Annotated in this window: 104 protein-coding genes (2 of these 104 running past the window's edge); 62 read left to right on the top strand and 42 right to left on the bottom strand. The window is 58.7% G+C overall.

From position 1 onward, the window contains the following. Both ACJSDX_RS04575 and ACJSDX_RS04570 read left to right on the top strand, forming a co-directional pair. A protein-coding gene (locus ACJSDX_RS04575) for a hybrid sensor histidine kinase/response regulator (protein ID WP_407994004.1) crosses the window boundary here: on the top strand, positions 1–2,775 show its 3' portion. The gene continues 669 nt to the left of window position 1, outside the view; 2,775 of the gene's 3,444 nt are visible here — the last part of the coding sequence; the start codon falls outside the window, past its left edge; the stop codon is at positions 2,773–2,775. After that, entirely contained in the window at positions 2,762–3,697 is a 936-nt protein-coding gene (locus tag ACJSDX_RS04570; protein ID WP_407993698.1) for a response regulator, read from the top strand. Before ACJSDX_RS04575 ends, ACJSDX_RS04570 begins: the two co-directional genes overlap by 14 nt. A 125-nt stretch (positions 3,698–3,822) precedes the next feature. Here the strand turns inward: ACJSDX_RS04570 and ACJSDX_RS04565 are convergent, their stop codons facing one another. Next, a complete protein-coding gene (locus ACJSDX_RS04565; RefSeq protein WP_407993697.1) occupies positions 3,823–6,456 on the bottom strand; it encodes a chemotaxis protein CheW in 2,634 nt (877 codons plus the stop codon). Between the two features lie 150 nt (positions 6,457–6,606). Here ACJSDX_RS04565 and ACJSDX_RS04560 point away from each other — a divergent pair, with 150 nt between their 5' ends. The 4 genes from ACJSDX_RS04560 (at position 6,607) to ACJSDX_RS04545 (ending at position 10,867) form a co-directional block, all read left to right on the top strand. Next, complete coding sequence (locus ACJSDX_RS04560; protein ID WP_407993696.1) at positions 6,607–7,842, top strand: putative DNA modification/repair radical SAM protein; 1,236 nt, start codon at positions 6,607–6,609, stop codon at positions 7,840–7,842. Positions 7,843–7,850: 8 nt separating this feature from the next. Continuing rightward, positions 7,851–8,792 carry a TIGR03915 family putative DNA repair protein gene (locus ACJSDX_RS04555; protein WP_407993695.1) on the top strand — a complete coding sequence of 314 codons (942 nt, stop codon included), beginning with the start codon at positions 7,851–7,853 and terminating at the stop codon, positions 8,790–8,792. A 210-nt stretch (positions 8,793–9,002) separates the two neighbouring features. Then, entirely contained in the window at positions 9,003–10,220 is a 1,218-nt protein-coding gene (locus ACJSDX_RS04550; RefSeq protein WP_407993694.1) for an ammonium transporter, read from the top strand. Between the two features lie 8 nt (positions 10,221–10,228). Further along, complete coding sequence (locus ACJSDX_RS04545; RefSeq protein ID WP_407993693.1) at positions 10,229–10,867, top strand: hypothetical protein; 639 nt, start codon at positions 10,229–10,231, stop codon at positions 10,865–10,867. Between the two features lie 322 nt (positions 10,868–11,189). Here the strand turns inward: ACJSDX_RS04545 and efp are convergent, their stop codons facing one another. Genes efp through greB form a run of 3 tightly spaced genes read right to left on the bottom strand, consistent with a single transcriptional unit; the run spans position 11,190 to position 13,412 of the window. Continuing rightward, positions 11,190–11,747, bottom strand: coding sequence for an elongation factor P (gene efp, locus ACJSDX_RS04540; protein WP_089374702.1), 558 nt, complete (start codon positions 11,745–11,747; stop codon positions 11,190–11,192). Positions 11,748–11,806: 59 nt separating this feature from the next. Beyond that, entirely contained in the window at positions 11,807–12,934 is a 1,128-nt protein-coding gene (gene earP / locus ACJSDX_RS04535; RefSeq protein WP_407993692.1) for an elongation factor P maturation arginine rhamnosyltransferase EarP, read from the bottom strand. After that, the gene (greB, locus tag ACJSDX_RS04530) at positions 12,912–13,412 is read right to left on the bottom strand and encodes a transcription elongation factor GreB (RefSeq protein WP_309565585.1); all 501 of its coding nucleotides are present in this window, start codon (positions 13,410–13,412) and stop codon (positions 12,912–12,914) included. Before greB ends, earP begins: the two co-directional genes overlap by 23 nt. Before the next feature lie 165 nt (positions 13,413–13,577). Here greB and ACJSDX_RS04525 point away from each other — a divergent pair, with 165 nt between their 5' ends. The 5 genes from ACJSDX_RS04525 (at position 13,578) to ACJSDX_RS04505 (ending at position 23,154) form a co-directional block, all read left to right on the top strand. Continuing rightward, positions 13,578–14,615 (top strand): YjgN family protein, encoded by a 1,038-nt coding sequence (locus ACJSDX_RS04525; protein ID WP_407993691.1) that lies wholly within the window; start codon positions 13,578–13,580, stop codon positions 14,613–14,615. 25 nt (positions 14,616–14,640) lie between these two features. Next, entirely contained in the window at positions 14,641–15,666 is a 1,026-nt protein-coding gene (locus ACJSDX_RS04520) for a M48 family metallopeptidase (RefSeq protein WP_407993690.1), read from the top strand. A gap of 142 nt (positions 15,667–15,808) precedes the next feature. Continuing rightward, positions 15,809–18,589, top strand: a complete 2,781-nt coding sequence (locus ACJSDX_RS04515) for a PD-(D/E)XK nuclease family protein (protein ID WP_407993689.1) — start codon at positions 15,809–15,811, stop codon at positions 18,587–18,589. After that, positions 18,586–21,981, top strand: coding sequence for a UvrD-helicase domain-containing protein (locus ACJSDX_RS04510; protein ID WP_407993688.1), 3,396 nt, complete (start codon positions 18,586–18,588; stop codon positions 21,979–21,981). Before ACJSDX_RS04515 ends, ACJSDX_RS04510 begins: the two co-directional genes overlap by 4 nt. A gap of 264 nt (positions 21,982–22,245) precedes the next feature. Further along, positions 22,246–23,154: a choice-of-anchor A family protein gene (locus ACJSDX_RS04505; protein ID WP_407993687.1), complete on the top strand. Its 909-nt coding sequence runs from the start codon at positions 22,246–22,248 to the stop codon at positions 23,152–23,154. 116 nt (positions 23,155–23,270) lie between these two features. On the opposite strand, the gene ACJSDX_RS04500 is transcribed toward ACJSDX_RS04505, so the two are convergent. From ACJSDX_RS04500 to ACJSDX_RS04475, 6 genes are all read right to left on the bottom strand, one after another. Continuing rightward, on the bottom strand, positions 23,271–23,909 hold the full coding sequence (locus tag ACJSDX_RS04500) for a DedA family protein (RefSeq protein WP_309565579.1): 639 nt from the start codon (positions 23,907–23,909) through the stop codon (positions 23,271–23,273). A 1-nt stretch (position 23,910) separates the two neighbouring features. Then, on the bottom strand, positions 23,911–27,315 hold the full coding sequence (mfd, locus tag ACJSDX_RS04495) for a transcription-repair coupling factor (protein WP_407993686.1): 3,405 nt from the start codon (positions 27,313–27,315) through the stop codon (positions 23,911–23,913). 158 nt (positions 27,316–27,473) lie between these two features. After that, positions 27,474–27,749 carry a DUF2934 domain-containing protein gene (locus tag ACJSDX_RS04490; protein ID WP_309565577.1) on the bottom strand — a complete coding sequence of 92 codons (276 nt, stop codon included), beginning with the start codon at positions 27,747–27,749 and terminating at the stop codon, positions 27,474–27,476. A gap of 80 nt (positions 27,750–27,829) precedes the next feature. Next, positions 27,830–29,305, bottom strand: a complete 1,476-nt coding sequence (gene tldD, locus ACJSDX_RS04485) for a metalloprotease TldD (RefSeq protein WP_407993685.1) — start codon at positions 29,303–29,305, stop codon at positions 27,830–27,832. A gap of 243 nt (positions 29,306–29,548) precedes the next feature. Continuing rightward, entirely contained in the window at positions 29,549–30,406 is an 858-nt protein-coding gene (locus ACJSDX_RS04480; protein WP_407993684.1) for a carbon-nitrogen hydrolase family protein, read from the bottom strand. Between the two features lie 64 nt (positions 30,407–30,470). After that, on the bottom strand, positions 30,471–34,325 hold the full coding sequence (locus tag ACJSDX_RS04475) for a YhdP family protein (protein ID WP_407993683.1): 3,855 nt from the start codon (positions 34,323–34,325) through the stop codon (positions 30,471–30,473). Positions 34,326–34,533: 208 nt separating this feature from the next. Between ACJSDX_RS04475 and ACJSDX_RS04470 the strand changes: the two genes are divergently transcribed. The 3 genes from ACJSDX_RS04470 to ACJSDX_RS04460 all read left to right on the top strand — a co-directional run bounded on the left by ACJSDX_RS04470 (position 34,534) and on the right by ACJSDX_RS04460 (position 37,873). Next, the gene (locus ACJSDX_RS04470) at positions 34,534–36,435 is read left to right on the top strand and encodes an ATP-binding cassette domain-containing protein (RefSeq protein ID WP_407993682.1); all 1,902 of its coding nucleotides are present in this window, start codon (positions 34,534–34,536) and stop codon (positions 36,433–36,435) included. Positions 36,436–36,486: 51 nt separating this feature from the next. After that, positions 36,487–37,053: a hypothetical protein gene (locus tag ACJSDX_RS04465; RefSeq protein WP_407993681.1), complete on the top strand. Its 567-nt coding sequence runs from the start codon at positions 36,487–36,489 to the stop codon at positions 37,051–37,053. A gap of 358 nt (positions 37,054–37,411) precedes the next feature. After that, on the top strand, positions 37,412–37,873 hold the full coding sequence (locus ACJSDX_RS04460; RefSeq protein ID WP_407993680.1) for a hypothetical protein: 462 nt from the start codon (positions 37,412–37,414) through the stop codon (positions 37,871–37,873). Positions 37,874–37,926: 53 nt separating this feature from the next. On the opposite strand, the gene ACJSDX_RS04455 is transcribed toward ACJSDX_RS04460, so the two are convergent. Beyond that, positions 37,927–38,526 (bottom strand): EF-hand domain-containing protein, encoded by a 600-nt coding sequence (locus ACJSDX_RS04455; protein ID WP_407993679.1) that lies wholly within the window; start codon positions 38,524–38,526, stop codon positions 37,927–37,929. 223 nt (positions 38,527–38,749) lie between these two features. After that, a complete protein-coding gene (locus ACJSDX_RS04450) occupies positions 38,750–39,280 on the bottom strand; it encodes a Spy/CpxP family protein refolding chaperone (protein WP_407993678.1) in 531 nt (176 codons plus the stop codon). 186 nt (positions 39,281–39,466) lie between these two features. On the opposite strand from ACJSDX_RS04450, the gene ACJSDX_RS04445 reads away from it, so the two are divergent. Next, complete coding sequence (locus ACJSDX_RS04445) at positions 39,467–40,153, top strand: response regulator transcription factor (RefSeq protein ID WP_407993677.1); 687 nt, start codon at positions 39,467–39,469, stop codon at positions 40,151–40,153. 2 nt (positions 40,154–40,155) lie between these two features. After that, positions 40,156–41,553 carry a sensor histidine kinase gene (locus ACJSDX_RS04440; RefSeq protein WP_407993676.1) on the top strand — a complete coding sequence of 466 codons (1,398 nt, stop codon included), beginning with the start codon at positions 40,156–40,158 and terminating at the stop codon, positions 41,551–41,553. A 122-nt stretch (positions 41,554–41,675) separates the two neighbouring features. Here ACJSDX_RS04440 and ACJSDX_RS04435 read toward each other — a convergent pair whose 3' ends face one another. The 4 genes from ACJSDX_RS04435 to ACJSDX_RS04420 all read right to left on the bottom strand — a co-directional run bounded on the left by ACJSDX_RS04435 (position 41,676) and on the right by ACJSDX_RS04420 (position 45,403). Beyond that, the gene (locus ACJSDX_RS04435; RefSeq protein ID WP_407993675.1) at positions 41,676–42,884 is read right to left on the bottom strand and encodes a glycosyltransferase family 4 protein; all 1,209 of its coding nucleotides are present in this window, start codon (positions 42,882–42,884) and stop codon (positions 41,676–41,678) included. Between the two features lie 3 nt (positions 42,885–42,887). Beyond that, positions 42,888–43,280: a YchJ family protein gene (locus tag ACJSDX_RS04430; protein WP_407993674.1), complete on the bottom strand. Its 393-nt coding sequence runs from the start codon at positions 43,278–43,280 to the stop codon at positions 42,888–42,890. Between the two features lie 5 nt (positions 43,281–43,285). Further along, positions 43,286–44,860 carry a peptide chain release factor 3 gene (locus ACJSDX_RS04425; protein ID WP_407993673.1) on the bottom strand — a complete coding sequence of 525 codons (1,575 nt, stop codon included), beginning with the start codon at positions 44,858–44,860 and terminating at the stop codon, positions 43,286–43,288. A 396-nt stretch (positions 44,861–45,256) separates the two neighbouring features. Beyond that, positions 45,257–45,403 carry a hypothetical protein gene (locus ACJSDX_RS04420; RefSeq protein WP_407993672.1) on the bottom strand — a complete coding sequence of 49 codons (147 nt, stop codon included), beginning with the start codon at positions 45,401–45,403 and terminating at the stop codon, positions 45,257–45,259. A 3-nt stretch (positions 45,404–45,406) separates the two neighbouring features. On the opposite strand from ACJSDX_RS04420, the gene ACJSDX_RS04415 reads away from it, so the two are divergent. The 4 genes from ACJSDX_RS04415 to ACJSDX_RS04400 are packed head-to-tail and all read left to right on the top strand — an operon-like array spanning position 45,407 to position 47,072. Continuing rightward, complete coding sequence (locus tag ACJSDX_RS04415) at positions 45,407–45,817, top strand: histidine kinase dimerization/phospho-acceptor domain-containing protein (protein ID WP_407993671.1); 411 nt, start codon at positions 45,407–45,409, stop codon at positions 45,815–45,817. Between the two features lie 24 nt (positions 45,818–45,841). Continuing rightward, positions 45,842–46,024, top strand: coding sequence for an ATP-binding protein (locus tag ACJSDX_RS04410; protein WP_407993670.1), 183 nt, complete (start codon positions 45,842–45,844; stop codon positions 46,022–46,024). Between the two features lie 15 nt (positions 46,025–46,039). Then, a complete protein-coding gene (locus ACJSDX_RS04405) occupies positions 46,040–46,405 on the top strand; it encodes a response regulator (RefSeq protein ID WP_407993669.1) in 366 nt (121 codons plus the stop codon). A gap of 19 nt (positions 46,406–46,424) precedes the next feature. Beyond that, complete coding sequence (locus tag ACJSDX_RS04400; protein ID WP_407993668.1) at positions 46,425–47,072, top strand: hypothetical protein; 648 nt, start codon at positions 46,425–46,427, stop codon at positions 47,070–47,072. A 4-nt stretch (positions 47,073–47,076) separates the two neighbouring features. Here the strand turns inward: ACJSDX_RS04400 and ACJSDX_RS04395 are convergent, their stop codons facing one another. Both ACJSDX_RS04395 and ACJSDX_RS04390 read right to left on the bottom strand, forming a co-directional pair. Beyond that, positions 47,077–47,802 carry a Crp/Fnr family transcriptional regulator gene (locus ACJSDX_RS04395; RefSeq protein WP_309565558.1) on the bottom strand — a complete coding sequence of 242 codons (726 nt, stop codon included), beginning with the start codon at positions 47,800–47,802 and terminating at the stop codon, positions 47,077–47,079. 67 nt (positions 47,803–47,869) lie between these two features. After that, a complete protein-coding gene (locus tag ACJSDX_RS04390; RefSeq protein ID WP_510355931.1) occupies positions 47,870–48,565 on the bottom strand; it encodes an MBL fold metallo-hydrolase in 696 nt (231 codons plus the stop codon). Between the two features lie 396 nt (positions 48,566–48,961). Here ACJSDX_RS04390 and mtlD point away from each other — a divergent pair, with 396 nt between their 5' ends. Further along, on the top strand, positions 48,962–51,148 hold the full coding sequence (mtlD, locus tag ACJSDX_RS04385; RefSeq protein WP_407993666.1) for a bifunctional mannitol-1-phosphate dehydrogenase/phosphatase: 2,187 nt from the start codon (positions 48,962–48,964) through the stop codon (positions 51,146–51,148). A 75-nt stretch (positions 51,149–51,223) separates the two neighbouring features. Next, on the top strand, positions 51,224–51,580 hold the full coding sequence (locus ACJSDX_RS04380) for a protein tyrosine phosphatase family protein (RefSeq protein WP_407993665.1): 357 nt from the start codon (positions 51,224–51,226) through the stop codon (positions 51,578–51,580). Between the two features lie 73 nt (positions 51,581–51,653). On the opposite strand, the gene acs is transcribed toward ACJSDX_RS04380, so the two are convergent. Further along, the gene (gene acs, locus ACJSDX_RS04375; protein ID WP_407993664.1) at positions 51,654–53,618 is read right to left on the bottom strand and encodes an acetate--CoA ligase; all 1,965 of its coding nucleotides are present in this window, start codon (positions 53,616–53,618) and stop codon (positions 51,654–51,656) included. Between the two features lie 99 nt (positions 53,619–53,717). Here acs and glnE point away from each other — a divergent pair, with 99 nt between their 5' ends. Beyond that, complete coding sequence (gene glnE / locus ACJSDX_RS04370; RefSeq protein ID WP_407993663.1) at positions 53,718–56,462, top strand: bifunctional [glutamate--ammonia ligase]-adenylyl-L-tyrosine phosphorylase/[glutamate--ammonia-ligase] adenylyltransferase; 2,745 nt, start codon at positions 53,718–53,720, stop codon at positions 56,460–56,462. A 111-nt stretch (positions 56,463–56,573) separates the two neighbouring features. Here the strand turns inward: glnE and ACJSDX_RS04365 are convergent, their stop codons facing one another. The 3 genes from ACJSDX_RS04365 to ACJSDX_RS04355 form a co-directional block, all read right to left on the bottom strand. After that, positions 56,574–57,197 (bottom strand): HD-GYP domain-containing protein, encoded by a 624-nt coding sequence (locus ACJSDX_RS04365; RefSeq protein ID WP_407993662.1) that lies wholly within the window; start codon positions 57,195–57,197, stop codon positions 56,574–56,576. A 131-nt stretch (positions 57,198–57,328) separates the two neighbouring features. Then, positions 57,329–57,874 carry a DUF3828 domain-containing protein gene (locus ACJSDX_RS04360; protein ID WP_407993661.1) on the bottom strand — a complete coding sequence of 182 codons (546 nt, stop codon included), beginning with the start codon at positions 57,872–57,874 and terminating at the stop codon, positions 57,329–57,331. 127 nt (positions 57,875–58,001) lie between these two features. Beyond that, positions 58,002–59,318: a PQQ-dependent sugar dehydrogenase gene (locus tag ACJSDX_RS04355; protein WP_407993660.1), complete on the bottom strand. Its 1,317-nt coding sequence runs from the start codon at positions 59,316–59,318 to the stop codon at positions 58,002–58,004. A gap of 113 nt (positions 59,319–59,431) precedes the next feature. On the opposite strand from ACJSDX_RS04355, the gene ACJSDX_RS04350 reads away from it, so the two are divergent. After that, positions 59,432–60,565 (top strand): methyltransferase, encoded by a 1,134-nt coding sequence (locus ACJSDX_RS04350; RefSeq protein ID WP_407993659.1) that lies wholly within the window; start codon positions 59,432–59,434, stop codon positions 60,563–60,565. On the opposite strand, the gene ACJSDX_RS04345 is transcribed toward ACJSDX_RS04350, so the two are convergent. From ACJSDX_RS04345 to ACJSDX_RS04330, 4 genes are all read right to left on the bottom strand, one after another. Continuing rightward, positions 60,562–62,181, bottom strand: coding sequence for a Na/Pi cotransporter family protein (locus tag ACJSDX_RS04345; protein WP_407993658.1), 1,620 nt, complete (start codon positions 62,179–62,181; stop codon positions 60,562–60,564). The two genes, ACJSDX_RS04350 and ACJSDX_RS04345, sit on opposite strands and share 4 nt — an antisense overlap. Before the next feature lie 166 nt (positions 62,182–62,347). After that, a complete protein-coding gene (locus tag ACJSDX_RS04340; RefSeq protein ID WP_407993657.1) occupies positions 62,348–63,184 on the bottom strand; it encodes a hypothetical protein in 837 nt (278 codons plus the stop codon). A 44-nt stretch (positions 63,185–63,228) separates the two neighbouring features. Beyond that, entirely contained in the window at positions 63,229–63,813 is a 585-nt protein-coding gene (locus tag ACJSDX_RS04335; protein WP_407993656.1) for a tetratricopeptide repeat protein, read from the bottom strand. 212 nt (positions 63,814–64,025) lie between these two features. After that, a complete protein-coding gene (locus ACJSDX_RS04330; RefSeq protein ID WP_407993655.1) occupies positions 64,026–64,709 on the bottom strand; it encodes a PEP-CTERM sorting domain-containing protein in 684 nt (227 codons plus the stop codon). A gap of 248 nt (positions 64,710–64,957) precedes the next feature. Between ACJSDX_RS04330 and ACJSDX_RS04325 the strand changes: the two genes are divergently transcribed. Continuing rightward, positions 64,958–66,823, top strand: coding sequence for a PQQ-dependent dehydrogenase, methanol/ethanol family (locus tag ACJSDX_RS04325; protein ID WP_407994003.1), 1,866 nt, complete (start codon positions 64,958–64,960; stop codon positions 66,821–66,823). A gap of 19 nt (positions 66,824–66,842) precedes the next feature. Here ACJSDX_RS04325 and ACJSDX_RS04320 read toward each other — a convergent pair whose 3' ends face one another. From ACJSDX_RS04320 to ACJSDX_RS04270, 11 genes are all read right to left on the bottom strand, one after another. Continuing rightward, on the bottom strand, positions 66,843–67,451 hold the full coding sequence (locus ACJSDX_RS04320) for a hypothetical protein (RefSeq protein WP_407993654.1): 609 nt from the start codon (positions 67,449–67,451) through the stop codon (positions 66,843–66,845). Between the two features lie 10 nt (positions 67,452–67,461). Next, complete coding sequence (locus ACJSDX_RS04315; RefSeq protein ID WP_407993653.1) at positions 67,462–68,064, bottom strand: M15 family metallopeptidase; 603 nt, start codon at positions 68,062–68,064, stop codon at positions 67,462–67,464. Positions 68,065–68,173: 109 nt separating this feature from the next. Beyond that, on the bottom strand, positions 68,174–68,857 hold the full coding sequence (locus ACJSDX_RS04310) for a hypothetical protein (protein ID WP_407993652.1): 684 nt from the start codon (positions 68,855–68,857) through the stop codon (positions 68,174–68,176). Positions 68,858–68,910: 53 nt separating this feature from the next. Further along, positions 68,911–69,411, bottom strand: a complete 501-nt coding sequence (locus ACJSDX_RS04305) for a hypothetical protein (RefSeq protein WP_407993651.1) — start codon at positions 69,409–69,411, stop codon at positions 68,911–68,913. A gap of 9 nt (positions 69,412–69,420) precedes the next feature. Further along, complete coding sequence (locus ACJSDX_RS04300; protein ID WP_407993650.1) at positions 69,421–70,038, bottom strand: DUF2238 domain-containing protein; 618 nt, start codon at positions 70,036–70,038, stop codon at positions 69,421–69,423. Next, entirely contained in the window at positions 70,035–70,223 is a 189-nt protein-coding gene (locus ACJSDX_RS04295) for a hypothetical protein (protein ID WP_407993649.1), read from the bottom strand. Before ACJSDX_RS04295 ends, ACJSDX_RS04300 begins: the two co-directional genes overlap by 4 nt. A 46-nt stretch (positions 70,224–70,269) precedes the next feature. Continuing rightward, positions 70,270–70,452 carry a hypothetical protein gene (locus ACJSDX_RS04290; RefSeq protein WP_407993648.1) on the bottom strand — a complete coding sequence of 61 codons (183 nt, stop codon included), beginning with the start codon at positions 70,450–70,452 and terminating at the stop codon, positions 70,270–70,272. 65 nt (positions 70,453–70,517) lie between these two features. After that, positions 70,518–70,733: a DUF4287 domain-containing protein gene (locus ACJSDX_RS04285; RefSeq protein WP_309565539.1), complete on the bottom strand. Its 216-nt coding sequence runs from the start codon at positions 70,731–70,733 to the stop codon at positions 70,518–70,520. Between the two features lie 98 nt (positions 70,734–70,831). Beyond that, positions 70,832–71,491, bottom strand: coding sequence for a hypothetical protein (locus ACJSDX_RS04280; protein ID WP_407993647.1), 660 nt, complete (start codon positions 71,489–71,491; stop codon positions 70,832–70,834). A gap of 738 nt (positions 71,492–72,229) precedes the next feature. Then, complete coding sequence (locus ACJSDX_RS04275) at positions 72,230–72,481, bottom strand: hypothetical protein (protein ID WP_407993646.1); 252 nt, start codon at positions 72,479–72,481, stop codon at positions 72,230–72,232. Between the two features lie 81 nt (positions 72,482–72,562). Further along, positions 72,563–72,841 carry a hypothetical protein gene (locus ACJSDX_RS04270; RefSeq protein WP_407993645.1) on the bottom strand — a complete coding sequence of 93 codons (279 nt, stop codon included), beginning with the start codon at positions 72,839–72,841 and terminating at the stop codon, positions 72,563–72,565. Positions 72,842–72,988: 147 nt separating this feature from the next. Here ACJSDX_RS04270 and ACJSDX_RS04265 point away from each other — a divergent pair, with 147 nt between their 5' ends. From ACJSDX_RS04265 to ACJSDX_RS04255, 3 genes are read left to right on the top strand one after another with little or no spacing between them, the layout of a single operon-like run. Continuing rightward, positions 72,989–73,978 (top strand): integron integrase, encoded by a 990-nt coding sequence (locus ACJSDX_RS04265; RefSeq protein WP_407993644.1) that lies wholly within the window; start codon positions 72,989–72,991, stop codon positions 73,976–73,978. Further along, on the top strand, positions 73,975–75,693 hold the full coding sequence (locus ACJSDX_RS04260) for a PAS domain S-box protein (protein WP_407993643.1): 1,719 nt from the start codon (positions 73,975–73,977) through the stop codon (positions 75,691–75,693). Before ACJSDX_RS04265 ends, ACJSDX_RS04260 begins: the two co-directional genes overlap by 4 nt. Further along, complete coding sequence (locus tag ACJSDX_RS04255; protein ID WP_407993642.1) at positions 75,690–76,331, top strand: response regulator; 642 nt, start codon at positions 75,690–75,692, stop codon at positions 76,329–76,331. The genes ACJSDX_RS04260 and ACJSDX_RS04255 overlap by 4 nt, the downstream gene beginning before the upstream one ends. Before the next feature lie 4 nt (positions 76,332–76,335). Here ACJSDX_RS04255 and ACJSDX_RS04250 read toward each other — a convergent pair whose 3' ends face one another. From ACJSDX_RS04250 to ACJSDX_RS04240, 3 genes are all read right to left on the bottom strand, one after another. Further along, positions 76,336–77,046 (bottom strand): hypothetical protein, encoded by a 711-nt coding sequence (locus tag ACJSDX_RS04250; RefSeq protein ID WP_407993641.1) that lies wholly within the window; start codon positions 77,044–77,046, stop codon positions 76,336–76,338. Positions 77,047–77,084: 38 nt separating this feature from the next. Further along, positions 77,085–77,960: a DMT family transporter gene (locus tag ACJSDX_RS04245; protein ID WP_407993640.1), complete on the bottom strand. Its 876-nt coding sequence runs from the start codon at positions 77,958–77,960 to the stop codon at positions 77,085–77,087. Between the two features lie 67 nt (positions 77,961–78,027). After that, a complete protein-coding gene (locus tag ACJSDX_RS04240; protein WP_407993639.1) occupies positions 78,028–79,125 on the bottom strand; it encodes an aromatic ring-hydroxylating oxygenase subunit alpha in 1,098 nt (365 codons plus the stop codon). Between the two features lie 469 nt (positions 79,126–79,594). Between ACJSDX_RS04240 and ACJSDX_RS04235 the strand changes: the two genes are divergently transcribed. The 23 genes from ACJSDX_RS04235 to ACJSDX_RS04125 all read left to right on the top strand — a co-directional run bounded on the left by ACJSDX_RS04235 (position 79,595) and on the right by ACJSDX_RS04125 (position 102,500). Further along, the gene (locus tag ACJSDX_RS04235) at positions 79,595–80,773 is read left to right on the top strand and encodes an acetylornithine transaminase (RefSeq protein ID WP_407993638.1); all 1,179 of its coding nucleotides are present in this window, start codon (positions 79,595–79,597) and stop codon (positions 80,771–80,773) included. A 19-nt stretch (positions 80,774–80,792) separates the two neighbouring features. Continuing rightward, the gene (gene argF, locus ACJSDX_RS04230; protein WP_407993637.1) at positions 80,793–81,713 is read left to right on the top strand and encodes an ornithine carbamoyltransferase; all 921 of its coding nucleotides are present in this window, start codon (positions 80,793–80,795) and stop codon (positions 81,711–81,713) included. A 41-nt stretch (positions 81,714–81,754) separates the two neighbouring features. Next, a complete protein-coding gene (locus ACJSDX_RS04225) occupies positions 81,755–82,978 on the top strand; it encodes an argininosuccinate synthase (RefSeq protein ID WP_407993636.1) in 1,224 nt (407 codons plus the stop codon). A 24-nt stretch (positions 82,979–83,002) separates the two neighbouring features. Beyond that, positions 83,003–83,314, top strand: coding sequence for a pyrimidine/purine nucleoside phosphorylase (ppnP, locus tag ACJSDX_RS04220; RefSeq protein WP_407993635.1), 312 nt, complete (start codon positions 83,003–83,005; stop codon positions 83,312–83,314). 95 nt (positions 83,315–83,409) lie between these two features. Beyond that, positions 83,410–83,904 carry a YajQ family cyclic di-GMP-binding protein gene (locus ACJSDX_RS04215; protein WP_407993634.1) on the top strand — a complete coding sequence of 165 codons (495 nt, stop codon included), beginning with the start codon at positions 83,410–83,412 and terminating at the stop codon, positions 83,902–83,904. A 70-nt stretch (positions 83,905–83,974) separates the two neighbouring features. After that, positions 83,975–85,381 carry a 3-isopropylmalate dehydratase large subunit gene (leuC, locus tag ACJSDX_RS04210; RefSeq protein WP_407993633.1) on the top strand — a complete coding sequence of 469 codons (1,407 nt, stop codon included), beginning with the start codon at positions 83,975–83,977 and terminating at the stop codon, positions 85,379–85,381. Between the two features lie 8 nt (positions 85,382–85,389). Then, on the top strand, positions 85,390–85,518 hold the full coding sequence (locus tag ACJSDX_RS04205; protein ID WP_407993632.1) for an entericidin A/B family lipoprotein: 129 nt from the start codon (positions 85,390–85,392) through the stop codon (positions 85,516–85,518). Positions 85,519–85,539: 21 nt separating this feature from the next. Next, on the top strand, positions 85,540–86,178 hold the full coding sequence (gene leuD, locus ACJSDX_RS04200; protein ID WP_407993631.1) for a 3-isopropylmalate dehydratase small subunit: 639 nt from the start codon (positions 85,540–85,542) through the stop codon (positions 86,176–86,178). Positions 86,179–86,257: 79 nt separating this feature from the next. Continuing rightward, a complete protein-coding gene (gene leuB, locus ACJSDX_RS04195; protein WP_407993630.1) occupies positions 86,258–87,313 on the top strand; it encodes a 3-isopropylmalate dehydrogenase in 1,056 nt (351 codons plus the stop codon). Positions 87,314–87,369: 56 nt separating this feature from the next. Further along, on the top strand, positions 87,370–88,482 hold the full coding sequence (gene asd / locus ACJSDX_RS04190) for an aspartate-semialdehyde dehydrogenase (RefSeq protein WP_407994002.1): 1,113 nt from the start codon (positions 87,370–87,372) through the stop codon (positions 88,480–88,482). Between the two features lie 159 nt (positions 88,483–88,641). Further along, positions 88,642–91,773, top strand: a complete 3,132-nt coding sequence (locus tag ACJSDX_RS04185) for a FimV/HubP family polar landmark protein (RefSeq protein WP_407993629.1) — start codon at positions 88,642–88,644, stop codon at positions 91,771–91,773. A 129-nt stretch (positions 91,774–91,902) separates the two neighbouring features. After that, positions 91,903–92,688, top strand: coding sequence for a tRNA pseudouridine(38-40) synthase TruA (gene truA / locus ACJSDX_RS04180; RefSeq protein WP_407993628.1), 786 nt, complete (start codon positions 91,903–91,905; stop codon positions 92,686–92,688). A gap of 78 nt (positions 92,689–92,766) precedes the next feature. Further along, complete coding sequence (locus ACJSDX_RS04175) at positions 92,767–93,390, top strand: phosphoribosylanthranilate isomerase (protein ID WP_407994001.1); 624 nt, start codon at positions 92,767–92,769, stop codon at positions 93,388–93,390. Further along, positions 93,377–94,579: a tryptophan synthase subunit beta gene (gene trpB / locus ACJSDX_RS04170; RefSeq protein ID WP_407993627.1), complete on the top strand. Its 1,203-nt coding sequence runs from the start codon at positions 93,377–93,379 to the stop codon at positions 94,577–94,579. The genes ACJSDX_RS04175 and trpB overlap by 14 nt, the downstream gene beginning before the upstream one ends. A 13-nt stretch (positions 94,580–94,592) precedes the next feature. After that, on the top strand, positions 94,593–95,399 hold the full coding sequence (gene trpA / locus ACJSDX_RS04165) for a tryptophan synthase subunit alpha (protein WP_407993626.1): 807 nt from the start codon (positions 94,593–94,595) through the stop codon (positions 95,397–95,399). A gap of 105 nt (positions 95,400–95,504) precedes the next feature. Next, complete coding sequence (gene accD / locus ACJSDX_RS04160) at positions 95,505–96,374, top strand: acetyl-CoA carboxylase, carboxyltransferase subunit beta (protein WP_407993625.1); 870 nt, start codon at positions 95,505–95,507, stop codon at positions 96,372–96,374. 15 nt (positions 96,375–96,389) lie between these two features. After that, complete coding sequence (folC, locus tag ACJSDX_RS04155; protein ID WP_407993624.1) at positions 96,390–97,691, top strand: bifunctional tetrahydrofolate synthase/dihydrofolate synthase; 1,302 nt, start codon at positions 96,390–96,392, stop codon at positions 97,689–97,691. A gap of 25 nt (positions 97,692–97,716) precedes the next feature. Next, a complete protein-coding gene (locus ACJSDX_RS04150; protein WP_407993623.1) occupies positions 97,717–98,397 on the top strand; it encodes an SPOR domain-containing protein in 681 nt (226 codons plus the stop codon). 2 nt (positions 98,398–98,399) lie between these two features. Next, the gene (locus ACJSDX_RS04145) at positions 98,400–98,891 is read left to right on the top strand and encodes a CvpA family protein (RefSeq protein ID WP_407993622.1); all 492 of its coding nucleotides are present in this window, start codon (positions 98,400–98,402) and stop codon (positions 98,889–98,891) included. Positions 98,892–98,954: 63 nt separating this feature from the next. Next, positions 98,955–100,490: an amidophosphoribosyltransferase gene (gene purF / locus ACJSDX_RS04140; RefSeq protein ID WP_407993621.1), complete on the top strand. Its 1,536-nt coding sequence runs from the start codon at positions 98,955–98,957 to the stop codon at positions 100,488–100,490. A gap of 201 nt (positions 100,491–100,691) precedes the next feature. Then, a complete protein-coding gene (locus ACJSDX_RS04135; protein WP_407993620.1) occupies positions 100,692–101,870 on the top strand; it encodes an O-succinylhomoserine sulfhydrylase in 1,179 nt (392 codons plus the stop codon). Positions 101,871–101,947: 77 nt separating this feature from the next. Next, on the top strand, positions 101,948–102,238 hold the full coding sequence (locus ACJSDX_RS04130) for a sll1863 family stress response protein (protein ID WP_309565511.1): 291 nt from the start codon (positions 101,948–101,950) through the stop codon (positions 102,236–102,238). A gap of 40 nt (positions 102,239–102,278) precedes the next feature. After that, complete coding sequence (locus ACJSDX_RS04125) at positions 102,279–102,500, top strand: hypothetical protein (protein WP_309565510.1); 222 nt, start codon at positions 102,279–102,281, stop codon at positions 102,498–102,500. Positions 102,501–102,588: 88 nt separating this feature from the next. Here ACJSDX_RS04125 and ACJSDX_RS04120 read toward each other — a convergent pair whose 3' ends face one another. Next, entirely contained in the window at positions 102,589–103,191 is a 603-nt protein-coding gene (locus ACJSDX_RS04120; RefSeq protein WP_407993619.1) for a peroxiredoxin, read from the bottom strand. A gap of 237 nt (positions 103,192–103,428) precedes the next feature. Here ACJSDX_RS04120 and gyrA point away from each other — a divergent pair, with 237 nt between their 5' ends. The 10 genes from gyrA (at position 103,429) to pqqE (ending at position 114,192) form a co-directional block, all read left to right on the top strand. After that, positions 103,429–105,987: a DNA gyrase subunit A gene (gene gyrA / locus ACJSDX_RS04115; protein WP_407993618.1), complete on the top strand. Its 2,559-nt coding sequence runs from the start codon at positions 103,429–103,431 to the stop codon at positions 105,985–105,987. A gap of 17 nt (positions 105,988–106,004) precedes the next feature. Further along, positions 106,005–107,087, top strand: coding sequence for a 3-phosphoserine/phosphohydroxythreonine transaminase (gene serC, locus ACJSDX_RS04110; protein ID WP_407993617.1), 1,083 nt, complete (start codon positions 106,005–106,007; stop codon positions 107,085–107,087). A gap of 11 nt (positions 107,088–107,098) precedes the next feature. Then, the gene (gene pheA, locus ACJSDX_RS04105; protein ID WP_407993616.1) at positions 107,099–108,166 is read left to right on the top strand and encodes a prephenate dehydratase; all 1,068 of its coding nucleotides are present in this window, start codon (positions 107,099–107,101) and stop codon (positions 108,164–108,166) included. Between the two features lie 142 nt (positions 108,167–108,308). Continuing rightward, entirely contained in the window at positions 108,309–109,466 is a 1,158-nt protein-coding gene (locus ACJSDX_RS04100) for a diguanylate cyclase domain-containing protein (RefSeq protein WP_407993615.1), read from the top strand. A gap of 44 nt (positions 109,467–109,510) precedes the next feature. Further along, positions 109,511–110,620, top strand: a complete 1,110-nt coding sequence (gene hisC, locus ACJSDX_RS04095) for a histidinol-phosphate transaminase (protein ID WP_407993614.1) — start codon at positions 109,511–109,513, stop codon at positions 110,618–110,620. A gap of 209 nt (positions 110,621–110,829) precedes the next feature. Continuing rightward, positions 110,830–110,901 carry a pyrroloquinoline quinone precursor peptide PqqA gene (gene pqqA / locus ACJSDX_RS04090; RefSeq protein WP_081774944.1) on the top strand — a complete coding sequence of 24 codons (72 nt, stop codon included), beginning with the start codon at positions 110,830–110,832 and terminating at the stop codon, positions 110,899–110,901. A gap of 87 nt (positions 110,902–110,988) precedes the next feature. Continuing rightward, positions 110,989–111,906, top strand: a complete 918-nt coding sequence (pqqB, locus tag ACJSDX_RS04085; protein WP_407993613.1) for a pyrroloquinoline quinone biosynthesis protein PqqB — start codon at positions 110,989–110,991, stop codon at positions 111,904–111,906. Between the two features lie 9 nt (positions 111,907–111,915). Further along, entirely contained in the window at positions 111,916–112,668 is a 753-nt protein-coding gene (gene pqqC, locus ACJSDX_RS04080; protein ID WP_309565502.1) for a pyrroloquinoline-quinone synthase PqqC, read from the top strand. After that, positions 112,640–112,960 carry a pyrroloquinoline quinone biosynthesis peptide chaperone PqqD gene (gene pqqD / locus ACJSDX_RS04075; RefSeq protein ID WP_407993612.1) on the top strand — a complete coding sequence of 107 codons (321 nt, stop codon included), beginning with the start codon at positions 112,640–112,642 and terminating at the stop codon, positions 112,958–112,960. Before pqqC ends, pqqD begins: the two co-directional genes overlap by 29 nt. 38 nt (positions 112,961–112,998) lie before the next feature. Beyond that, a complete protein-coding gene (gene pqqE / locus ACJSDX_RS04070) occupies positions 112,999–114,192 on the top strand; it encodes a pyrroloquinoline quinone biosynthesis protein PqqE (protein WP_407993611.1) in 1,194 nt (397 codons plus the stop codon). A 51-nt stretch (positions 114,193–114,243) separates the two neighbouring features. Here the strand turns inward: pqqE and ACJSDX_RS04065 are convergent, their stop codons facing one another. After that, positions 114,244–114,864, bottom strand: coding sequence for a phosphoadenosine phosphosulfate reductase domain-containing protein (locus ACJSDX_RS04065; protein ID WP_407993610.1), 621 nt, complete (start codon positions 114,862–114,864; stop codon positions 114,244–114,246). 179 nt (positions 114,865–115,043) lie between these two features. Here ACJSDX_RS04065 and ACJSDX_RS04060 point away from each other — a divergent pair, with 179 nt between their 5' ends. Continuing rightward, positions 115,044–115,343, top strand: the beginning of a protein-coding gene (locus ACJSDX_RS04060; protein WP_407993609.1) for a class I SAM-dependent methyltransferase. The gene runs 897 nt beyond the window's last position; 300 of the gene's 1,197 nt are visible here — the first part of the coding sequence; its start codon is at positions 115,044–115,046; its stop codon lies off the right edge, out of view.

Raw genomic sequence — 115,343 nt, 5'->3', positions numbered from 1 at the left:
TTCGCGGGCAAGTCTGGCTACGACAGCGACTTCAACCTGTTGATGTTCGGCACGGCGATGGCGGTCGGTATGGCCTTGATCCCGCAGATCGGCGAGCAGGTGGATTTCTTGCGCTTCATGCCGGAAAAGACGCGCAAGAACCGCTTCCGCTGGCACCTGGGCGTGTTGGTGGCGGGGCCGGGCTGGATATCGCTCGGCATGCTCAAGATGCTGGGCGGCGCCTTGCTGGCCTACCTGGCGGTGGAAGGCGCCAGGTCTTTCGAGCAGGCGGTCAACCCCAACCAGATGTACATGGCAGGCTTCAGCCAGGTGTTCTCGAACCCCGAAGTCGTGCTGGCGGTGACGGTGTTCTTCGTGGTGATCTCGCAGATCAAGGTCAACATGACCAATGCCTATGCCGGTTCTCTCGCGTGGTCGAATTTCTTCGCTCGCCTCACGCACAGCCACCCGGGCCGCGTGGTGTGGGTGGTGTTCAACGCCATGATCGCGATCATCCTCATGGAAATGGACGTGTTCCAGGCGCTGGAGCAGGTGCTGGGCCTGTATTCCAATATCGCCATTTCCTGGATCACGGCGGTGGTGGCCGACCTCGTCATCAACAAGCCGCTGGGCCTGAGCCCCAAGGGCATCGAGTTCCGCCGCGCCTATCTTTACGACATCAACCCGGTCGGCGTCGGGGCGATGGTGATCGCCTCGCTGCTGTCGGTGGCCGCGTTCTTCGGCGTATTCGGCGTCGAGGCGGAAGCGTTCTCGGCCTTGATAGCGCTCGGCACCGCGCTGGTGGTTTCCCCGCTGATCGCCTGGCTGACCAGGGGCAGGTACTACATCGCGCGCCGTCCGGTCAGCTACCAGCCGGTGAGCGGCGTGCAGCGCTGCAGCATCTGCGAGAAGCAGTACGAGGTCGACGACATGGCGCATTGCCCGGCCTACCAGGGCGCGATCTGCTCGCTATGCTGCTCGCTGGACGCGCGCTGCAACGATATCTGCAAGCCGCACGGCCGCATCGAGTACCAATGGCAGCGCGTCATGCGGCGGGTACTGCCGGAACGGTGGGTCGAGGTGATGCAGAGCGGCCTGGGGCATTACCTGCTGCTGATGGCGGTGACGCTGGCGTTCCTGAGCGCCTTGTTCGGGCTGATCTATTTCCATGAGTCGCTCACCTTCACGGGCGAGAAGGAAGTCCTGCTGCCCGAGCTCAGGCTGGGCTACCTCAAGGTCTTCGCCGCGCTCGCGTTCGCGAGCGGCATCATTGCCTGGTGGATAGTGCTGACCTCGGAGAGCCGGCGCGTGGCGCAGGAGGAGTCCAACCGCCAGACCAATTTGCTGCAGCGCGAGATTACCCTGCATCGGCAGACCGACGCCGAACTGCAGCGCGCGCGCCAGGTCGCGGAACAGGCCAACCAGGCCAAGAGCCGCTACATCACGGGCATCAGCCATGAGTTGCGCACGCCGCTCAACAGCATCCTCGGCTATGCCCAGCTGCTGGACAACGACCCCAGCATCCCGGAGAGCCGCCACCAGTCGATCCGCGTGATCCGCCGCAGCGGCGAGCATTTGCTGTCCCTGATCGAGGGCACGCTAGACATCGCGCGCATCGAGAGCGGCAAGCTCACGTTCGACCTGCGCCTGGTGCGTTTCCCCGAATTCATCCAGCAGCTCGTGAGCATGTTCGAGCTACAGGCGCACAACAAGGGCATCGGCTTCCATTACGAACTGCATGGCGATTTGCCCAAGGTGGTGCGCATCGACCAGAAGCGCCTGAGCCAGATCCTCATCAACATCCTCGGCAATGCCGTGAAGTTCACGCGCCAGGGCGGCGTTTCGTTCAAGCTGCGCTACGCGCGCGAGATGCTCAATATCAGCATCGAGGATACCGGCCCGGGCATTGCGCCCGAGGAAATCGAGAAAGTGTTCGAGCCGTTTGCGCGCGGTTCGGCTGCCGCCAACAGCAATATCGGCGGCACCGGCCTCGGCCTCACCATCAGCAAGATGCTGACCGAGCTCATGGGCGGCCAGCTCACGGTGCGCAGCACGCCGGGGCAGGGCAGCCAGTTCAATATCCGCCTGTTCCTGTCCCAGGTGCGAGTGGCTGAAGAGATCGAGAACGCCTCCATGCCCATGCCGCTGGCCTACAAAGGCCCGCGTCGGCGCATATTGGTGGTGGACAACGAGCAGGTGGACAGGGAGCTGCTCAAGAATATCCTGCAGCCCCTGGGCTTCGAGGTGGCGGAGGCGGCGAGCGGGCGGGAGTGCCTGCAGGTCTACACCGAGTTCAAGCCCAACGTGATCCTCATGGACCTTGCCATGCCGGACATGGACGGCTGGGAGGCGAGCTACATGATACGCAAGGTGCACCAGTCCGACGTGCCGATCGCGATCGTCTCGGCCAATGCGTTCGACAAGGGGCTGGAAAACACCGCAGGCATCCCGGCCTCGGATTTCATCGTCAAGCCGGTGAACGTGATGGAACTGTTGCGCTGGATCGGCGAGCAGCTCAAGCTGGAATGGGTGACCGAGATGGGCGACGCGGTTGCCGATGCAGGCATTGCCGTCGCTTCCGGACCTAATGCCGTGGAGGCGCCGTCCAAGGAGCAGCGGGACGAATTGATGGCCTTGATCAAGGTGGGCTACGTGCGCGGCATCACCCGCAAGCTCGACGAGATCGGGCAGGACGACCGATATGGGACTTTTGTTGCGGCCATGCGCCAGCTGTCGCAGCAGTTCGAACTTGAAGCAATGCAGAAAATGTTGGAAGAAGTGAATGATGGAGGCTAGAAAAGACACCGCGGTCGTGCTGATCGTGGACGACGTGCCGGATAACCTGGCCGTGCTGCACGATGCGCTGGACGAATCCGGCTACATGGTGCTGGTGGCCAACAACGGCGAGACCGCGCTCAGGCGCGCGGAAGAGGCGCGCCCCGACATCATCTTGCTGGATGCGATTATGCCGGGGCTGGATGGTTTCGAGGTCTGCGCCAGACTCAAGGCCAACCTCAACACCCGCCATATTCCGGTGATCTTCATGACTGGGCTCACCGAGTCCGAGCACGTGGTGGCAGGCTTTGCCGCCGGCGGCACCGATTACGTCACCAAGCCCATCCGCACTGCCGAAGTCCTGGCGCGCATCAGCACCCACTTGCAGGCGTCGCGCCAGATGCATCAGGCGCGCGGCGCCCTCGATGCCTTCGGACAGGCGGCCATCGCCGTATTGCCCGCGAGCGGCCGCATCGTCTGGCAGACACCCCTGGCGCGGGACTGGATGCAACGGTATTTCAGCACCAGCGAGGCCGATGCCGAAACGCACACGCCGCAGCCCTTGCTCAAATGGCTAGTCAGCCTGAAAGCCAGCGGCGCCGAAGCCAACCCGCTGACCGTGGTGCAAGGCAGCGGCCGCCTGATCTTCTCCCCGGCCGACCTCAATACCGAGGAGCAATGGGTCATCATCCTCAGGGAAGAGTCCGACGCCGCCCAGATCGAAGCCCTGATGCAAACATTCGGCCTGACCCAGCGCGAATCCGAGGTGCTCTACTGGGCGATCAAGGGCAAGACCAACCGCGACATCGGCGACATCCTCGGCACCAGCCCTCGCACCGTCAACAAGCACATGGAGCACGTCTTCGCCAAGCTGGGCGTTGAAACCCGCACCGCAGCCGCAGCGCTCGCCACCAGCAAGATGCGCAACCTCAAGGCGGGCTGACGGCCAGACTTGGAGAGCGGCTAACAAAATTCAGCGAAGCGATGCTGGCTAGGCGCCCTGCCGCAGGCAGTACAAGCAGTACGGCCAGGCAGGGCAACAACGCCAGCAGGATTTTGTGGCAGAGCTTAGGCCGCCTGTTCCAGCATATCCCCTGCCTCCGCAATGGATGCGGTGGCATGCGAATTCACCTGCTGCGCCGCTTCGCTGATGCGCGTGATCAGGTTGACGGCCGATAGCAGGATCAGTAGGTTCTCGCCTTTTTCCGTCATGACCTTGGCAATGCCTTCGGCCGGGATGTTGATGGTCGCGAAGAAGGCCGAGAGCGGCTCGATCGCGTGGGGGGCGATGGCGGGGATTTCTCCGAGTGCGCTCACCAGCAGGCCGAACTTGGGCAGCTTGGGGCCGGCCTGGACAATGACGATCTGCTTGTCCTGCTCGGGCGGCTGGAAGTCTATGCCGGTCAGCCGGGCGAGGTTGAGCACCGGCACGACATTGTCCTCATGCTTGAGCATGCCTTCCAGCACCGACGAGGTGTCGGGCAACGGCTTGATGTTATTGGCTTGTACCGCTTCGACAATGTGCGAGGCGGGCAGGCCGAGCCAGTGCTTGCCGATGTAGAAGGTGGCGTATTCCTCGGCATCCGCGGCGGCGGCCTGGTTGCTTGCGGGTTTGAACTGGTTCTGTTGCAGCAGGTTTTCCGAGTCTATCATGGCGTTGATGTCTGTAGCCTTGCCCAGGGGGATGAAGATCAGCGCGGTCACGTGGTTCTTGTAGCTGTCGCCGTCGCCTTTGTATTCGCGGTACCCGGCCGATGCGCGCGCGCCCACGGCGTAGTAGTTGCCGTTGTAGAGCGCGATGTCGAAGCCGGTGCTTCCCGGCGTCAGCTTGCACAGCTCCGGATGCACGGCGAAGTGGCTGCCGACGGCGAAATCGCGCGAGGTGGATGAGATCACGCGCAATTTCTCATCCACGTAGAGCGTGAAGCTGCCTTTGACGACATCGTTGTCCGCGCCGCGAGGCAGGGCGTCCGCGAGCATGGCGGAAAACTGCGGCGTGCTGTCGAACACGATGCCGATGCCGCCCACGGTCTGCTCCTGGTGGCGGATGGCGGCGGCATAGATGTAGGTGGGCTGGTTGCCGTAGAGCGGGCTGGGCTCGAAATCCGACACGACGTAGTCTTGCGAATGGCGCAATTGCAATGCCGCCTTGACCCAGTCGGCGGTGATTGTTTCGCCGACCAGCCGCTGATAGGCCGGGTTGGAGGCCGCCACGATACAGCCGTGGCGGTCGAAGACGACCAGGTTGGAGTACACCGTGTAGGCCTTGTTGATGTAGACCAGCACCTTGGTGATCGCATTTTTCTCCTGCATGCTGAGTTCCGGCTGGGACAGCAGGCGCTGGAACGTCGCGGTCAATGCCCACCAGCGGCAGTCGTTGGCGCGCTCGTACAGGTTGCGGTCCATGATGTCCACCGCCAGCGAGGCGAAAAAGCGCGAGTTTTCCAGCATCACGGCCACCACGGTCTGGTAGAGGTCGGCCACCGTCTTTTCCACCACGTTCTGCGTCTTAAAGCCGGTATTGCTGATTTCCCACAACAGCATCTTGGAGAAATTGTTCTGCTGCGCGTTGTGGCTGGCGTCGCGCTTTTGCCAGATATTGCCGTTCCATACCGATTGGTTGAGCTTGCTCTGGATGGTGGCGGCCTGTTTGGGAATGCCCAGCAATGTCGCTGAGAACAACAGCGGGCTGCGCATGACTTTCTTCAGCAGCTTGCCGTCGATGCCGGCAATGATGTTGGCGACATTGTCTTCGAAGGCGTGCTCGAGCGGGATCATCACATGGCCGCGCCAGCCCGGGCCCATGTAGCCTTGGTAGCCCTTGGTTTCACGCGTGACGGCAAGATAGAGCCTGCCGGCGAAGCGCGTGAGTATCCAGTCCTGGCCTTGGGCATGCTCCAACGGGGCGCCCAGCGGGATCTGGTAGTGGTCGCTGCTGGCGACGACCCGGTCTTGTTCGTCCAGCAGCAAGCCCACGCACCATTCGTTCTTGCGGATCAGATCTTTGAAGATGCCATCCATTTCATTTTCAAACTTGAAGCAGAGGCAGAGCACGCCCAGCGCGTCGTCGCTGTCGTCGTGGCATACCCTGCGGGCATAGATCAGGCTGGCATCCTGCCCGGGTGATAAGTCGCTGTGACGGAATACCTCGATATAGGGTTCGTCGGAATGCAGGGCTTCCTTGATCAAGGGGTCGTGCGATTGCCTGGCCGGGTTGTCCTCATCCAGTTGCACCAAAATGTTGCCTCCTGCATCAAGCAGGATCACGTTGAAGTACACCGAGTACTTCTGGACGTACTCGCTGAAGCGTTCGCGCAGCAGCATGTAGTCATCCTCGTCGGCGCTGCCCGCAAGGTGCTTGTCGAGGAAGTTGCTGAGATTGTCGTCGGTGGAAAGAAAGCCGATATCCGCCGTGCGCTCGAACAGGTTGCGCACCACGATATCCACCGCCACCTGGGCCTTCGCCGTGATCGCTGTGATGGTCTTGTTCAGGGTTTCCCTGGCCAGGCTGTCCAGCACGTCGGTCGTGACCTTACCGAAGGCCTGGCGCGTCTCGCTCATGTCGGTGCCTGTGCCGGAAAGCTGGCTGAGCAGGGAGAGATTGTCCCATGTGCTCTGCAACTGCTGCAACGATTCGCGATAGCGGTTGAGGCTGCTCATGCTCTGCGTCATGGCAGGGATATTGTGGTTTGCGGTGGTCATGCTTTGCTTTCTTGTAGTGATGCCTGTCTCCAGATCAGCAATTATCATGCCCGCTGTTACGGCCCGGATTGGCCCTTGATTTCTCCCGAAGCTGAAAGTGCGCTTAGCCAGGGAGTAGGCAAATGTATTGTACGAACGTACAATATGCCGATGCAGGTGAAACAGAAACTAGAAATCCTGGCCGATGCCGCCAAATACGACGCCTCGTGCGCCTCCAGCGGCACCGAGCGGCGCGACTCGCGGGACGGCAAGGGCATAGGCTCGACCACGGGCACGGGGATTTGCCATAGCTACGCGCCAGACGGCCGCTGTATTTCCCTGTTGAAGATATTGCTCACCAATTTTTGCCTGTACGACTGCGTTTACTGCGTCAACCGTGTCAGCAGCAATGTGCCGCGGGCGCGCTTCAGCATAGACGAAGTGGTGCAGCTGACGCTGGCGTTTTACCGCCGCAACTACATCGAGGGATTGTTCCTGAGTTCGGGCATTATCCAGAACCCGGACTACACCATGGAGCAGGTGGTCGAGGTGGCGCGCATCCTGCGCGAGGAGCATGGCTTCCGCGGATACATCCACCTGAAAACCATCCCGGATGCCGCCCCGGAATTGCTGGCGCGCGCAGGGCGCTATGCGGACCGGCTGAGCATCAATATCGAGCTGCCGACGGCGGCAAGCCTGTCCGCGCTGGCGCCGGAAAAGGACGGTGCGGCCATCCGCATGTCGATGGCGCGGCTGCGCGAACGCATTGACGCCGGGAAGGACAAGACCGCCAGCGGCAAGCGCCCGCCGAAATTTTCCCCAGGCGGACAAAGCACGCAAATGATCGTCGGGGCGGACGCTACGGACGACAGGACGATACTCAGCGCCAGCGCCGAGCTGTATGGGCGCTACCGCTTGCGGCGCGTCTACTATTCCGCGTTCAGCCCCATCCCCGATGCGAGCCCGGCATTGCCGTTGCAGTCGCCGCCGCTGGCGCGGGAGCACAGGCTGTACCAGGCGGACTGGCTGATGCGCTTCTACGGGTTCGAGCCGCATGAAATCATCACCGGCGAACAAGGCATGCTGGCGCTGGACATGGACCCCAAGACGGCATGGGCGCTGCGGAACCGCGCCATGTTTCCCGTCGACCTCAACCGTGCGCCCAAGTCCACGTTGCTGCGCGTGCCAGGCCTGGGGGTGCGCAATGTGCAGCGCATCCTGGCAGCTCGCCGCGTGCGTGCAGTGCGGCTGGACGACCTGGTGCGCATGCATGCCCCGATCAACCGCATGCTGCCGTTTATCCAGTTGCCGGACCATCATCCCGGCACGACGCTGGATGCAGCGGGTTTACCTGCGTGGCTCAAGAATATTCATGCAGCCCCGCAACAACTTGGATTGTTTATGTAGGGTGATGCATGCATAACGTTTATCTCAAGGATGAAACCGACATCGAGGGCTGGCGCGCCGCGGCGCGGCGGCTGATTGCCCAAGGCGTTGCCCCACAGGAAGTTGACTGGTACGTGAGGCCGGCTGCTCATGATGTGTTTCAGGAAGATTTTCTGGCGATGGCGGATGATGCAGCGAACCCGGATAGCAATCAGTCTTGCGTTACTGTCCAGGGAAAAGCCGATATTGTGCCGCCAGCCATGTCAGACGGGCAGCCCGCCAACAGCGTGCGCCTGATGGTGCCGCGCCAATTCGTCGAACTGGTGCGCCCGGTAATCCTGCACCGGGTGCCGGAGCGCTTTGGCTTGCTCTACCGGGTGTTATGGCGCTTGCAGCGGGAGCGTGGCCTGATGAGGCTGGCAGGGGATGCCGATATTGCCCGCCTGAATTCCATGGTCAAGGCAGTGCGGCGCGATATGCACAAAATGACGGCATTCGTCCGTTTCCGGGAAGTCATGGTGGAGGGGAGGCCGCGCTATCTGGCCTGGTTCGAGCCGGAGCACCACATCATGGCGGCAATCGCGCCTTTCTTCATCGGGCGTTTTGCCGCGATGGACTGGACCATCATGAGCCCGCGCATGGGCATGCGCTGGGACGGCAACAGGCTGCATTTCCTGCCAGGGGGCAAGCCAGAGGCGCTGCCCGCAGAGGATGCCGGCGAAGCGTTGTGGCTGAGCTACTACCGGCATATCTTCAATCCGGCGCGCCTCAAGCTCAAGGCCATGCAGAAGGAAATGCCGAAAAAATATTGGCATAACCTGCCTGAGGCAGGGCTGATTACCGCGTTGGTCGCAGGCGCTGGAACGCGCACGCAGGCGATGCTGGAAAGGGTGCCCGAGCCGCCCAGGCGCAAGATTATCGGCTATCAGCGAAAGTCGCGGTGTCTGGATATCGCTAGCGGAAACGAATAACGGCATTCAGCATGCGATAGAGAGCCGATAAAGCAGCAAATGTCGTGGCTGGCATTTTTCGTGCTTTTGCTCGGGTAACCCGCAAACCGCGAACAACCATAAGAAGCCGCCATGCAAATATTCCTGTTCCCACTATCCGCTTTTTTCTGCCTTTACTTTCTTGGTCTCCCAGCAGTATCCGCAGGCGATGGCTCATCCCAGGCGCAGGCCATGGATAGCGTGTGGGTGGCGATTTCCGGCGCGCTGGTATTCATGATGCAGGCGGGGTTCGCCATGCTGGAGAGCGGCATGGCGCGCGCCAAGAACGCCGTGAATGTGATGATGAAGAACTATATGGATCTGGCGGTCGGGGCGTTGTTGTTCTGGCTGGTGGGATACGGCCTGATGTTCGGCGGCAACCCCAGCGGCTGGATCGGCACGGACCATTTTGCCTTGGCCTACGGCGACGACTGGAGCGCCAGCATGCTGTTTTTCCAGTTGATGTTCGCGGCGACGGCAGCGACCATCGTGAGCGGCGCCATGGCCGAGCGCACGAGTTTCGTCGCCTACCTGCTGGGGGCTTGCGGCATCATGGCCTTGATCTACCCGGTATTCGGCAGCTGGGCCTGGAATGAGCATGGCTGGCTCAGGCAGATGGGCTTCATCGATTTTGCCGGCTCCACAGTGGTGCATTCGGTCGGGGCATGGTGCGCGTTGGCGGGCATCATGGTGCTTGGCCCCAGGCTGGGGCGTTTCGGCAGCAAGGGCGAGGTGCACATGATCCCGGGGCATAACCTCAGCCTGGTGGCGATGGGCGGCTTCCTGCTCTGGTTCGGCTGGTTCGGCTTCAACGGCGGCAGCACGCTGGCGGCAGGCGCCGAGATCGGCCCGATTCTCTTGAATACGCATATGGCCGGCGCCGCAGGCGCGGTGGGCGCATTGCTGACTGCGCTGGCCATGCGCCAGCCGGTGCTGATGGCCTTCGTGGTCAACGGCAGCCTGGGCGGTCTGGTGGCGATTACGGCAGGTTGCGCCAGTATGGATGTGCCATATGCGGTACTGACCGGTTTCATGGGCGGGATCGTCACGATGTTCGGGGTATGGGCGCTGGAAAAATTAAGGCTGGATGACGTGGTGGGCGCGGTGGCCGTGCATGGCTTCAGCGGCGTATGGGGCACGATTGCGGCCGGCTTGTTCCTCAAGGGCAATATGTTCGACCTCAACCAGGTCATCGTGCAGCTGATCGGGGTGGCCGTGGCTTTTGTCTGGGTCTTCCTCAGCGCGTTGCTGATGTACGGGTTGCTGGCGCGCACGATCGGCTTACGCGTCAGCACCATGCACGAACAGCGCGGGCTGGACATCACGGAGCATGGCGAGGTGGGCTATCCCGAGTTCAACCGCGATGCCGCCTACCAGCGCGAACATGTTCAGCAACTCAACCGGCTCTGAGTCGATCTATGGATATCGTGTTACGCCGCCGCGCAATCCTTACCGGGCTCAGGCCATTCCTCAGCGATGAGGAGTTGCTGCCTGCGGTGGCGTTATGGGAGCGAGAGTATGCCGGGCAGCCAGTATTTGCCCTGAGCGGGTTCATCGCGAAATGCTGCACACGGCCGGCGCTCAAGGCGCAACGCGGCCAGATGCTGCGTGCCGTGATCGGCGCCATGGAGTTGCCGGAGAGACAATTGCTGTCGGACCCGGGCGCCCGGGAGGGCGATGCGGAAACGGCGCAACGCACGACAAGCTTGAGCGCAGATGATAAAACCAGTATGTTCGCCGTCCTGCTCCAAGCCATGCTATTGCTTATTGAGCCTGCATTGCAGGGTGCGGTTCGCAACCGCCTGTTGCAACAGCTCGACAAGCAAAAGTTTGAAGGCGTGCGCCAACAGGTATTGCAGGAGTGGCTGGCAGGCCATAATGCCACGCTGACCCACAGCTACAGCCTCGACCTGCTGCGGTCGTTCATCAACCAAGCTTATGTCGCGATGTGCGAAGCCCTGGGGCCGGTCAAGGCTGACCAGCTATTGGCGCAGGCGATCCGCCAGGCCGAGATACAAGGGTATCACCTGAGTTTTCGGGTGCATGATTTGTTGTAAGAGCCTGTTCACGATCTTTTCATAGGGTACGTTGCCCCGGCAGGGTAGGCGATGCAAGGCGCAAACCGCAGACGTGCTGATTGCCCGGCGAGGATTTGCAACGCAGCAGCGGCTGCGCTGCCGGGGCAATCCGAAGGGCATGGCCCCAACACGTGCCCGCTCTGCGTTGCAGTCCTTGGCAAGGCAATGAGCATTACCTGCGGACTGTGCCTTGATCGGACGTGCTTTGATGCCATGCGTGCCCTATGAAAAGATCGTGAACAGGCTCTAGAGCTAATAAAAAAGGGAGCAATTGCTCCCTGTTCAATGCAATCAATCGCTCTTACTTCACGCGGTTCTTGTATTCCAATGTGCGGGTATCGATTTCGATCTTGTCGCCGATGTCACAGAACAACGGCACTGGCAATTCGAAGCCGGTGTTGATCTTGGCCGGCTTCATCACCTTGCCGGAGGTGTCGCCCTTGACGGCCGGCTCGGTGTAGGTGATTTCGCGTACGACGGAGTTCGGCAGCTCGACGGAGATGGGCTTGCCGTTGTAGAACACCACTTCGCACTCCATGCCGTCTTCCAGGAACTTGAGCGCGTCTTCCATGGTTTCAGCTTCAACTTCGTACTGGTTGTATTCCGCGTCCATGAACACGTACATGGGGTCGGCGAAATAGGAGTAGGTCACTTCCTTCTTTTCCAGCACCACCACGTCGAACTTGTCATCGGCCTTGTATACCGCTTCGCTCGGGGACTCGGTGAGCAGATTCTTGAATTTCATCTTGACCACGGAGGAGTTGCGGCCCGATTTGCTGTATTCGGCCTTCAGCACGACCATGGGATCGTTGCCTACCATAAATACGTTGCCTACGCGAAGTTCCTGAGCTGTTTTCATGTGATGTCCTGGGACTTAAAAAGGGTAAAGTGTAAAAAGTCGCGCATTATACCCGAAAATCAAAAAAATTTCTTACAGTAAATCACCAGCTTAGCGGCCAAGCCGGTTTCTTTTGCACATGCCTGGGCATAGTTCTGCGCCTGCCGCTGCCAGCCAGGCAGGGCGGTGAGCAGCGCTTGCCAGGCTGAGGAAGTGAAGCCATACCGATTCCAAGCGCGATGGGCCGCCATGATGTGTACAGTCAAGTCTGACGGACTATCTTGACAATAGCGTTGCAGGAAGGCCTCCAGCTTGGCGAGGTGGGCATCCTCCGCTTGCAGATAGGGCTGCCAGATCATGGGCTTGCCTGCCCATAGTGCCCTGACCCAGCTGTCCTCGCCGCGCACGAAGTTGAGGTCGCAAGCCCAGAGCAATTGGTCATAGCGGTCCTGCGGGAGAAATGGGATGGTGGCGATCCTGAGCCCGCCTTGATTTTCCCGTTTTTCCAGCCAACGCATGGCATGGTCGGCGACAGGGCCGTGGGGAATAATGCAGAGGACCGGTTTATCCGCTTCCTTCATGGCATCCAGCAACGAGTCCACCGGCGCATGCGGGTAGCAGAACAGGCTGACGGTATAGGCATGCTGCGGCATGATGCCCAGGCTCTGCCAGAAGGCTGCCTGCAAGGCCGGGCTCTGCTGGAAGCGCGTGCGTTCTGCCAGCAGGCGGCCTTCGCGCAGCAATCCGCCGGAGGCCGGGCTGAACCCGGGAAAGAAGAAGTGCTTGGTCAAGCCAAGCTGCGGGTGCGGGGAAGGCCGGGCGTGAAAGTCGTCCACCCATTGTTCCGCGCTCAAGTATTCCAGATTGACCCACACCGGCCGGGCATCCTGCATGGCGTGCAGGTAGGGTTCCGGCAACGCGCAGCCGAATGCCTCGATCACGACATCGGCAACATCCACTTGCGGGAATGGCGCAGTCCAGTGGCGGATTTCCACCCCAGAGGTTTCCTGCGACGCCAGTGCCGGGTCCAATCCCTGGACCAGCTTGGCGGCGGTTTGGGGCCGGTCTATCCACAGCCTGACTTTTATCCCATGCTCGTGCGCCAATTGCCTGGCCAGACGCCAGCAGACGCCGATGTCGCCGTAGTTGTCGACGATGCTGCAAAAGATGTCCCAGCGCATGGCTTCAGTCAGCCTTGTCTGGCGCATGGTAGCTCACGTCGACGACCTCGAAGCTTTCTTCCCCGGCCGGCGTCTCCACGCGGATCACGTCTCCGGGCTGCTTGCCGAGCAACGCGCGGGCGAGCGGCGATATCCAGCTGATATAGCCCTTGCCCGGCTCGAGTTCGTCCTGGCCGACGATACGGTAATGATGCTCGCTGTCCTTGTCGATGGAGTAGAGCTCGACCCAGGCGCCGAAATAGATTTTCTCCAGGTCCTGCTGCTGCGCCGGGTCCACGACCACGGCAATGTCCATGCGCTTCATGAGGAAGCGCAGGCGGGAGTCGATCTGGCGCAGGCGCTTCTTGCCGTAGATGTAATCGCCGTTCTCGCTGCGGTCGCCGTTGCCCGCCGCCCAGGCGACATCGCTGACGACCTTGGGGCGCTCGATTTTGTAGAGTTGCTCGAACTCGTCCTTGAGCCGCGCGTAGCCTTCCGGCGTGATGTAGTTTTTCTTGTCTGCCATAGGCTCGCAAATTAGGCGGCAAGGCGCCGTCTGTCAAGCGAGCAGGCGTGAAAAGCCGTAGCCCATTGCATGAGCATGAGCTTTGGGGGTAAGCTCGACCCTGCCTTGCATGCAAGGCGGGCATCATCAATTTATATAACAGCAACAATAAATTAAGGGAGTTTCATGATGAGTGGGGAGCAAAAAACGCCTGTCGTGTTCACAGGCAGGACGGGCGAGTATTTCGGCATCTGGATCGTCAACCTGCTGTTGAGCATCCTGACATTGGGTATTTATTCCGCCTGGGCCAAGGTGAGGCGCAAGAAATACTTCTACCAGCATACCTTCATCGACGGCGTCGCCTTCGACTATCACGCTTCGCCGGTCGCCATCCTCAAAGGGCGCTTTCTCGCTTTCGGCTTGTTCGTCCTGTATTCGATCAGCGCCGAGATTTCTCCCGTATTGTCCGGCGTGTTCATCATCGCCTTTATTATCTTCCTGCCCTGGATCATTGTGCGCTCGTTGACCTTCAATGCGCGCAATTCCAGCTATCGCGGCTTGCGCTTCGATTTCAAGGGTAGGCTATGGGACGCAGTGCTGTATTACATCCTGCTGCCGATCCTGATGGTGCTGACGCTGGGCCTGCTGTACCCCTTCATTTCCCAGCGGCGCAACCGCTTCCTGGCCGAAGGGCACCGCTTCGGCAGGAGCCCCTTCACTGCCGGATTCAAAGTGAAGGACTTTTACTTCGCATACCTGAAAGCCTTATTGCTGCTGGTGGGGCTTTTATTGGCGGCAGGGCTTTCCATCGGTTTGCTGAACGTCAACAACACCGACGCCTGGGCTCGGGAGAGCATGCAGCAAGCCATCGTGCCCTTGATATTCATCTACCTGCTGATCCTGACCGTTTGCGGGGTCTTCCTGCGCGCGCGTTTGCTCAACCTGGTCTGGAACGGCACGCGCGTCGAGCATGTCGGGTTCAGCGCCAACCTGCGCTCGCGCGACCTGGTCTGGCTCTATGCGACCAACCTGCTGCTGATCGTGCTTTCGCTCGGCTTGCTGACGCCATGGGCGCAAATCCGCACCATGCGCTACCATGCCGAGCGCCTGAGCTTGGTGGGCGAGACCGATTTTGCGCATTTCGTCGGCGAGAAAAAGGCGGAAGTCAAGGCCGCGGGCGAGGAAATCGGCGAAATGTTCGATGTCGAGCTTGCCCTGGGATAATTCCAGGAACACACATTGGCCTGTCATGCGCGTTTTTGAAGCGGATTATTTCGACGGCATCACTGCCGATGCCAAGCCGGTGCTGGTGACGCTTGAAGCGCAGCACCTGAGCTTTGGCATCGGCGGCGAACCCGAGCGTTTCTTGCTCGCGGCAATCCGGCCGCAGGCACCGGTGGGCAGCGCCAGGCGCGTCATCGAGCTGCCGGACGGCGGCCGCCTGGAAACGCGGGACTATGCCGCTTTCGACAGCTTGCGCCTGCCTGCGGGCAACCGTTTCTGGCGCCTGCTGCATTTCATTGAAAACCACCTGGCATGGGTGCTGCTCGCATTGTTGCTGGCCGTGCTTGCCGGCTGGGGAATGATACGCTACGGCGTGCCGCTGGCCGCGGAGCAGGTGGCGCGCATGGTGCCTGCGGGCACGGAATCCGGCCTGGGGGAACAGGTACTCAAGGCCATGGACCACAAGTACGGCTATTTCAAGCCGACCAGGCTGAAGCCCGAACGCCGGAAGGCCTTGGAACAGGCCTTGGCTGCATTCTGCGCCCGCCAGGAGAGTTGCCCGCCCCATCGGCTGGAATTCCGACGCGGCGGCGACATCGGCGCCAATGCCATGGCGCTGCCGGGCGGCATCATCGTGGTCACCGACGAGCTGGTGGCGTTGAGCCGCAGCGACGACCAGGTGCTGGCCGTGCTCGCGCACGAACTGGGGCATGTGCAGCGGCGCCACTCCCTGCGCCACGCCTTGCAGGCCACATTGTCGGGATTGGTGCTGGTGGCGCTGACCGGCGATTTCGACACGCTGGCCTCCGGCCTGCCGGCCGTGCTGTTGCAGCTCAATTACTCCCGCAGCATGGAAACCGAGGCCGATGCCTACGCCCTGGCAGCATTGCGTCAGGCCTGTATTCCTCCCAGTGCGTTTGCGGAAATCCTGACTGCGCTGCAACGCCAGGCCAAGGGTGGGAGGGTGCCGGAGATGCTTTCCTCGCATCCCGGTACGGTAGCGCGCATTGCGCCTTTCAAGGACGGTCTGCCTGCAGGTTGCGGAATTTAAGCAAGAGCGGCTAGCTAACATCCTGACAGAGCTGTTCTGCTTGCCGTACTACTATAGAGCGCCTGGCCAGGATCGCTTCGCTGGGCCTTGTTGGCCGCGCTAAGTCCTGAATGCCGATGCATAATCAAGTAAAATCCCGCTGATGAGTACCGACCACTTAATTCTTTGCGCCACGGCGCGGCTGGCGCGCGCATTGCAGTTCGACCATGCCAGGGCGCAGTCGGCCCGTGGCATGAAGCAATGGGCGCTGCTGAACACCATGACGGTCAGTCAGTGGCTGGACGCCTTGTTCGAGGAAGCCATGCTGACGGGCGGGCTGGACGTGCAGCAGGCGCCGCAAGGTGTGCTGAGCAATGTGCAGGAGCGCATGCTGTGGGAGGCGGTCATCAAGGAGATGTTGTCAGCCGAGGTGGCTGGCGAACTGTTCGACGTCAAGGGGCTGGCATGCATGGCGCAGGAGGCAAACCAGTTATTGCTGGAGTGGCGCCTGCCCTTGCCCGATGCCGGGTATAGCGAGGAAACGCGCCAGTTCCTCGCCTGGCGGCGCGAGTTCGTATCACGTTGCAGGCAGGGCGGCTGGATGGAGGCTGCGCGTTATCTCGACTGGCAGATCGACATGTTGGCGAACGGAGCGGGGCGCCTGCTGGACAGGATTGCGTTCGCGGGCTTTGACCGCATCACGCCACAAATGGCGCGATTGCAGGAAATATTGCGGCAGCGCGGTGTCGATGTGCAGCGGCACCACACCGGGCTGGCTGAGCCAGGCCATGTCCGACGCGTGCTGCTGGCTGACCAGGAGGCGGAATGCCGCGCCGCCGTTGCCTGGGCGAAGCGGCAACTGGCCGAAAACCCCGGTGCCCGCATCGGCATCGCAGTGCCTGAGCTGGCCAAGCTGCGAGGCACGCTGGCACGCTTGCTGGACGATGCGCTGCACCCCTCATGGGTGCGGCCTGCCATGGTGGAGGCGCCGCGGCAATATGATTTTTCCCTGGGGCAGCCCTTGCACCGGGAGCAGGTGGTGCAGACTGCGCTTGAGCTGCTGCGGTTCTTCAGCCAGTGCCGGCACCGGGACAAGGTAGAACAGCAGGATTTCTCGCAATTGCTGCAGCGGCCTTATTGGTCGCATGCCGTGACCGAGGCGGATGCCCGCGCCCAGCTGGATGCGCGCATGCGGGAATGGCTGCCGTTGTCCATGAGCATGCCGCGCCTGATCCGGTTCATCCGGCGCGAAGCGAGCAGCGAGAAAGCGCCGTTATCGTTGGCCGGCCTACAGGCGCACATCAATGCAGCATTGGACATTCTGCAAGCCCAGTCCGGCCAGCAGCTGCCTTCGGCCTGGGTCGATGTCATGCAGCGCACCTTGGAAGCGCTGGACTGGCCGGGCAGGCAGCGCAGCCTGTCCAGTTTCGAATTCCAGGCCATTCAGGCCTTCGACAAGGTCTTGCAGGCGATGGCGGCGCTGGATGTGCTGCAGCAGCCCATATCTTTTCAGCAGGCATTGGCAAGGCTGCGCGAGCTGGTGCAGGAGCAGATCTACCAACCGGAAGCGGAAGGCGAAGTCAGGTTGCAAGTCATGGGCATGCTGGAAAGCGTCAGCGAGCCGCTGGACGGCTTGTGGGTGATGGGCATGAACGACCATAGCTGGCCGCCGCCGCCGCGGCCCAACCCCTTGCTGCCGGCCGCGATGCAACGCCAGCATGGCGTGCCGAACGCCGATAGCGCGGTGCAGGCCGCATTTGCCCAGGTGATCCATCAGCGCCTGCTGCATAGTGCGCATCGTGTCGTGTTCTCAAGCGCAGCGAAGGAGGGCGAGCGCGAGTTGCGCCTGAGCCCGTTGGTGCAGGCGATTCCCTTGCGTGAAGATATGCCGGAAGCCAGCCAGAGCCTGGCGCAGATGCTGGCAGAGCACGATAACAAGCCGCTTCAGCGGCTGGATGACCACCAAGCGCCGCCGGTTGCGGAAGGGGAGCATCTCTCGGGCGGCACAGGCCTGCTCAAGGCGCAGGCGGTTTGCCCGGCCTGGGCCTATTTCCAGTACCGCTTGCATGCGCGGGCGCTGAAGACCCCTGTCAACGGCCTGGACGCGGCGGAACGCGGCACGCTGGTGCACCTGGTGCTGGAGCATTTCTGGCGCGGAAGAGGCCTGCACGACCTGCAGGCGATGGACGAGCTGCAACTGGAACAGGCGCTTGCCGAAGCGGTGCGGTCCGCCTTGGCTACTTATATGGAAACTTGCGGCGAAGTATTGAGCGACGCGTTCGCCGGGCTGGAAACCATGCGCCTGACCCGCTTGCTGAAAGGCTGGCTGGCCTTGGAGAAAATGCGCGAACAGCCGTTTACCGTGCTGGCAAGCGAACAGCAACAGAAGGTGGTCATCGAGGGGGTGGAAATCAGCCTTGTCATTGACCGTATCGACCAGCTGGAAAACGGCAGCCGTATCGTCATCGACTACAAGACCGGCCGCAAGCCCGATACCCGCAACTGGGCGCAAAACCGCATCACCGAACCGCAATTGCCGGTCTATGCCGCCTTCGTGCTGTCGTCGCCTGACCCGGCAGATGCGGGAGCAGGCAGCACGGGCGGCGACAGCGCCGAAATCTCCGCTATCGCCTTCGCCATGGTCAAGCTAGGGGAGCACGGGTTTGCCGGGCTTTCCAGCGAAAGCGTGCTGCCGTCGATGCCGGTGCTGGACGACAAGAAGACGCGGGAAATCTTTCCCGAGGCGGATTTCCCTGATTGGCACAGCGTGCTCGCGCACTGGCGCGGCAGCATCACCGCGGTGGTCGATGAGTTGAAGCGCGGCGAGGCGGCGGTGCTGGTGCAGGACGAAAAGGAACTGGCCTATTGCGAAGTGCTGCCCTTGCTGCGCCTGCCGGAAAGGCGGCTGCAGTTCGAGTACATGCAGCAGGGAGAAGGGAAATGACTCAAACGACAGGTCAAGCCTTGGATTTGCTCGAGCTGGACCGCGTCAGCCGCGAACGCGCCCTCGAGCTTGCCTCCTTCATCGTGGAGGCGCCTGCAGGCGCCGGCAAGACCGAGCTGCTGACCCAACGCTTCCTGCGCCTGCTCACCACCGTATCTGCGCCCGAGCAGATCATTGCGATCACCTTCACCAACAAGGCGGCCGCTGAGATGCGCTCGCGCATCCTCGACAGCCTGCTCATGGCGGCGAGCGGCAACATGCCGCTGGCGGCGCACAAGCAGCAGACCTTCAGGCTGGGCGTGGCGGCATTGCAGCATGCGGCCAGCCAGGACTGGCAACTGCTGGACAATCCCTCGCGGCTGAGGATATTCACGATCGACTCCTTATCCGGCCACCTGGCGCGGCAGATGCCGTTGTTGAGCCGCTTCGGCAGCCAGCCTGCCATCACCGAGGATGCCACTGCGCATTACCGGCTTGCCGCCGAGCGCACGCTTGCCTTGGTGGATGAAGACGGCTTGGGCGAGGCGGTACGGCTGGCGCTGAGCTATGTCGACAACGACGTGCAGAAACTCACGGGCCTGTTGGTCGATATGCTGGGCAAGCGCGACCAGTGGCTGGATTACGCCAACCACGGCGACCTGCAGCAGGCTGCCGAGCGGGCGCTGGAGCACTTGATCGCCCAGGACCTGCAAGCTGCTGCCAACCTATTGCCGGGTCGCTTGCAAAGCGCCTTGATGCCGGTGGCGCGGTATGCCGCCGGCAACCTGGCCTGCGACGTGCCCCAGGCCCTGTTGCTGGATTGGGAAACGCCATTGCCAGCCGCGCCTCAGGCATTGCCTGCATGGCTGGCGCTGTGCGACCTGGTGCTGACCGGCACCGGCACATTGCGCAAGACGGTCAATGTCAAGAACGGCTTCCCGGCAACGCCGGAATCCAAGCCGTTCAAGGAACGGTTTGCCGAGATCATTGCCACCTTGCAGCAGACCGCTGGCGCGGAAGCGGCCTTGCAGCGCCTGCGCAGCCTGCCGTTGCGGCAGGACGGGCAAAGCTGGCAGATGGTGGCGGCGCTGGCGCAGTTGTTGAACATCGCCGTGGCGCAATTATGGCTGGTGTTCCAGCAGGCGGGAGAAGTCGATTTCGTCGAGGTGTCGCAGCGCGCGTTGCGGGCATTGGGCAATGAGGACGATGCGCCCAGCGAGCTGGCCTTGAAGCTGGATTATGAGATCAGCCATTTGCTGGTGGACGAGTTCCAGGACACCAGCCCGGGCCAGGTCAAGCTGTTGCAGCGGCTGACGCAAGGGTGGACGCCCGGCGATGGGCGGACCTTGTTTGCCGTAGGTGACCCGATGCAGTCGATTTACCGCTTCCGCAAGGCCAACGTCGGCCTGTTCCTCGAAGTGGCCGAGGAGGGCATAGGCGAACTGCCGCTGGAGCGTCTGCAGCTTTGCCGCAACAACCGTTCTTCGCCGCCCGTGGTGGACTGGATCAATGCCACGTTCCGGCATGTGTTCCCTGCCGATGACAGCGTCGTGCAGGGCGCAATCCGCTACCGCGAGTTCGTGGCGACCCGCGGGCATGAGGCCGGTGCCGGCGTGACGGTGCATCCGTTGATCTGCGGAACTGAAGAGGACGCCGAAGCCCTGCGCATCCGCGAGGCGGCTACGGTGATCGAGATCATACGTAATACCTGGGCAAGCAAGCCTGATGCGAACATTGCGGTATTGGTGCGCGCACGCGCGCATCTTGAAACGCTGGTGGCGGAAATCCGCCGCCGCCATCCCGACCTGCGTTTCCAGGCGGTGGAAATCGAGCAGCTTACGGGACGCCAGAGCGTGCAGGACCTGCTGGCCCTTACCCATGCCCTGTTGCAGCGCGCCGACCGCGTCAACTGGCTGGCGATATTGCGCGCGCCCTGGTGCGGTCTGCAGCTTGCCGACCTGCATATATTGGCCGGGCGCGAGCGCTATCGCACGGTCTGGTCGTTGTTGCATGATGGCGGTTTGCTGGCCGCCATGAGCGAGGATGGCCGCTGGCGCAGCCAGCATGTGGTGCATGTGTTGTCGGAAGTCCTGGGGCAGCAGGGGCGCATGCCCTTGAGCCGGTGGCTGGAGAGCGCCTGGCTGATGCTGGGCGGCGCGCAATGCCTGTGGCAGCCAGGCGATATTGCCGACGTGGAAGCTTTTTTCGCGCTGGTTGACCAGCTTGACCAACAAGGCCGCTTCAGCCTTGAGCGCCTGGTGCAGGAGGTGGAAAAGCTCTATGCCGCACCGGATGTTGCAGCCGATGGCCAATTGCAGTTCATGACCATCCACAAGTCCAAGGGCCTGGAATTCGATACGGTCATCCTACCGGGGTTGGAGCGCCGCCCCCGCAACGGCGAAATGCCATTGTTGCTATGGGAAGAGGTGGCGGTGGAGAGCGAGGCGGGCGTCAGCACCGAGCTGGTCACGGCCCCTTTCATTCCCAAAGGCGCAGCGGGGCGGGACGAACCCAGTCCGTACAGCTACCTCAGGATGCTGGAAAAGGAACGCGCGGATAATGAAAGCGCGCGGGTGCTCTATGTCGCGGCGACCCGCACGGAGCGGTGCCTGCACCTGCTTGGCAGCGTCGCCCCGAATGCCAAGGGCGAGCTCAAGCCTGCCGGAGGCGCCTTCCTCGATTTGCTATGGCCGCATCTGGCGGGCGAGTTCCTGCAAATGGCTGCGCAAGATGTTCAGCCTGCGAATAATGCAAGCCAAGGCCCGCTGTTGGCCGACTTCATTCCCAAGCTGGTCAGGGTTGTAGAAGCAGGGATGCCCGCCATATATGCCGACAACAGGCACGAAGCCATTTCTTCCGGCCAGCCACATGGCGAGGCGCCGATGTTGGGCAGGCAAGCAGGGCTGGAAGCCCATATCGGCACACTTGCGCATAAATATGTAGAAATGATCGCTGCCGATCCTGATCTAGATGACTGGCTTGCGCGCCTGCCGAGCCTGAAGCCTGCGATGGCCCGCTGGCTGGTCCGGCAAGGGCATCAGCACCATGCCGCTCAGGCGGCGGCAGACCAGGTGCTGCAGTTGTTGGAGCTTACCCTGCAAAGCCAGGATGGCCGTTGGGTATTGTCGGCCCGTCCGCAGGCGGCAGCCGAGCTCGCTATCGGGCATATCGGCGATACAGGCTTCAAGCAGCAAATCGTCGACCGGTGCTTTATCGAGAATGGCGAGCGCTGGATTATCGACTATAAATCAACACGTTTGCCCGCCGACGCGGATACTGAAATGATACTGAACGCCGCTTCGGCATATGAAGCGCAATTGGCCGGTTATGCTGCGTTGTTTGCGGATGAGGGAATCACGGTTCGCAAGGCGATTTACTTCATGGCGCTAGGCAAACTCTGCGAGTTGCCTTGAAATGAAGTGTCAGGATTGACGAAATCATGACGCATAATTGTCAGAATTTTGATGGATGTGTGGAAATTTTGTCATATTGGCTGGCATGGTCTTTAACCACAATCAGGCGTTTTTAATTGAAAATATATAGCCGTTAATTTTTAAATTGTTGAATTTTAAATATATTTATCAATTAATCCTTAATTTGGCATACTGTCGATCCAGATTGGTACAGGGGTTGCTTATAGTAAAGCGAACGTAACCCCACTATAGGAAAACTGAAAGATGAAAACGAAGTTAGGTATGTTGGCAGTATTGGCAGCAATCTCTGCTCCGGCCGCTGCGGATACGATTGATCTCGGGGTTGCTTCCAACTACAACGTGTTTATATTTGATGGATATCAGAGTAGTAATGGCTGGAACGATATTGGTGGAGCATTGGCTGTTGGAGGGAATGCTAACCTAACTCATTCGAAAGTATTAAGTTCGAACGTCGATGGTTATGCCGTGGTAGTTGGCGGTAATCTGACAAAAGAATGGGGAGCCATTAACGGCGTTACTTGGGTAGGTGGCACTGTGAATGCTCCGCAATGGGATAGTTACAACAATTACAGCAGTGGCGCCGCACCGATAGACTTTGCCGCAGCCAAGTCCAGCTTGAGCGCCCTCTCCAGCAGCCTGTACGGCACGACAGCGACTGGCAGCGTCGAATACAAATATGGTACTGGCGGTTATCTGACCGGCACCAACTCGGCAATCGAGTATTTCACGCTTAGCAGCAGCGATCTGGGGTCTATCAACAATTGGAACTTCAGCAGCATTGCTTCCGGCGCGACGCTGATCCTGAATATATCCGGCGATTATGCTGCATTGACCGGCGGTTGGAACACGTTCGGCGACTATAACGTCCTGCTCAACTTCTACGATGCCACTACAGTTAACCTGGGCGGTATCAATTTGAGCGCAAGCATCCTGGCGACCAATGCCACGATTACTGGTGGCAGCGGTATAGTCAATGGTACCGTGGTAGCCAATAACTGGAACAATGCCCTGACTTTGGGAGCTAATAATGGGTTCGTGGCAATCACTACTGCAGTGCCAGAACCACATCACTACGCCCTGCTGTTGGCAGGCCTGACTGTTATCCTCGTGACAGCCAAGCGTCGTAGAAAGATGTTGACCGCTAAGGTCTGACCGTCTGAATCCCGGGGGGGATAGAGGAGGAGAAAGGCGTGGGGTAGCATTACCCACGCTTTTTTCCTTTCTGGCGTTTGCGTTTCTCTATCCGTTTTGACGGGATGCAGTCCGGATTAACGGTGGTCGTGGTGGTGTACGCGGCGGATGGCCTTGAAGTGGCGCCTGACGTACCACACGGCAAAGATCACGCCAACGACGACCAACACGATATGGAACTGGTGGAAGTAAACCTCTAAGGATTCCCAGTGCTGGCCGAATTTCATGCCGGCATATGCCAGCAGGAAGCACCAGATCAGGGACCCGACGAAGGTATAGGCGACGAACTTTCCTAGATGCATGCGTGCCACGCCGGCCGGGAAGGCGATGAAGGTGCGCACCGCAGGCAGCAGGCGGCCGATGAAGATGATGATGTCGCCGTATTTCTCGAACCAGCGGTCCGCCAGATGCAGGTCGTGATGCGAGATCAGCACCCACTTGCCGTATTTTTCCACCAGTGGGCGGCCGCCGAACATGCCCAGATAATAGGCGGGGATGGAGCCGACCACGCAGCCCACAGCCCCAGCCAGCGCCACGCCCCATAAAGTCAGCTCTCCCGTGAACACCAGGTAGCCGGCAAACGGCATGATGATTTCAGAAGGCAGGGGAATGCAGGCGGACTCGATCGCCATCAGCAACACGATGCCGCCGTAGCCCATGGTCGAGATGATGCCGATGATCCAGGCTGCAACTGCGGCAATGATTTTTTCCAGCATGTCAGGCGAGTTCCTTTAACAAGTTCTTGATGAAGTCGGCGCGTGGCGCAATGCCGGGGTATTGTACCGTAACCCTGAGCTTGTCCGGCCCGTTCATGCGGCAGCGGCGGTCGCGTTGCAACAGCGCGATGAGCTTGGTCGGGTCGAGGTCGGTGCTCGGCGCGAAATGCAGCTGGATCGCGGAGTCGCTGGCGTCGATCTTGTTGATGCCCAGCGGCTTGGCGGCAATGCGCAAGCGGTGGCAGGCCATCAATGCCTCGCCTTGTTCCGGCAGCAATCCGAAACGGTCGATCAGCTCTTCCTGCATAGTGTCCAGCTCATCGTCGTTGTTGCAGTTGGCCAGGCGCTTGTAGAGCACCAGGCGTTCATGCACGTCCGGGCAATAGTCGTTCGGTAATAATGCAGGCGTATGAAGGTTGATTTCGGTGGTGACGCCGAGCGGGGCCGAGAGGTCCGGCTCCTTGCCTGCCTTGAGCTGTTTCACGGCATGGTTGAGCATGTCGGAATAGAGGGTGAAGCCGATTTCCTGCATTTCCCCGCTTTGGCTGTCGCCCAATAGTTCGCCCGCACCGCGGATTTCCAGGTCGTGCATGGCCAAGTGGAAGCCTGCGCCCAGGTCTTCGAGCAGCTGGATCGCGTCCAGGCGCTTTTGTGCCTGTGGCGTGATATTGCGGTCGGGGTCGGTCAGCAGGTAGGCGTAAGCCTGGTGGTGCGAGCGGCCCACGCGTCCGCGCAACTGGTGCAGTTGCGCGAGGCCGAACATGTCGGCGCGGTTCATGATGATGGTGTTGGCCGTCGGCACGTCGATGCCGGTTTCGATGATGGTGGTGCACAGCAGCAGGTTGAAGCGCTGCTGGTAGAAGTCACGCATGACATGTTCCAGCTCACGTTCACGTAATTGGCCGTGGGCGATGCCGATGCGGGCCTCGGGCAGGATTTTCTCCAGCTTTTCCTTCATGACGAAGATGGTATCCACCTCGTTGTGCAGGAAATACACCTGGCCGCCGCGCTTGAATTCGCGCATGGCAGCTTCGCGGATGATGCCCTCGGAATAATGGGTGGCGAAAGTCTTGATCGCCAGGCGCTTCTGCGGCGGCGTGGCGATGACCGAGAATTCGCGCAGGCCTTCCATCGCCATCGACAATGTGCGCGGGATCGGCGTCGCGGTCAGCGTCAGCACGTCCACTTCGGCACGCATGGCCTTGAGCTGTTCCTTCTGCCGCACGCCGAAACGGTGCTCCTCGTCGAGGATGACCAGACCGAGGTTCTTAAACTTGACGTCCTTCTGGATCAGGCGGTGGGTGCCGATGACGATGTCGATACTGCCGTCTTCCAGGCCCTTGAGCGCCTGCGCTTGTTCCTTCGCGGTACGGAAGCGGGAGATTTCGGTGATCTTGACCGGCCAGTCGGCGAAGCGGTCGCCGAAGTTGTTGAAGTGCTGTTCGGCCAATAGCGTCGTCGGCACCAGCACGGCCACCTGCCTGCCGCCCATGACGGCGACGAAGGCGGCGCGCAAGGCTACTTCGGTCTTGCCGAAACCGACATCGCCGCATACCAGCCTGTCCATGGGGCGCCCGGACTGCATGTCGCCGATGACGGCCTCGATCGCGGCAAGCTGGTCGGCGGTTTCCTCGAACGGGAAGCCTTCGGCAAAGGCCTCGTAATCATGCAGGCCGAGCTTGAAGGCATGGCCTTTGCGCGCCGCGCGCTGGGCGTAGAGGTTGAGCAGTTCCGCGGCAGTATCGCGCACCTGCTTCAAGGCTTTTTTCTTGGCCTTTTCCCAATGGCCGCTGCCCAGGCGGTGCAACGGTGCGGATTCCGGCGGCCCGCCGGAATAACGCGAGATCAGGAACAGTTGCGACACCGGTACGTAGAGCTTGTCGTCGCCGGCGTATTCGAGCAGCAGGAACTCGGTCTCGCCTTCGCCGAAGTCGATATTGACCAGGCCGCGGTAGCGGCCTACGCCATGCTGTTCGTGCACCACCGGGTCGTGCTCGCGCAGCTCGGAGAGGTCCTTGAGCATGCTCTCGGTATTGCGCTGCTTTTCCTTGTCGCGGCGGCGCTGCTGGCGCACGGTGTTGGCGTAGAGCTCGGCTTCGGTGATGACGGTCACGTCCACCAGCCTGAAGCCGCCATGCAGGGGGCCGATGCCCAGCATGACGTGGGCGGCGCCAGCCTGGAAGCCTTGCCAGTCCTCGCAGGTCTCGAATTGGATACTATGGTCGTTGAAAAGCTGCGCCATGGTTTCGCGGCGGCCCAGGCTTTCAGCTGCAATCAGGATGCGGCCCTTGAAGCGGCGGATATAGTCCTCCAGCTTATGCAGCGGTTGTTCGGAACGGCGTTCCACTTCGAGCGCGGGCAGTTTCTTTTCCGCATCGAGGTTCAGTTGCAGCCTGGCCCAGGCGTGGCTCTGGCCGAAGAAATCCTCCGCCTTGATCAGCAGTGCATCCGGTTTGAGGATGGGGCGCTCGGGGTCGTGCGCCAGCTGGCGGTAGCGCGATTGCGCGTCGTGCCAGAAGGCTTGCGACGCCTGGTCGAGATTGCCATGCAGGCATAGCAGGGCGTCTGGCGGGACATAATCCAGCAGCGTCGCGGTCTGTTCGAAAAACAATGGCAGGTACCACTCGATGCCGCCGCTGGCGATGCCCTTGGAAACATCCTTGTAGATGCGGCTGCGCGAGGGGTCGCCCTCGAACACTTCGCGAAAGTTCTGGCGGAAGCGGGCGATGCCGGTTTCATCCAGCGGAAATTCCTTGGCCGGCAGCAGGCGGATATCGGCCACCGGGTAGAGGCTGCGCTGGGTATCGACATCGAAGGTGCGGATGGTCTCGATTTCGTCATCGAACAGGTCCAGGCGGTAAGGCAGGGCGCTTCCCATGGGAAACAGGTCGATGAGGCCGCCACGCACACTGAACTCTCCCGGGCTCATGACCTGGCTGACATGGTGGTAGCCTGCATCGGCACATTGGTTGCGCAAGGCCTCGATATCGAGTGTTTGTCCCTTTTTCAACAAGAAAGTATGGGCTGACAGGTAGGCATGGGGCGGCAGGCGCAGCAGCGCAGTCGATATCGGCACGAGTACGATATCGCAACTGTTCTGGCTGATCTGGTACAGCGTCGCCAGCCGCTCCGAGATCAGGTCCGGGTGCGGCGAGAAATGGTCGTACGGCAAGGTTTCCCAATCGGGCAGCAGGTGCACGCGCAACTGCGGCGCATACCAGGGAATTTCTTCCAGCAGGCGCTGTGCATCGAAGGCGTTCGAAGTGATGACGACGATAGGTGTCTTGGCTGATGCCTGTATGCGCTGGATGGCGAGTTGTGCGAGCGCCAGGCTGTCGGTGCCGGGCGTGAGTGGATCGATCCGGGATGTTTGGCCGGGTGCCGGGATGGGCAGGGAAAACTGCATTGCTTTGCCGTGACGTATTGGATAAACGGCTTATTATAGCCTTTTCACCTACCGGACAGGGCTAATACCGGCATCAGGCGGAATTCTGGGATGGGGTGTCCCAAATGGCATTCCAGGCTGTCCGCTTGCGGACATGCCAGGAGCCGGGCTTGAGAGAGTTACTTGCTGAGCAGCTTGCTGATTTGCGCTTCGGCAGCCGTCCAGTATTCCACCGGGCTGCCAGCAAAACCATTGCGTTCGGCAAGAAAATAGGCGGCTACTTCCACCATGCGATAGCGTTCTTCCGGGCTGATCTGAGTCACGGTATCGGTAATCTTGGCCTTGCTAGTGCTAGCCTTCCTGGTGGCGGTGGTTTTTTTGGGAGATGCTGGTTTTGCCGTTACGGCCTTGGGCGTTGCGGTTTTTTTTGCAGTAGTGCTCTTGGATGTAGCCATTTCGGTTCCTTTCTTGTAGTCGGGACTTCCATGCTGCTTGGAATGGGAGGCGAAGGCGGTAACCTTCGCTTCCCATCATATTAAACCGTTCCGCCTACCGTCAAGCCGTCTATGCGCAGGGTGGGCTGGCCGACGCCGACCGGGACGCTCTGGCCTTCCTTGCCGCAGGTGCCGACGCCGCTATCGAGCGCCATGTCGTTGCCGATCATGGACACGCGTGTGAGCACGTCAGGGCCGTTGCCGATCAAGGTGGCGCCCTTGACCGGGTAGGCGAGCTTGCCGTCCTCGATCATCCATGCCTCGGCAGCGGAAAACACGAACTTGCCGCTGGTAATGTCCACCTGGCCGCCGCCGAAGTTGGCGGCATACAGTCCCCTCTTCACCGACTTGATGATTTCCTCGGGCGCCATGTCGCCGTTGAGCATGTAGGTATTGGTCATGCGCGGCATGGGGATATGGGCGTAGGATTCGCGGCGGGCGTTGCCTGTCAGCGCCATGTTCATGAGTCGGGCATTGAGGCTGTCCTGCAGGTAACCACGCAGGATGCCGTCCTCGATCAGCACAGTGCGCTGGGTGGGGTTGCCTTCGTCGTCGATATTGAGCGAGCCGCGGCGGTTGCTGATGGTGCCGTCATCGACCACAGTCAGGCCCTTGGCTGCGACCTGCTGGCCAATCGCGTTGCTGAATGCGGAACTGCCCTTGCGGTTGAAGTCGCCTTCCAGGCCGTGGCCAATGGCCTCGTGCAGCAGGATGCCGGGCCAGCCAGCGCCGAGGACGACCGTCATGCTGCCTGCGGGGGCAGGGCGTGCCTCCAGGTTCACCAGTGCCTGGTGCACGGCTTTTTGTGCGTAATCCTGCAACACCTCGTCGGTGAAATAGCTGTAGTCGAAGCGCCCCCCGCCGCCGGCGGAACCTTGCTCGCGCCTGCCGTTCTGCTCGGCAATCACTTGGATGGAGAGCCGCACCAACGGACGTACGTCAGCCGCCATGACGCCATCGTGGCGCGCCACCATGATTACTTCGTATTCGCCTGCGACCGAGGCCATGACCTGGGTGACGCGCGGGTCCGCCTTGCGTGCATACAGCTCCAGGCGCTCCAGCAGCTTGACCTTGGCCTCGGCGCTCAGCGAGGCAATGGGGTCTTGCGACAGGTAGAGCTGGGGCGCGCTGATGCGCTGCACGGCCTGGCCCTGCTTTTCCTCGCCGAGCGCGGCGATGGCGCGGGTGGCGGTGGCGGCCTGTTTCAAGGCTGCCAGGTTGATGTCGTCGGAATAGGCGAATGCGGTTTTCTCGCCGCTCACCGCGCGTACGCCTACCCCTTGGTCGATGCTGAAATTGCCCGATTTGACCTGGCCTTCTTCCAATCCCCAGCTTTCCGCACGGCTGTATTGGAAGTACAGGTCGGCGTAATCCACCTGGTGCGACATGATATTGCTGATCACGCCCTGCAAATGGCCGACATCCAAGCCGCTAGGGTTGAGCAGGGCTTCTGTCGCAGTATGGAAATGCGAGTCGGTGGCGGGGCTGGAGGCGGTCGGTAATGTATCTGGCTTCATGGCGGAACGTCTTCAAGGTTGATTGATACCATCATAACAGCCCGCCGGGATGGCGGAACATAAGTATTTTCTGTAAATGATGATCAAGATATTGAGCTGTTTGGCTGTTTTTCAAGCCAGACAATTTAGAGCAACCAACGAACTCATCTTGCCGTTGTTGCCCTGTCTTGCCGTACTTACTTGTACTGTCTGCGGCAGAGCGCCTAGCCAGGATCGCTTCGCCGAGTTTTGTCAGTTGCTCTTTTACAGCTTGCGGTGCTTCAATGCCGGCAGGCTCTTGCGCAGGCTCTTCAGGTAGGCGGTATTGATGGATGAGATCACGATGCCCGACCCGCGCGGCAGCCTGTCCTGCACGACGCCCCAGGGGTCCACGATCATGCTGTTGCCATGGGTCTCGCGACCGGAAGCGTGATAGCCGCCTTGGCCTGGCGCAATCACGTAGCAAAGGTTCTCGATCGCGCGTGCCCGAATCAAGGTTTCCCAGTGGGACTTGCCCGTCGTCTCGGTAAAGGCCGAGGGCACGGCGATGATGTCGACATCCCCCATGGCGCGGTACAGCTCGGGAAAGCGCAGGTCGTAGCAGATGGAAAGTCCGAGCTTGCCGAAGGGGGTGTCCACGGTGACGACTTTGCTCCCGGGCTCTATGGTCTTCTTTTCCTGGTAGTGTTCCTGGCCTTTTTCGAAGCCGAACAGGTGAATCTTGTCGTAGCGCGCCACCTGCTTGCCCTTGTCGTCAAAGACTAGGCAGGCGTTGCGGACTTTTTCCGGGTTGTCGCATTCCAGCGGGACGGAGCCGCCGATGATCCAGACCTGGTGTTTTTTTGCCGTCTTCGAGAGAAAGCGCTGGATCGGGCCGCTGCCTTCCTTTTCACGGACGGCGACCTTGTCGGTGTCCTTGAGCCCCATGATGGCAAAGTATTCCGGCAGGGCGACGAGCTTGGCGCCCATGTTGACGGCAATTTCGATCAGGCGTTCCGCTTCGCTCAGGTTGGCGGCGACATAAGGCCCGGATGCCATCTGGATGGCAGCGATGCGGTTGATCCCGGGGATGGAGTTCTTGGTCTTGCTTTTGGCAACTTTTTCTCTTGATTTGATGGCCATATTTTAATTTCCGGACGGAATGCGAATTATCAGCTTGGTTTGTTGCATTTGTATGAGCAACCAGTCACCTGCCCAGCGGCAGCGGCGCCTGGTTGGCATTGTCCCGCTTGCTGCTTGCCTTGATTTCCACCGGGTTGTCCCAGGTGCCGACGAACTCGTACTCCGAGGAGGCGATCTGGTTCAGCGGGTCTTTCAGCAGTTTCTGCGCGAGGTAGGTGGCGGCGCCCACGACAGGGCCGCCTGCAAGCGCCGCAATCGAGAGGCTGTCGCTGACATAGGGCGTTACCTTGACCTTGATGTGCTGGGTTTCCTTCTGCAGGTCGGTTTCGCCTGTCATTTGCACCAGGGCGGTAGGGCCTTCCAGGCGGAAATCGTCGCTGCGCATGATGCCGTCATCAATGCGCACGTTGGCGCCGATCTTGTCGAAAGCAAAGCCGCTGCTGAACACGTCGCGGAAATCGAAAGTAAGGCGGCGCGGCAGGTTCTGCAATGTCAGCACGCTGAACAGGCGGCCGACGCCGGGCTGTATCTTGAGGATTTGCCCCTTGCGCACGTCGAGCTGGAGGTCGCCGCTCAGCTTGGTGGTTTCAAAGTCATGCGGGCTGCCGGGCCACTTGAGCTGGCCGGTGAGGTTGGCTGTGCCGTCCCTGATGGCGTTGGGATAGCCGAAGCGTTCCAGCGTCTTGCCTACGTTGCCGATTTTCCAGTTGATGTTGAGGCGGGTGTTGGGGGAGCGCTTCCAGTTATGCCATTCGCCATCGGCGTTCAGCTCGCTTTCCGGGGATGAAATGCGCAGTTTCTCTATGCTCCAGTCATTGTTGTGCTCGTTGGCGAGCAGCTCCAGTTTCCCCAGCTGCTTGGCGCCATATTCGAAGCTGTCGGCGACGATGTCCAGCGAGGGGTATTCGCTGACATTGCTTTGCTGGCTGAACTGGCCCTGCGTGCGCAACATGGCGGTATCCGGCGTCGAGGAAGGGATGCTCAGGCGTTTCAGGCGCGCCAGCACTTTGCCGTTGCCCTGGCTTAGCCACTGGATATCGCCGGTCAATTCCTTGCTTTGCGCCTGCATCTGCCAGCCGTCCTTGATCGCGGTGGCGGCCAGCTTGAGGTCGTTGATGCGGCGGTCAAACACGTCCAGTTTGTTGATGTCGAGGTCTATCTTGCGGATGTCGACACTGTTGCCGGCTTGCTGTTTGTCGCCCTTGGTGCTGCTTGCCAGCTCCCGCCATTCGTCCACATCCAGGTGCTCGATCTTGCCGTGCACCGTGATGCCCGACTGCTGGGCGAGGGAGGGCGCCACGTTGAAGCCGATGTCTCCGCGCTCGATTTTCCAGTCGCCGTTGCCCTGTTTGCTGCGGGTGAACAAAGCGCCGAGGTTGTTGCCGTAGCTGATGCTGATATTGTCCTGGTTGGGATTGGGCTGCTTTTTCTCGACGCGCAACGGCACGTTGTCATTCATGGCCTTGTTGAGCGGGAAGGGCAGGCTGGACGTCATGCCTTGCAGGTTTGAATTGATGGCGATGTCGACGCCATTGGGGCTGACATTGATATTGCCGTTCCAGTCCGCAGTGCCGAATATGCGGTCGAAGACGCCATTGCCGAAGCTGGAGCGCAGGCCGGCGTCGCTGACCTGCCCGCGTGCGGTGATGCGGACGGACTTGTCCTTGCCAGTGTTGAGGCTGACCTGCGCCGGGCCGCCGTACACCCAGGTCCCCAGGTTCTGGCCGCGCACGCCGTTTTCAGTGAAGTCCAGCTTGCCGTTGATACGGGTCAACGGCGGCATGTCGTCGCTGGAGAGGCTGCCGTTGATGATGGTGTAGCTGCCCTTGACCTTGGTGGTGTTGACGTCATGCAGCGGAATCTGCAAGTCCAGCGCCAGCTTGCCGTTGCCGCTGGTTTGCAGGCCTTGGGTGAAGCCGCCCGTGATCTTGACCAGCGGGCTGGAATTGAGGTACTGGATGCCGTTGCTGATCGGGCCCTGCCCTTCGCTCACCACGCTCAGGACCGGTTGGTGCGATGCCAGGTTCGGTATCACGACCTTGCTCCTGACCACTTGCGTGCCCAGCGTGCTGCCCTTGTTGGCATTCAATTCCATGCGGTTGCCCTCGAACAGCATGTCGAGGGCGATGTTCTCGATCTTGGGCCATTCCGGGGCGAACTTGAGTTCGCCGTCGTGAATTTTCGCCTTGACCTGGAACAAGCCGTTCTTGTTGTCGGCGAAAGGGAATTGGCGCACGTTGCCCTTGATGATGACGCTGACGTCCTCGCTTTTGCCGGCCAGGATGGAGTTGTCCAGCCATGACAGGGTATGCTCGCCCAGCAACAATGGGTAGTAGAAGCGCGCATGCTGCCCATCCACGCGGTTGAACTTGCCGATCAGTTCGAGTATGCCGCCCTTGGCAGGGTCGTGCTGGAAGCTGGCGTTGATGGCGCCTGCAAGGTGCCGGTTGGCAATATTGAGATTGTTGACGCGTACCTCCGGCTTGCCGTCGTTGGTTTTCCATTTCACCTGCCCGGTGAGCTTGTCCACAGGCAACGGCCAGCGCAGGATGTCCTTGAACTCAAGCTCCGTGTTGCGCGAGTTGAGCGTGAGGCTGCCGCCATCTTCATCAGCACTGATGGAGCCGCTCAACTGCTTGAAACCAGGTATCTTCATGTAGGGCTGCATGCCCAAGTCGCTGAACTGCGCGTGGAGCTTGTATTTTTCCGGAAAGCCGCCATGGCTGGTCCATTCCAGGCTGAGCTTGTGCAGGTCGCCCGCGGGCTTGATCTCTTCCAGGGCCTGTTTGAGTTTTTCCGGCAAGGGCAGGTGGGATGCGAGGAGATGGGCGGACGGCAGCGATATTTCATCGAGTGTGATGTTGCCTTCGAGCGATTGCTTTTCCGCAGCATGCCGTTCGCGCAGCGCAATCTGGCCGTTCTGCATATCCAGGCCGTTGGGCGTGACGATTTTGAGGTTTTCGCCCACCAGTTCCTGCCCGTCATTGCGCTTGATCCAGGTCAGCCTGCCGGAGAGTTTCTCCAGCCTTGTTTCGGGTTGCTCCTGGATAATGCGGCTAACGACGTTGTGCAGAATCATGTCGCTGACGAGCTTCTTGGGCTCGCCATTGGCAAACTCCAGCCATGCCCGCGTGGCGCCGTACCCTTGGCGGATATCGATCAGGTTGGCCGGCAGCCATTGGTGCCAGGCGGCGATATCGGTGCCGTCGGCGTGGGCATACAAGGTGCCGCGCCAGTCGCCCGGCCTGCTGATGTCCTTGCCGTAGAGGTTGCCGCGTACATCGATCGGCCCGGAAGCCGCCACCGAAGGAACGGCCTGCAATCCAAAGCGGTGGTGGCCGACCAGGCTGCTCCAGGCCGGGTTTTCGACATGCAAGTTGAGTTTGTCCAGGCTCAGCGGCGGGGCCTGGCGCAAGTCGTCATGCCAGGTGACGCTGGCATTGCTTACATCGATGCGGGCCTGGCGCAGCAGCCAATTGGCGAAGTCCGGTTTGGAGGGGCCGCCGGTTGCAATGCCGGCGATATAGACCGTGCCGTCCGCCTCCCTGCGGATGCTCAATGCGGGCTCGTGAATGACGAGCGAACTGAGGCGCGGCTCCAGCAGGGCAATGCTCAGCCACGATACGCTGGCCTCGATATGCTGGAAGGAAAGCGCGACGCGCTGCTCGGCGTCGTAAATATCGATGTCGCGCAGGGATAGGTGCGGGTTCAATCCGCTCCAGCTTGCATGTAGTTGCTTGATGGTGACGGTCTGGCCCAATGCCTCGCTGACCTTGGCGGCAATGCGTTCGCGGTATTCGCCGATATTGGGCAGGACGAGGTAGCGCAGGCTGAGGACGATGATGGAGAATGCAATGATGGCGAACCATAGCAGGGCAAGGGTGGCGCGGTAACACCATAGCAGGGACTTTTTAACCATATTTTATTGCACTATCATCGCCGGAATCCGCACGAATTGTGCCTGTGAGCAGCATGTCTATTTAATATGCCCAAAGTATTTCATTGGCACGATGGTTGGTCAACGCTTGAAGGGCGAAAGTTGCCAGGATTGGCTTACAATAACAATTGTTGACAATATATTCCCTGCAAGCGTCTATCTTGCATAGGGTATGACCGAGTAAAAGTTCTTGATTCAGCTAAAAAACATCAAATTATACCGTGGAGTGAAGTGCCTGGTCGAAGGCGCAAGCTTCCAGCTTCATCCCGGTCACAAAGTCGGCCTCACCGGTGCGAACGGTGCAGGAAAATCCAGCGTGTTTGCCATGTTGCGCGGCGAGCTGCATCCCGAGTCGGGCGAACTGGAGATTCCTGCCCATTGGACGATTGCCCATGTAGCGCAGGAAACCCCGGCGCTTGCCGACGCCGCGATCGAGTTCACCCTGGATGGCGACGTCGAGCTCAGGCAGGTCGAGGCGGCGTTGCGCGAGGCAGAGGCCGCGGGAGAAGGCGAAAAGGTCGGCGAGTTGCATGCCCGCCTGGGCGAGATCGATGGTTATTCCGCACGTGCGCGGGCGGCCGAGCTGTTGCATGGCCTCGGCTTCGCTACCGCCGATTTGCAACGCCCGGTTTCCGATTTCTCCGGCGGCTGGCGCGTGCGGCTCAACCTTGCCCGCGCGTTGATGAGCCGTTCCGACCTGCTGCTGCTGGACGAGCCGACCAACCACCTCGACCTCGACGCCGTGATCTGGCTGGAAAACTGGCTCAAGGATTACCGCGGCACCTTGCTGCTGATCTCGCACGACCGCGATTTCCTCGATGCCATCGTCAACCACATCGCGCATATCGAGCAGCAGAAACTCACCCTTTATCGCGGCGGCTATTCCGATTTCGAGCGCCAGCGCGCCGAACGGCTGGCACAACAGCAGGCAAACTACGAGCGGCAGCAGCGCGAAGTGGCGCACTTGCAGAAATATATCGACCGTTTCCGTGCCCAGGCCACCAAGGCCAGGCAGGCGCAAAGCCGTATCAAGATGCTGGAGCGCATGGAACTGATCAATGCGGCGCATGTGGACAGCCCGTTCAGTTTCAGCTTCCGCGAGCCATTGGCCGCACCCGATCCGTTGCTGGTGCTGGATGAGGCCGATGCAGGCTATCAATCCACCCCGATATTGCAGCGCATCATGCTGACCTTGCGCCCGGGCGAGCGGGTCGGCCTGCTCGGCCGCAATGGTGCAGGCAAGTCCACCCTGATCAAGCTGCTTGCCAATGCCATGACGCCCTTGCAAGGCAAACGGGTGGAAGGCAAGGATTTACGCCTGGGCTACTTCGCCCAGCACCAGCTCGAACAACTGCGCGCCGACGAATCGCCGTTGCAGCACATGCTGCGCCTGGACCCCGAGACGCGCGAGCAGGAGCACCGCAACTACCTCGGCGGTTTCGATTTTCGCGGCGACATGGCCACCAGCGCGGTCGGCGCATTTTCCGGCGGTGAAAAATCCAGGCTGGCATTGGCATTGCTGATCTGGCAGCGTCCCAACCTGCTGTTGCTGGACGAGCCGACCAACCACCTCGACCTGGAAATGCGCCATGCCCTGACCATGGCCCTGCAAGACTACCAGGGCGGCATGGTGCTGGTCTCGCATGACCGTGCCCTGTTGCGTGCCACCTGCGACCGCTTCCTGCTGGTCGCGGACGGCAAGGTGCAGGAGTTCGACGGCGACCTCGAGGATTACCGCAACTGGCTAAATGAGCAGCGCCTGCGTGACAAGGCCAAGGAAGAAAAAATCAAGCCCGAGGCGGCGCCCAATCCACGCGCGCAGAACAAGGCGGAACGCCATGCAAGGTTGCAGGAGCGCAGGCCATTGTTGAAAGAGCTGGAGCAGATAGAAAAGAAAATGGCCGCCTGGCAGCCGGAAAAGAACCAGCTGGAGCAAGCCTTGGCCGCGCCCGAGCTATACCAGGAGGCAGACAAAACCCGCCTGCAAACCCTGCAGAAGCGCCAGGCCGAGCTTGAGCAGCAATTGGGCCACGCCGAGGAGCGCTGGCTCAGCCTGCAGGAGCAACTGGAAGCCTTGCCGGAAATCAGTTGAATACGATCCGTCAAGATAATCGCCAAAAGAATTAAAAAGGAAAGCAAAGCAATGGAAATAAGTTATTCGCAAAGGCTGAGCCTGACTTACGCCCTGTGCCTCAACGAGGCGCGCACCAATGCGGGCGAGCCCCCCAGCACCAAGCTGGAAGATTATGATGCGCTGGAGGCTTCGACCTACCTGGCCTGCTACATCACTTTCCGCGCGATCCAGCAAGCCGGCCGCTCGCCTGCCGACGAGCGCGTAGAAAACTTCGACATGCTGGCCGTGTACCAGGCGTACGCGATGCTGGCCTATACCTACCTGACCCTGCCGTTGGGGGACGAAGGCATAGAGCCGGATTACAAGACGGCCGCCATCACCATTGCACGCTCATTGTTCGCCGAACTGGAAAACGAGGAACTGGCCGAGATCATCGAGTCGGGCAACCATAAATACCAGCTGATCGGCGATGCCGAAGCCGAGCACTGGATGAATTACCGTCAGGATATCGAGAAGGTGCTGATGGCCTTCGTGATTGCCGCGACGGATGAAGAAGCGCCATTCGACAAGGAGGAATTGGTGCCGATGCTAGGGGCGTTGCTCAGTATGTTATGTGAGGCGTTTGCTAGTGAGTAGAAGCAAGTCGTCTGTGATGGATTGTTGAGCTTTTTTCGGATTGAAGCTGGGGAGCTATTTTCATCCACGAAGCTTTGGACGGTCTAATATAATGGCTAGATTGATGATATTAAAACTAATGAAAATTGCATTATTGTCAAAGATCTTAAGCGCATGGACACCTTTCTATGTCAAGGACTGGGTGGGCAGAGATTTATAACTGTGCCGGAAAAAACCACTCGCTGACCAAAAAAATTCTTTCTTTTCAGAAAACTAACAGTCGCCTATATCAGCAGGGCTCTGTTTGGTAATCCTAAGGTGCTCATCCGGATGCGTTCGACGCTGGTTAGCTTTAAATATTAGGCATTAGGGGGAAGTTGTGACTGATTTCTTTCAAGGCGTCGTAGCCGAATTCTTACGTGCCGATCGTGGAGTGTTTGTAAATCCCGAAATATTGCTCCAACTTGAACCTGGTGCCAGTCCAAAGAAAGGCCGCTTTTGGTACTGCGATCTCATGGCAGTTTCCCTTCGAAAGCGTGAGGTATACCTGTGCGAAGTCACTTATTCGTCAAGCGTATCTGCCCTGATAAAACGCCTTAACTCCTGGAAAACATATTGGCCTGAATTGAAGCTTGCTTTGCAACGAGACTGTGGGGTTGATCCAACTTGGCATGTATCTACTTGGGTATTTTTACCGGAGAGTCGGCGCTTCATTTACGAACGAAAGCTTGCGGCGCTTGGAGTGTTTGCAGAGCCGGGCATGCCAAAGCCAAGATTCACAGCCCTTGAAGATGTTGTTCCGTGGAAATACTGCACGTGGGATAGGCAATCAGATACCTAAAATTCATTACAGCAGACCGCCACGGCGGTCACTGAATTTAAACGTTAGCTAGCTCAAGCAGCCAAGCTAAGCGAGCTGCTAACGCTAACATCATCACTGCTGCCATACGCCGCAATCAACTGCCCGATCTGCCGGTTGATGCTGTTTGCTTCCTGCTGTTTTGCCTGGTTGCTGTCGTTCTGGCGTTGGTATTCCATTGCTTCCTTGGCGCTTACCTTGCCGTCCTGGTTGGTGTCAGCAGCCTCGAAGTTGGCGGAGACACTGCTCGCCAGGCTGGCGAGGTTGGTATCAGATGTAGTGGAAGCAATGCTTTCCAGTTCTTCCTGGGTATAGCCTTCATCGTCCTCTTCGTTTTGCGGGGGCGGTGGAGGTGGCATGCCGCCTTGCACACGCGCATTGTTGAACTGGCTGTTCAGTTCGCTCAGCAGGTTGCTGATGCCGCCGCTGAGTTCCGATTCCGTCAGCTTGCCATCGCTGTCGCTATCCAGTGAGCTGAACAATTCGTCCGCATCGCTGCTGCCATCGTTGCCATTCAGTTTGCTGAGCACGGATTGCAGATCTGCTTGTTCGATATAGCCTTTGTTGCTGGTGTCCAGCTTGCTGAAAATCGAGCTGGCAATCTGGGATGCGTTGCCGGAAATGCTGTTGATCATGTTGTTCTCCTGATTGATCGCGCTGTCGGCTGGGCGGTTGCCCGGCTCCTGGAGTTTCTAACGGACATGATGCGCTTATTTTTTGCCTGCGAGGTGTAAAGCCGGGTAAAGCTGTGTAAACCCTCATCCTCTAAAAAATGCTCCTGGCGCTGTTGCCCTGCCTGGCCGTGCTACTTGCACCGTATGCGACAGCGCAAATAGCCAGGATCGCTGCATTGAGTGATTAAATGGGCCTGGGGCGATCCTCTTTCGGGCGGCCTTCCCATGGCTTGCTTGCAGGGAATGGACATAGCTCGGGCCGGCCCTTGCCCAGCTCTTTTCTTTCATCCAGCTTGCCAAGCTGCTCGGGCGTGAGCAGTGCGCGAATGCGCGATTCCGTACTGACTCGGGAGAAGATGGCATCACTTTGCACGCGCGCGAGCTCTGCGGCCAATTGCCTGGCTTTCTTTTCATCGAAGCTGGGCGCAGTGCCCAGTTTGTCTATTTCCTCGCGCAGTTTGCGCTGCTGCTTGAAGTTGTTGCGTATTGCGGGCGCTTCGGCATGCAGGAGATAGAATATTTTATCTTCCTGCGCCTCGCTGAGCTCCAGGCCGGCAAGGTGAGGGGGCAGGGCAAAGCCCGGGGCTTCCTGGATAAGGCCGGAGCCCGGCCTTGGCGGGCCGTCTTCGCGCAACGGGGGCTCGGCGCTGGCCCATGTGCTTGATATTGCGAATGCTGCCATGAGGATCATGGATGGGATGATGCGGGTGTTCATGTGCGTCCTTTCTATTCACGGTAGGTGTGGTCCAATGGGAGAAATTCTGCTGCCGCGAGTTGTTAGATGCTGTTAACCAGGGGTAAAGATAGGTAAAAGTAGGCGGCCGGGCATGTCGCCGGCACAGGCGAATCGTTATGATGTGATTGCGAAAATACTATTCAACATCTCAGCATTCAGAATCTTATGGCTAAAGTACTATTGATCGACGACGACGTGGAGCTGGTCAACCTGATCAGGGAATACCTCGTGCAGGAGGGGTTTGACGTGGAGTGCGCGCACGATGGCGAAACCGGGGTTGTCTATGCCGAGTCGCTCAAGCCGGCGCTGATCGTGCTGGATGTCATGATGCCCAAGCTCAACGGCATAGAGGTGCTGCGGCGCATTCGCGCTTCCAGCAACGTGCCGGTATTGATGCTCACCGCCAAGGGCGATGATGAGCACCGGATTGTCGGCCTGGAGCTCGGGGCCGACGATTACGTGCCCAAGCCTTGCACCCCGCGTGAACTGGTGGCGCGCATCCGCGCCATCCTGCGCCGCATCGTGCCGACCGACCAACAGCCGCAGGCCCATCATATTGCCGTGGGGCCGTTGACGCTCTGGCCGGAGCGGCGCCTGGTCGAGTGGGCGGGCCAGTCTGTGAACCTGACCAGCACCGAGTTCAACCTGCTGGAGGTCCTGGTCAGGCAGGCCGGGCGCGTGGTCAGCAAGAATGATCTGTCGACACTGGGCCTGGGACGGCCGTTGTCGCGTTTTGACCGTACTATCGACGTGCATCTGAGCAGCATACGCCAGAAGTTGGGTACGCTTGCCGACGGCCGTCAATGCATCCAAACCGTCTACCGCATGGGTTACCAACTGATCAAAGAGTAGCCATGGGCCGCCTGTTCTGGAAATTCTTCTCCTTTTTCGTGCTCGCACAGATGGCCTCCATCATCGGGGTGAGCCTGTTTTTCTGGATTTCCGCGCAGCAACAGGCCAGCGAAAGGCAGGCGCGCGAATTGCTGCGCAGCGGGCCGATGGAAATGGCATTGCTGGAGGCGGCGAAGGGCGCCTTGCATTATGGCGGGGAGGCCGGGTTGTCGGATTTGTTGCGGCTATGGTCGCAGCGGCAGATGCCCCAGGTCTTCGCCGTCGATGAGGCCGGGCAGGAACTGTTGCAGCGTTCCTTGCCTTCGGGCATCGAGGAGATATTGCGTTCCGGGCGCGGGGTCGCCGTCGGGCACGATAGCCAAGGCAAGGCTATCCGCCTGTTCACCCTGGACGGGCGCCGCATGGGGCCCGGCTTCGGCGCTATGCCACTCCCGCAGGCAATGTACGGAGATCGTCCTCCTCCCGGGCCACCCGGCAGGATGGGTGGCCCGCCCGATCCGCACGGCCCGATGTTCCCCTGGACGCCGGTATTGGCAGGCCTGATTGCCAGCTTAGTGTTTGCCGCATTGCTGGCCTGGTATGTTTCCAAGCCGATCAAGGAGTTGCGCGGCGCGTTTGCACGCGTGGCCGGAGGCAACCTCAAGGACAAGGTCAGCCCGGCCATGGGCAGGCGGCGCGACGAGTTGGCAGACCTGGGGCGTGGTTTCGACCGCATGACCGAGCAGCTGCATGCCCTCATGCGGGGGCAGAAACGTCTGTTGCATTACGTCTCGCACGAAATGCGCTCCCCGTTGGCGCGCCTGCAGATGGGTATCGGCCTTGCCAAGCAGAATCCGGAACGGCTGGGGGATACCCTGGACCGCATCGAGATGGAGTCCATGCGTATGGACAAATTGCTGGGCGAAGTGCTGGAACTGTCCAGGCTCGAGTCGGGCATCATGGCGGTGAAGAAGGAAAGGATCATGCTCAGCGAGTTGCTGGAAGGCGTGGTCGAGGATGCGCGTTTCGAGGCTTCGGCCAAGCATGTGGATATCCAGAGCTGGATCGAGGCGGACGCTGAAATAGAGGCGCAGCCTGATCTGTTGTACCGCGCGCTGGAAAACGTGCTGCGCAACGCCATCAAGTACAGTCCCGACTATAGCGAGGTCAGCCTGGAGACCCAGCGAAGGGAAGGGGGCCTGGCGGTGCTGGTGTCGGATCGCGGGTCTGGCATTCCTGAAACCGAGCTCGACAATATTTTCCAGCCATTCTACCGCGCCGATAGCGCTGGCAATGTCAGCGGGCATGGCCTGGGGCTGGCCATCACCAAGCAGGTGCTGGACCTGCACGGCGGCAAGATCAGGCTGCAGAACCGTCAGGGCGGCGGCTTGGTGGTGGAAATCTCGTTGCCCGTGGCTTGAGCAATGCCTGGCGGACTATATTCTATGCTTGGGTTCGCCAACTACGCCCAGTAAAGCGATTCTGCTGCAAGCACGAGCGCAGCAAGGCAGAGCGATATCATCAGAAGGGCTTTGCCGGCGCCTTATAACAGTTCGTTGAACAGTTGGCGGTAGGCCGAGATGCCTTGGCTCAAGGGATAGCGCTCAATGATGGTGGCGCGTGCGGCGTCGCGCATGGCCTGCAGTTGGTCTGGCGCTGCAAATACCCGGTCTATGGCATCCGCGAGTTGCTCGCCGGAGAAAAAATCCACCAGCAACCCGTTCTCCTCATGGCGAATCACTTCCTCCACCGGCGCGGTGCGCGAGCCTATCACCAGGCAGCCGGCGGACATGGCTTCCAGCATCGACCACGACAGCACGAAAGGCACGGTCAGGTAGACGTGCGCCGCGGACACTTGCAGCACGCGCAGGTATTGCTGGTAGGGCAGCTTGCCGAGGAAGTGCACGCGGCCGAGATCCAGGCCCGGCACTTCCTGCAACAGCTTTGCCCGGTAGGTTTCGCCCGGCGGCAGCTTGCGGCCGTAGCTGACGTCGTTGCCTCCCACGATCAATACATGGCACTTGGGCCTGCGCCTGAGGATTTCCGGCAAGGCGCGCATGAATGTGTGGAAGCCGCGATAGGGTTCGAGATTGCGCGACACATAGGTGATCACTTCGTCCTGGCGCGTGAGCTTCAGGCCGGAGCCGAGCTGCAGCCAGGCGGTAGGGTCGGGGCGGGCGGCATCGGTGTTGATGCCTTCATGGATCAGGCGGATCTTGTCCTGATATTCCGGCGGATACAGGCTGCGCTGCCATGCCGTGGGGCTGATGCCGATGTCGGCGGCATGCAGCGAGAGCAGGTTGGTGATGTTCTTGGTGCGGATGCGCAGGAAGTCGTCCAGCGCGAGCGGGTATTCGGGGTCGAAACCGGCATCGGCGCCTTTCGTTTGGTAAAAGAACTCGAAGAACGTGACCAGCGGCACGCCGGGATAGATGTCCTTGGGGTAGATCGCCTCGCCCCAGCCCATATGGGCGACGATGATGTCGGGCCGGTAGCCCTTTTCTTTCAAATGCAATAGTGCGCGAGCGACGCTTTGGCCGCGGATCACATGCTCTTCCACGGGCGCCAGGTAGGCATGCACGCCCTGGGTGGCGGCGCGGGCCGGTTTGTATTCCATGCGCTGCACGCCCTGCATGCCGGGGGCATGGGCTTCGCACAGGCTCAGGACTTGATGTCCGCCTTCATCGACCAGGGACTGGGCAATATGGCGGAATTGCCCGGGGAAGTTTTGGTGGATGAAGAGGATGTTCAATGGTCAGTCCCCGATGAAATCGCCATCCACATAGAACCATTGCCCATGCTCGCGGACAAAGCGGCTGTTTTCATGCAGTCTTTCCGCCTTGCCGTTCACCTTGTAGCGGGCAACGAACTCGACGTTAGCTTGGTCGCCGCCGCTTGCCTCATGCCGCAAGACCTTGAGGCCGAGCCATTTCAGCGGCTGGGCGTCCGCTTCTTCCTGCAATGAGGCCGGACGAGTAGAGGGATGCCAGGTATGCAACAGGTAATCCTTCAGCCCTAATGCATAGGCCGCGTAACGCGAGCGCATGAGCGCTTCGGCATCAGGCGCGGGCTCTCCCTGGTGCCAGCGCCTGCAGCACCGCTCGTAGGCGGCGCCGCTTTCACAAGGGCAGGGAGCGGTGTGTTTCATCGGGCTCAGAAAATCTCGCGGGTTTCGAGGAATTCGATGTCGGGATAGCGCTCCTGCGCCATTTGCAGGTTGACGCGGTTGGGCGCGAGGTAGACGTACTCCTCGTTGCCGTCCAGCGCGACGTTGAAGCCGTACTTGTCGGCAATCGCCTTGAGCTCGGCATCCGGTCCGCGCAGCCAGCGCGCGGTGGCGCAATCGTAGCTCTCGAATACGACGTCCACGCCGTATTCATGTTCCAGGCGGTGCGCCACCACATCGAACTGCAACAGGCCGATGGCGCCCAGGATGAGGTCGTTGGAAAGCAACGGGCGGAACAATTGCGAAGCGCCTTCCTCGGCAAGCTGCTTGAGGCCGATCTGCAGTTGCTTCATCTTCATCGGGTTCTTGATGCGCGCGCGGCGGAAATATTCAGGCGCGAAAGACGGAATGCCGATGAACTTGAGGTTCTCGCCTTCGGTGAAGGTGTCGCCGAGCTTGACCGTGCCGTGGTTGGGGATGCCGATGATGTCGCCGGAATAGGCTTCGTCCATGGTGGTGCGGTCCTGCGCCATGAAGGTGATGGCGTTGTTTACCGACAAGGTCTTGCCGCTCGCGACCTGCTTGATCTTCATGCCGCGCTCGAAGCGGCCCGAGCAGATACGCAGGAAAGCGATGCGGTCGCGGTGCTTGGGGTCCATGTTGGCCTGAATCTTGAACACGAAGCCGGAGAACTTCTCCTCCTTGGGGTCGACGCTGCGGCTGGCGGTATTGCGCGGCAATGGGGACGGCGAGAGGTCGACGACTGCGTCGAGCAGGGACTGCACGCCGAAGTTGTTGATGGCGGAGCCGAAGAACACCGGCGTCTGCTTGCCGTCGAGATAGGCCTGTTTGTCGAAGGCGTTGGATGCGCCGCGCACCAGCTCCACATCCACGCGCAGGTCGTCGGCTTGCGAGCCGATCAGTTCGTCCAGGCGCGGGTTGTCCAGTCCCTGAATGATTTCGGCGGTGCCTTTCTCGGCATGCGGGTCGAAGAAGCTGATGGTGTCGTTGTACAAATGGTAGACGCCGCGGAAGCTCTTGCCCATGCCGATCGGCCAGGTCATCGGGGCGCATTGCATGCCCAGCGTGGACTCGATCTCGTCGAGCAGTTCGATCGGCGCGCGCGATTCGCGGTCCAGCTTGTTGATGAAGGTGAGGATGGGCGTGTCGCGCATGCGGCAGACGTTGAGCAGCTTGATGGTTTGCGCCTCCACGCCGTTGACCGAATCGATCACCATGACGGCCGAATCCACGGCGGTGAGGGTGCGGTAGGTATCCTCGGAGAAGTCGTCGTGGCCCGGGGTATCGAGCAGGTTGATCATGTGCTCGCGATAGGGGAACTGCATCACCGACGAGGTGACGGAAATCCCGCGCTGCTTTTCCAGTTCCATCCAGTCGGAAGTGGCATGGCGTGCGGCCTTGCGCCCACGCACTTCGCCTGCCACCTGGATGGCGCCGCCGAACCAGAGCAGTTTTTCGGTGAGCGTGGTTTTACCCGCATCCGGGTGGGAGATGATCGCAAAGGTGCGGCGGCGCTGGACTTCTGAGCTGAAACTGGACATATCTAAATTGGGGATTTGGGCAAAGGGCTTATTTTACCTTTTTGCGCGGCAGTTCCGTTGTTATTTATATTTCCGCATTATGATGCGGGCTTTGGTCCGCTCGTTGTAAACGGCGACGCAAAATGATAAAAACACAAGGTCGCTGCAAAGGAAACATATGCATTATCGGCATCATTATGTGAAAAGTCATATTGTTAAGTATATGGTTTTTCTATAATGCAATTGCAGTTTATAAAAACCAGGGGGCAGCGTGAGTAACAATAACAACCAAGCTCTAGAGGTTTTATCAAGATTGAGGCAAGCCATCGCCGCACTGCATCGAAACATCGACAGTGCGTTGCCGTTAGCTGGCCTTGCCCCCAGCCCGCAGGATTATATCGCCCACTTGGAACTCAACTACCGCTGGTTGGCCAGGCCGAACCCTGGAGCATTGCCGACCTGGCGGACGCCCGCGACCTGCAGCATGAACTGCTCAAGGTGTGCAATGCGCGCAATGCGGAAAACGAGCGGGTGCGCCTGCAACTCATGGCGATCCTGGGGCATGATTTGCGCGATCCTTTGAATTCCATCAGCATGGCGGCACAATTGATGGAAATGCAGTCCGGGTCCTCGCGCATGAGCGCCCGGATCAAGAATTCAAGCAGCCGCATGCAGCGCCTGGTGAGCCAGGTGTTGGACATGGCAAGGCTGCAAACGGGCCTGGGTCTTAACCTCGGGTTTATCGAGACGGATATTTCCGCATTGCTGCATGATTTGGTGGAGGAAAACCTCACAGCCTATCCGGACGTTAGGATAGAAACGGAAATTGAGGCGCAGGTCAGGGCGCAGATCGGCCCTGACCGCGTCGCAGATGATCGCCAACCTGATCAGCAATGCGCGGCATCATGGCGAATCGGGTGGCCGAGTAAGGGTGAGAATGTGGCGTTCCGAAAATACGTGCGATATCAGCGTGCATAATGCAGGCGTACTGATCGAGGCGGAATGGTGGAAGGGTTGTTCAACCCCTTCAAGCGGCAGGAGCAATCCAATATGCGCAACCGCAATGGCCTCGGGCTTGGGCTCTATATCGCCAATGAGATTGTGAAGGGGCATCGTGGTGAAATCAGCTACCGTTACCAGGATGGGGAAATTGTATTCAATGTGGAGTTACCGCTACACCAGTAGCGAAAAGGAGCAGGATTGGACAGGCAAGTGCGACAGGCATTGATTATCGAGGATTACCAGGCAGCGGCGGAAACCTTCAAGGAGCTGCTGGAAATGCTGGGTTGCGAGGCAAATTATGTCATGGCGGGTGCGGAGGCGCCGCAGGCGCTTTCCCAGCGCGATTACGATGTGGTGTTCATGGACTTGAACCTGCCTGACATTTCAGGTGTCGCGTTGGTCAAGCAGCTGAGGACCTTGGCTGCCGGCCGGATGCCGAAGTTTGTCGCCGTCAGCGGCTATGCCGAGGCCGAGCTGGGAAAGGAGGCTAGCGACTTGTTTGACTTCTACCTGGAGAAGCCGCTGGATATGAATAACTTGGAACGCATATTGCAATCCTTTTGACTAAGCCATGGATTCTCCAATGACAATACAACAGCAGGAGTGGCTGGTGGCCGGCATCAAGCATGAGATATTCATGCGGATTTTCCCGACATTGCGGCATGGCCTTGTCGGGCCGATCTCCATTGCCCGCATGAGCGCTTCCATCGTCAGGCGCCTGTTGTCGAAAGGCGAGAGCAGCAAGGCAGCGCTGGGCGAGCCGGTCGAGCGTATCGATCAGCAACTGGCCGAGGCGGTAGCCGGCATACGCGCCTTGCAGGCATGGGAGCCGGAAGCCAGCGGCCTCGCGATTCCTGCCGAGATATTGCGTCAAGGCATTGCGCTGATGACGGCGCCGTTGGCTTTGCGCGATATCAAGATGGACTATGTGCCCAGCGATATCCAGGATCTTGAAGAGGTGCGGCAGCAACCGTTTCTCTATGCATGGCTTGCCTTGCTGTGCTATTTCGAAGACCAGCTGAACGAGCCTGCGACCTTGCGCCTCGAGCAAAAGGAGCCCAGGTCCATGTGCGTCCAGATCACCCGGCCTTTTTACGACGTCAATCAGGCAAAAGGCAAGGTCAAAGCCCATGCGCGCATCATTGACAAGTTTGCGTTGGAAACTGTCGCAAATGCCGGCGGGTTTCGCCTGAAATTCGGCCAGGAGTGGGCCAGTTTCAGTTGGGCATAACAGCCTAGCAAAGCAAGGGCCGGGGCTTGAGCGGCGCATAGAAATAATCCGCGAGGCTGGCCAACATTTTTTCATCGTAGATAGTCAGCGAATTGTTGTTGATGCTGTGCAGCCCGAGCTTTTCCAGTTTGCGCAAGGTCTTGTTGGTATGGGCGAGCGATAGCCCCAGCGAGTCGGCGATTTCCTGTTGCGTCAATGGAAAGGGAATCGTTTTTCCAGGCGTGGGGTAGATGGATTTATAGCGTTTGTAGAGATGCAACAGCAGCATGGCAATTTTCTCCTGACCATTGCGCGCGCCTACGTTGACCAGGTTGTCGTCGACGATTCTCTCTTCTTGCGCGCATAGCCAGGTGATATCGTATGCCAGCGAAGGGTGATGCTCGTAAAGCGACCAGAGCCTGTTCTTGTCCAGTTCGCATAAGGTAACGGGCGTCAGGGATTGCACGCTGCTGTCGCTGTTGTCCAGCAGGTTCTGCTGCAATCCGATCAAATCTCCGGGCAACAGGAAATTGAGGATCTGGCGGTTGCCGTTCTTCAAGGCGCGGTAGCGGTAGGCCCAGCCGTCAAGCAAAGTGTAAAGCTGTGTCGAGCTGGTGCCTTCTTCCACGATCAACTTGGCGGCCGGCAAAGTGAGTTGGCGCTGCTTGAGTTGTTCGATAAAAGCGATTTCCTCAGGCCGGTGGGTTTTAAAGGCTTTTTGTTGCCGCAGGTACTCGCTCATTGTATCCATAAATATTTCCTCGTGAGAGTGGTTGTAGCCAGGAAGGCCTTTGTGCGCCCGCTTTATCAATGCCTGCTCACCCGTGTGGCAGGGACTCTATCCCCAGCCTGCGGTTGGCTGGCACCGCAATGTCGATCATCTCGGGCTTTGGCAGGTCGAGCGCGTGCATGATGGCAATGAATTCTTCACGGGATTTTCCTGCAAGCCTCGGATTGATGGCCTTTTCCTGGCCGATGGCGCTGACGCGATAGCCCTGGTAATCATGTCCCGGATAGACCAGCGTTTCGTCCTGCAAGGTGAAGAGCTTTTGAGTGATGCTGTCGTAGAGCGTGCCGGCATCGCCACCCTGGAAATCGGTCCGTCCGCAGCCGTTGATCAGCAAGGAATCCCCAGTGAATACACGGCCATCCACCAGGTAACTGACGCTGCCCGCCGTGTGACCCGGGGTCGCGAGCACGTGGATGATGTGGTGCCCCAGGCTGAGCTGGTCCCCATGCTGCAGTTGCAGGTCTGCAGGCAAGGCATTGCAACGGCTGCCAATGCCCGTGAGCGTATTGGTTTCCTGCCGCAGCAGGCCGCTGGCCGTAATATGGTCGGCATGCACGTGGGTTTCCAGGGAGTATTTCAGCACCAGGCCATATTGTTCCAGCAATGTAAGGTAGTGCTGGAACCCTGAATCCACAGGATCGATCAGCAATGCTTCCTTGCTGGATTCATCGCCGAGCAGGTAGGTATAAGTGGAGGATTCCTGGTCAAACAGTTGCCTGAATATCATTGAGGTTCCTTTCTTGATTGTTATCGGTTGATCCTCGAGGCAAATATTTCAACTCAAACTGATACTGTAGGAGACAACGGTTTGCCGGACTATGTTCCTGGCTGGCATCCGTCTCATCAGCTTTTTACGTAGCCGCACCAAAAATTTTTCCAGCGTTATGGCAGGCTGCGGAAACATATCGTAAAAGGAATGAAATGTTGTCTCAGTCCTACAAATAAGCCGCTTTCCAGATAGTTAGGTTCCTTCCGAATTCTGGATATCCCGCGTCGCATCAGATTGAATCGAAAGACCAAATAGCCGAACAGTAACGAAAAATATGTTATGGTAAAAAAGTCATCATTCATTTCACACCCGAGGTGAACCCCCATCATCAATCAGCGTTAAGGATTTTTAATGATTTTCAAGGAAAGACTTATCCATGCCGCCATATTCGATATGGACGGCACCATGTTCGATACCGAACGTCTCCGATTCACCACCATCAAGCAAGCTTCCGCCGAGCTATTCGGCGAAACCATCAGCGACGAAATCCTCATTGGATCCCTGGGCCTGAGCGCCAAGAAGGCGGAAGAGCTCGCCAAGAGCCGCTATGGCGAGGGGTATCCATATGCCGCGATCCGCAAGCGCGCGGACGAGCTGGAGCTGGCGCACGTGCGCAAGCATGGCGTGCCGGTCAAGCCGGGGCTGTATGAAATCCTCGAGCGCCTCAAGCGCAACGGCCTGTTGATGGCGGTGGCCACTTCAAGCCGCCGTGCGATTGCCGAGGAGTACCTGATCAACGCCAACGTCATGAAGTATTTCGACATCACGGTCTGCGGCGACGAGGTAAAGCAGGGCAAACCGCATCCTGAGATATTCCGCACCGCGGCCAAGGAGCTGAATTGCCTGCCCGAGCATTGCCTGATGTTCGAGGATTCGGAAAACGGCCTGCGTTCCGCCTCGGGAGCCGGCGGCCTGCCGATATTGATCAAGGATATCAAGGAGCCTCGGCCCGAGATCAAGCAGCTGGCCTACCAGGCTTACGACCGCATGCCGGATTTCCTTGCCGACCTGGTCAGGTTTACGCCCAACCTGCCCAAGCCAAAATTGACGGATGCGTTCCCGCAAACCATCAACAACATGCGTGCCGGCATCCATGGCTTCGGCGCCATGGGCGGCGGTTACCTGGCGCAGATATTCTCGCATTGGGACGGCTATACCCGGCCTTATGAAATCATCGGCGCTAGCAACAATACGACCCTGCGCAGCCTGGTCAATGCATTCGGCAAGTACGACGTGCACTACAGCAACCTGGCTTTCCGCCAGACCATAGACCGCATCCGCTTGATCGACATGGCGGACGAGGCGGCAGTGTGCGAGATGTATGCGGTTTCGGAAATCGTCGGCCTGTGCCTGCCGGAATCGGCCATCAAGCAGCAGGCGGCGATGATAGCCAAGGGGCTGATCGTACGCTACCAGAACGGGGCGGGCTCATTGACCATCCTGGTCGTACTCAACAAGCTGAGCGGGGCGGCATTTGTCCGGCGGCAAGTGAGGGAAGCCATGCTGCGCATGCTGGAGGGGCCGCAGGCAGAGCAGATCATGGAAATGGCGTACTTTACAGAAACGGTCGTCAACCGCATGGTGTCAAAAATACCGAAAGAAATTCTCTTGAAGCAGGCCAGGATTAATTTCGCTAGTTTTGAAAAGCACACCCAGCAAAAGGCATTGGTGCCTGGCGGTAGTGCAGCACCTATGCACCAGGAGTCCGTCCTTCTGGCCGAGCCGGGGCTGGGCAAGATCGTGAGCCAGTTGCGGCATGCCTCGCACCTCAACCGGGCATTGGACCAACTGGGGGTCACCCTGTTTGAAAGCGGTCCCGACATGGTGCTCTACGCCAAGAAGGGCGGCAAGATACTGGAACGCCTGCGCCAGGTGCAGACCGTGGAAAATATCGCCGAGATCCAGGCGATCAAGAACCGGCTCCTGAACGGCACGCACGCCATCATTGCCTGGTATGCCAGCCTGCTGGGCTACCAGACCATCGGGCAAGGCATGGGCGACGAGCGCGTCGTCATGCTGGTGAAACGCCTGGTGAACAACGAGATCAAGCCCGCCATGCTGCAGGAAAACCCGGCACTGGCGGAATACATCAACACTTCGTTCGTCAACAGCTTCATCGCGCGCTGCAAGGCTTCGTTCAAGGACCCGTGCCGCCGCATCGGGCGCGACCCTCTGCGCAAGCTGCAACGCAAGGAGCGCATCATGGGCAGCATCGAGCTGGCTGCGCGCCATGGCATTCCAACCCCTATGCTGGAGTTCGGCGCTGCGCTGGGCATTTTGTATTCGTTGCGCCTCATTACGCCCGAGGACAAGGAATGCCAGCGCATCAAGGCCTTGTTCGAGACGAACGCTTCCGTTGCCGATGTGCTGGCCTTCAGCGGCGACTACCACGGCAAGCCCTACCAAGGCCTGGATCCGCAACAGGATGCGGCATTGATCGAGCGTATCGCCGAGCATCTGCGGCAGTTGACCAATCCTGCCTCGGCCCACTGGCAATGGCCGCTGAGCTATAACTACGCGGAGGAGCTGGCGTCCTGATCTCCAGCCGATATCAAGGAGGCCCCGCCTCCTGTGGTATATTTGGCATTACCTTACAGGAGGAAACACAGGAAGATGACGCTTACCACCAAGACCATCAGCGACCAGTTCAGCAGTTGTCCGCAATTGACAGTCGACCAAGTGGCAGAGGCCTCTGCCGCCGGCTTCAAGACCATCATCAACAATCGCCCGGATGGCGAGGGTGGCGCCGAACAGCCCAGCAGCGAGGAAATCCGCCAGGCTGCCGAAGCCAATGGCCTCCAGTACGTGCATATTCCTGTGGTGCCCGGCCAGTTGACTTATGCCCAGGTGGACGAGCTGGCCGGACTGCTACCCAGCCTGCCGACGCCGATCCTGGGGTTTTGCAAGCTTGGGACGCGCGCGGTCAATATCTATCAGCAGGCGTTGGCCAAGCATGAGCAGCAAGAGTGAACAATAAGTAAGCTGGAACACTAAAAAAACGGCATCCCTGGATGCCGTTTCTATTTTTAATGTGACAAAGTTTCTAACCTGCTGCCTGTTTGAGTTGTTCCAGGATGGCAGGGTTGTCCAGCGTGGAAATATCCGAGGTGATTTCCTCTCCCTTGGCGAGGGAGCGCAGCAGGCGGCGCATGATCTTGCCCGAGCGGGTCTTGGGCAGGTTCTCGCCGAAACGGATTTCATCCGGCTTGGCGATCGGGCCGATTTCCTTGCCGACCCAATCGCGCAACTGTGCCGCGATGGCCTTGGCGGCATCGCCTTCAGGGCGCTCGCCCTTGAGCACCACGTAGGCTATGATCGACTCGCCCTTGATGTCGTGAGGCTTGCCTACAATCGCGGCTTCGGCGACCAGCGGATTGGCGACCAGCGCGGACTCGATTTCCATGGTGCCCAGGCGGTGGCCGGAGACGTTGAGCACGTCGTCGATGCGGCCCATGATCCAGAAATAGCCGTCCTCGTCGCGGTGAGCGGAATCGCCGGCCAGGTACAGTCCCTTAAGCTCCTCAGGGAAATAGGCTTTCCTGAAGCGTTCTGGGTTGCCCCAGATGTTGCGGATCATGGAGGGCCAGGGCTTTTTCACCACCAGCAGGCCGCCGCCGGTGCCTTCGATATGCTTGCCGTCCTCTTCGACGATATCCATGATGATGCCGGGCAGGGGGCGGGTGCAGGAGCCGGGCTTGAGATCAATGGCGCCGGGCAGCGGGGCGATCATGTGCGAGCCGGTCTCGGTCTGCCACCAGGTATCGGCGATCGGGCAGCGCTCCTTGCCGACCACCTTGTGGTACCACATCCAGGCCTCGGGATTGATCGGCTCGCCCACGGTGCCAAGCAGACGCAGGCTGGAGAGGTCGTACTTGTTCGGCAACTCGCCGCCTAGCTTGATCAGCGAGCGGATGGCAGTGGGCGCGGTGTAGAAAATGCTGACCTTGTGGCGCTCTATCATCTGCCAGAAGCGGCCCGCATCAGGATAGGTGGGTACCCCCTCGAACACCACTTGGGTACTGCCGAGCGCCAAGGGGCCGTAGGCGACATAGCTGTGGCCGGTGATCCAGCCCACGTCTGCAGTGCACCAGAAGATATCCGTGGCTTTGTGGTCGAACACCCATTTCATGCTCATGATGGCGCCGAGCAGGTAGCCCCCGGTGGAGTGCTGGACGCCCTTGGGCGTGCCAGTGGAGCCGGAAGTGTAAAGAATGAACAGCGGGTGCTCGGCATCCACCCAGGTAGGTTCGCAATAGTCGCTCTCGGATGCTTCGACTTCATGCCACCATAAGTCGCGTTGCGGGTTCCAGGCAATATCCACGCCTGTGCGCTTGTAGACGATGACTTTCTCGACGGCTTCGCAGCCGCCCAGGGCCAATGCTTCGTCAACCGCCGGCTTGAGCGCTACCGGCTTGCCGCCACGTACGCCGCCATCGGCAGTGATGACCAGCTTGGCGCCGACATCGACGATGCGTTCGTGCAGGCTCTTGGCGGAGAAGCCGCCGAATACTACGGAGTGGATGGCGCCGATACGGGCGCAGGCCTGCATGGCGACGATGGCTTCTATGCTCATCGGCAGATAGATGATGACGCGGTCGCCTTTGCCGATCCCTTGCTTTTTCAAGGCATTGGCGAAGCGGCATACGCGCTGGTGCAGCTCTTTGTAGCTAATGTTCGCGACGTCGCCATTGTCCGCTTCGAAGATCAAGGCGATCTTGTTGGCGCGTTTTTCCAGGTGGCGGTCTATACAGTTGTAGGAGGCATTGAGCTTGCCGTCGGCAAACCAGCGATAGAACGGAGCATCTGACTCGTCCAGCACGTCGTTGAACGGGGTCTGCCAGGTGATTTCCTGCCGGGCAAGATCGGCCCAGAAGCCGGTGTAATCCTGCTCAGCCGCATCGCACAAGGCCTGGTAGCCTGATAAACCCGACACGGTGGCGGCTTGGCGGAATGCTTCATGCGGCGCGAAAACGCGCGTTTCCGTCAGCACGGATTCAATGGACGACATAAATGCTCCTTCAAAACTCTATAATGAGGCGATGCTATCGGTGCCAAGGCACCCGTAACGTTAGGAAACGAATTATAACATTTCATTTACAATTTCAAGATGCGCACACTATCACAGATTTTGCAGACAGATACAGACTTATCGCAGGATGAACAATATTTGCTGCATGCCGCCAAATGCAGCCCGTTCATCGCCCGGCTGGTCAATAGCGATGCCGGGCTGATGCCGGAGCTGGATGCAACTTTGCACCAGGCATGGACAGCCGCGGAAATGCAGGTATGGCTGGATAGCCAGGACGTGGTGGACGATGCCAGTCTCAAGCGCGCATTGCGCAAGCTGCGTCAGCGCGTCATGCTGCGCCTGATCGTGCGCGACCTCAACGGCCTCGGGGGACTGGACGAAGTGATGAGGGTGGTGAGCGCATTGGCGGAGATCAGCCTGCAATTCGCCTTGTTTCACATCACGCCCTGGCTGGAAGCGCAATATGGCGAACCTGTCGGCGAGGAAAGCGGCGAGCGCCAACATTTCACTGTGGTGGGCATGGGAAAGCTGGGCGGGCACGAACTCAACGTCTCTTCGGACATCGACCTCATCTTCGCGTTTGCCGAGGATGGCGAAACCAACGGCGCCAAGTCTATCGGCAATGTCGAATTCTTCACGCGGCTGGCCAAGCGCCTGATCGCAGCGATTGACGAGATCACCGAGGATGGCTTTGTCTTCCGCGTCGACATGCGGTTGCGGCCTTATGGCTCGGAAGGGCCGCTGGCTTGCAGCTTTGCCATGCTGGAAGAGTACTACCAGAACCAAGGACGTGAATGGGAGCGTTATGCCTGGATCAAGGGCCGGGTGGTCGCGGGGCCGGACCAAGGCTTGAGCGAATTGTTGCGCCCGTTCGTATTCCGTAAGTATCTCGATTTCGGCGCGTTTTCCTCCATGCGCGATCTCAAGGTGCAGATACAGCGCGACGTCAACCGGCGCGACATGCACGACAACATCAAGCTGGGGCGCGGCGGCATCCGCGAGGTGGAATTCATCGCCCAGGTATTCCAGTTGATCCGCGGCGGCCGCGATGCCAGCCTGCAGATCAAGCCTACCTTGTCGGTGTTGCGCCTACTGGAGGAAAAAGGCCTGCTGCCTGCGAGTGCGGTAGAGGAATTGAAACAGGCCTATATTTTCCTGCGCAACCTGGAACACAGGCTGCAATACCTCGAGGACACGCAAACCCAGGATTTGCCGGTAAACGAGGAAAGCCGTCAACGCATCGCGCTGGGCATGGGTTACGAGGAGTGGAGCGCTTTCCTCAAGGTGCTCGAGCAGCACCGCAGCGTGGTGCAGCGGCATTTCGAGGAAGTGTTCAGCGACCCGGCGGAGGAGCGATCCGAGCAAGAAGTGCCGCTACAGCGCGAAGCGGCCCTGTGGCGGCGGATGGTCGAGGGCGAGGAGGCGATCGAGGCCATGGCGCAGCTCAATTACCAGGAGCCGGCCGAGACCCTGCGCAAGCTGCTCAGTCTGCACGACAGCCCGCGCTACAAGCAATTGCCTGAACTCAGCCGGCAGCGTTTCGATACCCTGATTCCGCTGGCGATCAAGGAGGCGGCGCAGGAACCCAATCCGGACCAGGCGCTGATCCGGGTCGCCGACCTGCTGGACAGCATCTGTCGCCGGGCGAGCTACCTTGCGCTGCTGGCTGAATATCCCTCGGCGCTGACGCTGGTGACGCGCATTGTCAGCGCCAGCCCCTGGCTTGCGCAGTACCTGACCCAGCACCCTATACTGCTGGACGAATTGCTCGATACGCGCAACCTCTATGCCGCGCCCGATTTTGCCGCCATGCATGCGGACCTGGAGCAGCGGGTGAGGCTGCTCTCCGGCGACGTGGAGCGGCAAATGGATGAAATGCGGCATTTCAAGCATGCCGCCGTGTTCCGCTTCGCTGCCAAGGACGTGGCGGGAGAGCTTGTGCTGGAGACGTTATCGGACTACCTGAGCGCGCTGGCTGACATCATATTGGACGTGGCCATCAAGGCCATCTGGCCCAGCCTGCGCCACCGTCACCGCGAAGATCCCCTGTTTGCCGTCATCGGCTATGGCAAGCTGGGCGGCAAGGAGCTGGGCTACGCTTCCGACCTGGATATCATCTTCCTTTACGACGATGAAGCGCCCGAGGCCGGTGAGGTGTATGCCAAGCTTGGGCAGCGCGTCAACACCTGGCTCAGCAGTATGACCCCGGCCGGTACCCTCTATGAAACCGACATGCAGTTGCGCCCTGACGGGGCAAGCGGGCTGCTGGTGAGCTCGGTGCAGGCGTTCGAAACCTACCAGCAGGAAAAGGCCTGGGTCTGGGAGCACCAGGCGCTGACGCGGGCCAGGTTTTGCGCAGGCAGCCAGGAGATCGGCGCCACCTTCGAGCGCATCCGCGAAAGCGTGTTGCGCCAGCCTCGCGACAAGCAGGCACTCGCGGCCGAAGTAGTGGCGATGCGGCAGAAGATGCACCAGGCCCATCCCAACCATGGCGAATTGTTCGACTTGAAGCATGACCGCGGCGGGATTGTGGATGTCGAGTTTATCGTGCAATACCTGGTGTTGGCGCATGCGCAGCAATATCCGGAACTGACGCGCAACTTGGGCAATATCGCATTGCTCGACATCCTGGGCGGTCTGGGCCTGGTGGATGCGGCGCTGGCGCACGAAGTGGCGCAGGCATACCGCGATTACCGGCGCCGCCAGCATGCCATCCGGCTGCAGGGAGACCAGAAGGCGCGCGTGCCGCTGGCAAAGGTGGAGCAGGAAGCGTCAGCCGTGCGGCGCTTGTGGCAACAGGTGTTTGGCGAGGAGGGCGGCTAGCGGGCTAGGTGCCTAGTTGTTTAGAGCGACTGACAAAACTCGGCTAGGCGCTCTGTCACAGACAGTACAAGCGATACGGCAACGACGGCAGGAAAGTGTTGTTAACTGCTCTTAGTCCACGCGCGCCTGGCTATGCGCGATTACCCGCATGAAGCGGGAAAGCACGTCGGGGTCGGTCTTGACGCCTTCTTCCGAAGCCAGGATGCCGATGATCTCGCGGTGCGAGCGCGCCCGATGGTAGGGCCGCGTCGTCGCCATCGCGTCATAGGCATCGGCGATGAGCATGATGCGGGAAGCGAGCGGAATATCGTCACCGGACAAGCCGTCCGGGTAGCCGCTGCCGTCGAAGCATTCGTGGTGATGGCGGATGATGTTGGCGACTTGATGCGCCTGGGGGTGCAGGGTATTGCGGAACAGGCGCTCGCCCTTCACGGGGTGCATCTTCATGATGCGCCATTCTTCGGCGGTCAACGGCCCGGGCTTGAGCAGGACGCTGTCCGGAATGCCGATCTTGCCGATGTCGTGAAACCTCGCGCCCACGGCAATCAGGTCAAGTTCTTTCTGGCTCAATCCGCATGCCACGCCAATCTCGTGCGCAAGCAGCGAGACCCGGTCGCAATGCTGGTGAGTATAGGCATCCCGCTCATCCAGGGCGATAAACAGCGCCTGTGTGGATTCCGCAAGATAAGACTCGAAAGAGGAGGGAGCGACAGCGGTTGATGCACTATGTGCCAAAACCGGTGCCCTGAGAGCTCGTTGCAGGTAGTGCTACTATCAATCTAAATCCGTTTGAAGCTAAATATTACGTAACCTAAGTACCAGGCGCGTACATTAACATAGGCCTCTATTGATTGAAATAGCTGAATTCAGCAGGCGGGATTCTTGTCGATGATGGATTGCAGGCTCTTGCCGGCTTTCTGCGCGGCAAACGGGGCGTGGTATTCGATATCGTAAATCATCCATTGGCCGTTTTCCTTGCGTAGGATGACCTCGTCATCCCAGCGCTGCACCTTGCCGTCTTTTTCCAGGCTGAAATGGACGGTCGACTGGCGCCCGAACTGGTTCGGGATGCTCGGCTCGATAGTAAAGCTGGTAAAGCCGGCATCGTTGGAAGTGAACAAGTCGCCGTTGGACCATGGCGTGACCTTGTCCCTGGTCCGGCAGCGGTGTTGCTCGCGCAGCGAGATATAGAAAATGCGGTGCAATTTCGGGATGAAATGCTGCGAAATCGCATCGAGCTGCTGCATATTCGGCAAGCCCACTACCTTGTCGTTTTTCTGCAAGGCGGCATAGTCGTCGAAAAAACGTATTGCCGCTTCCCGTGCCTCGTCCTTTTCCGATTTTGCCGCATTGACCGGTAAAGTGCTCAGCAAGCTGAGGCCCAGTGCAATGGAGAGAAAATGCCTGATCATGTGCGCGACTCCGGTGAATGCTGCGGCTATGGGATAAATTGGCGCATTAGAGCATGCTGTGAAAAGCGCAGGCAAGCCCTAATCGGGGCTTGCTGCTAGATCAGGAAAAAATCCGTACCGCGCCTCATTAATTTGCTGACGACGATGACGTCACGCGCCAGACGGTATTGCCCACGTCGTCAGCTACCAGCAATGCGCCTTTCTGGTCCACCAGCACCCCTACCGGGCGGCCTTGCGCCTCGCCTTTCTCGTTCAGGAAGCCGGTGAGCACGTCGACAGGATAGTCGGAGGGTTTGCCGTCGGCAAAGGGCACGAACAACACCTTGTAGCCGCTGCTCGGCTTGCGGTTCCACGAACCGTGCTGTCCGACGAACATGCCGTTGGCAAACTGTTCAGGCAGCTTGTTGCCTTTGGCCGAGGCCAAGCCCAGTGAGGCCGTATGCGGGCCTAGCGCATAGTCGGGGGCAATGGCCTGGGCGACCAGTTCCGGCTTTTGCGGCTGTACGCGCACGTCGACATGGTCGCCATAATAGCTGTATGGCCAGCCATAGAAGCCCCCCTCCTGCACCGAGGTGATGTAGTCCGGCACCAGGTCGCTGCCGATTTCGTCCCGCTCGTTGACAGCAGTCCACAGCGCGCCGCTATCCGGTTCCCAGGCCAGGCCGTTGGGGTTGCGCAGGCCCGAGGCGAAAATGCGGTGCTCGCCCGTCTTGGCATCCACTTCCCAGATGGCGGCGCGGCCTTGTTCAATTTCCATGCCGTTTTCCCCGACATTGCTATTGGAGCCGACAGTGACATACAGCTTGCTGCCATCCTGGCTGGCGATCAGGTTCTTGGTCCAATGGTGGTTGCGCGGCAGGCCTGGCAGGTCGACCAGCTTGGTGGGCGGCGCGCTGATTTCGGTAGCCCCCTCCTGGTAGGGGAAGGTCACCACGGCATCTGCATTGGCAACATAAAAGGTATTGCCGATCAACGCCATGCCGAAGGGCGAGTGCAGGCCCTTGAGGAAGGCCGAGCGTTGGTCGGCCACCCCGTCGCCGTCCGTATCACGCAGCAATGTGATGCGGTTGGCGCTCGGGGCGCCGGCGCCAGCGCGCGCCATGAACTTCCCAGCAAACCAGCCGCGCAGGCTGAAGCTGCCTTCTTCCTTGGGAGGACTGTTGGTTTCCGCGACCAGAATATCGCCGTTGGGCAATTGGTAGAGCCAGCGGGGGTGGTCTAGGCCCTTGGCGAATGCATTGACCGCTGTGCCTTCCGTAGGCGTAGGCGCGGCCCCCTCGGCCCAGCCTACCGCTGTGGCGACATGCACTGTGGGGATTAGGCTGTTGCTGGGTTCCGGCAGTTCGGGCTTGGTGCCGGTGCCGGCGGAGACAGGCAGCTTGGCAACATCGCCGCAGGCAGCGAGGGATAGTGTAATCAAGGCAGGAAGCAATATTTGATGCATGATGATTGTCCTTTATGGCATCCGGGTCGGGGGCGGTCATGCTCTATAATGAGCGCTAGGTTTATTTTGATTCTGCAGTTTAATGACGCATCCCGCATCAAGAAAGTTCTGATTTGAGCACATCCTCCCTCGCTGATACGCTTGTCCTCTGGCAGGAGGGCGAACAATCCCGCCAGGCGCTGTGGCGATCTGAAAACCATAGCAAGCCGCCGGCGCGGGTGCAAGTGGCGGATGACAGCATCAAGGCGGACCATGCCTACCGCTTGGCTTGCGAGGGTACGGCACTGCTGTGGCGAGGGGATTTCCAGAATGCCCGCCAACTGCTGCAGGCAATGGCGAGGCGGGTGGACCGCAAGCCTGCCAAGACTTCAGTCCAGCCCGTGGAAGCATTCAACCTGCACCGGCAAGCGCAGGCGCAGCGTGCGCGCGTGCTGGGCATGCTGCTGGTGGAGCTGGGCTTGGACTACACCATCGCCTTGCGGCGTGCACCCGACGTGAGAGAGGCTTGCTTGCAGGCTTATGGCGATGCCGGGCAACCTTCCGTGGTATCGCTGCGCGAACTGCACGGCGTGATCGGCGCATACGAATGGCGCAAGAAGGGCGTGGAGGTGGCAGCGCTGGGCGCGCGGATTCACCCGCATTACGGCGTGTTTTCGCCGGTGCGCGGCGAATATGTCGACCTGGTGGCCCAGGCACCGTTGCCGGATAACGCCCTGGCTTTCGATATCGGCACCGGCAGCGGCGTGCTGGCGGCGGTGCTGGCGAAGCGGGGCGTGCGGAAAGTCATTGCCACCGACCAGGACGCGCGGGCCCTGGCTTGTGCGCGTGAGAATATGCAAAGGCTGGGCCTGGAGGCGCAGGTGGAAGTGATGGAGTGCAACCTGTTCCCGCCAGGCAAGGCCCTGCTGATCGTCTGCAATCCGCCCTGGATACCGGCAAAGGCCAATGCTGCCATCGAGTATGCGATTTATGATCCTGCCAGTGCGATGCTCAAAGGATTCCTTAATGGCGCCTCGGCCCACCTGGCGCCTGGCGGGGAAGCCTGGCTGATCCTGTCCGATATTGCCGAGCACCTGGGGTTGCGCACCCGGGAGCAGCTATTGGCAATGGTTGAAGAGGCCGGACTCAAGGTGATCGAGAAACTGGATATACGGCCGCGGCATGGCCGTGCCAGCGACCAGGCCGATCCGCTGCACCGGGCAAGGTCGGCCGAGGTCACGTCATTGTGGCGGCTCGCTGCGGTTTAGGCGGCTGCTTGCGGCTGGTCTGCATTTTCTATCGGTCCATCAACTGCTGGAGCCTGCTTGTCGAAGCTGCCCTGTAGCTTATCGAACGCGAGCAGGGCTTTGGTCAATTGCTGGTTGAAACGCCGCGTTTCCGCTAGCTTGAGCAGGTCGTCGCCCCCCGATTCCTGGCCCTGGCGTTCGTGCAGCACATCCTGGAAAATGAGCTGTTTTTTTTGCTGGCGCTCGCGTACGAATTGCCGGTAGGCACGGCGCAACGCCGCCTGGTCAGGCGGCAACGGACTGCTGCTCAATGCCTGCCAGTAAGGGATTTCCAGTTCGAAAGCAGTCCGGTCTTGATCCAGGTGCCGCGCCAGGCTGGGCAGCAATTGCAGCGCCATGGAAAGGCGCAGCTGGTTCTGTACGAGCTGGTTGAGCAACTCGGCCTCTTCTGCCGACATGCTTTGCTGGGCAAGCTGCGCAATGTAGTGATGCAGGTTTTGCAGGATCTGCTTGTTATCTTCCAGCAGCTGGCTGTCCAGTTCGTGCCGTTGCCCCATCATCAGCGCCAGGCGCGCGATCAATTGTCCGGCGCGCATGCCTTCCAGGCTCACGGCTTTGATCGCAAGGCTGGGGATTGCCAAACTGGATTGATCCAGGCTGAACGATCCCAGATGGGTAGGCGTCTTGAACTTGGTTTCCAGCCAGCGTAGCAGCGGGGGCGTCAACGGGTACATGAGCACCACGCCCAAGGCATTGAACATGGTATGGAACAAGGCGAGGATGAATTGCGGCTGGGTGTCGTTGAATATCAGCTGGGCAATTTCCTGGATGCCCCAGAGCAGCGGTTTGAGCAGCAGCAGGGCCACGATCGCGGTGAGCACGTTGAACAGCACGTGCAGGCTGGCAACGCGCTTGGCGGTTGCAGTGGCTGCCAAGGTCGCCAATAGTGCAGTCGATGTCGTGCCGACATTGGAGCCGATGACCACGGCAGCCCCGATCTCCAGCGGTACGGCGCCGGTCGATACCGCGGTGACGACGAGGGCGATGACCGCCAATGACGCCTGCATGACCACCGTGAGCAAAATGCCCGCCAGCATGGAAAGCAGGATGCCCCAGACGCCCAGGCTGGTGAGGTAGGCGAAGTCGACATTGACAAAGGCAGAGTCGAAGCTGGCCTTGAGGTAGCCCAGCCCGAGAAACAACAGCGCGAAGCCGGTAAACGCCTCCCCGATGCCTTGCCGGCGGGTTTGCTTGCTGAACAGCTTGAGCATGACGGCAATGCCGAGGATGGGTAGCGCCAAGTCGTCCAGCTTGATGCTGCCGCCGACGACTGCCACCAGCCATGCGCTCAGCGAACTGCCCAGGTTGCTGCCGTAAATGACAAAGGCCGCGGCGGACAGCGAGAGGATGTTGGCATTGGCGAAGCCGATGGTCGCCACCGTAATCGCGGTGGAGGACTGTACCGCGAGCGTACTCGCGCCGCCGATGAAAATGCCTTGTAGCGGCGTGCCGGTCCAGCGTTGCAATAGTTGCATGAAGCTGGGGCCTGCCGCAGTTTTCAGGCCGCGCGTCATCCAGTCTATGCCCAGCAGCATGAGGCCGATCGCCCCCAGGCCCATGAAGAGATCAGACCACATTAAATTGTTGATGCCTCTGTATGCAGGGAAAACATTAGTTTAACCCGAAGTGATGTCGTGCCTGCCCTTAGCTGAAGTTACTAAAGATGCATTCTGGAAGATGGGGATGGAAATGAAAAAGGAGAATGCCGATCGGCATTCTCCCTGGGTGTGATTGGCAAATGGCTTACTTGCCGACCTTCAATTTGCCGCCTGTGCCCAGGCCGCCTTCAACTTCCTGTGCCTTGTAGTGGCGCAGTGAAACTACCATTTTGTTGTAGGCATCCACGAATGCGGCGACAGTCGCCTTGCCTTCGGGCGTGCGGGAGAAGCCGCCGAGGCTGCCTGCTGCGCCGCCGCCAAAGGCGCCGAGCGCGGCACCATAATTAGTGGCGGTGGCATTGCCTTCCGCAATGCCGATTTGCACGGAAGAACGGATATCGTATAAAGACAATGTCACGACAGATACCTTGGATTCCAGGGAGCCAGCCAATGTGCCTATGCCGTTGCCGATCAGACTGCCCAAGGCGCCTGCGATTTTACCGGTGGAGTCGTTGTCGATGATGATCGCTGGTTCAAGGAAGTAGTCGGCAGCTACGCGCTGGCCTTTTTGCTGGTTGGATCCAGCACGGAATTCGCCGGAGTTGCGTTGCTTGTCGGTGATGGCGGAGATGCGGCCGTCAGTGCGGCTGTTGCCGATAGCGGTGATCACGAAGCAGTTCGACTGCTGCACCGCCAAGCGCAACAAGGGCTCGATGCTGGTGACCTTGGTGGCGGAACCGAAAGTGCTAAACCATTCCTTGTCGCGGCCGTCATCCATGGCAATCGTGCCAAGGGGAGACTTGCAGCGCTCCAGGTTGGAGTTTGCGTCGGCACTGGTGCTGCCAGCCGCTGCGCCGGAAGCTGCAGTCGGCGATGAACCAGTGGACAGCATACCGCCCAGGCCGGGGCCATCGGTGCTGACGCAGCCAGCCAGTGTCAATGGCAGCAACACCATTGCCAGGTTAAGTTTTTTCTTGAACATGCTCATTCTCGCTAAGGTTGGGGGTTGAGGTAATTGTTGGCGTATCAATAAAAATACCAGGAAGATCCGCGCCAATAGCTGCGGTAGGTATAGCCGCTATGCCAATATCCGTACCAGTAAGGCCGGTAAAGATTCAGCCACCTGCGGTATTCCACTTCATTTTTCTTGGCTTCCTGTGCTTGTTTCAGCAACGTTTGCGCTTCCTGGTTGCCCTTGCCTGCGGCCATACTCAGCCAGGATTCAGCCTCGGCAGGGTCTGAGCCCATCTCTTCCAGGCCCATCAGGTAGAAGCGGCCGACTGCCAGCTGGGCATCGACGTCGCCACGCTCTGCGGCATGGCGCATCCAGGTCAGTGCTTGATATGAGTTGCGGATGATGCCATCGCCACGGAAATACCGCAATCCAAGATCAAAAGCTGCGCGCGGGTCTTTCTCTGCCAGCGCGGTGAGTTGCTCGATCTTCTGCTTTTCTTCTGGCGAGATGGAGGATTCAGGGATGAAGGTGGATTCGCTGCGCGGACGGTCTGAACAGCCTTGCTCATCGCAGATACGGACAGTTTGCTTGTTCGGGTTGGACGCGCAAGCGGACAGGTTGACTAATATAGTCAGAAATATAAGAAAATTTTTCATTGGTGTTTGAGTTATTCTTTTTTTAAATCAACGCACTCATGACATGCTTATTTCCCAATAATTAAGCATGAACTTATATTGATTCTATAGCGGTAGATCGAATGGGAGCAAGTCTAGATTTTCACCTCACTGTCGAGGTGATTATCCCAAGATTTTTAGGAGAGGAGAGAAAAGCGCTACTGCATATGCTGCAGTAGCGCTTGAGTAGCCGATTAGGCTTGCTTGCGGCGGCGTGCTGCGAAACCTACAGCACCCAGACCCAGCATGAGCATCGCGTAGCTGGATGGTTCAGGCACGGCGGCAACTTGGTCAACCTGGAAAGCCAGGAGTTGGGAGTAGCCGATGCCGAAATTGATGGTGTAGGAAGTCACGGTTTCGCCAAGGCTGGAGAGGTCCCAGCTGTATTGGTAGTAGTCGGCAGCCCATTGGGTATCGACGAAGCTTACCAATGTACCGGCAATGTTCTGGTCGCCGCCGTTATAGCTTAATGTAAAGCTGATATCGCCACCGCCCATTTGGGAGCTAAAGTCGTTGAGGATGCCTTGGAACACTAGAGAGGTAGCGCTGCTGTCCACGGTCGTGTCGGTGAAAGTGAAGGTGGATGGACCGCCATAAAGGCCGGCGCCAGCAGGGTAGTGGCTGCCGGAAGTGCGGGTGAGTACGGCGTCGCCGGAACCGGCGACATTGCCCAGGGTACCGGCAACCAACTGGTCTGTGGTCAATGGATCGGCATTGCCGTCAGCATCCAGGCGGTTACGGTTGAGCTGGTTCCAGCCGTCAAAGGATACGGAGCCGTCCACATCTACAAAGCTATCGAAGGTTGCATTCGCTTGAGCCAGGGTTGCCACTGCGAGCAGGCTTGCACCGACGACGGTGCGAACAGATGTCATGTTCATTTTGTTAGTTTCCTTAGTGTTGAGAATTATCAACCGGATTTTCCCAATGAAAATCCGGATATCTTCGCTAGCTGTCTTGCAATGAGCACAAGCTGGGCCGGCGAGTTCCTATCTGGTATACAAATAAGAATGATTTGTATTATGTTTATTTTTAATAATATGTCAACACAATTTACCTTTGGTTGATCGATACAGAGGTTTTTCCTTTTCCCTGTCATCCTCAAGCCTTGTAGAACGTTGGGTTCGTGATGCGTATATTCTCTTCTCTCGTTAGCCTTTCCCTGTGCCTTGTTCCCACTGCTTCGGCATTTGCGGCAGATACGCTGCAAACGCTCATGGATGACGACCGCCAATGGGCAAGCCCGCGCAAGGATTACTACAACCAGGGCTATAGCCGCCTCGGCCAGATCAATCGCCACAATGTTTCGCGCCTGAAGCTGGCATGGAGCTTTTCCACCGGTGTGCAACGCGGGCACGAAGGGGCACCCTTGGTGGTGGGGAACGTGATGTATGTGCATACGGCGTTTCCCAATAATGTCTATGCGCTGGATCTGGATCATGACCGGAAGATTCTCTGGGCCTATTTCCCCAAGCAATCCAGCGATATCGAGGCCATCCTCTGCTGCGACAATGTGAGCCGTGGCTTGGCGTATGGCGACGGCAAGATATTACTGCAGCAGAACGACGGCCTGTTGTTGGCACTGGATGGCCGCGACGGCCACAAGGTATGGGAAGCGCGGGTGAACGACCCCAAAATCGGCGCCACCAATACCAATGCGCCTTATGTCTTCAGGGACAAGGTGCTGACGGGTTGCAGCGGCGGCGAGTTCGGCGTGCGTTGCTTTCTTGCGGCCTACGCGTTGCAGGACGGCCAATTGCAATGGAAAGCCTACAGCACCGGGCCGGATAGCGACGTGTTGATCGGGCCGGACTTCAATGCCGAGAACCCGCATTACAATGCGCTCTCAGCCTACGAGGACATAGCCGGCGGCAACAGGGAGGGCGGCTCGTTCCGCGCTTTGCCAAGGGAAAAACTGAAGTTTCCCGAGACTGATCTGGGGGTCAAAACCTGGCTCAAGCCGCAGGCGGCCGCCAATGGCTGGCAACATGGCGGGGGGCCGGTCTGGGGATGGTTTTCCTATGATCCCAAGCTCAACCTGGTCTACTACGGCACGGGCAATCCCTCGGTATGGAACCCGGATATCCGGCCCGGGGACAATAAATGGGCCATGACGCTCTTTGCACGCGACCTGGATACTGGCATGGCGAGGTGGGGCTACCAACTGACGCCCCATGACGAATGGGATTACGACAGCGTCAACGAACTGATCCTCTGGGATCGCGGCGGGCAAAAACTGGCGACGCATTTCGACCGCAACGGCTTTGCCTATACCCTGGACCGCCGGAGCGGAAAATTGCTGTCGGCGGAGAAAATGCATCCCTTCGTCAACTGGGCGGCCAGCATCGACCTGCAGACCGGGATACCGCTCAAGGATGGCCGTTACTCCACGCATGAGGACCAGGAAACCGCGGCAATCTGCCCGTCCGCGATCGGGGTCAAGAATATTCAGCCTGCGGCATATTCCCCGAAAAACGGCTGGTTTTATGTGCCGATGAACCACCTGTGCATGACTTACGAGGCCGTGGAGGCCAAGTATGTCGCCGGCCAGCCGTGGGCCGGCGCGAGCCTGACCATGCAGCCGGGACCGGACGGCGACATGGGCGCCTTCATGGCCTGGGATGCGCGCAAGGCTAAGCCGGCTTGGTATAACCGCGAAAAATTCGCGGTGTGGAGCGGGGCGTTGGCAACCGCCGGGCAACTGGTGTTCTATGGCACGCTGGACCGATGGTTCAAGGCCTTGGATGCACGCAATGGCAAGGAGTTATGGCGCTTCCAGGTCGGCTCGGGCATCGTGGGCAACCCCATGACCTACCAGCATCGCGGTAAGCAATACGTCGCGGTTTTCTCAGGCATCGGCGGCTGGGCCGGGGTTGCGCTCAATCAGGGCTTGAGCGGCGATAGCGATGGGGCGGGCACTGCGGGTGCGTTCCGGGAGCTCGGCCGCTACAATGCCGCCCCAGGGAGCGGTGCGCTGAACGTATTCGCGCTATAGCTTATCGGCGCGCCATACGCTATTGCCACGCGAGCTCAAGTTCGCGCTGGTTATCGGAAAAGTCCAGGCCACCGACAGTGATGGCGAGAGTGGCGGCACGAATATCGCCATCGATGACGAAGTCGATCAGCGCATCCTTGGTTTCATCCCGCGCCACCAGTTCATTGAGCATGTTGCTGGGCTTGATGCGCATGTCGCCGATGATCAGCCGAAATGAATCGCTCCAGAAATTCAGTCCGCCGGACGCGCTGGTCCAGGCGCGGATATTGAGCCGAAGGCGCTGTTGATTGGACGGTTCAGGCGTGGCCGTCGCGGAAAGAACAATGTAGCGGAACTGATAGCCGGTGCCGCTATCCATCTGCACGCTGTTGCCATCGGGAAGCTGGATATTCGCAGCATCTGCTGTTACCGGCACCGGGCGGGAAGACGCAGGTTGCGCCCTTTCCGCCCGCTGGCTCGCAGTGGGTGAGGGCGGGACTTGTAATGTCGCTGCCGGCTCCGGCTTGCCAAACCATCCAGTTTGCTGCAATGCCACCACCAGGCCTGTCAATGCCGTGACGATGCCGGCAATCGTCGTCAGTATCCCGGGGATGGTTTGCCACCAGCTGCCTGTCTTGTTTTCATTCATTGCTAAGCTCCTAGGCGAAGACTGCAGTGCCGGCAGACAAGCGCTGCCTGAATTCAGCCAGCATCTGGCGTTCGGGAAGGTTCAAGGCCCATACGGGCCTGAGCTGGAAATGCGGCTGGTCGACGATGGTCTTCCAGTTGCCGCCCCATTCCAACCCCAGTTCCTCGCCGAGTACACCTACGGCCTTGTATTTTGGGGAGTCTCCCAAGTAGCGGTTGCCTTCGAACACGCCGATGTCGAATGCGATACCGAAATTGTGATTGGAATAGCCGCCGCGCGCATTGGTGACGATATTGCCGGCCGAAGTCCGGCCCTGGGCATAAAGCGCATCCTGTTCCGCATAGGTGCGCAGTCCGCTGATGATACGGATGCGGATACCCGCATTGGCGGCCTTTTCAACCAAGGCGCGAGTCAGCGGTTTGACTTCGGGTAATAAGGTGGCGATGTGCTTTTCGCTTTGCGGGTCGGCGATATCGGGGACCGGAGGCGCAGTGAGGGGTTCTCGTGTCACCAATTGACGATAAATCGCTCCCCAGGTTTCCGGGCCTGCCTTGCCATCTGCCTGCACGCCAAGCGCCTTCTGCACTGACTTGATCATCTCGTCCATCGTCATGATGCGCTCCCTGATGTCTTTGCTTCACATCATAGGGCAGAAATGAAGATATGGGTATATCTTTAAATGGTGCTGGCAATGCAGGTCGATGGGGTGCAATCTGCCATGTTCAGGAGGACGTGCTCAGCAGCGCTTTGACGAATCCGCCAATGCCGCTGAGCTTGCTGCCGTATTCCAGTATGGCGGGCAGCCGTGATTTCTTCTGTGATTTCAGTTCTTCCAGGTGGTTTTCTGCAATGTGGCGGCCGATGTTGCCGATAATCGCGCGGATTTTTTCGCGCGCTTGCTCCAGCGGTTGTCCCTGCCATTCCGGGCCAAAAGCCTGTTCTTCCCAGCAATGGTCCAGGATGCGGTAGAGCGTGGCGAGGTTGCCAATCACATATTCCGATGCCGCGTTGAAGCTCAGGCTGTCATCCGCCAGCCGCGCCTGGTTTTGCAGATGGCGGAACAGCAATGGCGTTTTCAGGTGAAAGCGCATCTGGCCTTTTTCCACGCTTTCCACATGGTAGTCCACGCTTGCCAGCGCATCGAGCAATTGCGACCAGGCCTCGGCCTCCGTCAACTGGCCGAACTTGATCGCGGCGCTTTCCAGCAGGCTCTTGGCGCGGGATTCGCGGATGCGGAACACGGAGCTGAGGCGGAATGTGTCGGCGGTCTGCACTGCCTGGGCATATTCCCATAGCAGTAAGGCGTCAAAGTCGTTTTTTGCCATGCCGCCCAGGCCGTGGGTCGTGACGTATTCCTGCCAAATGCGGTCGAAGAGGTCGATTTTCTGCTGGTCGGTGAGGGGCATGCCGGTTGGGTTTCCTTCTACGATCTAGCATGCATCATCGCCCGATTGCCTGGCTATTTCAACTCCCTCAGCCGGCCGTTTTCCAGCAGCAGGCGGATGCTGGCTTTCTTGCTGGGGAAGTTGACCGCATCATCGGAGAGGTTTTCCATAATCGGCATGGTGAACAGCACGCCGCCTTGCTTGGCCCGGCCTGTCACCTTTGCTTGCAGGCCGACAATGCTGCGCCAGCCGCCGGCGCCAATCGGAATGACGTCGAGCAGGCTGTAATAGGGCTTGTCTGCCGCCTCGTCGCTGCTGAAAGCCGCGAGATACTGGCGGAAATTATTGCCGCCGCCGAACCCCTCCACCGTGAACACCGCCAATGTCGTGGTTTCCTGGCCATGCCTGGACAATACCTGCGTTTGCGTGGCCCCCGGGTAGCCGACGGCAAACCCGTCGCTGAGCAAGGCTGCCAGGCGCTCGACCTGTGCCGTAAGCGCCTTGGGCGTGGCCGCCCAGGCTTGGCTGGCAACGAGGCAGCATATGGCGACCATCCACCTTAGTCTTTGTATCATGAGGCCAGCCTACTTTCCCAGCCGCGCCAGGGCGCGGTCATGCAACCGGGACAGCAGCAACAGGGCAAAAGCTCCGCCCAATAGCGCAAACGCCATATCGGATTGCGTATCCCATTCATCGCCTTGCGTGCCGAGGAACTCGTCCGCACCTTGTCCCATGATCAACGCCGCGGCCCATTCGATCAGCTCATAGGCGGCGCTGATCGCAAGCACGACGCTTAACACCAGGAATATCAGCATCTTTTTTCCGCGCACATAAGCGCCGCGCAGCAGGATTTCCCGCACGGCAATCGCAGGCACGAAGCCCTGCATGAAATGCCCGATCTTGTCATAAGGGTTGCGTTCCAGGCCCAGCCATTGCGCCATCTCGAAACCCAGCGGAACGCGCGCATAGCTGTAGGCGCCGCCCATGACCAACACCAATGCGTGCAGGAAGATCAAGCCGTAGAGCAGCATGGTCAGCGGATAGCGGCGGTAGCTTGCCCACAATAAAGGCAGCACGATCAGTACGGGCAGCACTTCCATTAGCCAGGTGAGCCGATCGTAGGGACGAATGCCGGAGGCCGCCAAGGCTGCAAGCAGGAGCAGGCTGCCAAGCTGCAGCCAATGAAGTCGTATATGGCTCAATCTTGGTCAGGCTTGTTGAATAAGGAAAACACAATCCCGAGGGCAATGCCCACCACGGCGCCCAGCAATAGGTTGTCCAGCGTCAGGCCGGTAATTGTCCCCAGGATGGTTGCGAGACTGAGGTTGAAGATGTCTTTGTATTTGTTCGGCATGGCGGGATTATAGGCCTTAAACACAAGCTGCAAAACCCGGTCATGCCATGATTGGATTTCCATCAAGTCGGCAACTTGCTCACAGGATACCCAGCGCCTTGAAGCTTGCCTTGCCCAGTTCAATCCGTTTGCCGTCGATGACGTCGTGGAACACGAACGTGCCGTCCATATTGGCGTTTTTGAATAGTTCAGCAACTCTAGGGCTGTCTTCTATCTCCCCGCCATTGCGCAGAACTACGGGGCAGGATTTCGTTGGTGTCATTTCTGAGTCTCTAATGCCCGCGTGTGAAGCCGCGCCACGAAAGTGGCATCGGCTTGAATGAGTGCTTAGGCTTCATGTTGAGACCGATGGAATGCCACAAGTGCATTTGCATGACCGTGCCCGATCTTATGCTGTTCCTTGAGAAAGGCGACTTGCTCCATGTGCTTCTTGTCCTTGAGAGAGTCGAGAAGCTTGAACCAGTGAGTGACGGGCTTCCCATAGGTTTTCTCAATGGATGGGAAGTAAGAAGCCGGGCCTTTAGGTATGTTGTCAGGTGCCATGTGTCTCTCCATGATTCAGGAGCCGAATCTCCTGTTGGTTATATCGACCGCCAGTTTTTAATATTGTGATCACACTTTCCAGCATGAAAAGTATTGATTCAGGGTGTGTCGCTTACCTGGCTGCCACCAGTCAGTGCAATACCGCCGGAAGTACCGCCGCCGTCATTGCTGCCGCCGCCTTTACTACCGCCAGGCCCGCCGCTTCGTTTACTACTGTTAGCGCCTGTAGCAACGCGTACCGGCCCTTGGCTGGGGACTGTGATATCGGCTGGAATTGGCGTTAAATCCAGGGACTGACGAATGAAATTACGCAATGAGACCACCAGTGCGGCGGTTTCGATACTTTTCCCCGCTACCATATCGTTGGCAGCCTGCGTTGCCAGCCGGACCTGCTCTTCCGTGCCCAGTAAAATAACATCCGACAGTGCCGTTTCAACGGCATCGCGGATACGCCTGCGGCGCTCGGAAGCTGTGGCAATGGCGCTCAAATCATCTGCGGCATCAACAGACTGCCGCAAATCGCGTAAATGCGCAGGATCAACCGCCAGCTCACCAGTAAAGGAACCGCCCAGCACTTTGTAGGCTGAGATAAGTACCTTTAATCGTTCGTTGATTTGGCGGTTTTCACGCTCGCGCCGGCGCTGAAAGGTCTGCATGAAAATAAGGCGGATGCCGACCATTATCACAGACATCAGCACCAGGATCAGCAATGTCGTCAGAATTGCCGAGCCAGAACTAAAATCAAGCAAGTTTCGCATACATCACCTATCGCATATGGCATAGAACCGCGTATTCCCCGCACTGCTGACATGAACAGCGGCATCAACGCGCAAATTAAACTTAACCGGCAAACTGCGATACGGCAAGCAGTCCAGAGCCTGCCAAACAACTTTAGCGGAGCAGAAGGGCAACGCTATCGCCTGGACTGTTTGCAATACATCTTCAAACTGGCGAACCAAAATGGGTAACTCAGCTTGCATTCCACCCGTAGCTAAGCAGTTTAGTTTACGGCCAACGTTTGCGGTTGGCAGTTTGTTAATTGCAGTCAACGGAACGAGTCGACACAATCGTCTGGGTCTTAGTGACAATAATTGAATGAGCTATCTACAACGCCTGAATTAAGCCGCGCCGCGAAGCGGCGTCGGCTTGAATGAATTGTTAGGCACCACTTAGCCAGATCTCAGTGCCGACAGGAACATCCTGCGCAGACAAGGTGGTGAACACGCATGCCCAACGATGTTCTTTGGGTGGAGGCGTCTGAAAGTGATACTGGATGAGCAGTTGCGCATGTATCTGCGAACCGTCAGGTCTGCGAAGCTCAACGTGCGGTTTAGCAGGCCCAAGAAAGTCTTCGGCTAGCGGGCCTGGAACCACGACCAGCCCATGGCCAGTAATCTGGAACATATCTTCGACGGTCATCAGAAGCTTGGGCATGGTGCCTAACTTTTGAATTAAGGGGCGCCGTTAGGCGTCCCGCTTGAATGATGGGTTAGCATTTATTGATTATTAGCCTTTAGATTTTTACGCTTTAGAACGCGGTCTATGATGAACCATAAAATAAGGGGCAATATTGCATTGCCAATTAGCCTAGGAATATCTTGAATGTTTGGATTTATTGTAAATAGCTGAGCAATTTTAGCTGACCAAAAATCTTCTGTATTTGTTGTAACTGGCAACATCACACTGCTTAACCATATCCAAAGCCAAATTATCATGTTGATGATTCTTGAGGTTGGTTTTTGATTCATCGTTTGCTCCCTAGTTTTTATTTGAACTGCTAACGTCTGAATTAAGCTGCGCCACGAAGTGGCGTCGGCTTGAATGAATTGTTAGGTGCGCTGCCTATCATGCTCTTGGACGGCTGCGACGTATTGTTCCCAATACCCCTGACGAACATCATTGGCCGCTGTAGTTGCCAACTGACCCATGAGATCTACAGGGAATTCGGCCATCTTGGCATCAATAACACTGATCAGTTCTACCGTGTATTCGTAGCCGTTGGCGGGCTTTCCATCAAGAAATGCGCGGACGCGAATTAAGCCTCCGTCTTGAGCACTGCGGATTTCGTAGGTCTTGCCATTGTGTTCGAAGGTTTCGAAGATCGACATAACTCTCCTTGCGCACCTAACGTAAAGTAGCCATCCTATTTGACGCTTTATTTTCCGTCAAATGGGTTTTTGGGTTGATGATATTTAATTTAATGTATAGTGTAATCATTAAGTTAGTATTTTTTTAGTGCGGCCTAAATTTTAAAAATGCATCCGTCAAATAACTCATCACCAAAACTGCTCGATCAAGTACGGGGGAAAATCCGCCTCAAGCATTACAGCATCCGCACCGAGCAGGCTTATGTTGACTGGATTAAACGGTACATTTTGCATTTTGGCAAGCGGCACCCGAGGGAACTGGGTGCTGCCGAGGTTGAGCAGTTTTTAACTTACCTTGCAGTTGAGGGCAAGGTATCTGCCTCAACGCAGAATCAGGCGAAAAGTGCATTGTTGTTTTTGTATAAAGAGGTGCTGCAGATCAAGTTGACATGGCTGGATAAGGTGGAGCGTGCAAAAGCGCCCAGGCGATTGCCGGTTGTACTGGCGGTTGAGGAGGTTCAGCAGATATTGGCGCGCTTGAGCGGGACCCATCATCTGGTTGTCAGTTTGTTGTATGGCACGGGGATGCGGATTTTGGAGGTGTTGCGCTTGCGAGTGAAGGACGTGGATTTTGCCCGTGGCGAGATTCTGATTCGGGACGGCAAGGGATTTAAAGACCGGGTGACGATGTTGCCACAGATATTGGTGAAACCTTTGCGGGAGCATTTGAAGCAGGTGAAGGTATTGCACGAGCAGGATTTGTCGGCAGGACATGGTGCGGTATATCTGCCTTATGCATTGCAACGCAAGTATCCGAATGCAAACCGGGAATGGGGATGGCAATATGTGTTTCCTTCTGCGCGGTTATCGACTGATCCGCGGGATGGTGAGGCAGGGCAAGCAAGGCGCCACCACGTGCGGGACCAGGCGATTCAGCGTGCGGTTAGACAGGCTGTGGTGGATGCCGGTATCGCCAAGCATGCGACACCGCATACGTTTCGCCATAGTTTCGCCACTCATTTGCTTGAGAGTGGTTACGATATCCGTACTGTGCAGGAACTGTTGGGTCACAGCGATGTTTCGACAACAATGATGTATACCCATGTATTGAACAAGGGCGCGCGCGGGGTGAGCAGTCCATTGGATAATTTACTATGAGCTTGCGTGTCAGATTCAATCTCCTCATTACCACTCTGCTGCTGATGCTGATGGTGGCGGTGGGCTATGTGGTGATCAAGGGCATGCGCATTTCCACGGAGGAGAGCGTGGAGGCGGCGACGCGGGTGACGGTGCAGTTGCTCGATACCGTCATCATCAATTCGCGGCAGAACCCGGAGTGGGGCTATACGCATGACGTGATGCATACCTTTCTGCAATCACTGGGGCACGTGCGCAGCAGCGAGATTTTCCTCTACAACGCGCAGGGCGAGCTGATGTACCAGTCGCCGCCATCCACTTATCGCGCCAATGAAACCCCGCCGCGCTGGTTCGCCCGCATGGTGGAACCCGAGCCGGAGGTGGTGTCGCGCCGCATCCGTTTCGGCATGCTGGTGGTGGCGTCCGATGCGGCAGGGGCGATCCGCGAATCCTGGGCTTCGTTCCAGAACCTGCTCTGGATCGAGACCGGGTTCTTCTTCGTGCTCAACGCCTTGATTTACTGGATGCTGGGGCGCTGGCTCAGGCCCGCCAACGATATCCTCAAGGCAATTTCCGCGGTGGAGCAGGGCAACCTGGACGTTAGGCTGCCCAGGTTCAAGGTGCCTGAATTTTCACGCATTGCGCAGAATTTCAACCTAATGGGCGAGTCGTTGCGCGAGCGCACCGAGGAAAACCGCCGTCTCGCGCTGATCGTGCAGCAGAGCGCGGATGCGATCATGATTCATGACCTCAACGGCAATATTTCGTTCTGGAACCCCGCAGCGCAACGCATGTTCGGCTATGCGCCGGTCGACATCATCGGCAGGTCTGCCGAACTGCTGATGCCGCCTAACCACGAGAGCGAGCTGGAGCGCAACATGGCGAACATGTTGGCGAACGGCCTGGTGGAGCATTACGATACGCAGCGGGTGGCGCGCGACGGCAAGTTGCTCGATGTATCGCTTTCCGCCGCGCCGTTGATGGACCCGAAAACCGGGGAGGTGATCGGCGAGATTTGCAGCATGCGCGACATCACCGAGCGCAAGCTGGCGGAGGAAACTGCGCGCAAGCTGGAGGAAAACCGCCAGTTGACGCACCTGATCCAGCGCCATATCGAGGACGAGCGCCGCAGCCTGGCACGCGAGCTGCACGACGAGCTCGGGCAGTACGTCACCGCGATCAAGACCTTTGCCGTGGCGATCGCGAACAAGACCAGGCAGGATATGCCGAGCATAGAAAGCAGCGCGCAAACCATCGTCTCGGCAGCCAACCACATTTACGACGGCATGCATAACATCATCCGCCATCTGCGCCCCGGCTCGCTGGACAACCTCGGTTTGTCTGAAGCCTTGCGCGATGCCGTCGCCGATTGGCAGGCGCAGAACCCGAACGTGAAATTCAATCTGCAGTTGCACGGCAAGCTGGACCTGCTGGGGGAAAGCTTGAACATCAACCTCTATCGCATCGTGCAGGAATCCGTCACCAATGCCTTGCGCCATGCGCAGGCCGACCGTATCGATATCAGCCTTTCGCGCCATGAAAATGGTACTCTCACACTTTTGATCAAGGACAATGGCATCGGCATGAATATGTGCAATGTGGACCAAAGCCGCCATTTCGGACTGCTGGGGATGCGGGAGCGCACTCAGGCCCTGTATGGCAGTTTCAGCATTGATTCCCTGCCGGGCCAGGGTTCCGCCATATCGGTGACGATTCCGGAGAGAGTAGTGTCATGAGTGCAGCAATCAAGGTGATGCTGGTGGATGACCATGCCGTGGTGCGCATGGGGTTCAAGCTGCTGCTTGAGTCGGACCAGGCGATCCAGGTGATTGCCGAAGCGGAGAGCGGCGAGCAGGCCATCAAACTGTACCAGGAACATCAGCCGGACGTGGTGGTGATGGATATCACCATGCCTGGCATAGGCGGGCTGGAGGCGATAGACCGCATCCGGGCCAAGGATGAGCATGCGCGCGTCCTGGTGCTGTCCGCGCATGAGGATTCCGTGCATCCCAAGCGCGTGCTGAATGCGGGCGCGATGGGCTACTTGACCAAGCGCAGCGCGGCCGAGGAGCTGATCAAGGCGATCCATACGGTGGCGGGCGGCAAGATGTATCTTGAGGCCAATGTGGCCCAGCAGATGGCGATCCAGCAGATTTCAGGGCAGCAGAATCCCGTGGATATCCTCTCCGACCGCGAGTTCGAGGTGTTCATGGCCTTGGCCAAGGGCAAGACCACCAACGAAATCGCCGACACCTTATCCCTGTCGCCGCGTACTGTCGGCACGCATCTCTACAATATCAAGCAGAAGCTCAATGCCAATAATTCGGCCGAGATCGCCCTGATCGCGATGCGGTCCGGCTTGATCGACCCTTGAGGATTCAGCGCTGGTTGACAGCAGGGTGGCCCGAGGCCTGCTTGAAGGCGCGTTGCGGCTGCATGAGGTAGCGCGCAATGTTCAGGTCGTTCTGCCCGGATATCTCCACCAGCAACTCCTGGCCGCTGCTGATGCGGCCAAGTTCGGGAGGCACCAGGAAGGTGATTGGCGATTGCGGCGAGGCGATGGACGCGCCTACCGCCATCTGCCATTGGGCAAAATCTTGTAGATGCGATATATCGTTGCCGCGCAGCCTGGCTTGTTCCAGGACGGCGGCTTTCTCTTCTCCCACCAGCATGCTCCAGACCTCGACCACAACGAGGTCGCTCGCAGTCATGGCCTGGCCCTCGTTTTTTGATGTGCCGGTTGCATGCTCAGGCAAGGGTTCTGCAAAAGGCTTGATCTCGGTAAAGCCTGCATTGAGGAATGCACTCCAGTATTCGTCCAGTTGCGGCGTCTTTGAAACTGCGTGGCTGGCGCCGCCATGGCCGGGAATGGCAGCTGTCATGTTGGATTCGTTACCGGGAGAGGAAGTGGAGGGGTCTTTCAGCAAATATGCGTCGTAGGCATTGGAAGTCGCCTGGTCCGCAGCGCGCATCAGCAGGGATGAGGCCACTTGCTGCGCGATGGGCCCGCCCATGCAGCCTGCCAGCATCAAGCTTAGCAGCGCGTTGCATGCAATGCCGGCAATATGGCGGGAAGGCGAGGGGTTCATTTCATCTTCTACGGACGCATCGGGCTAAAGTTTAACCTTTATTTGGCTTGGGTGTCTTTATTCGGTTTGGGCGTCGCGCATACGCTGATGATGCCGCTGAGGATGATCAGGCCGACAGCGAGCCAGCGGTCCGAGGACAGTGTCTCGTTCCAGATCAGGATGCCAAACAGGCTGGCCAGTACTACTGTGGTATAGGCTAGGCTGCCGACCACGAGCGGGCTGCCGGTACGGTAGGCGCGTGTCAGGGCAAGCTGGGCGATGGTGGCCGATACGCCCAGCCCCAGCAGCAGCGGCAGGTCCGGCCAGTCCAGCGGCGTGAAACGATAGAACAGCATCCATAAACCGCCGCCTATGGTGCAGACCAGGGTGAAGTAAAACACCGTGCGCCAGTCCGGCTCGCCTGCACGGCCAAGCTGAGTAACATGGACGTATACGATCCCCGCCATCGCGCCCGAGAGCAGGCCGATGGCGCCCGCGATCAGCTCATCCATGTGCAGGCTGGGCTTGAGCAACAAGGCGACGCCGACGAAGCCAAGCACTACGGCAAGCAGCAGGATCTTGCGCGGTTTTTCGTGCAGCATGAACGGCAGGGCCATCGCCAGGAACAAGGGCGAGGTGTAATTGAGCGTGATGGCGGTGGCGAGCGGCAATTCGCTGATGGCGAAGAAAAAGCAGATCAGCGAGGCGAAGCCGAGAATCGCGCGCTTCATGTGCGTGTTGACGAGCCGGGTCTTGAGCGAAACGCGACGGTAGCGCGCGACGAAGATGATGAACAGCAGGCCGAAGAGCGAGCGGTAGAACACCAGTTCCGCGCTGCTGAATTTTGCCGCCCCCAGCTTGACCAGAACGCCCATGATGGCAAAAAAGAAGGCGGCAACCAGCATCCACAGGCTGCCGAGTCTGGGCAGGTTCAAGGTTCGTCTTTCCGGCCTGGCGTGCAGGCCCAAATATTAAGCAGGCAATATGCTTGCCTGGAGATGGTTATTTCAGGTGCGGGTCCAGTTGCTTGTGCAGCCAAGCATGGAAGTGCTGCATGCCGGTTTCCATCGGGTGCTGGTAGGGGCCGCGCTCATCGATGCCTTGGGCGGCCAGCGCATGGCGGCCGTCATGCATGCGCTGGCAGATTTCCATGTCTTCCACGGCGGTCTCGGTATACGCCGCCTGTTGCGCTGCGATGAATTCTTCCTCGAACAGGGCGATATCCTCGGGGTAATAGAACTCGACTACATTGGTGCAGGCGTCCGGTCCGCGCGGAATGATGTTGGAGACCACCAGCGTGTTCGGGTACCACTCGATCATGAGGAATGGGTAGTACACCATCCAGATCGCGCCATACTTGGGCGGCTGCTGCTTGTTGTAGCGCAGCACTTCATTGTGCCAGTTGTCGTATATCAAGGAGCCGGATTTTTGTAGGGCCTTGTGCACGCCCACTGTCTGCACGCTGTACCAGTCGCCGAACTCCCAGTTGAGGTCCTCGCAATCGACGAAGTGGCCGAGGCCGGGATGGAAAGGGCCGACATGGTAGTCTTCCAGGTAGACCTCGATGAAGGTTTTCCAGTTGAATTTGTATTCATCCACCATCACGCGGTTGAGCATATAGCCGGTGAAGTCGAAGTCCTGTTTGCAACCTAATTTTTGCAAATCCTGCGCAATATCGCGCTTGCTGTCGAAAAGCAGGCCTTGCCAGTTCTTCAGCGAAGATTTATTGAGGTTGAGGCAGGGGTTTTCCTTGAAGTGGGGCGCGCCCAGCAGCTGGCCGCGGGTATCGTAGGTCCAGCGGTGCAAGGGGCAGATGATGTTCTTGGTCTTGCCGCTGCCCTTGAGCATGAGTGCCTGCCGGTGGCGGCAGACATTGCTGATCAGCTCGATGCCGTTTTCGTTGCGGACCAGCGCCTTGGCATTGTTCATCCATGATAGGGCGTGGTAGTTGCCGACTTCGGGAACCATGAGCTCGTGCCCGATGTAATGGGGCGAGTGGGCGAACAGATGCTGCTGTTCAAGGGCGTAAACGGCAGGGTCCGTGTACCAGGAAACCGGCAACTGGGTGCCGGATTGCGCATCATGGCCCTGATCGGGCATCTTGGTAACTGTGGCTAGCGACACCATATAATGCAGGGTTGTGAGTAAATATCTTGAATTCGAGCGAACATTAGATTCTGCCTTAAACCCAAGGATTTTGAAACCCGGTTTGCATCACTGCCTGTGGTTTAATGCATAAATCCTCTTGCCTAATTCTTGCCTAAATCCGGGATTTGCGCTACTCTCGAGCCCTTGAAGCAAAATGTTTAAATAGCTTAAAAGTTTGGCAAAGTCCGGCGTAGTGGCAGGTTTTGGCCGGGTTTCCATTTGTAGAATTCGACGGTGACCTCATGAAGACTGTAGTGCGCAAGGTAGCAACTGGTATTGCTCTGCTGGCAGCCATCCGACTGCTGAAAAAGCGCGCGCTCGACCGCTGAGGGTGCCGCATGATGCTGTAAACGGCGGCTGGTGCCGCCGTTTTTGTTTTTGAGCTTAAGCTTGTATCCAAACGTAGAGGCTAGATACTGCAATGTCCGAACATTTGATGAATACCTACGCCCGTCAGCCTGTCACCTTCACTAAGGGAGAAGGCGCCTGGCTCTGGGATACCGAGGGCAAGCGTTACCTGGACGCATTGGCCGGGATCGCGGTCAATGGCCTGGGCCATGCGCATCCTCGCCTGGTGGCCGCCATTAGCGAGCAGGCCGGTCGCTTGATCCATGTCTCGAATGTCTACGGCATTGCCGAGCAGTCCAGGCTTGCGGACAGGTTATGCGAGGTTTCCGGCATGGACAAGGTGTTTGTCTGTAATTCCGGTTGCGAGGCCAATGAGGCCGCCATCAAGCTTGCACGACTCTATGGGCACAACAAGGGCATAGAAAATCCTGAAATCATCGTCATGGAGCGCGCATTCCATGGCCGTACCCTGGCAACGCTTTCCGCCACGGGCAACCGCAAGACCCAGGCCGGTTTCGAGCCGTTGGTGAGCGGCTTCATCCGCGTGCCGTTCGATGACCTCGATGCCGTGCGCCAGGTGGCGCGGCACAACAAGAACGTTGTCGCCATCCTGCTCGAGCCTATCCAGGGCGAGGGCGGCATCAATGTGCCGCGTGACTCGGCGGCGTATTTCAAGGGCTTGCGCGAGATTTGCGATACCCATGGCTGGCTGCTGATGCTGGACGAAGTGCAAAGCGGCGTGGCGCGTACCGGCACCTGGTTTGCATTCCAGCACACCGATGTAGTGCCCGACGTCATGACCCTGGCGAAGGGGCTGGGCTCGGGCGTGCCCATCGGCGCCTGTCTGGCACATGGCCCGGCGGCGGAAGTGTTTACCTATGGCAAGCACGGCTCTACTTTCGGCGGCAACCCGCTGGCCTGCAGCGCTGCGTTGGCGACGCTGGACATCATCGAGTCCGACGGCCTGCTCGCGCATGCCGAGCAACTGGGCAATTACATACGCGAGGCTTTTGCTGCCAGCCTGCAAGACGTGGTCGGCGTGAGCGTGATCCGCAATGCAGGCCTGATGATCGGCATAGAGCTGGACCGCCCGTGTGCGGAACTGGTCAAGCAGGCGCTGGAAGCAGGCTTGCTGATCAATGTGACGGCAGAAAAAGTGATCCGCCTGTTGCCGCCGCTCGTCATGAGCGAGCAGGAAGCGCAGCAAGTGGTGGATATCCTGGCACCTTTAATCAAGAAGTTTTTGGCTTGATCGTGGGAATATAAACGTTATGGCAATCAAACATTTCTTGCAGTTCAACGACCTGAATGCGGACGAGCTGGCGCATATTTTCGACCGCACGCGCTGGATCAAGGAGCAGTTCAAGGCCTACCAGCAATACTGGCCGCTGACCGATCGTACCCTGGTGATGATTTTCGAGAAGGCCAGCACGCGCACGCGCCTGTCGTTCGAGGCCGGCATGCAGCAGTTGGGCGGCTCCGCCATCTACCTCAACACGCGCGATTCCCAACTGGGGCGCGGCGAGCCGGTAGAGGATGCGGCGCAAGTCATCTCGCGCATGAGCGACATCGTCATGATCCGTACCTTCGAGCAGGAGATCATCGAACGCTTTGCCGCGAATTCGCGCGTGCCGGTCATCAACGGCCTGACCAATGAATACCATCCCTGCCAGATCCTGGCCGATATCTTCACCTATATCGAGCATCGCGGCTCGATCAAGGGCAAGACCGTGGCCTGGATCGGCGATTCGAACAACGTCTGCAACACCTGGCTGCAGGCGGCCGAAGTGTTGGATTTCAATGTGCATGTATCGACGCCGCCGGGATATGAAGTCGAGCCGGAACGCGCCAACCTCTATGGCACCGACCATTACGAAGAATTCACCGACCCGATGGAGGCCGCGCGCGGTGCTGACCTCGTCACTACCGATGTTTGGACTTCGATGGGCTTCGAGGCGGAGAACGAAGAGCGCCGCCGCGACTTCCACGACTGGCAGGTAGATGCCGACATGATGCGTGTCGCGGGTAAGGACGCCTTGTTCATGCACTGCCTGCCCGCGCACCGCGGCGAAGAGGTCGAGGCCGCCGTGATCGACGGCCCGCAGTCCGTGGTGTGGGAAGAGGCCGAGAACCGGCTGCACGTGCAGAAGGCCTTGATGGAGTATTTGCTGTTGGGCAAGGTGCAAGCGTAAACCTGGGTTGAACTGGATTTAATCGAGAAAGAAATAGCGAAATGAGTGATGTGAAGAAAGTCGTGCTGGCCTATTCCGGCGGCCTGGATACCTCCGTGATCCTGAAGTGGCTGCAGGACACCTACCAGTGCGAGGTGGTGACCTTTACCGCGGATATCGGCCAGGGCGAAGAGCTGGAGCCTGCGCGCGAAAAGGCCAAGAAATTCGGCGTCAAGGAAATCTATATCGACGACCTGCGCGAGGAGTTCGTGCGCGACTTCGTGTTCCCAATGTTCCGCGCCAACACCGTGTATGAAGGTGAATACCTGCTGGGCACTTCCATCGCCCGTCCGTTGATTGCCAAGCGCTTGATCGAGATCGCCAATGAAACCGGCGCCGATGCCATTTCTCACGGCGCTACCGGCAAGGGCAACGACCAGGTGCGTTTCGAGCTGGGCGCCTATGCGCTCAAGCCCGGCGTCAAGGTCATCGCGCCATGGCGCGAATGGGATTTGCTTAGCCGCGAAAAGCTGCTGGCCTATGCCGAGCAGCATGGCATCCCGGTAGAGATGAAGCACCGCCAGGGCGGCAGTCCGTACAGCATGGACGCCAACCTGCTGCATATTTCCTACGAAGGCCGTCACCTGGAAAACCCGGCTGCGGAAGCCGAGGAAGATATGTGGCGCTGGACGGTATCGCCCGAGAGCGCGCCGGACGAAGCCGAATACCTGGAGATTGAATATCGCAACGGCGACCCCATCTCATTGAATGGCAAGGCATTGAAGCCGCACGAACTGCTGGCAGAGTTGAACCGCCTTGGCGGCAAGCATGGCATCGGCCGTCTTGACCTGGTGGAAAACCGCTATGTCGGTATGAAGTCGCGCGGCTGTTACGAAACCCCGGGCGGCACTATCCTGCTCAAGGCGCACCGCGCGATCGAGTCCATTACCCTCGACCGCGAAGTGGCGCACCTGAAGGACGACCTGATGCCGCGCTATGCGAGCATGATCTACAACGGCTACTGGTGGAGTCCTGAGCGCGTTGCTCTGCAAACGTTAATCGACCATACCCAGCAGACCGTCAATGGCTGGGTCAAGCTCAAGCTGTATAAGGGCAACGTGATCGTGACCGGCCGCGATTCCAAGACCGATTCGCTGTTCGATCCGAACATCGCGACCTTCGAGGACGATGCAGGCGCCTACGACCACCGCGATGCAGGCGGCTTCATCAAGCTGAATGCCTTGCGCATGCGCATCGCAGCCAACCTGCGCAACAACAAGCAGTAACCAACTAATTTTAGGAGAAGCGTCGTGGCCCAGTTCGACAATGTGAGCGTCAAGAAAAAAGCCAATGTGTATTTCGACGGCAAGTGCGTCAGCCATACCGTGCTGTTCCCAAACGGCACCCGGGCGACCGTGGGCGTGATTTTCCCCGGCACGCTGACCTTCAATACCGGTTCTCCCGAGCTGATGGAAATCAACAGTGGCGCCTGCAAGGTACGCCTCAATGGCGAAAGCGATTGGAAGACGTATGGCGCGGGCGAGAAATTCACTGTGCCGGGCAACTCCAGCTTCGACATTGAAGTGACGGAAACGCTGGATTATGTCTGTCATTTCGAATAAGTGTTGCAGCACTGGTATTTGTTGAGTATTTAAATCGCTGCCTCACGTCGGGCTTACCGGCATGCAGCGTTGAATTTGGATGAGGATGGATAACGATGCCTTCATTTGATATTTCTTCTGAAGTCGATATGGTCGCATTGAAGAATGCGGTGGATGTTGCTGGTCGCCAGATCACCAACCGCTACGACTTCAAGGGCACCAGCGCGAGTGTCGAGCTGAACGAAAAGGATAGCCTGATCACCTTGCATGGCGACTCGGATTTCCAGCTCGACCAGATCAAGGCCATTCTGCTGCCCGCGATGGAAAAGAAGGAAGCAGACAGCGCCAAGCGCCTGGATCACCAGGACGTGCAGAAGATTTCCGGCAACAAGGTCAAGCAGGTGCTCAAGATCAAGGCTGGCATCGATGCCGAGCTGGCGAAGAAAGTCGTTAAGCTGCTCAAGGACAGCGGGCTCAAGGTGCAAGCCAGCATCCAGGGCGACGAGGTACGCGTGACCGGCGCCAAGCGCGATGTGTTGCAGGAGGCGATCGCCTTCGTCAGGAAGTCCATCACGGATTTCCCGTTGCAGTTCGGCAACTTCCGCGATTGAACGGCCGGATTCAACCATAAACCGTCTCGTGACGTTAAACGGACTGTATCAGCAGGATTAGAAAGATCGTATGTCAGCCAAAACGCTTTACGACAAATTGTTTGATTCCCACGTGGTGCGTGAGGAAAACGGTGCCGCGTTGATCTATATCGACCGCCACCTGGTGCATGAGGTGACCAGCCCCCAGGCGTTCGAAGGCCTGAAGATGGCCGGCCGCAAGCTATGGCGCATCAGTTCCGTGCTGGCGGTGCCTGACCACAACGTGCCGACCACCGACCGCAGCCAGGGCATTGCCGACCCGATCTCGCGCCTGCAGGTGGAAACGCTGGACCAGAACTGCAACGATTTCGGCGTGACCGAGTTCAGGATGGGCGATGCGCGCCAGGGCATCGTGCATGTCATGGGGCCGGAGCAGGGCGCGACCTTGCCCGGCATGACCGTGGTCTGCGGCGACTCCCATACCAGCACCCACGGCGCGTTTGGCGCGTTGGCGCACGGCATCGGCACTTCAGAAGTCGAGCATGTGATGGCGACCCAGTGCCTGGTGCAGAAGAAATCCAAGGCCATGCAGGTGCGCGTGGAAGGCCAGCTTGGCCCCGGCGTCACCGCCAAGGACATTGCATTGGCGATCATCGGCAAGATCGGCACCGCGGGCGGCACCGGCTATGCGATCGAGTTCGCAGGCTCGGCGATTCGCGGCCTGAGCATGGAAGGGCGCATGACATTGTGCAACATGGCGATCGAGGCGGGCGCGCGCGCCGGCATGGTGGCCGTGGACGACATCACCATCGATTACGTCAAGGGCCGTCCTTATGCGCCCAAGCCGGAGCAATGGGATGCCGCAGTGGCCTATTGGCGCACCTTGCATAGCGACGAGGGCGCCAAGTTCGATGCCCTGGTAGAACTCAAGGCTGAAGAAATCGAGCCGCAGGTCACCTGGGGCACTTCTCCCGAAATGGTGACGGCGGTCAACGGCATCGTGCCAGACCCCACTAAGGAAAACGACCCGACCAAGCGCAGCGGCATGGAGCGCGCCTTGCAGTACATGGGCTTGCAGGCCAATACCCCGATCTCGGAAATCCCGATCGACAAGGTGTTCATCGGCTCCTGCACCAATTCCCGCATCGAGGACTTGCGCGCCGCCGCGGCTGTGGCCAAGGGCAAGCACGTCGCACCCAACGTCAAGCTGGCGATGGTAGTGCCGGGTTCCGGCCTGGTCAAGGCGCAGGCGGAGCAGGAAGGCCTGGACAGGATTTTCAAGGAAGCCGGTTTCGAATGGCGTGAGCCCGGCTGCTCCATGTGTTTGGCGATGAATGCCGATCGTCTGGAGCCGGGCGAGCGTTGCGCCTCCACCTCGAACCGCAATTTCGAGGGACGTCAGGGCGCAGGCGGCCGTACCCACCTCGTCAGTCCTGAAATGGCGGCTGCCGCGGCGGTGACCGGGCATTTCGTCGACGTGCGCCAATTGCTGAATTGAACCCGGCCATGCGACAAGTGTTCATGATGGCGGCCATGGCATTGCTGGCGATGGCCCTGGCCGCATGCAATACCATCAACGGCATGGGCAAGGACATCGAAAAGGCCGGCGAAGCCATACAGAAATCAACCAAGTAACGAATCGTTTATTGGATCAATATGCAAGCATTTACCCAGTTGAATGGATTGGTGGCCCCCTTGGATCGCGCCAATGTCGATACCGACGCCATCATCCCCAAGCAATTCCTGAAGTCGATCAAGCGCGCGGGCTTCGGCCCCAACGCCTTCGATGAATGGCGCTATCTGGACCAGGGCGAGCCGGGCATGGACAACAGCAAGCGGCCGTTGAATCCTGACTTCCCGCTCAACTATCCGCGCTATCAGGGCGCCAGCGTCCTGCTGACGCGCGAGAATTTCGGCTGCGGCTCCAGCCGCGAGCATGCGCCGTGGGCGCTGCTCGATTATGGCTTCCGCGCCATCATCGCCCCGAGCTTCGCCGACATCTTCTTCAACAACTGCTTCAAGAACGGTATCCTGCCGATTGTCCTCGATGCGAAAATCGTCGATAGCCTGTTCAAGGAAGTCGAGCCCAACGAGGGTTATCACTTGTTGGTCGACCTGCAGACGCAAACCGTGCAGACGCCCGGCGGCAAAAGCTATGCTTTCGAGATAGACCCGTTCCGCAAGCATTGCCTATTGAACGGTCTCGACGATATCGGCCTGACCTTGCAGCACGTGTCCGACATCAAGGCGTTTGAAGCCAAGCACAAGGCCGCGCAGCCCTGGCTGTTCAATTAACCATGATCCATGCTGCCCGCCATAGGGCGCGGCATGGATTGCTCCTGTTCAAATCAATTCAATATCTGGGAACACGTTTATGAAGATTGCGGTATTGCCGGGCGACGGCATCGGTCCTGAAATCGTGGCGCAAGCCGTCAAGGTGCTGAAAGCGCTTGATCTCGACCTGGAGTTGCAGGAAGCGCCGATCGGCGGCGCAGGTTACGAAGCGGCCGGCGACCCGTTGCCCGAGGCGACGCTCAAGCTCGCCAAGGAGGCCGATGCCGTCCTGCTTGGCGCGGTGGGCGACTGGAAATACGATACCCTGCCGCGCGACAAGCGTCCCGAGCGCGGCCTGCTGCGTATCCGCAAGGAACTCAACCTGTTCGCCAACCTGCGTCCCGCCTTGTTGTATCCCGAGTTGGCTTCGGCATCCACACTGAAGCCGGAAGTGGTTTCCGGCCTGGATATCATGATCGTGCGCGAACTGACCGGCGACATCTATTTCGGCCAGCCGCGCGGCATTTCCACGCTGGACAACGGCGAGCGCGAAGGCGTCAACACCATGCGCTACAGCGAATCCGAAATCCGCCGCATCGCGCATGTGGCGTTCGGCATCGCGCAGAAACGCAACAAGAAAGTCTGTTCCGTGGACAAGGCCAATGTGCTGGAAACCACCGAACTCTGGCGTCAGGTGATGATCGAGGTGGCGAAGGAATATCCCGAAGTCGAGCTCAGCCACATGTATGTCGATAATGCCGCGATGCAGTTGATCCGCGCGCCCAAGCAGTTCGACGTGATGGTCACCGGTAACATTTTCGGCGATATCCTCTCGGACGAAGCTTCCATGTTGACAGGCTCCATCGGCATGCTGCCTTCCGCATCGCTGGACCAGGACAACAAGGGCATGTACGAGCCTAGCCACGGTTCCGCTCCCGACATTGCCGGCAAGGATATCGCCAACCCGCTGGCGACCATCCTTTCCGCAGCCATGATGCTGCGCTACACCTTCAACGACGAGGCCAATGCCAGCCGTGTGGAAAATGCGGTGAAGAAGGCTCTGGAGCAGGGATACCGCACAGCGGATATCTGGACCGAGGGCACCAGCAAGGTCAAGTGCAGCGAAATGGGCGATGCGGTTGTAGCGGCGCTATAATCGTAAGCTAGATGCAACGATAGGCCTGTGCAAGGCCATTTAACCAGGAAGAGATGATGTTCAAAGTAGGGTTTGTCGGCTGGCGGGGCATGGTGGGTTCCGTGCTCATGCAGCGCATGATGGCGGAAGGCGACTTCAAGGATATCGAGCCCATATTCTTCACTACTTCGCAGACTGGCGGCGCAGGCCCTGCGATCGGCCGCGATACGCCTCCGCTCAAGGATGCGAAGTCGCTTGCCGAACTCAAGGCGATGGATATCATCGTTTCCTGCCAGGGCGGCGACTATACCAGCGATATCTTCCCCAAGCTGCGCGCCGAAGGCTGGCAAGGCCACTGGATCGATGCCGCCTCCACGCTGCGCATGGAAAAGGATGCGGTGGTCATCCTGGACCCCGTCAACCTGGACGTAATCAAGCAGGCATTGTCGGCAGGCGGGCGCAATTGGATTGGCGGCAACTGTACCGTCTCCCTGATGCTGATGGCCTTGAATGGGCTGTTCAAGGCCGACCTGGTCGAGTGGGCGACTGCCATGACCTACCAGGCTGCTTCCGGCGCTGGCGCGCAGAACATGCGCGAACTCATCAAGCAGATGGGTGTGGTGCATGCCGGTGTCGCATCCGAGTTGCAAGATCCATCCTCAGCCATTCTGGATATAGACCGCAAGGTGGCGGATACCCTGCGCAGCGCTGAATTGCCGGTCGACCATTTCGGCGTTCCGCTTGCCGGTAGCCTGATCCCTTGGATAGACAAGGACTTGGGCAACGGCCAAAGCAAGGAAGAATGGAAAGGCATGGCGGAAACCAACAAGATCCTGGGACGCGAGGCCGATCCTATCGTGATCGATGGATTATGCGTGCGGATTGGCGCGATGCGCTGCCACTCCCAGGCCTTGACTATCAAGTTGAAGCAAGATGTGCCGTTGGATGAGATAGCCGATATGTTGGCAGAAGCCAACCCATGGGCCGAAGTCGTGCCCAACGAGCGCGATGCGACCATGAAGCGCTTGAGCCCCGCAGCGGTGACCGGCACCTTGCAGACCCCGGTTGGGCGCTTGCGCAAGATGGGCATGGGCGGCGACTATCTCTCCGCCTTCACCGTGGGCGACCAGTTGTTATGGGGCGCCGCAGAGCCGTTGCGCCGCATGCTGCGCATTCTGGTGGAAGCCTGATTGCGTTGTCCGCGCCCTTGCGATATTGATCCTGGGGGATGCAGCCGCCCTGTGCTGCCTGGGCTGGCATTGAGAATGTAAAGTTATGTATTAGCTTGAAACGGTAACTAATTGATGTTAGCTTAATAATGCTATTTAAAAGTTGATAAGGGTGGAATAGTGCATAAGTCCAAACTAAAGGGGGTCGCACTTGCCATGTTGTTGGCGTTTGCGCCAATGGTGGGCGAGGCTGCAGGCCTGGGCCGCTTGACCGTGACATCCGGACTTGGTGAGCCGCTTTCTGCTGAAATTGAACTTCTCTCCACTACGCCGGATGAACTGGCGACGTTGACGGCCGGCATCGCACCACAGGAAGCCTACAATGTCCAGGGCGTGGAGCGCACCGCAATCCACAATGCCATCAAGGTCGATGTGAGCAAGCGTGCCGATGGCGCCCCGGTACTCAAGCTCACGTCGTCGCAGGCCATCAGCGACCCTTTCCTGGATATGCTGATTCAGGTCGATTGGGCAACCGGCCGCTTGCTGCGCGAATACACCGTATTGCTCGACCCGCCCGGCTACAACAACCAGGCGCAGGTCTACAATGGCGTGCAACTGCCGCCGAGCGCGGCGCCTGCCATGCCCGCACCTGCCGCTACGCCAGCACAGACTCCTCCTCCCGCCAGTACAGCTACCCAACGCCCACCGGCGCCGACTCAAACCCCGGCAAGAGCCGCTCCCGAGCCAGTTGCCCCAGCACAAAGCTCCGCATCGCAAAGCTATACCACCGCCAGCGGGGATACCTTGAGCGCGATTGCGCGAGAGCACCAGGTGCAGGGAGTCAGCCTTGACCAGATGCTGGTCGGCCTGTACCGCGCCAACGAGGATGCCTTTGCCGGCAAGAACATGAACCGCCTGAAGGTGGGGCAGATATTGCGCGTGCCGAGCGCAAGCGAGCTGCAACAACTCACACCTGCCGAGGCAACGCGGGAGGTCAGGGTACAGACCGCTGATTGGAACGCATATCGCAACCGCCTGGCTGACTTGGCTGCCGAGTCGGCGCCTTCAACGGATGGCGGAGCGCAGCAGTCTGCATCCGGACGCATTTCCTCTCCAGCGACTGACCGTGCTGCGCCGCCTGCAGACGCTTCCCGTGACGTGGTCAGGCTTTCCAGCAACAATGCCAGCCAGGCGCAATTGAACGCCATTCAGGAAGAGCTTACTGCCAAGGACAAGAGCCTGAAGGAAGCGGCCGAGCGTGCTGCGATGCTCGAGAAGCAAATCGCCGACATGCAGAAGCTGCTGGCAATCAAGAACCAGGCGTTGGCTAACCTGCAGAATGGCGACGCGCCTCCCGCCAAGCCTGAGGAGACTCTTGCACCTCCTCCTGTAGAAACGCCAGAGCCCCAGCCTGAACCTGAAACCGCTGCACCTGCGGCAGAGCCTTCCGCACAGGAGCCAGCCACTGATGCAGCACCGGCAGGCGACGAAGCGGAACCTGTGAAGCCGGAACCTCAACCGGCGCCTGCGCCAGTTCCTGCAGTGGCGGAAGAGCCCAGCTTGTTTGATGAACTGGTCGGCGATGATCCATTGCCGCTTGCGCTGGCTGCCGGCGGCATCGTCTTGTTGCTCGGCGGCTGGCTATACATGCGCAACAAACGCAAGCGCGAGCTGGACAGTTTCGAGAGGGGAATCCAGACGGCCGGCGGGCTCAAGCCCAATACCGTGTTCGGCAACACTACCGGCGCCACCGTCAATACAGGGGATACCTCCTTCCTCAACGACTTCTCCCAGAATACTGGGGGCATGATCGATACGCACGACGTCGACCCTATCGCCGAGGCGGAAGTCTACATGGCCTATGGGCGTGATGCCCAGGCAGAGGAAATCCTCAAGGATGCGATCGTCAAGGAGCCCCAGCGTCATGAGTTGCATCTCAAATTGCTGGAAATTTATGCAGCGCGTAACGATACCTCGGCATTCGAAACTGTCGCGGGCGAAATCTATACCACGCTGGGCGCGGCCGATCCCATCTGGAGCAAGGTTGCCGCGATGGGGCGCAAGCTGGAGCCGGACAATCCCTTGTATTCGGAAGACAACATAGCTGAGCGGCCTGCATCATTGCCCGCTCAGGAGACGCCTCAAGCCGGCAAGCCCGAACAGCAAGCCGCACAGGATCATCAGGCGGCATTCACCAGTGCTGCGCTTGCAGGTGCTGCCGTCGCAACTGGCGCTAGTCTGCTGGGTGAAAAAGACGCACAAGACTCTGTCGTTGACGATGCGCCTTTTGCCGGGGCGGACGATAGTCAGGCGGAAGAGCGTGATTTGCCGGCGCTTGACTTCGATCTGGATGCCGCGTCGCTGGAAAGCGCCAAGGACGCGGATGCAGATGCCGCCGAACAGCATGCGGGCAACAGCATGGACTTCAGCTTGGACCTGCCGGAGCCGCCGGCAAAGAACAGCTTGCAACTGGATATCGCAGAACTTGATGCCGCAATCCCGGACTTTGACTTGCCGGAGTTGCCTGGCAATGAAACGGATGAGGATGCGGTAACCGAACCGGATGCCGATGCCGTGCCTGAGTTCTTCATTCCCGAGTTGGATGATGCGGATAGCCAGCAGCAGCCGGTAGATTCGCCGTTGCAAACTCCTGATGTCGACCTTGGCTTGCCTGAGATTGCATTGCCGGAAATCGAACTTCCCAATCCTGCAGCCGAAAGCACTGCAGAGGGCGAAGATTTGCAGGACGATGGTCTGCCAGATATCGATTTTGATCTGCCGGAAATCAGTTTCGCTGAAGAGCCGGCCTCAAAAGAGGCCGAAACAGAAGCGGGCGGCGACTTGTCTGAGTTGCTGGGCAATGGTCCGGATGTTCCTGAGTCGACTCTTGAAGTTGATGGGCCGCAGGATGATGCGGCTCCCAGCTTCGATTTTGCCGAGATAGACCTGGATAGTGACGAGCTGAATAGCGGCGTTAGCGCAACAGCGGCGCCGAGCCAGAAGGAAGAGATCGTATTGCCTGATTTCGATCTGGATATCGAGGAGGACGAACCTTCCCAGGCTACCACAGCGGATATCGATCTTTCCGGCATCAGCCTGGATGTCGCAGGTGATTCGACAGAGGCAGAAAGTCTTGCTCCAGACGGCGAGGTTGAAGAGTCAGCCGATGTGGACACCAAGCTGGATTTGGTGACTGCTTATATGGACATGGGGGACAACGAAGGCGCACGCGAATTGCTCGAGGAGATACTGAAGGAGGGCGGCCCGAGGCAGAAGCAGAAAGCCCAGTCTATCCTGGATAGCCTCGCTTGAGAGCGGGCTAGCCTTGAATGCAGAGCCGGCATTGCCCGGCTTTTTTATTGGCCACGTTGATTTTAACGATCATGGCAGGCAAGGGTAGAATAGTGCGATGAACGAGTATCTTGAGCAGGGCGGAAGCGTATGAGGCTGGCATTGGGTATCGAGTATGACGGCGCCGGCTTTTGTGGCTGGCAGAGCCAGCCCAACGGGCTTGCCGTGCAGGATGCCCTGGAGTCTGCATTGTCGCAGCTGGCCGGCCACGAGGTGCGGGTCTCCGCTGCCGGGCGTACTGATACCGGGGTTCACGCCCTGTCCCAGGTCGTGCATTTCGATACGGTGGCTGTGCGGCCGCAAAATGCCTGGGTGCGTGGCGTGAACACCAGGCTGCCAAGAGGCGTGCGCGTTTTATGGGCGAATGAAGTGGATGCGCGTTTTCATGCCCGGTTCGATGCCTACCAGCGCAGTTACCAATACTGGCTCATCAACCAGCCAGTGGCCCCAGCGGTGATGGCGGGAAAGGCGGGGTGGTTTCATCAGCCGCTCGACCTGCAGGCGATGCAGGAAGCCATGGCCTATTTGCAGGGGCAGCATGATTTCAGCGCGTTCCGTGCGGCGGAATGCCAGGCGAAGTCGCCCGTCAAGACCATGCACCGTGCCTCGGTCAACGCCTTTGGCAGCAGCCTGGTATTCGATTTTTGCGCCAATGCCTTCCTGCACCACCAGGTGCGCAACATGGTGGGGGCGCTGGTGTATATCGGCAAAGGAAAATATCCTCCAGCGTTCATGGCGGAGTTGCTCGCAGCACAGGACCGTACGCTTTCCCCTCCCACTTTTTCGCCCGACGGGCTGTACCTGACCGGAGTGGGCTATGATGCCCGCTGGGGATTGCCTGGCACTGAGCGCAAATTGCAGCTCGGCATTGCCTGAGATGAATCAGGATTTTTGTGACAGGGGGCCGGCTTTGAGGTACCCTAGCGCCTTTCAATGACAGGTGCTTTTTTGAGTTTGAGAACCCGTGTCAAAATTTGCGGGATCACCCGCGTCGAGGATGCGCTAGCTGCCGTGGAGCATGGCTGTGATGCCATCGGGCTGGTGTTTTACCGGCCTAGCCCCAGGAGTATCGATCTGCAGCGGGCTGAGGAAATCGCGGCTGCGCTGCCGCCTTTCGTCAGTATCGTCGGATTGTTCGTTGATGCTGAGCCAAGAGAAATAGAAGCGGTGCTCGCCAAAGTCAGGCTTGATCTATTGCAGTTTCACGGCGATGAGACTCCCGATGCTTGCCGGGTTTACAGCGTGCCTTATATGAAGGCGGTCCGCGTCCGGAACGATACAAATTTGCTACAATACGCCACTCAATACCATGATGCCCACGCGCTGTTGCTGGATGCTTATTTGCCAGGCGTGGCAGGCGGCACAGGGCAGGTGTTTGACTGGAACCTGGTCCCGCGTCAAATGCCAGTTCCCATCGTGCTTGCGGGCGGACTGAGCCCCGATAACGTGACAGCGGCCATCCGCCAGGTGCGGCCTTATGCGGTGGATGTCAGTGGCGGTGTCGAACAAACCAAAGGAATCAAGGATGCGGGCAAGATTGCCGCGTTCATGCAAGGAGTACAGAATGCAGCTTTATGACATGCCGGATCAGCGTGGCCATTTTGGCCCTTATGGCGGTATTTTTGTGGCCGAGACGTTGGTCGAGGCGCTGGAAGAGTTGCGCGTCATGTATGAGCGCTATCGGCATGATCCTGAGTTCCTTGCCGAGTTCGCCTATGACCTCAAGCATTTTGTCGGGCGTCCCAGCCCGGTTTACTATGCCGAACGCCTGACGCAGAAGGCCGGTGGCGCGAGGATTTACCTCAAGCGCGAGGACTTGAACCACACCGGCGCTCACAAGGTGAACAACACGATCGGCCAGGCGTTGCTCGCCAAGCGCATGGGCAAGCCGCGCGTGATTGCCGAGACCGGCGCAGGGCAGCATGGCGTGGCCACTGCTACGATTGCAGCCCGTCTGGGCCTAGAATGCGTGGTGTATATGGGCGCTGAGGACGTCAAGCGCCAGGCGCCGAACGTGTTCCGCATGAAATTGCTGGGCGCCACGGTGGTGCCGGTGGAAAGCGGCTCCAAGACCCTCAAGGACGCGCTCAATGAAGCGATGCGGGATTGGGTCACCAATATTTCCGATACGTTCTACATTATCGGTACGGTGGCAGGCCCTCATCCTTATCCCATGATGGTGCGCGACTTCCAGGCGGTGATCGGCATCGAAGCCAAGCAGCAGATGCAGGAAATGATCGGCCGCCAGCCGGATGCGGTGATCGCCTGTGTCGGCGGCGGCTCCAACGCCATGGGTATTTTCTATCCCTACATCGATGTGGAAGGGGTGCGCCTGATCGGTGTCGAAGCCGCCGGTCACGGCATCGAAACCGGCAAGCATGCCGCGCCTTTGACCGCCAACAGTCCTGCCGGCGTGCTGCACGGCAACCGTACCTACCTGATGCAGGATGAGAACGGCCAGATCATCGAGACGCATTCTGTTTCGGCCGGGCTGGATTATCCTGGCGTCGGCCCCGAGCATGCATGGCTCAAGGACATCAAGCGTGCCGAATATGTCGCCATCACGGACGACGAGGCCATGGAGGCGTTCCATACCTTGTGCCGTACCGAAGGCATCATTCCTGCGCTGGAATCCAGCCATGCCCTGGCCTATGCGATGAAGCTCGCAGCGACCATGTCGCCTGATCAGGCATTGCTGGTCAACCTATCCGGACGCGGCGACAAGGATATCAACACCGTAGCCAGCCTGGCTGGCATCACCCTGTAAGCTGGTTTTTCACATGTCTCGTATTCAAGCAACTTTTGCGGCGCTCAAGTCGCAAGGCAAGAAAGCCCTGATTCCCTACATCACTGCGGGCGATCCCCATCCCAAGCATACCGTGGCGTTGATGCATGCCCTGGTGCAGTCGGGTTCCGACATCATCGAGCTGGGCGTGCCATTTTCCGATCCCATGGCGGATGGCCCGGTCATCCAGCGTGCAACCGAGCGCGCCTTGGCGCACAAGGTCGGCCTCGGGGATGTGCTGGAGATGGTGCGTGAATTCCGCCAGACCGATGACAAGACACCGATCGTCTTGATGGGGTATGCCAATCCCATAGAGGCCATGGGGCAGGCCAAGTTTGCCGAGCGTGCCCATGCGGCGGGTGTGGATGGCGTGCTGACGGTGGATTATCCGCCAGAGGAGTGCCAGGATTTTGTCGAGCTGCTGAAAACACAGCAGCTCGACCCGATATTCCTGTTGTCGCCCACCTCCGAAAGCAGCCGCGTCGACATGATCGTGCACCAGGCTGCAGGCTTTGTTTATTATGTCTCGCTCAAGGGCGTCACCGGCTCCAAGAATCTGGATATTGTCGAAGTCGGGGGGAAGGTGAAGGCGATCCGCGGCCAGACGGACCTACCCATCGGCGTTGGCTTTGGCGTGCGTGATGCCGCCACGGCAAAGGCGGTGGCCGAAGTGGCCGATGCCGTGGTGATCGGCAGCCGCATGATTCAGGAAATTGAAAATTCCAGTGAAGATGATTTGTTGAGCAATGTGGTGAAGTTGACGCAGAGCATGCGCGCTGCCATTGACGATACCAAGCGTTAATCAATGAGGGCGAGCAGGCCCGCCTGCTTGACCGAATGAAAGCAATTGAAAGTAGAGGGCTGGCGATCATGGCTGGCCGCTTCATTTCTGAATAAAGGATAAACCATGAGCTGGTTGCAAAAACTTCTGCCTCCAAAGATCAACCGCCCGGCGGGCAATAGCCGCAAGACCGTGCCGGAGGGGTTGTGGAGCAAATGCCCTTCATGCGAATCAGTGCTGTATCGCACTGATCTGGAAAGCAATGCCGAGGTTTGCCCCAAGTGTTCCTACCATAACCGCATCTCTGCGCGTACGCGGTTGAATTTCCTGCTCGATGAAGAGGGGCGCTCGGAAATCGGCGTGGAAGTGCAGCCGGTCGATCCGCTCAAGTTCAAGGACAGCAAGCGTTATGTCGACCGCTTGAAAGCTACCCAGACAGAGATAGATGAAACCGATTCGCTGATCGTGATGCAAGGCAGCATCAAGACGGTAGGGGTGGTGGCTGCCGCATTCGAGTTCAAGTTCATGGGCGGCTCCATGGGCTCGGTGGTGGGCGAGCGGTTCGCGCGCGGCGTGCAGGCGGCGATTGACAACAATATCCCGTTCATTTGCGTATCGGCCAGCGGCGGCGCGCGTATGCAGGAGGGCTTGTTCTCCCTGATGCAAATGGCCAAGACCAGCGCTGCGCTGACCAAGCTGAGCAAGGCCGGCCTGCCCTATATCTCGGTATTGACCGATCCTACCATGGGCGGGGTGTCGGCAAGTTTTGCCATGCTGGGCGACGTGATCATTGCCGAGCCGCAAGCGTTGATCGGCTTTGCCGGTCCGCGCGTGATTGAACAGACTGTCCGCGAGACCCTGCCGGAAGGGTTCCAGCGCTCCGAATTCCTATTGGAGCATGGCGCAATCGACATGATTGTCGACAGGCGTGAAATGCGCGACAAATTGGCGACCCTGATGACCAGCTTTATGCGTATTCCTGCAAGCGCGGCGTAACTTATTCAATCTCCTGTGACATCCTTCTTTCCTGCCACTCGTGACTTAGCGGGCTGGCTTGCTTACATTGAGGCTTTGCACCCGGCCTCCATCGAGATGGGGCTGGAGCGCGTCGAGCTGGTCCGCCAGCGCCTGGGGCTGCATCCGCAATTCCCCATCGTGATCGTGGCGGGCACCAATGGCAAAGGCTCGACCTGCGCCATGCTGGAAAGCATTTACCAGGCAGCCGGCTACAAGGTCGGCTGCTACACGTCCCCGCATTTTGTACGCTATAACGAGCGCGTGCGCATCGGCGGGATCGAGGCTGAGGATGCCGTGCTGGTCGAGGCTTTTGAGGCGATAGAGCAGGCGCGCCATGAAACCGCATTGACCTATTTCGAATTCGGCACCTTGGCTGCCGTCTGGAGCATGGTGAAAGCGAATGTCGATGTGGCGATACTGGAGGTCGGCCTGGGCGGCCGCCTGGATGCCGTCAATGTGTTTTCGCCGGTATGCAGTATCGTCACCAGCGTGGACCTGGACCATATGGATTTCCTCGGCAATGACCGCGAGTGCATAGGGCGGGAGAAGGCGGGGGTGTTCCGCAGCGGCATCCCGGCAATATGCGGCGATGTCCGTCCGCCGTTGTCGCTCCAGGCCCATGCGGCCGAGATAGGGGCCGATCTGCTTTTGATCGGCAGAGAGTTCCGCTTCCAGCCGCAAGCGACTGGTTGGCTTTACCGCTCGCCTACCCATGAATACCTGTTGCCATTGCCGGCCTTGGCGGGCGAGTTCCAGCTCAATAACGCGGCTTGCGTCGTCAATGCCGTCGATGCTTTGCGGGAAATATTGCCCGCGACGCCGGAGCACATGCGGCAAGGATTGCAGAGCGTTGCCCTCAACGGCCGCTTCCAACTGTGCCGCCAGCAGCCGCAAGTGATCCTGGATGTGGCCCATAATCCGCATGCCGCCTGGGCGCTGGCTTCTAATCTCGCACAGCATCCAGTTGCCGGACGCACCTTGGCGGTGTTTTCCATGCTGGCCGATAAGGATATTCCGGGAGTGGTGCGGGCAGTCGCGCCCCATATCGATGCCTGGCATATCGCCAAGGTGGCGCATGGCCGGGGGGCCGGCGCAGCGCAACTGCGCGAATGCGTGCTGGCCCAGGCGGCATCCAGCCCGGTATCCATCCATGCCGATGTGAGCACTGCTTACCGGCAAGCCTGTAATGATGCAGGCGAAAATGATAGAATTATCGTCTTTGGTTCGTTCTTCACTGTGGCCGATATCATGCGCGAGCTTGCCATATCCGGTTCTGCAGAGATAGCGGCGCACTGACTCAACAAGGATAGTAGGATTTTTGATGGCATCTGACCAGTCGAGTGATCAGGAACTTCAGTTCAAGAAACGTGCGCGCAGGCGCCTGGTAGGAGCCATCGCATTGGTGCTGCTGATGGTCACCATCCTGCCGATGGTGCTGGATGACCGCAGCAGCAAGACCCTGCCGCAGGAAATCGCGATCAACATTCCCAGCCAGGACGGCCCTGAGTTCACCTCCAAGGTGGCTCCCCAAGGAGAGCCTGTAGAGGAGGTCGTCTCCGAACCTGTATTGTCCGTGCCGGAATCACCGGATACCGAACCTGATTTTGAAGCAGCCCCCGTTCAGCCTGCGCCCAAGCAAGAGCCCGTAAAGAAGGAAGCTGCCAAGCCTGAAGCGAAGCCCGTTGCTCCAAAAGTCGAGACTCCCAAGGCGGAAGCTCCAAAAGCTGAACCAGCAAAGCAAAAGCCCGCCGATGCCAAGCCCGCCGCTACAGGCAGCTTCTTAGTGCAGATCGGCGTATTTTCCGACCCGATCAACGTCAAGAATTTGCAGGATAAGCTATCAGGCCAGGGCCTGAAGTCGCATACCGAAGTCATCGCCACTGCCAGCGGCGACAAAACCCGTCTGCGCGTCGGGCCGTTCGCCAGCCGTGAAGCTGCCGAGCAGGCGTTGGGCAAGGTCAAGGCGGCCGGTTTGTCCGGAATGGTTATCAGCAATAAATAGCAATGACCGGCTTTGACTATGCAGTGCTGGTGATCATGGGCGTTTCCGTCCTGCTCAGCATGATGCGTGGGTTTGTGCGCGAGGTGCTGGCGCTGGCGGCATGGGCAATTGCATTCGTGGTAGCCAAGCTTTATACCGTGGAAGTGTCGACGATGCTGCCCGATTCCATCCCTGCGGAAGAATTGAAATTCCTTGCGGCCTTTTTAATTTTGTTTTTGTCCACATTATTGGTGTGTAGCCTGCTGGCGATCGCGATTGCGCAAATATTCAAGACCATAGGTCTGAGTGCTCTCGATAGGGGGCTGGGCGGCCTCTTCGGGTTCGCCCGCGGGCTGCTGATCGTCCTGACGCTGGTGCTGTTGGGTGGCCTGACCTCGCTGCCGCAAGATCCGCGTTGGCGTAACGCGATGTTCAGCGCGCCGCTGGAGGCAATGGTCATCGGCATCCTGCCCTGGTTTCCGCAGGATATTGCAAAACATATTAAATACGACTAGATTGAGGCCAAAGGCTTGTCTAGTTATTCCAGATTTTCGTTTCTAATCTAAGGCATATTGCTCATGTGTGGAATTATCGGTGTAGTCGGTAAAAACCCAGTCAACCAGCTGCTTTACGATGGGCTGCTGGTCTTGCAGCATCGGGGTCAGGATGCTGCAGGGATTGTTACCTGTGATGGCAATACCTTCTTCATGCATAAAAACAATGGCCTGGTTCAGGACGTGTTCCGGACCCGGCATATGCGCAGCCTGATCGGCAACGCGGGCATCGCCCATGTGCGCTATCCCACTGCCGGCTCCTCGTCAGCAGCGGAAGCCCAGCCTTTCTACGTGAACTCCCCGTTCGGCATCGTACTGGGTCATAACGGCAACCTGACCAATTCCGCACAGCTCAAGCAAGAGATGTTCAGGCAGGACTTGCGTCACATCAATACCAATTCCGATTCCGAAGTGCTGCTGAATGTGCTTGCGCACGAGATCGAGACCTCATCGCACAACGCGGTCCTCAATACCGACATGATTTTCGAGGCCGTGGCCGGCGTGCACAAGCGCTGCCGCGGCGCTTATGCCGTAGTGGCCATGATCGCGAATTTTGGCTTGCTGGCATTCCGCGATCCGCATGGCATCCGCCCCCTGGTCATCGGCAAGAACGAATCCGAGCAGGGCATCGAGTATATTGTCGCTTCCGAAAGTGTGGCGCTGGACGTCCTAGGCTTCACCCTGGTGCGCGATGTCGAGCCGGGAGAGGCGATTTTCATCGACCTAGATGGCAATTTCTTCTCGCGCCAATGTGCCGAGGCGCCGCAGCTATCTCCTTGCATTTTCGAATATGTCTATCTGGCCCGCCCCGACTCCGTGATCGACAACGTTTCCGTCTACCAGACCCGTTTGCATATGGGCGAAAGCCTAGCCGACAAGATTGCACGGGAGTGGAAGCACTTGAAGATCGACGTGGTGATCCCGATTCCGGATACCAGCCGCCCGAGCGCGCTGGAGCTGGCGAACAAGCTCAACCTGACCTATCGCGAAGGCTTCATCAAGAACCGCTACATCGGCCGCACCTTCATCATGCCCGGGCAGGCCTTGCGCAAGAAGTCGGTACGCCAGAAGCTCAACCCCATCGGCATGGAGTTCCAAGGCAAGAACGTGCTGTTGGTGGACGACTCCATCGTGCGGGGCACCACTTCCCAGCAGATCGTGCAGATGGCGCGTGATGCCGGGGCGAGCAAGGTGTTCTTCGCCTCTGCTGCGCCTCCGGTGCGTTATCCCAACGTCTATGGCATCGATATGCCTTCGCGTAGCGAGCTGTTGGCCACCGGGCGTACGGATGAGGAAATCTGCGCGGAAATCGGTGCAGACGCCTTGATCTACCAGGACCTGGATGCCTTGATCAGCGCCGTGCAGAAGAGCAACCCCGACATCGAGGTATTCGATTGCTCCTGTTTTGACGGCAAGTACATCACCGGTGATATCGACGAAGCCTACCTGGCGCGTGCGGAAACGGTGCGGGGCGACGGTGCCGCGCAGAAGCGCCCGGCCAACTCGATCACCCAGCTTGACCTCAACCTGGTCGGGGCCGAAGAGGAGGAGCTGGTATAGTTGACGACGGGCCCTGGCGGGACTAATATCAACCCATGCGCCGATTTGAGGAGAAGTAGCACTCAGCTTGCGGGCGCAATATAAATACTGCTAAAGCGAGTTGATATTGAAAAACCCGTTTTAGCCCAGGCGCTACAGCGGGTTTTTTTATGCCCGTCCTTTTTGTCATTGAGCCCGGTAGCGGGCGGGAAGGTAAGATGTATGAGTCAGCATGAATGGCATGCAGAAACATTGAGCGTGCGTGCAGGTAGCGAGCACACGCCATTCGGGGAAAACTCCGAGGCCATGTTCCTGACATCCAGTTTCGTATTCGAAAATGCCGCACAGGCCGCCGCGCGCTTTGGCGGCCAGGAGCCGGGCAATATCTATTCGCGCTTCACCAATCCCACCGTCAGCATGTTCCAGAACAAGCTGGCGGCGCTGGAAGGGGCGGAATTTTGCGTGGCGACTTCTTCCGGCATGTCGGCCATCCTTGCGTGCGTCATGGGCGTGTGTTCCGCTGGCGATCATGTGATTGCCTCTCGCAGCATCTTCGGCACATCGGTGCAATTGTTCAGCAACATCCTCAAGCGCTGGGGGCTGGAAACCACCTTCGTCCAGCTTTCCGACCCGGAGGCATGGAAAGCGGCGGTCAAGCCCAATACCAAGCTGTTCTTCCTGGAGACGCCTTCCAACCCGCTGACCGAAATCTGCGATATCGCAGCGGTGGCCGAAATTGCGCACAAGGCCGGAGCGTTGCTTGCCGTGGATAATTGCTTTTGCACGCCCGCATTGCAGAAGCCCCTGGAGCTTGGTGCTGATATCGTGGTGCATTCCGCCACCAAGTACATCGACGGGCAGGGGCGCTGCCTGGGCGGCGCGGTATTGGGCCGCAAGGATGTGCTGGAGCCGGTCTACGGCTTCCTGCGCACGGCTGGCCCCACCATGAGCGCGTTCAATGCCTGGGTGTTCCTCAAGGGGCTGGAGACCTTGCACGTGCGCATGGAGGCCCATGCGCGCAATGCTTTGGCATTGGCACAATGGCTGGAGCAGCAGCCGCGCGTCGAACGCGTGTACTATCCTGGATTGCCGTCCCATCCGCAATACGAGCTGGCACAGAAGCAACAGAAGAGCGGCGGCGCCATCGTGTCGTTCGACGTCAAGGGCGGCCAGCCTGCGGCCTGGCACTTGATCGACGCCACCAAGATGATCTCGATCACGGCGAACCTCGGGGACGCGAAAAGCACGATTACGCATCCGGCCACGACCACCCACAGCCGCGTCAGCCCCGAAGCCAGGGCGGCGGCGGGTGTCGGCGACGGCCTGGTGCGCATTGCCGTCGGCCTGGAACATATCGACGACCTCAAGGCCGACCTCGCCTGGCTCAGCAGCCAGGATTGAAACCAGGCACTATTGCAGCGTAAGCCTGTCATAATGACAGTGCATGAATCGTTTGATCAGATCAGAAGGAGAACAATATGAGCTTGAAAGATGAATACGTAGAAAAACTGAAAGCACAGCTCGACGAGTGGAGTGCGGATATCGACGTGCTGGAAGCCAAGGTGCGCAAGGCCGATGCTGAGCTGCGCGTCAAATACGATGAGCAGATTGCCAGCTTGAAGGAAAAGCGCGAAGAGGCCAAGGTGAAGCTGGGCGAAATCCAGGCCTCGGCAGGAGAAGCCTGGAAGGAGCTTAAGAAGGGCAGCGACGAGGCATGGGAAGCCATCAAGCATGCCATTGCCGAGGCACGCAAGAAATTCAACGAATAAACCATAATCCAGATGCTTGACCACAGGCGAGGAGGCCGCGATGAAAACATCGATAATTGTTGGCGTGTTGCTGATCGTATTAGGCGCTGCAGCGTTGGTTTACAAGGGTTTCAGCTTTACCACGGAGGAAACGGTGGCGCAGATCGGGCCGTTGAAGGCAACCGCCGAGGTTGAGAACGATGTGGCGATTCCCGAAGTGCTGGGCATCGTCGCGATTGTGGCAGGAATTGCAGTCGTAGCCTTGGGTGCGCGCAAAAAATAGCCGCAGGCAAAAAGTAGTTTGCTTCATGCTGTAGGCAATAAAAAACGGGACATCGAGTCCCGTTTTTTATTGCGCCGTCCTGCTGAATTTACAGTGCGGAGGCGTTTTCTGCCAGGTACTTGGCAACGCCTTCAGGGGAAGCGTTCATGCCGGCCTTGCCTTTCTTCCAGCCTGCTGGGCAGACTTCGCCATGCTCTTCGAAGAACTGCAGGGCATCCACCATGCGCAACATTTCATCAATGTCGCGGCCCAACGGCAGGTCGTTTACCACCTGGTGCACGACAACGCCTTCCTTGTTGATGAGGAAGGAGCCGCGGTAGGCGACGCCGCCGTCAGATTCGACGTCGTAAGCCTTGGCGATCTCGTGACGGATGTCCGCTACCAATGGATAGCCGACCTTGCCAATGCCGCCCTTGTCCACCGGCGTGTTCTTCCAGGCCAGGTGGCTGAAGTGGGAGTCGATGGAAACGCCAATGACTTCGACGCCGCGCGACTTGAAATCTTCCAGGCGGTGATCGAAGGCGATCAGTTCGGAAGGGCAGACGAAAGTGAAGTCCAGCGGGTAAAAGAAGATAACGGCAGGCTTGCCCTTGATGTGTTGGGAAAGGTTGAAGTCTTCCTTGATGGAATTGTCACCCAGTACTGCGGCTGCAGTGAAATCGGGAGCTGGTTTGCCAACTAAAACGGCCATATGCTTTCTCCTTTTATCGTTAAGTTGTTCGAAACGCGTTAGCCTAAAGCAACTCCGGGTAAATTTCTAATTAATTTTTGCAATCGCCGGGATGGATGCCAAGGTCGCGATTGAGCCTGCTGGCGGCGCCAAGCCTGAAATCCTCTGCAGGATCAAGGACTAAATCCCGGCATGCTTTGCCGGGCGTATCGTGCTAGAATCCATGGCTTTAAGCCATTTTAAAGCCGATAGCCAATAATGGATCAGTTCGCCAAAGAAACCCTCCCTATCAGCCTCGAAGACGAAATGCGTCGCTCCTATCTCGATTACGCGATGAGCGTGATCGTGGGGCGCGCGTTGCCGGATGTGCGTGACGGCCTGAAGCCCGTGCATCGCCGTGTCCTTTTTGCGATGCATGAGCTCAGCAACGACTGGAACAGGCCTTACAAGAAGTCTGCCCGTATTGTCGGCGACGTCATCGGTAAATACCACCCGCACGGCGATACCGCGGTATACGACACCATCGTCCGTATGGCGCAGGATTTCTCGTTGCGCTATATGCTGGTGGACGGCCAGGGCAACTTCGGTTCGGTGGACGGCGATAATGCCGCCGCGATGCGGTATACCGAAATCCGCATGGCGCGCATCGCGCACGAACTGCTGGCCGACATCGACAAGGAAACGGTTGATTTCGGGCCTAACTACGACGGTTCCGAGCACGAACCGCTCATCATGCCGGCGCGTATCCCGAACCTGCTCATCAACGGCAGTTCCGGCATTGCGGTCGGCATGGCGACCAATATCCCGCCGCACAACCTCAACGAGGTGATTGCAGGCTGTCTGGCGCTGCTCAAGAACCCGGAAACCACGGTGGATGAATTGATCGAGATCATCCCGGCGCCCGACTTCCCGACCGCCGGCATCATTTACGGCACGGTAGGCGTGAGGGAAGGCTACCGCACTGGCCGTGGACGCGTCGTCATGCGCGGCCGCACCCACGTAGAAGACCTGGAAAAGGGCAACCGCCAGGCCTTGATCGTGGATGAGCTGCCGTACCAGGTCAACAAGAAGACCTTTGTCGAGAAGATCGCCGAGCTGGTCAACGAGAAGAAGATCGAGGGTATTTCCGACCTGCGTGACGAGTCCGACAAGTCGGGCATGCGCGTCGTGATCGAGCTCAAGCGCGGCGAAGTCCCTGAGGTGGTGCTCAACAATCTCTACAAGCAGACCCAGCTGCAGGACACTTTCGGCATGAACATGGTGGCGCTGCTGGACGGCCAGCCGCGCCTGCTCAACCTCAAGCAGATGCTGGAAGCCTTCCTGCGCCACCGCCGCGAAGTGGTGACGCGCCGTACCGTCTACGAATTGCGCAAGGCGCGCGAGCGCGGCCATGTGCTCGAAGGCCTGGCAGTTGCATTGGCCAACGTGGACGAGATGATCGCCCTGATCAAGGCCGCACCGACGCCGCCTGAAGCCAAGCGCGAACTGATGGCGCGCACCTGGAACTCGCCCGTGGTCGAAGAAATGCTCAAGCGCGCGGCCATGGAGGCTTCGCGTCCTGAAGGCCTGTCCGTCGATTTCGGCCTGACCCCGAACGGCTACAGATTGTCCGACGTGCAGGCGCAGGAAATCCTGCAGATGCGCCTGCAACGCTTGACCGGCCTGGAGCAGGACAAGATCGTCAACGAGTACAAGGAGGTCATGGATATCATTGCCGACTTGCTTGATATCCTCGCCAAATCGGAGCGTGTGACGCAAATCATTGTGGAAGAGCTGGCAGCCATCCTCAACCAGTTCGGCGACAAGCGCCGCAGCGAGATTGTGCACAACGCGCAGGACCTTTCGCTGGAAGACCTGATTACGCCGCAGGACGTGGTGGTGACGCTTTCGCATACCGGGTATGTTAAGTCGCAGCCGCTGGAAGAATATCGCGCGCAACGCCGCGGCGGCCGCGGCAAGCAGGCTGCTGCTACCAAGGAAGACGATTTCATCGACAAGATGTTCGTGGCGAATACGCACGACTACATTCTGTGCTTCTCCAGCCGCGGCCGCGTCTACTGGCTCAAGGTCTACGAAGTGCCGCAAGGCAGCCGCGTCAGCCGCGGCAAGCCGATCGTCAACCTGTTCCCGCTGGAAGAGGGAGAGAAGATCAATGCCATCCTGCCGGTCAAGGAGTTCGACGAGAACCACTTCGTCTTCATGGCGACCGCCAAGGGTACTGTCAAGAAGACTGCGCTCACCGAGTTCTCCAATCCGCGCCGCTCGGGCATCATTGCGTTGAACCTGGACGACGGCGATTACCTGATCGGGGCTGAAGTCACCAACGGCGTGAACGACATCGTCCTCGTTTCCAACGGCGGCAAGGCGGTCTGGTTCGATGAAGAGGACGTGCGCGCGATGGGCCGTGCCGCGCGCGGCGTGCGCGGCATGAAGCTGCAAGCCAAGCAGCAGGTGATTTCGCTATTGATTGCGGATGACGACAAGCAAACGGTATTGGTAGCCACTGAAAATGGCTACGGCAAGCGCACCGTCCTGGCTGATTTCCGTCATTCCGGCCGCGGCACGCAAGGCGTGAAAGCGATTGCCACCAGCGAACGTAACGGCGTGGTGGTAGGCGCGCGCCTGGTGAACGACGATGACGAGATCATGCTGATCACAACAGGCGGCGTGCTGATCCGCACCCGTGTCAAGGAAATCCGCGAGCTGGGCCGTGCGACCCAGGGCGTGACCTTGATCAACCTGGGCGAAGGCGAGAAGCTTTCCGGCCTGGAAAAGGTCGTGGAAACGGATGACGACACCGAAACTGCCGATGAATAGAGCCAAGTAGGGTATTGATGACGCAAATCTATAATTTTTCTGCAGGTCCCGCAGTGCTTCCCAAGGAGGTATTGCAACAAGCCAGCGAGGAAATGCTGGACTGGCATGGCTCGGGCATGTCCGTGATGGAAATGAGCCATCGCGGCAAGGAGTTCATCAGCATTGCGCAAGAGGCGGAGGCCGACTTGCGAGAACTGATGGGGATTCCAGCCAACTACAAGGTGTTGTTCCTGCAGGGTGGGGCGCATGCGCAGTTTTCCATGATTCCCATGAACCTGCTGCGCGGCAAGAAGACAGCGGATTATCTGGATACCGGCATCTGGGCGCAGAAGGCGATAGAGGAGGCATCCAGGTATTGCGAGGTCAATATCGTGGCTTCCGCTGCCGGGCAGCAATACCGGCAGGTGCCGCAACAGTCGCAATGGAAACTGAACCCTGACGCTGCGTTCCTGCATTACACATCCAACGAAACGATAGGCGGCCTTGAAATGTTCTGGACGCCGCGAGTGGACGATGTGCCCCTGGTGGTGGATATGTCCTCGCATATTCTTTCCCGTCCCGTGGACGTGAGCCAATACGGCCTGATCTACGCGGGCGCCCAGAAGAACATCGGCCCGGCCGGGTTGACCATCGTGATCGTTCGCGAAGACCTCATCGGCGAGACCCTCCCCGGAACGCCGACCATGTTCGATTACAAGGTGCATGCGGATAACGAGTCGATGTACAACACGCCGCCGACCTACGGCATCTATATCGCAGGCTTGGTGTTCAAGTGGTTGAAGGCCAAGGGCGGCCTGGCGGCCATCGAGAAGCTTAATATCGAGAAATCGGCCTTGCTGTACGATTATCTCGACAGCACGGATTTCTACAATTCGCCGATCGCACTGGAAAACCGCTCGCGCATGAACATTCCATTTACGCTCAAGGATAGCGCCCAGGATGCGGAATTCCTCAAGCAGGCGCAAGCCCGCGGCTTGTTGCAGCTCAAAGGCCACCGCTTGCTCGGCGGCATGCGCGCTTCCATCTACAACGCCATGCCGTTGGCCGGTGTGCAGGCATTGGTCGGCTTCATGCAGGATTTCGAGCGCGCTCACGGTTAAGAGAGGTCTGCATGAGTGATATCCTAAAAGGTTGCCGCGACCAGATCGATGCGATTGACGAGCAACTGCTGAAACTGATCAACGCGCGGGCCGCCCTGGCGCGCGAAATCGGCGCGCTCAAGGGCGAGGGGCCGGTCTACCGCCCCGAACGCGAGGCCCAGGTGTTGCGCCGCCTGCTTGAGAAGAATACCGGACCGCTGTCTGCAGAAGCGGTGACCGGGATTTTCCGCAGCGTCATGTCCAATTGCCGCGCATTGGAGCGCGAGCTCTCCGTGGCCTTCCTTGGTCCGCAAGGCACCTTCAGCGAGGAGGCGGCCAACAAGCAGTTTGGCGGATTGAGTTCTCCCAAACCGTGTATTTCCATCGATGAAGTATTTCGCATGGTGGAGTCCGGCGGCGCGGATTATGCCGTCGTGCCAGTGGAAAATTCCACCGAAGGCGCGGTGGGACGCACCCTGGACCTTTTGACCACCACCAGTCTGCACATCTGTGGCGAAATCACCTTGCCGATCCATCATTGCCTATTGCGCAGCAAGCAGACCGACGGGGAAATCAAGCGGGTCTATTCCCATGCCCAGTCCCTTGGGCAATGCCATGAATGGCTCAATCTCAACCTGGGCGGAGTCGAGCGAGTCAGCACCGGCAGCAATGCCCAGGCTGCGGAGCTGGCAAAGCAGGATCCATTTGCGGTGGCGATCGCCAGCCAACGCGCAGCCGAGATATTCGACTTGGCCGTCCTGGCTGAGAATATTGAAGACGATCCCAAGAACGTGACGCGTTTCCTTATCCTCTCCACGCACGAGGTCGACCCCTCGGGCAAGGACAAGACTTCCTTGTTGCTGGCAGCCAAGAATGTGCCCGGTGCCGTGGTCGGCTTGCTTGCGCCGCTGGCCCAGCATGGCGTGGACATGAGCAAGTTCGAGTCGCGTCCTTCCAAGCTGGGGATATGGGAATATGTGTTCTTTGTGGATATCGAGGGGCATTATCAGGACCCCAAGGTGGCCAAGGCATTGCATGAGCTTGAACAGCGTGCTTCCTTGCTCAAGGTGCTTGGTTCTTACCCTGTTGCCGTAATATGATGCGGGTGTGCCAGATGCAATGTCTGGCGCGGAATTAGCGCAAGCTGCATGATAGTATTTCGTTGCCTCGTTCGGGAAGTTTGAGGCGGGTAGTGCGTGCTTGCGAATTATCGGGGAAATGATCTGTTGTTGAAGGGGGAGTATGCCGATTAGCCAGAACTTGTTATGGTCTGCTTCGCTACGCAAATGGACGCTGAGTTTCGAGAATGAGCGCCTGGAAGCGCTTTATCAATTGCACGCCATTTCCAGTTTGCGCAGGCATTCACGCTTGGCCCTGGTGATCGGGGCCGTCATGACCATGCTCTACGGCTTGCTGGACCCATTATTCGTCAAGCCGGATGCCTTTGTCCATGTCTGGTATATCCGTACCATGGCGGTAATGCTGTTTTTCGCGGTGTTCTGGCTTTCATTCTATCGACATTTCCTGAAATACAACCAGTTGTTCCTCGCCATCGTCGCCTTGTTCAGCGGCCTGGGACTATTAGCCCAGGTGAGCTACATGCCCGTGGCCGCCATCAATTTCTACTACACCGGCTTGGTGGTCATGGTGTTCTGGACCTATACCTTCTCGGGGCTGCGATTTTTCAACTCGACCCTGGTCGGCATTGTGTTGTTCTTGGTGTTCAACATCATGTTTCTGTTTTTGAGATCGCTGCCGCCATTGCAGGTACTGATTTATGACGTATTCATCCTCTCCGCGAATATTGTCGGCGGCTTCGCTAGCTATGTGTCTGAAAAGCAGAGCCGGGAATTGTTTTTGCGCGAGAAGGATCTGGACAACGAGCGCCAGCGCCAGCAGGAGCGTGCGTTGCATGACCGCCTGACCGGCTTGCCCAACCGTGAGTTGCTGCTTGACCGCATCGAGCAGGCGATCAATTACTCTTCACGTAACAACCAGGTATGTGCCGGCTTGTTCATTGACCTGGACAAATTCAAGCCGATCAACGATACCTACGGCCACCTCATCGGCGACATCGTGCTGAAAGAGGTGGCGACGCGCCTGAAATATACCATGCGCGAGGCGGACACCCTGGCGCGGCTGGGCGGCGACGAGTTCTTCGTGTTGGCACGCGATATCGGCAATGCGGAAGCCGCCGATATTCTGGCCGAGAAATTGAAACGGCAGTTCCTGGCGCCGATCATTCTCGATGGCTTGCCGCCGATCCGCGACCTGTCCGCCAGCATCGGCATCTGCGTCTTCCCGTACCGGGATGTGTCGGCGGTAGACGTCATCAGGCGCGCGGACCATGCCATGTATGACGCCAAGCGCGAGGGCAGGCGCGAATCAAGCTACGCTTGAACGCCCGTGTTCGAATTCAATACCATGTTCAAAGGAAACCTATCGTGACCAGGCTGTGCGACCTCGCGCCGTCCAATATTCGCGCGATTGCGCCTTACCAGCCGGGCAAGCCGATTACCGAGCTTGCACGGGAAATGGGGCTCAAGCCGGAGGCCATTATCAAGCTGGCTTCCAATGAAAATCCATTGGGCGTCAGCCCCAAGGCTTATGAAGCCATGCAGGAGGCGCTGGAGGATATCGCACGCTATCCTGACGGCAATAGCTTTGCCCTGCGCGACTGCGTATGCCGCAAATTCAAGCTGCAGCCGGATCAACTGGTATTCGGCAACGGCTCCAACGACATCCTTGAGCTTGCCGCCCGTGCGTTCCTAACGCCTGGCACTGAAGCGGTATACGCCCAGCATGCGTTCGCTGTCTATGCCTTGGTGACGCAGGCCACGGGGGCGGTCGGCATCAGCGTGCCTGCCCGGGATTTCGGCCACGACCTGGATGCCATGCTGGCGGCAATCACGGACAAGACCCGTATCGTCTTCATTGCCAATCCCAATAATCCGACCGGCACCTTGCTTGGCAAGCAAGCCTTGCGCGATTTTCTCGCCAAGGTGCCCAAACAGGTATTGGTGGTACTGGATGAGGCTTATGACGAATATCTTGCCGCCGATCTCAAGTCCGAGGCATTTTCCTGGTTGGCTGAGTTCGATAACCTGCTGATTTCCAGGACCTTGTCCAAGGCATATGGCTTGGCAGGCCTGCGCGTCGGATTTGGCGTTACCTCGCCCGTGGTTGCGGATTTGATGAACAGGGTGCGCCAGCCCTTCAATGTCAATAGCGTTGCCCAGGCGGCGGCGGTGGCCGCATTGGAGGACGATGAATTTGTCGAGCGCAGTTATGCGCTGAACCAGGCCGGCATGGTGCAGGTCACGCAAGGCTTGGTCCGGCTCGGCTTGAGCTATGTTCCTTCGTATGGCAACTTCGTCAGCTTCCACGTGATGCAGGCCGGGGAGGTGTATCAGCAACTGCTCAAGCACGGCGTGATCGTTCGGCCGGTTGCGGCGTATGAAATGCCGGACTACCTGCGGGTAAGCATCGGCTTGCACGCGGAAAATGCGCGTTTCCTCGAAGTGCTTGAACACATATTGAAAACACGCGCTTAATTCCCCATCGTCAGGCCTCGCAAGAGGCCTGATTGCTTTCCGGCCCTTAGGCTTGGTTCTCCCTGTGACTCATGATAATCATGAGATGACTTTCGGTGTTTTCGCACTGTTTCCTGAGGCGTCCTCATTGCACAATGCACTCACGTTGTTGCTAGGCGTTTTTGCCCGGCGGCAGCGATATAAATCAATTCAATTTAAAGGAGAGTATTATGTGGACCAAGCCAGAAGTTACTGAAATGCGTTTCGGTTTTGAAGTTACTATGTACGTTTGCAATCGCTAAGCGAGTCGATTGTAAATGACGCGATCGCCGGGAACCGAGGTTCCCGGCAGTTCATCAGCAAAAATCGAATTCTATAAAAAGGCTGATATGCATATTCATGTTTTAGGATCGGCAGCAGGCGGTGGTTTCCCGCAGTGGAACTGCAATTGCCCGAATTGCGACGGCCTGCGCAAAGGCACGATCAAGGCAAAAAAACGCACGCAGTCTTCCATCTGCGTCAGCGCCGACGGCATTAACTGGGTGCTGTTCAACACTTCTCCAGATATTCTGCAGCAAATCCAGGAATTTGCTCCATTGCAGCCTGGCCGTGCGATCCGCGATAGCGGGATCGTGGGCATCGTGCTGATAGACGCGCAGATCGACCATACGACGGGCCTGCTGATGTTGCGTGAGGGTCAGGTCAAGCGCGAGATTTACTGTACCGACATGGTGTACCAGGACCTGACCACCGGTAACCCCTTGCTCAACATTCTCGGCCATTATTGCGGCGTGAACCGCCACGACATCCCGATCGACGGCAAAAACAGCTTCAGCGTGGAAAATGCGCCCGGCTTGCGTTTTACCGCTGTCGCCCTGAAAAGTGCTGCGCCGCCGTATTCGCCGCATCGTAACGATCCGCATCCAGGCGACACCATTGGCGTGCTGATCGAAGACCTCAACAACGGCAAGAAAGCTTTCTATGCGCCAGGCCTGGGCGAGATCGAGCCTCACCTGCCAGCCCTGATGGAGCAGGCGGACTGCATCATGGTGGACGGCACGTTCTGGACCAATACCGAAATGATCGATATGGGCCTGATGACCAAGAAGGCACGCGACATCGGCCATAACCCGCAGTCGGGCCCAGGCGGCATGATCGAGGTGCTGGATGCTTACCCCAATGCGCGCCGTGTGTTGATCCATATCAACAACACCAACCCGATTCTGCGCGAGGATTCCGCAGAGCGTGCAGAATTGACAAAACATGGTATCGAGGTCGCCTATGACGGCCTGGACATTATTCTCTAGGAGAAGGACATGAACGCACCTGTGATAGGCAACACTCCCTGGACACGCGAAGAGTTTGAGCAGCAATTGCGCGACAAGGGCAGGGGATACCATATCTACCATCCGTTCCACGTGATGATGTACGAAGGTAAGCTCACGCGCGAGCAATTGCAATGCTGGGTCGCCAACCGCTTCTATTACCAGATCAGCATTCCGCAGAAAGACGCGGCCATCATGTCCAACTGCCCGGACAAGGAAATCCGCAAGGGCTGGATCCAGCGCATTATCGACCATGACGGAGATGCAAATAACGTCGGCGGCATCGAGGCATGGATACAGCTCGGCCAGGCAGTCGGCCTGAGCCGCGAAGACGTGACTTCCCTCAAGTTCGTCGCGCCCGGCGTAAGGTTTGCCGTGGATGCCTATGTTAATTTTGCCAAGCAACGGCCATGGCAGGAGTCGGTATGTTCCTCCCTGACCGAACTGTTTGCGCCACATATCCATCAACAGCGCATCAGCTCCTGGCCCAGCATGTATCCCTGGGTCAAGGAAGAAGGGCTGGTCTATTTCAAGAAGCGCCTGACCGAAGCCAGGCGCGATGTCGAGCAAGGGCTGGCCGTGACCCTGGATTACTTCAGCCAGAGCCGTGAGTTGCAGGAAAAGGCGCTGGATATCCTGCAATTCAAGCTGGATGTGCTATGGGTCATCGCTGATGCCATCATGCTCGCCTCAACCAACATCAAGGTAGAACAGAATGTCGACTATCTCAGACAACCACGATAAGGCGGATAACGCCAGCGTCGTCTCCGCAGGCGACGTCTATGCCATTGCGCGCCATTACCGTTTCCAATGGGAAGAAGCGCAGCAATGCTACGTGCTGCTGTTTCCCGAGGGCATGATCAAGCTCAACGGCGGGGCGGGCGAAGTCATCAAGCGCGTGGACGGCCAGCGCAGCGTCGCTGACATTGTGGCCGATGTGCAGGCCGCCTTTCCCGGCGTGGCGGATATCGAGGCCGATGTGATCGCCATGCTTGACCTCGCGCTGGAAAAGGCCTGGCTGGAGAAACGTAATTAGCGGCCTGTGGCAGGCGCATTGCGGAAGGAGCAGAAAACATGAGTACACCGGTTCAACAAAACAACGGCGTTGCCGCCTCCAAGACCAACACCCAACCCTTGTGGCTGCTGGCCGAGGTGACATATCGCTGCCCCTTGCATTGCGCCTTCTGCTATAACCCTACCGATTACGACAAGCACACAAAGAACGAGCTGAGCACCGAGCAATGGATACAAGCCCTGCGCGATGCGCGCAAGCTTGGCGCATTGCAATTAGGTATCTCCGGCGGTGAGCCGCTCTTGCGAGACGATATTGAGGAGATTATTGCCGAGGCCAGCAGCCTTGGGTATTACACCAACCTCATTACCTCCGGCGTCGGCCTCACGGAAAAGCGCATCAGCGCCTTCAAGGCGGGCGGGCTGGACCATATCCAGCTTTCCATGCACGACATCACCGAGGAAATCAACAACTTCATCACCGGCACCCGCACCTTCGAGTTGAAGAAAAAAGTGGCGGCCATGATCAAGGAACATGGCTATCCCATGGTGCTCAACGTCGTGATCCACCGCTTCAACATCAAGCACGTCAAGGAAATCCTCGAAATGGCGGAAGCGCTGGGGGCGGACTTCGTCGAACTGGCGAATACCCAGTATTACGGCTGGTCCCTGGTCAACCGCAGCCAGCTTATGCCGACCAAGGAGCAGATCGACGAGGCCGAGGCCATCACCAATGCCTTCCGTGAAAAAGTCGGCAACAAAATGAAGATATTCTTCGTGGTGCCGGACTACTTCTCCAACCGTCCAAAGAAATGCATGAACGGCTGGGGCGAAGTGTTCATGATCGTCACGGCCAATGGCGACGTGCTGCCATGCCACTCGGCGCGCGTATTACCCAACATGAGCTTCCCCAACGTCAAGGCCAACGGCCTGAAATGGGTGTGGGAAGAGTCGCCCGCATTTAATAAATACCGCGGCGATGACTGGATGAAAGAACCCTGCCGCAGCTGCCCGGAAAAAGAGAAAGACCTCGGAGGCTGCCGTTGCCAGGCCTTCCTGCTCTCAGGCGATGCCGAGGCGGCTGACCCCGTTTGCACCAAGTCGCCGCACCGGCACTTGATCGACGAAGCCATCGCCAATGCGCAAAAGCCTTACCTGCAGGCGCAGCCCATCCTCTTCCGCAACGACAAGAACTCGCGCAAGCTGATCGAAGGTGAGAATAGGGAGTTGGTGGAAGAATTCCACGCATTGCCTTAATTAATGAAAAAGGGGAGCGACGGCTCCCCTTTCTATTTCAGCCTTAGAGGCTTAGTGCGAAAGATGCAAACCGCACTCGCGATTTTCTTCGCCCTTGGTCGGGTCGAAGTAGTCGAAGTTGTTCGGCAAGTTGTGTGCAGTCAGGTATTGATACAGGTCTTTTGAGGTCCAGTGCAATAAAGGCGCGACCTTGATCAAGCCGTCCGGGTTGATGCTGACCGGGTCCATTTGGGCGCGTACTGCGGTATCGGTGGCGCGGAGGGCGGTGAACCAGACTTCAGGTGCGGTTTCACGCAGGGCGCGTGCGAAGGGTTCCAGTTTGACTTCTTCCGTAAACGCGGCGTGGCGCGGGTCATCAAGTGCCGGAACGGGGCCGTCAACGGCCTCCTGGTGGGCGCGGGAGCGCCTGGGCAGGTAGATGCTCAGGTTGAGTTTGAGCTGGTTCGTGACTTCATCGGCAAAGCGGTAGGTGGCCTCGGTGTTGTAGCCGCTGTCCATCCAGATCACGGGAGTGTCAGGCCGGATTTTGGCGACCATGTGCAGGATGACGGCCTCGAAAGGGCGGAAGTTGGTCGTGACGATGGCTTTCTTGTTCAGGCCTAGCGCCCATTCCACCAGTTTTTCCGCGTCGCGTCCCAATTCTGCGTTGATTTTTGCCAAGTCCAGTTGCATGCTTTACTCCGTATTGATGGATCGACTAAAGTCGACATAAGGTAAGTGACTTATTGTAACAAAGCGCCGCTCCGATTACATTGGCACTAGCCTGGTTGCAGGCTATCCATTATTGGCCGTATGGGGAATGTTGGAGCGGCTTATAAAAAAATCAAACGCTTAGTCTATGGAGGTAAGGGATGTTCAGTGCGCTGCTGCAAAACCAGATCCAGAAGAGTTTGACCAGCTTGCCCGTATCCGTGAGCTGGAACGGCGAATTACTCGCAGGCGATGCGGATGCCAAGGTATCGATCCTGGTGAACGATGCCAAAGTCCTGGCCGTGCTGGCCAAGCCGACCTTGGGCGGGCTTGCGCGCGCTTATGTCGAAGGCTGGATGGATTTGCTGGGCAGCGCGAAGGATATCTTGTCGCTGGGCCAGGCCTATTGCGGGGTAGATGCGAGCAACGATGCCGAGACGCGCAAGGATTGGCGGTGGTGG

It is taken from the genome of Methylobacillus draconifructus, from assembly GCF_045984355.1.
GTDB lineage: Bacteria > Pseudomonadota > Gammaproteobacteria > Burkholderiales > Methylophilaceae > Methylobacillus > Methylobacillus flagellatus_A.
The sequence above is the reverse complement of the archived record's forward strand: the minus strand, read 5'-3'. Positions and strand labels throughout refer to the sequence as shown.

Coding starts and splice junctions, on each gene's coding strand:
- ACJSDX_RS04570 (WP_407993698.1), top strand. CDS start 2,762: ATGATGGAGGCTAGAAAAGACACCGCGGTCGTGCTGATCGTGGACGAC.
- ACJSDX_RS04565 (WP_407993697.1), bottom strand. CDS start 6,456: ATGACCACCGCAAACCACAATATCCCTGCCATGACGCAGAGCATGAGC.
- ACJSDX_RS04560 (WP_407993696.1), top strand. CDS start 6,607: ATGCAGGTGAAACAGAAACTAGAAATCCTGGCCGATGCCGCCAAATAC.
- ACJSDX_RS04555 (WP_407993695.1), top strand. CDS start 7,851: ATGCATAACGTTTATCTCAAGGATGAAACCGACATCGAGGGCTGGCGC.
- ACJSDX_RS04550 (WP_407993694.1), top strand. CDS start 9,003: ATGGATAGCGTGTGGGTGGCGATTTCCGGCGCGCTGGTATTCATGATG.
- ACJSDX_RS04545 (WP_407993693.1), top strand. CDS start 10,229: ATGGATATCGTGTTACGCCGCCGCGCAATCCTTACCGGGCTCAGGCCA.
- efp (WP_089374702.1), bottom strand. CDS start 11,747: ATGAAAACAGCTCAGGAACTTCGCGTAGGCAACGTATTTATGGTAGGC.
- earP (WP_407993692.1), bottom strand. CDS start 12,934: ATGCGCCAGACAAGGCTGACTGAAGCCATGCGCTGGGACATCTTTTGC.
- greB (WP_309565585.1), bottom strand. CDS start 13,412: ATGGCAGACAAGAAAAACTACATCACGCCGGAAGGCTACGCGCGGCTC.
- ACJSDX_RS04525 (WP_407993691.1), top strand. CDS start 13,578: ATGATGAGTGGGGAGCAAAAAACGCCTGTCGTGTTCACAGGCAGGACG.
- ACJSDX_RS04520 (WP_407993690.1), top strand. CDS start 14,641: ATGCGCGTTTTTGAAGCGGATTATTTCGACGGCATCACTGCCGATGCC.
- ACJSDX_RS04515 (WP_407993689.1), top strand. CDS start 15,809: ATGAGTACCGACCACTTAATTCTTTGCGCCACGGCGCGGCTGGCGCGC.
- ACJSDX_RS04510 (WP_407993688.1), top strand. CDS start 18,586: ATGACTCAAACGACAGGTCAAGCCTTGGATTTGCTCGAGCTGGACCGC.
- ACJSDX_RS04505 (WP_407993687.1), top strand. CDS start 22,246: ATGAAAACGAAGTTAGGTATGTTGGCAGTATTGGCAGCAATCTCTGCT.
- ACJSDX_RS04500 (WP_309565579.1), bottom strand. CDS start 23,909: ATGCTGGAAAAAATCATTGCCGCAGTTGCAGCCTGGATCATCGGCATC.
- mfd (WP_407993686.1), bottom strand. CDS start 27,315: ATGCAGTTTTCCCTGCCCATCCCGGCACCCGGCCAAACATCCCGGATC.
- ACJSDX_RS04490 (WP_309565577.1), bottom strand. CDS start 27,749: ATGGCTACATCCAAGAGCACTACTGCAAAAAAAACCGCAACGCCCAAG.
- tldD (WP_407993685.1), bottom strand. CDS start 29,305: ATGAAGCCAGATACATTACCGACCGCCTCCAGCCCCGCCACCGACTCG.
- ACJSDX_RS04480 (WP_407993684.1), bottom strand. CDS start 30,406: ATGGCCATCAAATCAAGAGAAAAAGTTGCCAAAAGCAAGACCAAGAAC.
- ACJSDX_RS04475 (WP_407993683.1), bottom strand. CDS start 34,325: ATGGTTAAAAAGTCCCTGCTATGGTGTTACCGCGCCACCCTTGCCCTG.
- ACJSDX_RS04465 (WP_407993681.1), top strand. CDS start 36,487: ATGGAAATAAGTTATTCGCAAAGGCTGAGCCTGACTTACGCCCTGTGC.
- ACJSDX_RS04455 (WP_407993679.1), bottom strand. CDS start 38,526: ATGATCAACAGCATTTCCGGCAACGCATCCCAGATTGCCAGCTCGATT.
- ACJSDX_RS04450 (WP_407993678.1), bottom strand. CDS start 39,280: ATGAACACCCGCATCATCCCATCCATGATCCTCATGGCAGCATTCGCA.
- ACJSDX_RS04445 (WP_407993677.1), top strand. CDS start 39,467: ATGGCTAAAGTACTATTGATCGACGACGACGTGGAGCTGGTCAACCTG.
- ACJSDX_RS04440 (WP_407993676.1), top strand. CDS start 40,156: ATGGGCCGCCTGTTCTGGAAATTCTTCTCCTTTTTCGTGCTCGCACAG.
- ACJSDX_RS04430 (WP_407993674.1), bottom strand. CDS start 43,280: ATGAAACACACCGCTCCCTGCCCTTGTGAAAGCGGCGCCGCCTACGAG.
- ACJSDX_RS04425 (WP_407993673.1), bottom strand. CDS start 44,860: ATGTCCAGTTTCAGCTCAGAAGTCCAGCGCCGCCGCACCTTTGCGATC.
- ACJSDX_RS04420 (WP_407993672.1), bottom strand. CDS start 45,403: ATGCCCCAGGATCGCCATGAGTTGCAGGCGCACCCGCTCGTTTTCCGC.
- ACJSDX_RS04410 (WP_407993670.1), top strand. CDS start 45,842: ATGGTGGAAGGGTTGTTCAACCCCTTCAAGCGGCAGGAGCAATCCAAT.
- ACJSDX_RS04400 (WP_407993668.1), top strand. CDS start 46,425: ATGACAATACAACAGCAGGAGTGGCTGGTGGCCGGCATCAAGCATGAG.
- ACJSDX_RS04395 (WP_309565558.1), bottom strand. CDS start 47,802: ATGGATACAATGAGCGAGTACCTGCGGCAACAAAAAGCCTTTAAAACC.
- mtlD (WP_407993666.1), top strand. CDS start 48,962: ATGATTTTCAAGGAAAGACTTATCCATGCCGCCATATTCGATATGGAC.
- ACJSDX_RS04380 (WP_407993665.1), top strand. CDS start 51,224: ATGACGCTTACCACCAAGACCATCAGCGACCAGTTCAGCAGTTGTCCG.
- acs (WP_407993664.1), bottom strand. CDS start 53,618: ATGTCGTCCATTGAATCCGTGCTGACGGAAACGCGCGTTTTCGCGCCG.
- glnE (WP_407993663.1), top strand. CDS start 53,718: ATGCGCACACTATCACAGATTTTGCAGACAGATACAGACTTATCGCAG.
- ACJSDX_RS04360 (WP_407993661.1), bottom strand. CDS start 57,874: ATGATCAGGCATTTTCTCTCCATTGCACTGGGCCTCAGCTTGCTGAGC.
- ACJSDX_RS04355 (WP_407993660.1), bottom strand. CDS start 59,318: ATGCATCAAATATTGCTTCCTGCCTTGATTACACTATCCCTCGCTGCC.
- ACJSDX_RS04345 (WP_407993658.1), bottom strand. CDS start 62,181: ATGTGGTCTGATCTCTTCATGGGCCTGGGGGCGATCGGCCTCATGCTG.
- ACJSDX_RS04340 (WP_407993657.1), bottom strand. CDS start 63,184: ATGTTCAAGAAAAAACTTAACCTGGCAATGGTGTTGCTGCCATTGACA.
- ACJSDX_RS04335 (WP_407993656.1), bottom strand. CDS start 63,813: ATGAAAAATTTTCTTATATTTCTGACTATATTAGTCAACCTGTCCGCT.
- ACJSDX_RS04330 (WP_407993655.1), bottom strand. CDS start 64,709: ATGAACATGACATCTGTTCGCACCGTCGTCGGTGCAAGCCTGCTCGCA.
- ACJSDX_RS04325 (WP_407994003.1), top strand. CDS start 64,958: ATGCGTATATTCTCTTCTCTCGTTAGCCTTTCCCTGTGCCTTGTTCCC.
- ACJSDX_RS04320 (WP_407993654.1), bottom strand. CDS start 67,451: ATGAATGAAAACAAGACAGGCAGCTGGTGGCAAACCATCCCCGGGATA.
- ACJSDX_RS04315 (WP_407993653.1), bottom strand. CDS start 68,064: ATGACGATGGACGAGATGATCAAGTCAGTGCAGAAGGCGCTTGGCGTG.
- ACJSDX_RS04310 (WP_407993652.1), bottom strand. CDS start 68,857: ATGCCCCTCACCGACCAGCAGAAAATCGACCTCTTCGACCGCATTTGG.
- ACJSDX_RS04305 (WP_407993651.1), bottom strand. CDS start 69,411: ATGATACAAAGACTAAGGTGGATGGTCGCCATATGCTGCCTCGTTGCC.
- ACJSDX_RS04290 (WP_407993648.1), bottom strand. CDS start 70,452: ATGACACCAACGAAATCCTGCCCCGTAGTTCTGCGCAATGGCGGGGAG.
- ACJSDX_RS04285 (WP_309565539.1), bottom strand. CDS start 70,733: ATGGCACCTGACAACATACCTAAAGGCCCGGCTTCTTACTTCCCATCC.
- ACJSDX_RS04280 (WP_407993647.1), bottom strand. CDS start 71,491: ATGCGAAACTTGCTTGATTTTAGTTCTGGCTCGGCAATTCTGACGACA.
- ACJSDX_RS04275 (WP_407993646.1), bottom strand. CDS start 72,481: ATGAATCAAAAACCAACCTCAAGAATCATCAACATGATAATTTGGCTT.
- ACJSDX_RS04270 (WP_407993645.1), bottom strand. CDS start 72,841: ATGTCGATCTTCGAAACCTTCGAACACAATGGCAAGACCTACGAAATC.
- ACJSDX_RS04265 (WP_407993644.1), top strand. CDS start 72,989: ATGCATCCGTCAAATAACTCATCACCAAAACTGCTCGATCAAGTACGG.
- ACJSDX_RS04260 (WP_407993643.1), top strand. CDS start 73,975: ATGAGCTTGCGTGTCAGATTCAATCTCCTCATTACCACTCTGCTGCTG.
- ACJSDX_RS04255 (WP_407993642.1), top strand. CDS start 75,690: ATGAGTGCAGCAATCAAGGTGATGCTGGTGGATGACCATGCCGTGGTG.
- ACJSDX_RS04250 (WP_407993641.1), bottom strand. CDS start 77,046: ATGAACCCCTCGCCTTCCCGCCATATTGCCGGCATTGCATGCAACGCG.
- ACJSDX_RS04240 (WP_407993639.1), bottom strand. CDS start 79,125: ATGCCCGATCAGGGCCATGATGCGCAATCCGGCACCCAGTTGCCGGTT.
- ACJSDX_RS04235 (WP_407993638.1), top strand. CDS start 79,595: ATGTCCGAACATTTGATGAATACCTACGCCCGTCAGCCTGTCACCTTC.
- argF (WP_407993637.1), top strand. CDS start 80,793: ATGGCAATCAAACATTTCTTGCAGTTCAACGACCTGAATGCGGACGAG.
- ACJSDX_RS04225 (WP_407993636.1), top strand. CDS start 81,755: ATGAGTGATGTGAAGAAAGTCGTGCTGGCCTATTCCGGCGGCCTGGAT.
- ACJSDX_RS04215 (WP_407993634.1), top strand. CDS start 83,410: ATGCCTTCATTTGATATTTCTTCTGAAGTCGATATGGTCGCATTGAAG.
- leuC (WP_407993633.1), top strand. CDS start 83,975: ATGTCAGCCAAAACGCTTTACGACAAATTGTTTGATTCCCACGTGGTG.
- ACJSDX_RS04205 (WP_407993632.1), top strand. CDS start 85,390: ATGCGACAAGTGTTCATGATGGCGGCCATGGCATTGCTGGCGATGGCC.
- leuD (WP_407993631.1), top strand. CDS start 85,540: ATGCAAGCATTTACCCAGTTGAATGGATTGGTGGCCCCCTTGGATCGC.
- leuB (WP_407993630.1), top strand. CDS start 86,258: ATGAAGATTGCGGTATTGCCGGGCGACGGCATCGGTCCTGAAATCGTG.
- asd (WP_407994002.1), top strand. CDS start 87,370: ATGTTCAAAGTAGGGTTTGTCGGCTGGCGGGGCATGGTGGGTTCCGTG.
- truA (WP_407993628.1), top strand. CDS start 91,903: ATGAGGCTGGCATTGGGTATCGAGTATGACGGCGCCGGCTTTTGTGGC.
- trpB (WP_407993627.1), top strand. CDS start 93,377: ATGCAGCTTTATGACATGCCGGATCAGCGTGGCCATTTTGGCCCTTAT.
- trpA (WP_407993626.1), top strand. CDS start 94,593: ATGTCTCGTATTCAAGCAACTTTTGCGGCGCTCAAGTCGCAAGGCAAG.
- accD (WP_407993625.1), top strand. CDS start 95,505: ATGAGCTGGTTGCAAAAACTTCTGCCTCCAAAGATCAACCGCCCGGCG.
- ACJSDX_RS04150 (WP_407993623.1), top strand. CDS start 97,717: ATGGCATCTGACCAGTCGAGTGATCAGGAACTTCAGTTCAAGAAACGT.
- ACJSDX_RS04145 (WP_407993622.1), top strand. CDS start 98,400: ATGACCGGCTTTGACTATGCAGTGCTGGTGATCATGGGCGTTTCCGTC.
- purF (WP_407993621.1), top strand. CDS start 98,955: ATGTGTGGAATTATCGGTGTAGTCGGTAAAAACCCAGTCAACCAGCTG.
- ACJSDX_RS04135 (WP_407993620.1), top strand. CDS start 100,692: ATGAGTCAGCATGAATGGCATGCAGAAACATTGAGCGTGCGTGCAGGT.
- ACJSDX_RS04130 (WP_309565511.1), top strand. CDS start 101,948: ATGAGCTTGAAAGATGAATACGTAGAAAAACTGAAAGCACAGCTCGAC.
- ACJSDX_RS04125 (WP_309565510.1), top strand. CDS start 102,279: ATGAAAACATCGATAATTGTTGGCGTGTTGCTGATCGTATTAGGCGCT.
- ACJSDX_RS04120 (WP_407993619.1), bottom strand. CDS start 103,191: ATGGCCGTTTTAGTTGGCAAACCAGCTCCCGATTTCACTGCAGCCGCA.
- gyrA (WP_407993618.1), top strand. CDS start 103,429: ATGGATCAGTTCGCCAAAGAAACCCTCCCTATCAGCCTCGAAGACGAA.
- serC (WP_407993617.1), top strand. CDS start 106,005: ATGACGCAAATCTATAATTTTTCTGCAGGTCCCGCAGTGCTTCCCAAG.
- pheA (WP_407993616.1), top strand. CDS start 107,099: ATGAGTGATATCCTAAAAGGTTGCCGCGACCAGATCGATGCGATTGAC.
- ACJSDX_RS04100 (WP_407993615.1), top strand. CDS start 108,309: ATGCCGATTAGCCAGAACTTGTTATGGTCTGCTTCGCTACGCAAATGG.
- pqqB (WP_407993613.1), top strand. CDS start 110,989: ATGCATATTCATGTTTTAGGATCGGCAGCAGGCGGTGGTTTCCCGCAG.
- pqqC (WP_309565502.1), top strand. CDS start 111,916: ATGAACGCACCTGTGATAGGCAACACTCCCTGGACACGCGAAGAGTTT.
- pqqD (WP_407993612.1), top strand. CDS start 112,640: ATGTCGACTATCTCAGACAACCACGATAAGGCGGATAACGCCAGCGTC.
- pqqE (WP_407993611.1), top strand. CDS start 112,999: ATGAGTACACCGGTTCAACAAAACAACGGCGTTGCCGCCTCCAAGACC.
- ACJSDX_RS04065 (WP_407993610.1), bottom strand. CDS start 114,864: ATGCAACTGGACTTGGCAAAAATCAACGCAGAATTGGGACGCGACGCG.